Origin of the sequence: Pseudomonas inefficax (assembly GCF_032164165.1) — a bacterium.
Taxonomy (GTDB): domain Bacteria; phylum Pseudomonadota; class Gammaproteobacteria; order Pseudomonadales; family Pseudomonadaceae; genus Aquipseudomonas; species Aquipseudomonas inefficax.
In genome coordinates this window covers 2,513,927-2,626,454 of sequence record NZ_CP134401.1, presented here as the reverse complement: position 1 = coordinate 2,626,454, position 112,528 = coordinate 2,513,927, and the positions used below count along the sequence as shown (strand labels likewise).

The 112,528-nt window shown below is 61.7% G+C and carries 107 protein-coding genes and 2 pseudogenes (2 of these 109 cut by a window edge); 59 read left to right on the top strand and 50 right to left on the bottom strand.

Translation table 11 applies throughout. The features are described from left to right. From RIN61_RS11770 to glmS, 14 genes are all read left to right on the top strand, one after another. Positions 1-681, top strand: the 3' portion of a protein-coding gene (locus RIN61_RS11770; RefSeq protein ID WP_112251656.1) for a ParA family protein. It extends 111 nt beyond the left edge of the window; the window shows 681 of its 792 coding nt (coding positions 112-792); its start codon lies off the left edge, out of view; it ends in the stop codon at positions 679-681. A gap of 9 nt (positions 682-690) precedes the next feature. Continuing rightward, positions 691-1,563 (top strand): ParB/RepB/Spo0J family partition protein, encoded by an 873-nt coding sequence (locus tag RIN61_RS11765; RefSeq protein ID WP_085621457.1) that lies wholly within the window; start codon positions 691-693, stop codon positions 1,561-1,563. 149 nt (positions 1,564-1,712) lie between these two features. Then, positions 1,713-2,120, top strand: a complete 408-nt coding sequence (locus RIN61_RS11760; protein WP_008092225.1) for a F0F1 ATP synthase subunit I — start codon at positions 1,713-1,715, stop codon at positions 2,118-2,120. Between the two features lie 16 nt (positions 2,121-2,136). Next, the gene (atpB, locus tag RIN61_RS11755; protein WP_313857282.1) at positions 2,137-3,006 is read left to right on the top strand and encodes a F0F1 ATP synthase subunit A; all 870 of its coding nucleotides are present in this window, start codon (positions 2,137-2,139) and stop codon (positions 3,004-3,006) included. A 144-nt stretch (positions 3,007-3,150) separates the two neighbouring features. After that, positions 3,151-3,408 (top strand): F0F1 ATP synthase subunit C, encoded by a 258-nt coding sequence (gene atpE, locus RIN61_RS11750; RefSeq protein WP_003097235.1) that lies wholly within the window; start codon positions 3,151-3,153, stop codon positions 3,406-3,408. A 57-nt stretch (positions 3,409-3,465) separates the two neighbouring features. Further along, positions 3,466-3,936 carry a F0F1 ATP synthase subunit B gene (locus tag RIN61_RS11745; protein ID WP_027917106.1) on the top strand — a complete coding sequence of 157 codons (471 nt, stop codon included), beginning with the start codon at positions 3,466-3,468 and terminating at the stop codon, positions 3,934-3,936. 12 nt (positions 3,937-3,948) lie between these two features. Further along, positions 3,949-4,485, top strand: coding sequence for a F0F1 ATP synthase subunit delta (locus RIN61_RS11740; protein WP_003253191.1), 537 nt, complete (start codon positions 3,949-3,951; stop codon positions 4,483-4,485). Between the two features lie 21 nt (positions 4,486-4,506). Then, positions 4,507-6,051 (top strand): F0F1 ATP synthase subunit alpha, encoded by a 1,545-nt coding sequence (gene atpA, locus RIN61_RS11735; protein WP_063912289.1) that lies wholly within the window; start codon positions 4,507-4,509, stop codon positions 6,049-6,051. A gap of 48 nt (positions 6,052-6,099) precedes the next feature. Further along, complete coding sequence (gene atpG / locus RIN61_RS11730; protein WP_112251654.1) at positions 6,100-6,960, top strand: F0F1 ATP synthase subunit gamma; 861 nt, start codon at positions 6,100-6,102, stop codon at positions 6,958-6,960. A 27-nt stretch (positions 6,961-6,987) separates the two neighbouring features. Then, the gene (gene atpD, locus RIN61_RS11725) at positions 6,988-8,364 is read left to right on the top strand and encodes a F0F1 ATP synthase subunit beta (protein WP_003253197.1); all 1,377 of its coding nucleotides are present in this window, start codon (positions 6,988-6,990) and stop codon (positions 8,362-8,364) included. 44 nt (positions 8,365-8,408) lie between these two features. Then, positions 8,409-8,834 carry a F0F1 ATP synthase subunit epsilon gene (locus RIN61_RS11720; protein WP_023383131.1) on the top strand — a complete coding sequence of 142 codons (426 nt, stop codon included), beginning with the start codon at positions 8,409-8,411 and terminating at the stop codon, positions 8,832-8,834. A gap of 113 nt (positions 8,835-8,947) precedes the next feature. Beyond that, entirely contained in the window at positions 8,948-10,315 is a 1,368-nt protein-coding gene (gene glmU, locus RIN61_RS11715; protein WP_112251653.1) for a bifunctional UDP-N-acetylglucosamine diphosphorylase/glucosamine-1-phosphate N-acetyltransferase GlmU, read from the top strand. A 307-nt stretch (positions 10,316-10,622) separates the two neighbouring features. After that, positions 10,623-11,399, top strand: a complete 777-nt coding sequence (locus RIN61_RS11710; RefSeq protein ID WP_112251652.1) for a DeoR/GlpR family DNA-binding transcription regulator — start codon at positions 10,623-10,625, stop codon at positions 11,397-11,399. Positions 11,400-11,402: 3 nt separating this feature from the next. Beyond that, positions 11,403-13,238: a glutamine--fructose-6-phosphate transaminase (isomerizing) gene (glmS, locus tag RIN61_RS11705; protein WP_207876985.1), complete on the top strand. Its 1,836-nt coding sequence runs from the start codon at positions 11,403-11,405 to the stop codon at positions 13,236-13,238. Between the two features lie 125 nt (positions 13,239-13,363). Here the strand turns inward: glmS and lpdA are convergent, their stop codons facing one another. After that, the gene (gene lpdA / locus RIN61_RS11700) at positions 13,364-14,764 is read right to left on the bottom strand and encodes a dihydrolipoyl dehydrogenase (protein ID WP_215520559.1); all 1,401 of its coding nucleotides are present in this window, start codon (positions 14,762-14,764) and stop codon (positions 13,364-13,366) included. Between the two features lie 207 nt (positions 14,765-14,971). Here lpdA and cfaB point away from each other — a divergent pair, with 207 nt between their 5' ends. Further along, positions 14,972-16,156: a C17 cyclopropane fatty acid synthase CfaB gene (gene cfaB, locus RIN61_RS11695; protein ID WP_313857272.1), complete on the top strand. Its 1,185-nt coding sequence runs from the start codon at positions 14,972-14,974 to the stop codon at positions 16,154-16,156. A gap of 123 nt (positions 16,157-16,279) precedes the next feature. On the opposite strand, the gene cls is transcribed toward cfaB, so the two are convergent. After that, positions 16,280-17,719 (bottom strand): cardiolipin synthase, encoded by a 1,440-nt coding sequence (gene cls / locus RIN61_RS11690; protein ID WP_112249473.1) that lies wholly within the window; start codon positions 17,717-17,719, stop codon positions 16,280-16,282. 131 nt (positions 17,720-17,850) lie between these two features. Here cls and RIN61_RS11685 point away from each other — a divergent pair, with 131 nt between their 5' ends. Beyond that, complete coding sequence (locus RIN61_RS11685; RefSeq protein WP_207876989.1) at positions 17,851-18,378, top strand: DUF3617 domain-containing protein; 528 nt, start codon at positions 17,851-17,853, stop codon at positions 18,376-18,378. Here RIN61_RS11685 and folE2 read toward each other — a convergent pair. After that, complete coding sequence (gene folE2 / locus RIN61_RS11680) at positions 18,362-19,267, bottom strand: GTP cyclohydrolase FolE2 (protein ID WP_313857269.1); 906 nt, start codon at positions 19,265-19,267, stop codon at positions 18,362-18,364. The genes RIN61_RS11685 and folE2 overlap by 17 nt on opposite strands. Positions 19,268-19,459: 192 nt before the next feature. Here folE2 and zigA point away from each other — a divergent pair, with 192 nt between their 5' ends. Genes zigA through RIN61_RS11665 form a run of 3 tightly spaced genes read left to right on the top strand, consistent with a single transcriptional unit; the run spans position 19,460 to position 22,303 of the window. Next, complete coding sequence (zigA, locus tag RIN61_RS11675) at positions 19,460-20,668, top strand: zinc metallochaperone GTPase ZigA (protein ID WP_112249470.1); 1,209 nt, start codon at positions 19,460-19,462, stop codon at positions 20,666-20,668. Beyond that, complete coding sequence (locus RIN61_RS11670) at positions 20,665-21,291, top strand: DUF1826 domain-containing protein (protein WP_313857267.1); 627 nt, start codon at positions 20,665-20,667, stop codon at positions 21,289-21,291. Before zigA ends, RIN61_RS11670 begins: the two co-directional genes overlap by 4 nt. Positions 21,292-21,331: 40 nt before the next feature. Beyond that, the gene (locus tag RIN61_RS11665) at positions 21,332-22,303 is read left to right on the top strand and encodes a CobW family GTP-binding protein (protein ID WP_313857265.1); all 972 of its coding nucleotides are present in this window, start codon (positions 21,332-21,334) and stop codon (positions 22,301-22,303) included. Here RIN61_RS11665 and RIN61_RS11660 read toward each other — a convergent pair whose 3' ends face one another. Continuing rightward, complete coding sequence (locus RIN61_RS11660) at positions 22,304-22,696, bottom strand: DUF3301 domain-containing protein (protein ID WP_112249467.1); 393 nt, start codon at positions 22,694-22,696, stop codon at positions 22,304-22,306. A 120-nt stretch (positions 22,697-22,816) separates the two neighbouring features. On the opposite strand from RIN61_RS11660, the gene pdxY reads away from it, so the two are divergent. Next, positions 22,817-23,689, top strand: a complete 873-nt coding sequence (gene pdxY / locus RIN61_RS11655) for a pyridoxal kinase PdxY (RefSeq protein WP_112249466.1) — start codon at positions 22,817-22,819, stop codon at positions 23,687-23,689. Here the strand turns inward: pdxY and RIN61_RS11650 are convergent. After that, entirely contained in the window at positions 23,686-24,171 is a 486-nt protein-coding gene (locus RIN61_RS11650) for an acyl-CoA thioesterase (protein WP_112249465.1), read from the bottom strand. The two genes, pdxY and RIN61_RS11650, sit on opposite strands and share 4 nt — an antisense overlap. 343 nt (positions 24,172-24,514) lie before the next feature. Between RIN61_RS11650 and RIN61_RS11645 the strand changes: the two genes are divergently transcribed. After that, positions 24,515-26,275, top strand: coding sequence for a cation:proton antiporter (locus RIN61_RS11645; protein ID WP_133969776.1), 1,761 nt, complete (start codon positions 24,515-24,517; stop codon positions 26,273-26,275). 141 nt (positions 26,276-26,416) lie between these two features. Here RIN61_RS11645 and RIN61_RS11640 read toward each other — a convergent pair whose 3' ends face one another. From RIN61_RS11640 to zwf, 5 genes are all read right to left on the bottom strand, one after another. Continuing rightward, positions 26,417-26,824 carry an SMI1/KNR4 family protein gene (locus tag RIN61_RS11640; RefSeq protein WP_112249463.1) on the bottom strand — a complete coding sequence of 136 codons (408 nt, stop codon included), beginning with the start codon at positions 26,822-26,824 and terminating at the stop codon, positions 26,417-26,419. 114 nt (positions 26,825-26,938) lie between these two features. Beyond that, on the bottom strand, positions 26,939-27,793 hold the full coding sequence (locus RIN61_RS11635; RefSeq protein ID WP_112249462.1) for a Tim44 domain-containing protein: 855 nt from the start codon (positions 27,791-27,793) through the stop codon (positions 26,939-26,941). 293 nt (positions 27,794-28,086) lie between these two features. After that, a complete protein-coding gene (gene uvrD, locus RIN61_RS11630) occupies positions 28,087-30,273 on the bottom strand; it encodes a DNA helicase II (RefSeq protein WP_112249461.1) in 2,187 nt (728 codons plus the stop codon). Between the two features lie 130 nt (positions 30,274-30,403). Then, positions 30,404-30,718, bottom strand: a complete 315-nt coding sequence (locus tag RIN61_RS11625; protein ID WP_112249460.1) for a hypothetical protein — start codon at positions 30,716-30,718, stop codon at positions 30,404-30,406. A gap of 88 nt (positions 30,719-30,806) precedes the next feature. Beyond that, complete coding sequence (gene zwf / locus RIN61_RS11620) at positions 30,807-32,249, bottom strand: glucose-6-phosphate dehydrogenase (RefSeq protein ID WP_112249459.1); 1,443 nt, start codon at positions 32,247-32,249, stop codon at positions 30,807-30,809. Positions 32,250-32,352: 103 nt separating this feature from the next. Here zwf and hexR point away from each other — a divergent pair, with 103 nt between their 5' ends. Together hexR and RIN61_RS11610 are read left to right on the top strand one after the other, a co-directional pair. Beyond that, the gene (gene hexR, locus RIN61_RS11615; protein WP_011536461.1) at positions 32,353-33,219 is read left to right on the top strand and encodes a transcriptional regulator HexR; all 867 of its coding nucleotides are present in this window, start codon (positions 32,353-32,355) and stop codon (positions 33,217-33,219) included. A 213-nt stretch (positions 33,220-33,432) separates the two neighbouring features. Next, positions 33,433-33,651 (top strand): PA3496 family putative envelope integrity protein, encoded by a 219-nt coding sequence (locus RIN61_RS11610; protein WP_080563834.1) that lies wholly within the window; start codon positions 33,433-33,435, stop codon positions 33,649-33,651. On the opposite strand, the gene RIN61_RS11605 is transcribed toward RIN61_RS11610, so the two are convergent. Then, complete coding sequence (locus tag RIN61_RS11605) at positions 33,593-34,555, bottom strand: LysR family transcriptional regulator (protein WP_313857256.1); 963 nt, start codon at positions 34,553-34,555, stop codon at positions 33,593-33,595. The genes RIN61_RS11610 and RIN61_RS11605 overlap by 59 nt on opposite strands. A gap of 189 nt (positions 34,556-34,744) precedes the next feature. Between RIN61_RS11605 and RIN61_RS11600 the strand changes: the two genes are divergently transcribed. Both RIN61_RS11600 and oadA read left to right on the top strand, forming a co-directional pair. Further along, positions 34,745-36,160 (top strand): acetyl-CoA carboxylase biotin carboxylase subunit, encoded by a 1,416-nt coding sequence (locus RIN61_RS11600; RefSeq protein WP_112249456.1) that lies wholly within the window; start codon positions 34,745-34,747, stop codon positions 36,158-36,160. A gap of 11 nt (positions 36,161-36,171) precedes the next feature. Beyond that, positions 36,172-37,980: a sodium-extruding oxaloacetate decarboxylase subunit alpha gene (oadA, locus tag RIN61_RS11595; protein WP_112249455.1), complete on the top strand. Its 1,809-nt coding sequence runs from the start codon at positions 36,172-36,174 to the stop codon at positions 37,978-37,980. A gap of 184 nt (positions 37,981-38,164) precedes the next feature. On the opposite strand, the gene RIN61_RS11590 is transcribed toward oadA, so the two are convergent. From RIN61_RS11590 to RIN61_RS11580, 3 genes are read right to left on the bottom strand one after another with little or no spacing between them, the layout of a single operon-like run. Continuing rightward, on the bottom strand, positions 38,165-38,836 hold the full coding sequence (locus RIN61_RS11590) for a GNAT family N-acetyltransferase (protein ID WP_207876992.1): 672 nt from the start codon (positions 38,834-38,836) through the stop codon (positions 38,165-38,167). 7 nt (positions 38,837-38,843) lie between these two features. Beyond that, entirely contained in the window at positions 38,844-39,290 is a 447-nt protein-coding gene (locus RIN61_RS11585; RefSeq protein WP_112249453.1) for a GNAT family N-acetyltransferase, read from the bottom strand. A gap of 11 nt (positions 39,291-39,301) precedes the next feature. Then, a complete protein-coding gene (locus tag RIN61_RS11580) occupies positions 39,302-39,931 on the bottom strand; it encodes an FMN-binding negative transcriptional regulator (protein WP_112249452.1) in 630 nt (209 codons plus the stop codon). 90 nt (positions 39,932-40,021) lie between these two features. Here RIN61_RS11580 and pdxR point away from each other — a divergent pair, with 90 nt between their 5' ends. After that, on the top strand, positions 40,022-41,569 hold the full coding sequence (gene pdxR, locus RIN61_RS11575) for a MocR-like pyridoxine biosynthesis transcription factor PdxR (RefSeq protein WP_112249451.1): 1,548 nt from the start codon (positions 40,022-40,024) through the stop codon (positions 41,567-41,569). Positions 41,570-41,599: 30 nt separating this feature from the next. On the opposite strand, the gene RIN61_RS11570 is transcribed toward pdxR, so the two are convergent. From RIN61_RS11570 to aspA, 4 genes are all read right to left on the bottom strand, one after another. Beyond that, positions 41,600-42,703 (bottom strand): polyamine ABC transporter substrate-binding protein, encoded by a 1,104-nt coding sequence (locus RIN61_RS11570; RefSeq protein ID WP_313857252.1) that lies wholly within the window; start codon positions 42,701-42,703, stop codon positions 41,600-41,602. After that, positions 42,703-43,746: a histone deacetylase family protein gene (locus tag RIN61_RS11565; RefSeq protein WP_112249449.1), complete on the bottom strand. Its 1,044-nt coding sequence runs from the start codon at positions 43,744-43,746 to the stop codon at positions 42,703-42,705. Before RIN61_RS11565 ends, RIN61_RS11570 begins: the two co-directional genes overlap by 1 nt. Before the next feature lie 231 nt (positions 43,747-43,977). Then, the gene (locus tag RIN61_RS11560) at positions 43,978-44,970 is read right to left on the bottom strand and encodes an AraC family transcriptional regulator (RefSeq protein WP_112249447.1); all 993 of its coding nucleotides are present in this window, start codon (positions 44,968-44,970) and stop codon (positions 43,978-43,980) included. A gap of 273 nt (positions 44,971-45,243) precedes the next feature. Then, positions 45,244-46,668, bottom strand: a complete 1,425-nt coding sequence (aspA, locus tag RIN61_RS11555; protein ID WP_112249494.1) for an aspartate ammonia-lyase — start codon at positions 46,666-46,668, stop codon at positions 45,244-45,246. A gap of 182 nt (positions 46,669-46,850) precedes the next feature. Here aspA and RIN61_RS11550 point away from each other — a divergent pair, with 182 nt between their 5' ends. The 5 genes from RIN61_RS11550 (at position 46,851) to RIN61_RS11530 (ending at position 50,463) form a co-directional block, all read left to right on the top strand. Further along, complete coding sequence (locus RIN61_RS11550; protein ID WP_075046777.1) at positions 46,851-47,783, top strand: LysR substrate-binding domain-containing protein; 933 nt, start codon at positions 46,851-46,853, stop codon at positions 47,781-47,783. A 171-nt stretch (positions 47,784-47,954) separates the two neighbouring features. Beyond that, positions 47,955-48,446 (top strand): 5-(carboxyamino)imidazole ribonucleotide mutase, encoded by a 492-nt coding sequence (gene purE / locus RIN61_RS11545; RefSeq protein ID WP_003253304.1) that lies wholly within the window; start codon positions 47,955-47,957, stop codon positions 48,444-48,446. A 10-nt stretch (positions 48,447-48,456) separates the two neighbouring features. After that, on the top strand, positions 48,457-49,539 hold the full coding sequence (locus RIN61_RS11540) for a 5-(carboxyamino)imidazole ribonucleotide synthase (protein WP_112249446.1): 1,083 nt from the start codon (positions 48,457-48,459) through the stop codon (positions 49,537-49,539). Between the two features lie 96 nt (positions 49,540-49,635). Beyond that, entirely contained in the window at positions 49,636-49,881 is a 246-nt protein-coding gene (locus RIN61_RS11535) for a GlsB/YeaQ/YmgE family stress response membrane protein (RefSeq protein ID WP_112249445.1), read from the top strand. Between the two features lie 48 nt (positions 49,882-49,929). Continuing rightward, a complete protein-coding gene (locus RIN61_RS11530; protein WP_370290545.1) occupies positions 49,930-50,463 on the top strand; it encodes a DUF3299 domain-containing protein in 534 nt (177 codons plus the stop codon). A 123-nt stretch (positions 50,464-50,586) separates the two neighbouring features. Here RIN61_RS11530 and RIN61_RS11525 read toward each other — a convergent pair whose 3' ends face one another. Both RIN61_RS11525 and RIN61_RS11520 read right to left on the bottom strand, forming a co-directional pair. Beyond that, positions 50,587-51,483: a D-hexose-6-phosphate mutarotase gene (locus tag RIN61_RS11525; RefSeq protein ID WP_313857246.1), complete on the bottom strand. Its 897-nt coding sequence runs from the start codon at positions 51,481-51,483 to the stop codon at positions 50,587-50,589. 71 nt (positions 51,484-51,554) lie between these two features. Continuing rightward, positions 51,555-51,953, bottom strand: coding sequence for an acyl-CoA thioesterase (locus tag RIN61_RS11520; protein ID WP_003253317.1), 399 nt, complete (start codon positions 51,951-51,953; stop codon positions 51,555-51,557). Between the two features lie 360 nt (positions 51,954-52,313). On the opposite strand from RIN61_RS11520, the gene RIN61_RS11515 reads away from it, so the two are divergent. From RIN61_RS11515 to RIN61_RS11480, 8 genes are all read left to right on the top strand, one after another. After that, positions 52,314-53,603, top strand: coding sequence for an MFS transporter (locus RIN61_RS11515; RefSeq protein ID WP_112249443.1), 1,290 nt, complete (start codon positions 52,314-52,316; stop codon positions 53,601-53,603). Between the two features lie 223 nt (positions 53,604-53,826). Continuing rightward, positions 53,827-54,825 carry a phosphate ABC transporter substrate-binding protein PstS gene (locus tag RIN61_RS11510; protein WP_056793940.1) on the top strand — a complete coding sequence of 333 codons (999 nt, stop codon included), beginning with the start codon at positions 53,827-53,829 and terminating at the stop codon, positions 54,823-54,825. Between the two features lie 140 nt (positions 54,826-54,965). Then, positions 54,966-57,254 (top strand): ABC transporter permease subunit, encoded by a 2,289-nt coding sequence (locus tag RIN61_RS11505; protein WP_112249442.1) that lies wholly within the window; start codon positions 54,966-54,968, stop codon positions 57,252-57,254. A 71-nt stretch (positions 57,255-57,325) separates the two neighbouring features. Further along, on the top strand, positions 57,326-58,942 hold the full coding sequence (pstA, locus tag RIN61_RS11500; RefSeq protein WP_215520567.1) for a phosphate ABC transporter permease PstA: 1,617 nt from the start codon (positions 57,326-57,328) through the stop codon (positions 58,940-58,942). 72 nt (positions 58,943-59,014) lie between these two features. Continuing rightward, complete coding sequence (gene pstB / locus RIN61_RS11495) at positions 59,015-59,848, top strand: phosphate ABC transporter ATP-binding protein PstB (RefSeq protein WP_207876997.1); 834 nt, start codon at positions 59,015-59,017, stop codon at positions 59,846-59,848. A gap of 187 nt (positions 59,849-60,035) precedes the next feature. Then, a complete protein-coding gene (phoU, locus tag RIN61_RS11490) occupies positions 60,036-60,806 on the top strand; it encodes a phosphate signaling complex protein PhoU (protein ID WP_112249438.1) in 771 nt (256 codons plus the stop codon). Positions 60,807-60,970: 164 nt separating this feature from the next. Further along, a complete protein-coding gene (locus tag RIN61_RS11485; RefSeq protein WP_112249437.1) occupies positions 60,971-61,867 on the top strand; it encodes a response regulator in 897 nt (298 codons plus the stop codon). Between the two features lie 239 nt (positions 61,868-62,106). After that, the gene (locus RIN61_RS11480) at positions 62,107-63,003 is read left to right on the top strand and encodes a M23 family metallopeptidase (RefSeq protein ID WP_133969754.1); all 897 of its coding nucleotides are present in this window, start codon (positions 62,107-62,109) and stop codon (positions 63,001-63,003) included. A gap of 117 nt (positions 63,004-63,120) precedes the next feature. Here the strand turns inward: RIN61_RS11480 and RIN61_RS11475 are convergent, their stop codons facing one another. The 3 genes from RIN61_RS11475 to phoB all read right to left on the bottom strand — a co-directional run bounded on the left by RIN61_RS11475 (position 63,121) and on the right by phoB (position 66,735). Then, the gene (locus tag RIN61_RS11475; protein ID WP_112249435.1) at positions 63,121-64,461 is read right to left on the bottom strand and encodes a hemolysin family protein; all 1,341 of its coding nucleotides are present in this window, start codon (positions 64,459-64,461) and stop codon (positions 63,121-63,123) included. Between the two features lie 228 nt (positions 64,462-64,689). Beyond that, positions 64,690-65,997 carry a phosphate regulon sensor histidine kinase PhoR gene (gene phoR, locus RIN61_RS11470; RefSeq protein WP_313857235.1) on the bottom strand — a complete coding sequence of 436 codons (1,308 nt, stop codon included), beginning with the start codon at positions 65,995-65,997 and terminating at the stop codon, positions 64,690-64,692. Between the two features lie 48 nt (positions 65,998-66,045). Then, positions 66,046-66,735: a phosphate regulon transcriptional regulator PhoB gene (gene phoB / locus RIN61_RS11465; protein ID WP_003253341.1), complete on the bottom strand. Its 690-nt coding sequence runs from the start codon at positions 66,733-66,735 to the stop codon at positions 66,046-66,048. A gap of 172 nt (positions 66,736-66,907) precedes the next feature. On the opposite strand from phoB, the gene RIN61_RS11460 reads away from it, so the two are divergent. Continuing rightward, positions 66,908-67,279: a COG4315 family predicted lipoprotein gene (locus RIN61_RS11460; protein WP_112249433.1), complete on the top strand. Its 372-nt coding sequence runs from the start codon at positions 66,908-66,910 to the stop codon at positions 67,277-67,279. A 100-nt stretch (positions 67,280-67,379) separates the two neighbouring features. On the opposite strand, the gene ubiA is transcribed toward RIN61_RS11460, so the two are convergent. Both ubiA and RIN61_RS11450 read right to left on the bottom strand, forming a co-directional pair. Next, complete coding sequence (ubiA, locus tag RIN61_RS11455) at positions 67,380-68,270, bottom strand: 4-hydroxybenzoate octaprenyltransferase (protein WP_015272345.1); 891 nt, start codon at positions 68,268-68,270, stop codon at positions 67,380-67,382. Next, entirely contained in the window at positions 68,270-68,827 is a 558-nt protein-coding gene (locus RIN61_RS11450; protein WP_313857232.1) for a chorismate--pyruvate lyase family protein, read from the bottom strand. The genes ubiA and RIN61_RS11450 overlap by 1 nt, the downstream gene beginning before the upstream one ends. A gap of 246 nt (positions 68,828-69,073) precedes the next feature. Between RIN61_RS11450 and RIN61_RS11445 the strand changes: the two genes are divergently transcribed. From RIN61_RS11445 to RIN61_RS11430, 4 genes are all read left to right on the top strand, one after another. Beyond that, complete coding sequence (locus RIN61_RS11445) at positions 69,074-69,241, top strand: rubredoxin (protein ID WP_003253349.1); 168 nt, start codon at positions 69,074-69,076, stop codon at positions 69,239-69,241. A 16-nt stretch (positions 69,242-69,257) separates the two neighbouring features. Continuing rightward, positions 69,258-70,406 (top strand): NAD(P)/FAD-dependent oxidoreductase, encoded by a 1,149-nt coding sequence (locus tag RIN61_RS11440; RefSeq protein WP_313857230.1) that lies wholly within the window; start codon positions 69,258-69,260, stop codon positions 70,404-70,406. A 186-nt stretch (positions 70,407-70,592) separates the two neighbouring features. Beyond that, positions 70,593-70,892, top strand: a complete 300-nt coding sequence (locus RIN61_RS11435; RefSeq protein ID WP_112249430.1) for an HU family DNA-binding protein — start codon at positions 70,593-70,595, stop codon at positions 70,890-70,892. 149 nt (positions 70,893-71,041) lie between these two features. Then, the gene (locus RIN61_RS11430; RefSeq protein ID WP_112249429.1) at positions 71,042-71,416 is read left to right on the top strand and encodes a helicase; all 375 of its coding nucleotides are present in this window, start codon (positions 71,042-71,044) and stop codon (positions 71,414-71,416) included. Between the two features lie 125 nt (positions 71,417-71,541). On the opposite strand, the gene RIN61_RS11425 is transcribed toward RIN61_RS11430, so the two are convergent. The 6 genes from RIN61_RS11425 to exbB all read right to left on the bottom strand — a co-directional run bounded on the left by RIN61_RS11425 (position 71,542) and on the right by exbB (position 78,261). Then, positions 71,542-72,945 (bottom strand): aminoacyl-tRNA deacylase and HDOD domain-containing protein, encoded by a 1,404-nt coding sequence (locus RIN61_RS11425; protein WP_112249428.1) that lies wholly within the window; start codon positions 72,943-72,945, stop codon positions 71,542-71,544. A 78-nt stretch (positions 72,946-73,023) separates the two neighbouring features. Then, entirely contained in the window at positions 73,024-75,102 is a 2,079-nt protein-coding gene (gene recG, locus RIN61_RS11420; RefSeq protein ID WP_112249427.1) for an ATP-dependent DNA helicase RecG, read from the bottom strand. 3 nt (positions 75,103-75,105) lie between these two features. Continuing rightward, positions 75,106-76,032 carry a hydrogen peroxide-inducible genes activator gene (locus RIN61_RS11415; protein WP_013974805.1) on the bottom strand — a complete coding sequence of 309 codons (927 nt, stop codon included), beginning with the start codon at positions 76,030-76,032 and terminating at the stop codon, positions 75,106-75,108. A 94-nt stretch (positions 76,033-76,126) separates the two neighbouring features. Then, positions 76,127-76,858 carry an energy transducer TonB gene (locus tag RIN61_RS11410; protein WP_112249426.1) on the bottom strand — a complete coding sequence of 244 codons (732 nt, stop codon included), beginning with the start codon at positions 76,856-76,858 and terminating at the stop codon, positions 76,127-76,129. Next, positions 76,855-77,283 carry a TonB system transport protein ExbD gene (exbD, locus tag RIN61_RS11405; RefSeq protein ID WP_112249425.1) on the bottom strand — a complete coding sequence of 143 codons (429 nt, stop codon included), beginning with the start codon at positions 77,281-77,283 and terminating at the stop codon, positions 76,855-76,857. Before exbD ends, RIN61_RS11410 begins: the two co-directional genes overlap by 4 nt. Positions 77,284-77,286: 3 nt before the next feature. Beyond that, the gene (gene exbB, locus RIN61_RS11400) at positions 77,287-78,261 is read right to left on the bottom strand and encodes a tonB-system energizer ExbB (protein WP_112249424.1); all 975 of its coding nucleotides are present in this window, start codon (positions 78,259-78,261) and stop codon (positions 77,287-77,289) included. A gap of 190 nt (positions 78,262-78,451) precedes the next feature. On the opposite strand from exbB, the gene RIN61_RS11395 reads away from it, so the two are divergent. Then, complete coding sequence (locus tag RIN61_RS11395) at positions 78,452-79,309, top strand: SDR family oxidoreductase (protein ID WP_215520556.1); 858 nt, start codon at positions 78,452-78,454, stop codon at positions 79,307-79,309. Between the two features lie 130 nt (positions 79,310-79,439). On the opposite strand, the gene RIN61_RS11390 is transcribed toward RIN61_RS11395, so the two are convergent. The 5 genes from RIN61_RS11390 to RIN61_RS11370 all read right to left on the bottom strand — a co-directional run bounded on the left by RIN61_RS11390 (position 79,440) and on the right by RIN61_RS11370 (position 84,199). Further along, positions 79,440-80,171, bottom strand: a complete 732-nt coding sequence (locus RIN61_RS11390; protein ID WP_112249422.1) for a hypothetical protein — start codon at positions 80,169-80,171, stop codon at positions 79,440-79,442. Between the two features lie 58 nt (positions 80,172-80,229). Next, positions 80,230-80,610 carry a RidA family protein gene (locus tag RIN61_RS11385; RefSeq protein WP_085621514.1) on the bottom strand — a complete coding sequence of 127 codons (381 nt, stop codon included), beginning with the start codon at positions 80,608-80,610 and terminating at the stop codon, positions 80,230-80,232. 23 nt (positions 80,611-80,633) lie between these two features. After that, entirely contained in the window at positions 80,634-82,742 is a 2,109-nt protein-coding gene (gene spoT, locus RIN61_RS11380) for a bifunctional GTP diphosphokinase/guanosine-3',5'-bis pyrophosphate 3'-pyrophosphohydrolase (RefSeq protein WP_013974799.1), read from the bottom strand. Positions 82,743-82,801: 59 nt separating this feature from the next. Next, positions 82,802-83,065: a DNA-directed RNA polymerase subunit omega gene (gene rpoZ, locus RIN61_RS11375; RefSeq protein ID WP_003253383.1), complete on the bottom strand. Its 264-nt coding sequence runs from the start codon at positions 83,063-83,065 to the stop codon at positions 82,802-82,804. A gap of 261 nt (positions 83,066-83,326) precedes the next feature. Then, positions 83,327-84,199 (bottom strand): LysR family transcriptional regulator, encoded by an 873-nt coding sequence (locus RIN61_RS11370; RefSeq protein WP_013974798.1) that lies wholly within the window; start codon positions 84,197-84,199, stop codon positions 83,327-83,329. Positions 84,200-84,406: 207 nt separating this feature from the next. On the opposite strand from RIN61_RS11370, the gene RIN61_RS11365 reads away from it, so the two are divergent. The 3 genes from RIN61_RS11365 to RIN61_RS11355 all read left to right on the top strand — a co-directional run bounded on the left by RIN61_RS11365 (position 84,407) and on the right by RIN61_RS11355 (position 88,222). Further along, on the top strand, positions 84,407-85,789 hold the full coding sequence (locus tag RIN61_RS11365) for a glutamine synthetase family protein (RefSeq protein ID WP_015272334.1): 1,383 nt from the start codon (positions 84,407-84,409) through the stop codon (positions 85,787-85,789). 4 nt (positions 85,790-85,793) lie between these two features. Beyond that, entirely contained in the window at positions 85,794-86,567 is a 774-nt protein-coding gene (locus RIN61_RS11360) for a gamma-glutamyl-gamma-aminobutyrate hydrolase family protein (RefSeq protein WP_112249421.1), read from the top strand. Positions 86,568-86,680: 113 nt separating this feature from the next. Beyond that, on the top strand, positions 86,681-88,222 hold the full coding sequence (locus tag RIN61_RS11355) for an APC family permease (protein ID WP_112249420.1): 1,542 nt from the start codon (positions 86,681-86,683) through the stop codon (positions 88,220-88,222). 124 nt (positions 88,223-88,346) lie between these two features. On the opposite strand, the gene gmk is transcribed toward RIN61_RS11355, so the two are convergent. Together gmk and RIN61_RS11345 are read right to left on the bottom strand one after the other, a co-directional pair. After that, positions 88,347-88,967 carry a guanylate kinase gene (gmk, locus tag RIN61_RS11350; protein ID WP_112249419.1) on the bottom strand — a complete coding sequence of 207 codons (621 nt, stop codon included), beginning with the start codon at positions 88,965-88,967 and terminating at the stop codon, positions 88,347-88,349. A gap of 13 nt (positions 88,968-88,980) precedes the next feature. Next, on the bottom strand, positions 88,981-89,844 hold the full coding sequence (locus tag RIN61_RS11345) for a YicC/YloC family endoribonuclease (protein WP_207877013.1): 864 nt from the start codon (positions 89,842-89,844) through the stop codon (positions 88,981-88,983). Positions 89,845-90,072: 228 nt separating this feature from the next. Between RIN61_RS11345 and rph the strand changes: the two genes are divergently transcribed. Together rph and RIN61_RS11335 are read left to right on the top strand one after the other, a co-directional pair. Next, positions 90,073-90,795, top strand: coding sequence for a ribonuclease PH (rph, locus tag RIN61_RS11340; RefSeq protein ID WP_051096411.1), 723 nt, complete (start codon positions 90,073-90,075; stop codon positions 90,793-90,795). Positions 90,796-90,818: 23 nt separating this feature from the next. Then, a complete protein-coding gene (locus RIN61_RS11335) occupies positions 90,819-91,187 on the top strand; it encodes a DUF4870 domain-containing protein (protein WP_112249417.1) in 369 nt (122 codons plus the stop codon). A gap of 115 nt (positions 91,188-91,302) precedes the next feature. Here RIN61_RS11335 and RIN61_RS11330 read toward each other — a convergent pair whose 3' ends face one another. Continuing rightward, positions 91,303-92,082, bottom strand: coding sequence for a catabolite repression control protein Crc (locus RIN61_RS11330; RefSeq protein ID WP_003253401.1), 780 nt, complete (start codon positions 92,080-92,082; stop codon positions 91,303-91,305). An 80-nt stretch (positions 92,083-92,162) separates the two neighbouring features. On the opposite strand from RIN61_RS11330, the gene pyrE reads away from it, so the two are divergent. After that, positions 92,163-92,804, top strand: a complete 642-nt coding sequence (gene pyrE, locus RIN61_RS11325; RefSeq protein WP_313857218.1) for an orotate phosphoribosyltransferase — start codon at positions 92,163-92,165, stop codon at positions 92,802-92,804. 161 nt (positions 92,805-92,965) lie between these two features. Here the strand turns inward: pyrE and argB are convergent, their stop codons facing one another. From argB to coaBC, 4 genes and pseudogenes are all read right to left on the bottom strand, one after another. Then, positions 92,966-93,871 carry an acetylglutamate kinase gene (gene argB, locus RIN61_RS11320; RefSeq protein ID WP_085621522.1) on the bottom strand — a complete coding sequence of 302 codons (906 nt, stop codon included), beginning with the start codon at positions 93,869-93,871 and terminating at the stop codon, positions 92,966-92,968. 30 nt (positions 93,872-93,901) lie between these two features. Beyond that, positions 93,902-95,269: pseudogene (locus RIN61_RS11315) on the bottom strand (phosphomannomutase/phosphoglucomutase); the annotation flags it as partial. A gap of 144 nt (positions 95,270-95,413) precedes the next feature. Continuing rightward, positions 95,414-95,869 carry a dUTP diphosphatase gene (gene dut, locus RIN61_RS11310; protein ID WP_215520554.1) on the bottom strand — a complete coding sequence of 152 codons (456 nt, stop codon included), beginning with the start codon at positions 95,867-95,869 and terminating at the stop codon, positions 95,414-95,416. Between the two features lie 5 nt (positions 95,870-95,874). Beyond that, the gene (gene coaBC / locus RIN61_RS11305) at positions 95,875-97,086 is read right to left on the bottom strand and encodes a bifunctional phosphopantothenoylcysteine decarboxylase/phosphopantothenate--cysteine ligase CoaBC (RefSeq protein WP_112249413.1); all 1,212 of its coding nucleotides are present in this window, start codon (positions 97,084-97,086) and stop codon (positions 95,875-95,877) included. 128 nt (positions 97,087-97,214) lie between these two features. Between coaBC and RIN61_RS11300 the strand changes: the two genes are divergently transcribed. Continuing rightward, positions 97,215-97,904, top strand: coding sequence for a JAB domain-containing protein (locus RIN61_RS11300; RefSeq protein WP_313857210.1), 690 nt, complete (start codon positions 97,215-97,217; stop codon positions 97,902-97,904). Positions 97,905-98,010: 106 nt separating this feature from the next. After that, complete coding sequence (locus RIN61_RS11295) at positions 98,011-98,607, top strand: hypothetical protein (RefSeq protein ID WP_313857208.1); 597 nt, start codon at positions 98,011-98,013, stop codon at positions 98,605-98,607. Here the strand turns inward: RIN61_RS11295 and RIN61_RS11290 are convergent. The 3 genes from RIN61_RS11290 to RIN61_RS11280 all read right to left on the bottom strand — a co-directional run bounded on the left by RIN61_RS11290 (position 98,604) and on the right by RIN61_RS11280 (position 102,955). Continuing rightward, a protein-coding gene (locus tag RIN61_RS11290) for an IS3 family transposase (protein WP_087535084.1) occupies positions 98,604-99,754 on the bottom strand; the annotation gives its coding sequence in 2 pieces (ribosomal slippage) (positions 98,604-99,520 and positions 99,520-99,754; 1,152 coding nt in all). The genes RIN61_RS11295 and RIN61_RS11290 overlap by 4 nt on opposite strands. Before the next feature lie 404 nt (positions 99,755-100,158). Then, the gene (locus tag RIN61_RS11285; RefSeq protein WP_313857206.1) at positions 100,159-101,856 is read right to left on the bottom strand and encodes a site-specific integrase; all 1,698 of its coding nucleotides are present in this window, start codon (positions 101,854-101,856) and stop codon (positions 100,159-100,161) included. Beyond that, positions 101,759-102,955, bottom strand: coding sequence for a tyrosine-type recombinase/integrase (locus tag RIN61_RS11280; protein WP_313857203.1), 1,197 nt, complete (start codon positions 102,953-102,955; stop codon positions 101,759-101,761). The genes RIN61_RS11285 and RIN61_RS11280 overlap by 98 nt, the downstream gene beginning before the upstream one ends. A 43-nt stretch (positions 102,956-102,998) precedes the next feature. Here RIN61_RS11280 and RIN61_RS11275 point away from each other — a divergent pair. Then, positions 102,999-103,166, top strand: a pseudogene (locus RIN61_RS11275) (JAB domain-containing protein); the annotation flags it as partial. Between the two features lie 132 nt (positions 103,167-103,298). Here the strand turns inward: RIN61_RS11275 and RIN61_RS11270 are convergent. Further along, positions 103,299-104,906, bottom strand: coding sequence for an ABC transporter substrate-binding protein (locus tag RIN61_RS11270; RefSeq protein WP_112249411.1), 1,608 nt, complete (start codon positions 104,904-104,906; stop codon positions 103,299-103,301). Positions 104,907-105,267: 361 nt separating this feature from the next. On the opposite strand from RIN61_RS11270, the gene rpmB reads away from it, so the two are divergent. Next, positions 105,268-105,504, top strand: coding sequence for a 50S ribosomal protein L28 (rpmB, locus tag RIN61_RS11265; RefSeq protein WP_003253504.1), 237 nt, complete (start codon positions 105,268-105,270; stop codon positions 105,502-105,504). A gap of 11 nt (positions 105,505-105,515) precedes the next feature. Then, a complete protein-coding gene (gene rpmG, locus RIN61_RS11260; protein ID WP_003253507.1) occupies positions 105,516-105,671 on the top strand; it encodes a 50S ribosomal protein L33 in 156 nt (51 codons plus the stop codon). A gap of 170 nt (positions 105,672-105,841) precedes the next feature. Here rpmG and RIN61_RS11255 read toward each other — a convergent pair whose 3' ends face one another. Further along, on the bottom strand, positions 105,842-106,201 hold the full coding sequence (locus tag RIN61_RS11255) for a cupin domain-containing protein (RefSeq protein WP_112249410.1): 360 nt from the start codon (positions 106,199-106,201) through the stop codon (positions 105,842-105,844). Between the two features lie 196 nt (positions 106,202-106,397). Here RIN61_RS11255 and RIN61_RS11250 point away from each other — a divergent pair, with 196 nt between their 5' ends. Together RIN61_RS11250 and RIN61_RS11245 are read left to right on the top strand one after the other, a co-directional pair. After that, positions 106,398-107,891 (top strand): aldehyde dehydrogenase, encoded by a 1,494-nt coding sequence (locus RIN61_RS11250; RefSeq protein WP_112249409.1) that lies wholly within the window; start codon positions 106,398-106,400, stop codon positions 107,889-107,891. Positions 107,892-108,032: 141 nt separating this feature from the next. Then, entirely contained in the window at positions 108,033-109,172 is a 1,140-nt protein-coding gene (locus tag RIN61_RS11245; RefSeq protein WP_112249408.1) for an MFS transporter, read from the top strand. Between the two features lie 19 nt (positions 109,173-109,191). On the opposite strand, the gene RIN61_RS11240 is transcribed toward RIN61_RS11245, so the two are convergent. Next, complete coding sequence (locus tag RIN61_RS11240; RefSeq protein ID WP_313857199.1) at positions 109,192-110,745, bottom strand: phospholipase D family protein; 1,554 nt, start codon at positions 110,743-110,745, stop codon at positions 109,192-109,194. Between the two features lie 60 nt (positions 110,746-110,805). Then, positions 110,806-112,236, bottom strand: a complete 1,431-nt coding sequence (locus tag RIN61_RS11235; protein ID WP_215520552.1) for an aminotransferase-like domain-containing protein — start codon at positions 112,234-112,236, stop codon at positions 110,806-110,808. A 177-nt stretch (positions 112,237-112,413) separates the two neighbouring features. On the opposite strand from RIN61_RS11235, the gene RIN61_RS11230 reads away from it, so the two are divergent. Then, positions 112,414-112,528: the beginning of a DUF1127 domain-containing protein gene (locus tag RIN61_RS11230; protein ID WP_313857601.1), read on the top strand. It continues 116 nt past the right edge of the window; only the first 115 of its 231 coding nucleotides appear in the window; the start codon lies at positions 112,414-112,416; its stop codon lies beyond the right edge, outside the window.

The following is a 112,528-nucleotide window of genomic DNA, read 5'->3' as shown; positions in this document are numbered from 1 at the left end:
GACCTCGATCCGCAGGGCAACGCCACCATGGGCAGCGGTGTGGACAAGCACGAGCTCGAGCACTCGGTCTACGACCTGTTGATCGGGGAATGCGACCTGGCCCAGGCCATGCATTACTCCGAACACGGTGGTTTCCAGTTGTTGCCGGCCAACCGTGACCTGACCGCTGCCGAAGTGGTGCTGCTGGAAATGCAGGTCAAGGAAAGCCGCCTGCGCAATGCCTTGGCACCGATCCGCGACAATTACGATTTCATCCTCATCGACTGCCCGCCGTCGTTGTCGATGCTCACGCTCAATGCCCTGGTCGCCTCCGATGGCGTGATCATCCCGATGCAGTGCGAGTATTACGCACTGGAAGGTCTCAGCGACCTTGTGGATAACATCAAGCGGATTGCCGCCCGGTTGAACCCGGAGCTGAAAATCGAGGGCCTGCTGCGGACCATGTACGATCCGCGCCTGAGCCTGAACAACGATGTCTCGGCGCAGCTGAAAGAGCACTTTGGCCCGCAGCTGTACGACACGGTCATTCCGCGCAACATTCGCCTGGCCGAAGCCCCGAGCTTCGGCATGCCGGCCCTGGCTTACGACAAGCAATCGCGCGGCGCGCTGGCTTATCTGGCCCTGGCCGGGGAACTGGTACGCCGTCAACGCCGTCAATCCCGCACTGCACAAACAACTTAAGGAATCCGTATGGCCGTCAAGAAACGGGGTCTCGGACGTGGGTTGGATGCACTGCTCAGTGGTCCTTCCGTCAGCGCGCTCGAAGAGCAGGCTGTGAAGATCGACCAGAAAGAACTGCAACACCTGCCGGTCGAACTGATCCAGCGTGGCAAATACCAGCCGCGCCGGGACATGGACCCGCAGGCGCTGGAAGAGCTCGCGCACTCGATTCGCAACCATGGCGTGATGCAACCGATCGTGGTGCGCCCGATCGATGGCAACCGCTACGAGATCATCGCCGGTGAGCGCCGCTGGCGCGCCACCCAGCAGGCTGGCCTGGACAAGATTCCGGCGATGGTCCGCGAGGTGCCCGACGAAGCCGCCATCGCCATGGCGCTGATCGAGAACATCCAGCGCGAAGACCTCAATCCGCTGGAAGAGGCGTTGGCCCTGCAGCGCCTGCAGCAGGAGTTCGAGCTCACCCAGCAACAGGTGGCCGATGCCGTGGGCAAGTCGCGGGTAACCGTGGCCAACCTGCTGCGCCTGATCACCCTGCCAGACGCGATCAAGACGATGCTCGCCCATGGCGACCTGGAGATGGGCCATGCCCGTGCATTGCTCGGCCTGGAAGAACATCGCCAGGAGGAGGGGGCGCGTCATGTTGTCGCACGTGGCCTCACCGTGCGCCAAACCGAGGCACTGGTTCGTCAGTGGCTCAGCGACAAACCTGATCCGGTCGAACCGAGCAAACCTGATCCGGATATTGCACGCCTTGAACAGCGGCTCGCAGAGCGCCTGGGCTCGGCCGTGCAGATCCGCCATGGCAACAAGGGCAAAGGCCAATTGGTTATTCGCTACAACTCGCTTGACGAGTTGCAAGGCGTGCTTGCTCACATCCGCTGAAACAATTCCCGTTGTAGCGCGCAGTCGGAAATCACTACCGAATAGTTGAATAGGGGTTAATCCACCCCTATACTCTGCGCGCATTTTGTCGGCACAAATTATGCCAAGTCATAGCTGACTTGGTGGTCGACTTCCGAGGAGCAGTTGTGATGGAAATACGCACGCCAAACCGCCTGCCTTTCCATCGCTGGGCGGTTTTCCCGGTACTGCTGGCTCAATTCGTCGTACTGCTGCTGGCAACGTTGGTGTTGTGGCAGTGGAAAGGGGCGGTCAGTGGATATTCAGGCCTTTGCGGAGGTTTGATTGCCTGGCTACCCAACGTGTATTTCGCCTGGAAGGCTTTTCGCTTCAGTGGGGCCCGGGCGGCACAAGCCATCGTCAAGTCGTTCTACGCTGGCGAGGCAGGCAAGATGATTTTGACGGCAGTGCTTTTTGCACTGACCTTCGCAGGAGTGAAGCCACTGGCGCCGTTAGCAGTATTCGGCGTCTTCGTGTTGACCCTTTTGGTCAGCTGGTTCGCGCCCCTGCTGATGAATAAAAGACTTTCGAGACCTTAGGGCGTTTGAGGCAACCATGGCAGCAGAAACCGCTTCGGGCTATATCCAGCACCACTTGCAGAACCTGACCTACGGTCAACTACCAGACGGCAGCTGGGGCTTCGCCCATTCGGCTGCAGAAGCCAAGGCAATGGGCTTCTGGGCGTTCCACCTGGACACCCTGGGTTGGTCCGTCGCGCTGGGTCTGATCTTCCTGTTCATCTTCCGCATGGCGGCCAAGAAGGCGACTTCCGGCCAACCTGGCGGCCTGCAGAACTTCGTTGAAGTGCTGGTGGACTTCGTCAACGGCAGCGTGAAGGACTCCTTCCACGGCCGTAGCCCGGTAATCGCTCCGCTGGCGCTGACCATTTTCGTCTGGGTGTTCCTGATGAACGCCATCGACCTGGTACCGGTCGACTGGATTCCTCAGCTGGCCATCCTGATCTCCGGTGACCCGCACATTCCGTTCCGCGCCGTGTCGACCACCGACCCGAACGCGACCCTGGCCATGGCCTTCTGCGTGTTCGCCCTGATCATCGTCTACAGCATCAAGGTCAAAGGCCTGGGCGGCTTCCTCGGTGAGCTGACCCTGCACCCGTTCGGCAGCAAGAACATCTTCGTGCAGATCCTGCTGATTCCGGTGAACTTCCTGCTGGAATTCGTCACCCTGATCGCCAAGCCGATTTCGCTGGCACTGCGTCTGTTCGGCAACATGTACGCCGGCGAGCTGGTGTTCATCCTGATCGCCGTGATGTTCGGCGCCGGCATCCTCTGGCTCAGCGGCCTGGGTGTGGTGCTGCAGTGGGCGTGGGCTGTGTTCCACATCCTGATCATCACCCTGCAAGCCTTCATCTTCATGATGCTTACCATCGTCTACCTGTCGATGGCTCACGAAGATAACCATTAAGACCGCCTGGCGTGTCTGATAGCCTTCCCCGCTCGTTTGGGGGGAGGGCTTAAAAAGTCCGCAAGGGCATGCTGTACCAAACGATTTGTTTTACCGCTTCAAACTAAAAACCTAACCAATACGACGTAAAAGTCGGGAGGAAAGATGGAAACTGTAGTTGGTCTGACCGCTATCGCTGTTGCTCTGCTGATCGGCCTGGGTGCTCTGGGTACCGCCATTGGTTTCGGCCTGCTGGGCGGCAAGTTCCTGGAAGGCGCTGCTCGTCAGCCTGAAATGGTTCCAATGCTGCAGGTGAAAATGTTCATCGTTGCCGGTCTGCTCGACGCCGTAACCATGATCGGTGTTGGTATCGCTCTGTTCTTCACCTTCGCGAACCCCTTCGTTGGTCAGATCGCCGGCTAATCACTCGTACCCACGAGTTGATGGCTGTGATGAATTAAGACCGAGCGAGGTGTTGGCGTGAACATTAATGCAACCCTGATTGGCCAATCCGTTGCTTTTCTGATTTTTGTACTCTTCTGCATGAAGTACGTATGGCCTCCGGTCATCACTGCTCTGCAAGAGCGTCAAAAGAAGATTGCCGACGGCTTGGACGCTGCCAACCGCGCAGCTCGCGACCTGGAGCTGGCCCAAGAGAAAGTGGGTCAGCAACTGCGTGAAGCTAAAGCACAGGCAGCCGAAATCATTGAGCAAAGCAAGAAGCGCGCTGCTCAGCTTGTCGAGGAAGCCCGTGATCAGGCCCGCGTCGAAGCTGACCGTGTGAAGGCTCAGGCTCTGGCCGAGATCGAACAGGAACTGAACAGCGCTAAAGACGCCCTGCGTGCCCAAGTGGGTGCCCTGGCCGTTGGCGGTGCTGAAAAGATCCTTGGCGCCACAATCGATCAAAACGCGCATGCGGAGCTGGTTAACAAACTGGCCGCTGAAATTTAAGCGAGGGCGATCATGGCAGAACTGACCACGTTGGCCCGACCTTACGCTAAGGCTGCCTTTGAGCATGCCCAGGCCCATCAGCAACTGGCCAATTGGTCAGCCATGCTCGGCCTGGCTGCTGCGGTGTCGCAAGACGACACCATGCAGCGCCTGCTCAAGGCCCCGCGACTGACGAGCGCAGAAAAGGCCGCCACGTTCATTGACGTGTGCGGTGACAAGTTCAATGCACAGGCACAGAATTTCATTCATGTTGCCGCGGAAAACGACCGTCTCCTGCTTCTGCCGGAGATTGCCGCCCTGTTCGACCTGTACAAGGCCGAGCAAGAGAAATCCGTGGACGTGGAAGTCACCAGTGCCTTCGCGTTGAACCAAGAACAGCAAGACAAACTCGCCAAGGTTCTCAGTGCACGGTTAGGCCAGGAAGTGCGCCTGCACGCGTCGGAGGATGCCAGCCTGATTGGCGGCGTCGTCATCCGCGCTGGTGACCTGGTAATCGATGGCTCTGTTCGCGGCAAGATCGCGAAACTGGCCGAAGCATTGAAATCTTGAGTTTGAAGGGGCAGCAGAGCAATGCAGCAACTCAATCCTTCCGAAATTAGTGAAATCATCAAGGGCCGCATCGACAACCTCGATGTGAGCTCCCAAGCCCGTAACGAAGGTACCGTTGTTTCGGTATCCGACGGTATCGTGCGGATCCACGGTCTGGCCGACGTCATGTACGGCGAAATGATCGAGTTCCCTGGCAGCGTTTTCGGCATGGCCCTGAACCTGGAGCAAGACTCCGTAGGTGCAGTGATCCTGGGTGCCTATGACACCCTCGCCGAAGGCATGAGCGCCAAGTGCACCGGTCGCATCCTGGAAGTTCCGGTCGGCAAAGGCCTGCTGGGCCGCGTCGTCGACGCTCTGGGTAACCCGATCGATGGCAAGGGTCCTCTGACCACCACCGAAACCGACGCGGTCGAAAAGGTCGCTCCGGGCGTTATCTGGCGTAAGTCGGTAGATCAGCCTGTACAGACTGGCTACAAGTCCGTCGACGCCATGATCCCTGTCGGCCGTGGCCAGCGCGAGCTGATCATCGGTGACCGTCAGATCGGCAAGACCGCCATGGCCATCGACGCCATCATCAACCAGAAAGACTCCGGTATTTTCTGTGTTTATGTTGCTGTCGGCCAAAAGCGTTCCACCGTTGCCAACATCGTTCGCAAGCTGGAAGAAGCCGGCGCCCTGGCCAACACCATCGTGGTCGTTGCCAGTGCTTCGGAATCCGCCGCACTGCAGTTCCTGGCGCCATACGCCGGCTGCACCATGGGCGAGTTCTTCCGTGACCGCGGTGAAGACGCTCTGATCGTTTACGATGACCTGTCCAAGCAGGCCGTTGCCTATCGTCAGATCTCCCTGCTGCTGCGCCGTCCACCAGGACGCGAAGCGTACCCAGGCGACGTGTTCTATCTCCACTCCCGTCTGCTGGAGCGTGCATCGCGCGTTTCGGAAGAGTACGTCGAGAAGTTCACCAACGGCGCAGTCACTGGCAAGACCGGTTCCCTGACCGCCCTGCCGATCATCGAAACCCAGGCTGGCGACGTTTCCGCGTTCGTTCCGACCAACGTGATTTCCATCACCGACGGTCAGATCTTCCTGGAATCGGCCATGTTCAACTCGGGCATCCGCCCTGCAGTGAACGCCGGTGTTTCGGTATCCCGCGTAGGTGGTGCCGCCCAGACCAAGATCATCAAGAAGCTGTCCGGTGGTATTCGTACCGCTCTGGCTCAGTACCGTGAACTGGCTGCATTCGCCCAGTTCGCTTCCGATCTGGACGAAGCGACCCGCAAGCAGCTGGAGCATGGTCAGCGCGTAACCGAGCTGATGAAGCAGAAGCAGTACGCGCCAATGTCCATCGCGGACATGGCACTGTCGCTGTACGCCGCTGAGCGTGGTTTCCTGACTGACGTGGAAGTCTCCAAGGTCGGCAGCTTCGAGCAAGCTCTGATCGCCTACTTCAACCGTGATCACGCCGAACTGATGGCGAAGATCAACGTGAAGGGTGACTTCAACGACGAAATCGACGCTGGCATGAAAGCCGGTATCGAGAAGTTCAAGGCCACCCAGACCTGGTAAGCCGCAGCGGGGGCTGCGGCCCCCGCTTGCTAACCTGATAGGTGATACATGGCAGGCGCAAAAGAGATTCGCAGTAAGATTGCGAGCATCAAAAGCACGCAAAAAATTACCAGCGCCATGGAGAAAGTGGCGGTCAGCAAGATGCGCAAGGCACAAATGCGCATGGCTGCTAGCCGTCCTTACGCGGAGCGTATCCGCCAGGTGATCGGTCATCTGGCCAACGCCAACCCGGAGTACCGCCACCCGTTCATGATCGAGCGCCCTGTAAAGCGCGCCGGTTATATCGTGGTGAGCAGTGACCGTGGTCTGTGCGGTGGCTTGAACACCAACCTGTTCAAGGCCCTGGTCAAGGACATGAACGCAAACCGCGAACAGGGCGTGGAAATCGACCTGTGCGTGATCGGTAGCAAGGGTGCGACTTTCTTCCGCATCTTTGGCGGCAACGTCGTAGCCGCGATCAGCCACCTGGGCGAAGAGCCATCGATCAACGATCTGATCGGCTCCGTCAAAGTGATGCTGGACGCCTACCTGGACGGCCGTATCGATCGCCTCTCGGTGGTTTCGAACAAGTTCATCAACACCATGACCCAAAAACCGACGGTCGAGCAATTGGTACCGTTGGTGGCAACCCCGGATCAGGATCTCAAGCATCACTGGGATTACCTGTACGAACCCGACGCAAAAGAGCTGCTGGACGGCTTGATGGTGCGTTACGTGGAGTCGCAGGTGTACCAGGCGGTGGTCGAGAACAACGCTGCTGAACAAGCGGCCCGGATGATCGCCATGAAGAACGCCACAGACAACGCCGGTGATTTGATCAAAGAGCTGCAATTGATCTACAACAAGGCGCGTCAGGCTGCGATCACCCAGGAGATCTCGGAAATCGTCGGCGGCGCTGCCGCGGTTTAACGGTTCAAAAATTCAGAGGATCCAGCTATGAGTAGCGGACGTATCGTTCAAATCATCGGCGCCGTCATCGACGTGGAATTCCCACGTGACGTCGTGCCGAGTGTTTACAACGCGCTGAAAGTACAAGGCGCGGAAACCACCCTGGAAGTTCAGCAGCAGCTGGGCGACGGCGTGGTTCGTACCATTGCGATGGGCTCGACCGAAGGCCTGAAGCGCGGTCTGGATGTCGTTGACACCGGCGCTGCCATTTCCGTTCCAGTTGGTAAGGCCACCCTGGGCCGTATCATGGACGTATTGGGCAACCCGATCGACGAAGCCGGCCCGATCGGCGAAGAAGAGCGTCGCGGTATCCACCAGCCAGCGCCTTCGTTCGCTGACCAGGCAGGCGGCAACGACCTGCTGGAAACCGGCATCAAGGTTATCGACCTGGTATGCCCGTTCGCCAAGGGTGGTAAGGTTGGTCTGTTCGGTGGTGCCGGCGTTGGCAAGACCGTGAACATGATGGAACTGATCCGTAACATCGCCATGGAACACAGCGGTTATTCCGTGTTCGCTGGTGTGGGTGAGCGTACTCGTGAGGGTAACGACTTCTACCACGAGATGAAGGACTCCAACGTTCTCGACAAGGTAGCGCTGGTCTACGGTCAGATGAACGAGCCACCAGGAAACCGTCTGCGCGTAGCGCTGACCGGCCTGACCATGGCCGAGAAGTTCCGTGACGAAGGTAACGACGTTCTGCTGTTCGTCGACAACATCTATCGTTACACCCTGGCCGGTACCGAAGTATCCGCACTGCTGGGCCGTATGCCTTCGGCGGTAGGTTACCAGCCGACCCTGGCTGAAGAGATGGGCGTTCTGCAAGAGCGCATCACCTCCACCAAGGAAGGTTCGATCACCTCCGTTCAGGCCGTATACGTACCTGCGGACGACCTGACCGACCCGTCGCCAGCGACCACCTTCGCCCACCTGGACGCCACCGTCGTTCTGTCCCGTGACATCGCTTCCCTGGGTATCTACCCAGCGGTCGACCCACTGGACTCGACTTCGCGCCAGCTGGACCCGAACGTGATCGGCAACGAGCACTACGAGACCGCTCGTGGCGTTCAGTATGTTCTGCAGCGCTATAAAGAGCTGAAGGACATCATCGCCATCCTGGGTATGGACGAACTGTCCGAAGCCGACAAGCAACTGGTAGCCCGCGCTCGTAAGATCCAGCGCTTCCTGTCGCAGCCGTTCTTCGTGGCCGAAGTCTTCACCGGTTCGCCAGGCAAGTACGTTTCCCTGAAAGACACCATCGCTGGCTTCAGCGGCATCCTCAAAGGTGACTACGACCACCTGCCAGAACAAGCGTTCTACATGGTCGGCAGCATCGACGAAGCGATCGAGAAAGCCAAGAAACTGTAATCCCGGCGCCCCGAAAGGGGCGCTAATCAGGTTGAGGCAAGCAGATGGCTATGACAGTCCATTGCGATATCGTCAGCGCGGAAGGAGAGATCTTCTCCGGCCTGGTCGAGATGGTAGTAGCGCACGGCAACCTGGGCGATCTCGGTATCGCTCCAGGCCACGCGCCGCTGATCACCAATCTCAAGCCTGGTCCGATCACGCTGACCAAGCAGGGCGGCGAGCGCGAGGTGTTCTACATCTCCGGTGGCTTCCTGGAAGTGCAGCCGAACATGGTCAAGGTACTCGCCGACACCGTGCAACGTGCAGCCGACCTGGACGAAGCCTCCGCTCAGGATGCCGTCAAGGCAGCTGAGAAGGCCCTGCATGAGAAGGGCGCGGATTTCGACTACAGTGCCGCATCCGCACGTCTGGCCGAGGCCGCAGCCCAGCTGCGTACCGTCCAGCAGATCCGCAAGAAGTTCGGCGGTTAATTCCGCAGGCTTCATGTAGATTGAGAACAAGGGTAGCCATCGGCTACCCTTTTTCTTTTTTGTAACCCCTAAAACCGGTCATTTCACTGACCACCCAGGATTGGTAGCCAGTAATGTCACTCGATATCGTTATTCTCGCCGCCGGCCAAGGCACCCGCATGCGCTCGGCGCTGCCCAAGGTACTGCACCCGGTAGCTGGCAACTCCATGCTTGGCCATGTTATCCACAGCGCGCGTCAGCTGCAGCCGCAAGGTATTCATGTGGTCATTGGCCATGGTGCCGAGCTGGTTCGCGAGCGCCTGGCCGCCGACGACCTGAACTTTGTCATGCAGGACAAGCAGCTGGGTACCGGCCATGCGGTTGCCCAGGCTTTGCCGGCCTTGACTGCCGAAACCGTGTTGGTGCTGTACGGTGATGTGCCGTTGATCGAAGTGGAAACCTTGCAGCGTCTGCTGGCGAAGGCCAACGAGCAGCAGCTGGGCTTGCTCACGGTGACCCTCGACGACCCGACTGGCTATGGCCGCATCGTGCGTGACGAGCAGGGTAAGGTGACTGCCATCGTTGAGCACAAGGATGCCAACGATGCGCAGAAAGCTATCAAGGAAGGCAATACCGGTATTCTGGCCCTGCCAGCCGCGCGCCTGGCCGATTGGATGGGCCGCCTGTCGAACAACAACGCACAGGGCGAGTATTACCTGACCGACGTGATTGCCATGGCTGTGTCCGATGGCCTGGTGGTGGCTACCGAGCAGCCGCACGATCCGATGGAAGTGCAAGGCGCCAACGACCGTCGCCAGCTGTCCGAGCTGGAGCGCCATTACCAGTTGCGTGAAGGCCGTCGCCTGATGGCCCAGGGCGTTACCTTGCGCGACCCGGCGCGATTCGATGTCCGCGGTGAAGTGACTGTTGGCCGTGATGTGCTGATCGATATCAACGTGATTCTCGAAGGCAAGGTTGTCATCGAGGACGATGTGCAGATTGGCCCTAACTGTGTGATCAAGAACACCACCCTACGCAAAGGTGCGGTGGTCAAGGCCAACAGCCACCTTGAAGGCGCCGTGATGGGCGAGGGCAGCGATGCCGGCCCGTTCGCCCGCCTCCGCCCGGGCAGTGTGCTGGACGCCAAGGCCCATGTGGGTAACTTCGTCGAACTGAAAAACGCCCACCTCGGGGAAGGCGCCAAGGCCGGTCACCTGACCTACCTGGGCGATGCCGAAATCGGTGCACGCACCAACATCGGCGCCGGCACCATCACCTGCAACTACGATGGCGCCAACAAGTTCAAGACCGTGATGGGCGAGGACGTGTTCATCGGCTCGAACAACTCGTTGGTGGCGCCTGTGGAAATCAAGGCGGGCGCGACCACTGCAGCCGGTTCGACCATCACCCAGGCCGTAGAGGCAGGTGACCTGGCAGTGGCTCGTGCGCGCCAGCGCAATATCTCGGGTTGGAAGCGGCCTGAGAAGATCAAGAAGAGCTGAGTTATACACAGCTGTTTCGATCGAAAGCCGACTTATGTGAATAAGTCGGCTTTTTTCTTGGTCGATTGGTGCTCCTTGTGGGAGCGGCCTTGTGTCGCGAAAGAGCCGCAAAGCGGCCCCCAATGATTTCAAAGGTAACGCGAATATTGCCGGGGCTGCTTCGCAGCCCTTTCGCGACACAAGGCCGCTCCCACAAGGCATGGCGAGTGCCGTAAGAAATTATCCACAGGGCAGTGACACCTTGACGAATCGCTCATCTTAGGTTTTGATTGCCATCATTATCTTTCGAAACGAAACTTAAGCGCTCATGTCGAAACGAAACACCCCGCAGCGGCGGCACAACATCCTGGCTTTACTCAGCGAGCAGGGCGAGGTGAGTGTGGACGCGTTGGCCAAGCGTTTCGCAACCTCGGAAGTCACCATCCGCAAGGACCTCGCTGCCCTGGAAACCAATGGCCTGTTGCTAAGGCGCTACGGTGGCGCGGTACCGGTGCCGCAAGAACTGCTAGGTGAACCTGCCCAGCCGGTGTCTTCCTATAAAAAGGCCATCGCCCGCGCCGCCGTGGCGCGTATCCGTGAACATGCGCGCATCATCATCGACAGCGGCAGCACCACGGCGGCCATGATCCCCGAACTGGGGCGCCACCCTGGCCTGGTGGTGATGACCAATTCGATGAACGTGGCCCGTGCCATTTGCGACCTCGAACACGAGCCGGTGCTGCTGATGACCGGTGGCACCTGGGACCCGCATTCCGAGTCGTTCCAGGGGCAGGTGGCCGAGCAGGTGTTGCGCTCATACGATTTCGATCAACTGTTCATCGGCGCCGACGGCATCGACCTTGGCCGCGGCACTACCACCTTCAACGAACTTCTCGGGCTAAGCCGGGTAATGGCCGAAGTCGCCCGTGAAGTTATCGTGATGGTCGAATCGGACAAGGTAGGGCGCAAGATCCCCAACCTCGAGCTGCCCTGGAGCAGCGTGCACACCCTTATTACTGACGAACGCCTGCCCGCAGCGGCACGCGAACAAATTCAAGCCCGCGGCATCAACCTGATCTGCGCCGCGATCAGCCAGGAGCAATAAACCATGTGTGGAATCGTTGGTGCCGTCGCCGAACGCAACATCACAGCCATCCTGATCGAAGGCCTCAAGCGTCTTGAGTACCGCGGGTACGACAGCGCCGGCCTGGCCGTCCTGACCCAGAACGGTGAACTGCAGCGCCGCCGCCGTATCGGCAAGGTCAGTGAGCTGGAAGCCGCTGTTGCCGCCGAGCCACTGGCCGGCCAGCTGGGCATCGCCCACACCCGCTGGGCCACCCACGGTGCGCCGACCGAGGGCAACGCCCACCCGCACTTCTCGGGCAATGAAGTGGCCGTGGTGCACAACGGCATCATCGAGAACCACGAAGAACTGCGCGAAGAGCTGAAGGGCCTTGGCTATGTCTTCACTTCGCAAACCGATACCGAAGTCATCGTCCACCTGATCCACCACACCTTGAAGAGCGTTCCGGACCTGACCGATGCCTTGAAGGCTACGGTAAAGCGGCTGCATGGCGCTTATGGCCTGGCTCTGATCAGCACCAAGCAACCTGATCGCCTGGTAGCTGCACGCAGTGGCAGCCCGTTGGTCATTGGCCTTGGCCTGGGCGAGAACTTCCTGGCGTCCGACCAGTTGGCCCTGCGCCAGGTCACCGACCGCTTCATGTACCTGGAAGAAGGCGACATCGCCGAAATCCGCCGCGACCAGGTCGCCATCTGGGACCAGCAAGGCAACAAGGTTCAGCGTGAAACCGTGCAGTACCACGAAGGCGCCGAAGCTGCCGACAAGGGTACCTACCGTCACTTCATGCTCAAGGAAATCCACGAACAGCCAAGCGTAGTGCAGCGCACGCTGGAAGGCCGCCTGGGCAAGGACAACGTGCTGGTCCAGGCCTTCGGCCCGCAGGCTGCTGAACTGTTCGCCAAGGTGCGCAACGTGCAGATCGTTGCCTGCGGTACCAGCTACCACGCCGGCATGGTCGCCCGTTACTGGCTGGAAAGCCTGGCCGGGATCCCGTGCCAGGTCGAAGTGGCCAGCGAATTCCGTTACCGCAAGGTAGTAGTGCAGCCGGACACCCTGTTCGTCTCCATCTCGCAGTCTGGCGAAACCGCCGATACTTTGGCCGCGCTGCGCAACGCCAAGGAACTGGGCTTCCTCGGCAGCCTGGCGATCTGCAACGTCGGTATCAGCTCGCTGGTGCGTGAGTCGGACCTGACCCTGCTGACCCTGGCCGGTCCGGAAATCGGCGTGGCCTCGACCAAAGCTTTCACCACCCAGCTGGTTTCGCTGATGCTGCTGACCCTGGCTCTGGGCCAGGTGCGCGGTACCTTGGAAGCCGGTGTCGAAGCCGAGCTGGTAGAAGAGCTGCGCCGCCTGCCGACCCGCCTGGGCGAAGCCTTGGCCATGGATGCCACTGTCGAGAAAATCGCCGAACTGTTCGCCGACAAGCACCACACCCTGTTCCTCGGCCGTGGTGCGCAGTACCCGGTGGCGATGGAAGGTGCGCTCAAGCTCAAGGAAATCTCCTACATCCACGCCGAAGCCTACCCGGCAGGTGAGCTGAAACACGGCCCACTGGCGTTGGTGGACAACGACATGCCAGTGGTTACTGTGGCGCCGAACAACGAACTGCTGGAGAAGCTTAAGTCCAACCTGCAGGAAGTGCGCGCCCGTGGTGGCGAGCTGGTAGTGTTTGCCGACGAGCAGGCCGGCATGAGCAACGGTGAAGGCACCCATGTGGTCAAGGTGCCGCACATCGCCGACGCCCTGGCGCCGATCCTCTACACCATCCCGCTGCAGCTACTGTCGTACTACGTGGCCGTGCTCAAGGGGACGGATGTGGACCAGCCGCGTAACTTGGCCAAGTCGGTTACGGTCGAGTAAGCCAGAAGCCAGGGGCGCTTTGCGCCCCGTCGCGACACAAGGCCGCTCCTACAGGAGAAAGCAATTTCCTGTAGGAGCGGCCTTGTGTCGCGAAGGGCTGCAAAGCAGCCCCCGGCGATCTCGCATCAGATCTGCATTGCCATCCCGTCCACATTCATAGCTGCCTGGCGCAAGGCCTCGGAGCGGGTCGGGTGGGGGTGGCAGGTGAGGGCGATGTCTTCCGCCGAGGCCGAGAACTCCATGGCCACGCAGAACTCACCAATCATCTCGCTGACGCTCGGGCCGACCAGGTGCACACCCAGCACTTCATCGGTTTCGGCATCGGCGATGACCTTGGCGAAGCCTTCGGTCTCGTGGTTGATCTTGGCGCGGCTGTTGGCTGTGAACGGGAATTTGCCGACTTTATAGGCACGCCCTTCGGCCTTGAGCTGTTCTTCGGTCTTGCCCACAGTGGCAAGCTCCGGGCGGGTATAGATCACGCCAGGGATAAGGTTGTAGTTGACCTCGTGGGGCTTGCCGGCAATGCGTTCGATGCAGGCCACCGCTTCGTCTTCGGCTTTATGCGCAAGCATCGGGCCGGAGGTGACGTCACCAATCACCCAGATACCCGGCACGGAAGTGCGGTGGTGGTCGTTGCCGAGCATGCCGCGCTTGTCGGTCTCCAGGCCCACGCTTTCCAGGTTCAGCCCTTTGGTATAGGGGCGGCGACCGATAGCGACCAGTACGTAGTCGGCCTGCAGCGTTTCTGCGCTGCCGCCGGCGGCCGGCTCCAGGGTCAGGCTCACGCCATCGGCGCTGGCGCTGGCCTGGGTCACCTTGCTGCCCAGCTTGAACACCATGCCTTGCTTGGCCAAGGCCTTCTGCAGGGTCTTGGCGGTTTCTTCGTCAGTGCCCGGGCAGATACGGTCGAGGTATTCGATGACCGTCACTTGGCTGCCCAGGCGGCGCCATACCGAACCCAGTTCGAGGCCGATCACGCCGGCGCCGATTACGACCAGATGCTTGGGCACCTGTGGCAGCGACAGTGCACCAGTCGAGTCGATGATGCGCTGGTTGTCGATGGTCACGCCCGGCAGGGGGGTAGGTTCGGAGCCGGTGGCAATGACGATGTCTTTGGCCTGCAGTGCGGTTTCGCTGCCGTCCTCGGCCTTGACCAAGACCTTGCCGACGCCATCCAGGCGGCCCCAGCCCTTGATCCAGTCGACCTTGTTCTTGCGGAACAGGTACTCGATGCCCTTGGTCAGGCCGGTCACGCTCTCGTCCTTCTGTTTCATCATCTGGGCGAGGTTGAGGTTAGGTTTGACTTCGATACCGAGGTGGGCGAACTCGTCACCGCTGGCGGCTTCGTAAAGCTCGGAAGCATGTAACAACGCCTTGGAGGGCATGCAGCCCACGTTCAGGCAAGTGCCGCCCAAGGTGGAACGGCCTTCAACGCAAGCTACGCTCAGGCCCAGCTGGCCGGCACGGATGGCTGCGTTGTAGCCGCCAGGGCCACCGCCAATGATCACCACGTCATAGGATTTCATGGGTTCAACTCCAGTATGAAGAAGCGCAAGAGGGGCACAAGGTTAAGCTGAGATGCAAAAATTGTATACAATCTGCTGTGTGGATAAGATCAGTTGGTTCTAGACCATGGTCTCGTTTAGAGGAAACATCCCACGAATGAACTACTCTGATCCGGCGACGTTCGAATTATCAGGCGTCGTGGCCAAATACGGACAGGAGGGTCGTTCATGCTTGCGCAACTTCCACCGGCACTGCAGAGCCTGCATCTGCCGCTGCGGCTGAAACTGTGGGACGGTAACCAGTTCGATCTGGGGCCTAGCCCGCAGGTCACCATTCTGGTCAAGGAGCCACAGCTGATCAGCCAGTTGAGCCACCCGAGCATGGACCAGCTGGGCACGGCGTTCGTCGAAGGCAAGCTGGAGCTTGAAGGCGATATTGGTGAAGCCATCCGGGTATGCGACGAGCTGAGCGAAGCACTGCTGACCGATGAGGACGAAACCCCACCGCAGCGGCTTGCCCATGACAAGAGCACCGACGCCGAAGCCATTTCCTACCATTACGATGTATCCAATGCGTTCTATCAGCTATGGCTGGATCAGGACATGGCCTACTCGTGCGCCTACTTCCGCGAGCCGGACAACACATTGGATCAGGCACAACAGGACAAATTCGATCATCTGTGCCGCAAGCTGCGCCTGGACGCAGGTGACTATCTGCTCGACGTTGGCTGCGGCTGGGGCGGGCTGGCGCGTTTCGCTGCTCGCGAGTATGGCGCCAAGGTGTTTGGTATCACCTTGAGCAAGGAGCAGCTCAAGCTCGGCCGCGAGCGGGTGAAGGCAGAGGGGTTGGCCGACAAGGTCGACCTGCAGATTCTCGATTACCGTGACCTGCCTCAGGATGGCCGCTTCGACAAGGTTGTCAGCGTTGGCATGTTCGAGCATGTCGGGCATGCCAACCTGGCACTGTATAGCCAGAAGCTGTTCGGTGCCGTGAGGGAAGGGGGCCTGGTGATGAATCACGGTATCACGGCCAAGCATGTCGATGGTCGCCCGGTCGGGCGTGGTGCTGGCGAGTTCATCGATCGCTACGTGTTTCCTCACGGTGAGCTGCCGCACCTGTCGATGATCAGTGCCAGCATCTGTGAGGCGGGGCTAGAGGTGGTAGACGTGGAAAGCCTGCGTTTGCACTACGCCAAGACCTTGCACCACTGGAGCGAGAACCTGGAGAACCAGCTGCACAAAGCGGCAGCACTGGTGCCCGAGAAGACTTTGCGTATCTGGCGCCTGTACTTGGCCGGGTGTGCTTATGCATTCCAGAAGGGCTGGATCAACCTGCACCAGATTCTGGCCGTGAAGCCCTACGCCGATGGGCATCATGACCTGCCCTGGACGCGTGAAGACCTGTATCGCTGAATTGCGACAAAGCACGCAAGCGCGACACCGAACCTTGTGGGAGCGGGTTTACCCGCGAATGCGTCGGTACAGCCACTGACGTCTTCGCGGGTAAACCCGCTCCCACACGGTCCGCGATACGCATCAGAGAATCGGCGAAATCAGCCGCGCAATCCGCATCCCCAGTTGCTGCAGCCGATGAGTATCGCGGCTGTCCTCCGCAGTAATTTCCCGTGCCTGTTCAAAGTCATTGAGCAGCATGTTCTGGACCTGGTCAGCGAAGCCACGGTCGACCGTCAGCAGGGTGATTTCGAAGTTCAGGCGGAACGAGCGGTTGTCCAGGTTGGCACTACCGATCGCGCTGACATCGTCATCCACCAGCACCACCTTCTGATGCAGGAAGCCCGGTTGGTAGCGGAACATGCGTACCCCCGCACGTACCGCTTCGAAGGCGAAGAGGCTGGAGGCGGCATAGACGATGCGATGGTCTGGGCGCGACGGAATCAGCACTCGCACATCGACCCCACGCAGCACCGCCAAACGCAAAGCGGCGAACACCGCCTCGTCGGGGATGAAATACGGGCTGGTGATCCATACGCGCCGGTTGGCTGAATGGATCGCCTCAAGGAAGAACAATGAGCAGGTTTCCTGTGGGTCTGCCGGGCCGCTGGCCAAGGCTTGGCACAGCACGCCGTTGTCCGGGTAGGTGTCCGGCAGAATCAGCGGTGGTAGCTGGCGCGTGGCCCAATACCAGTCTTCGGCGAACGACTCCTGCAGGCAGGCCAGCACCGGCCCGCTGATCTGCACATGGGTGTCGCGCCAGGGTGAGAGCTGCGGGTGGTCACCGAGGTATTCATCGCCCACGTTGTGCCCGCCGATGAAACCGAGCAGGCCGTCCACCACCACGATCTTGCGGTGGTTGCGGAAGTTCACCTGGAAGCGGTTGAACCAGCCACGACGCGTTGCGAAGGCATGAACCTGTACACCACCGTCGCGCAGCAGCTGGCTGTAGCTGGCCGGCAAGGCATGGCTGCCGACGCGGTCATAAAGCACGAACACCTTCACTCCTTCGGCGGCCTTGCGCAGAAGCAGTTGCTGCAGTGCTTTGCCAAGGCGGTCGTCATGGATGATGAAGAACTGTACCAGCACCACGTCGCGGGCATTCTCAATAGCGGCGAAGATGGCATCGAATGTCGCCTTGCCATCGATCAGCAGCTTCACCTCGTTATTGGCAAGGCAGGGCATGCGCCCGAGCTTGGGCATGGCGCGCAACGCCGCATAGCTTTCCGACTCGCGGGCGGTGAGGGCTTCTTCTACCCAGGGCCGCCAGTTGAGGTTGGCCATGGCCACATGCATTTCCTGGTTGGCCTGGCGTCGGGCCTTGATGTAGGCATAGAACGAGCGTGCGCCGAAGACCAGGTAAGGGATCAAGGTGAGGTAGGGGATGAAGAACAACGGCATGGCCCAGGCGATTGCGCCCTGGGCAGTACGCACGGTGAACAGCGCGTGCAGTGCAGCGACGATACCCAGCAGGTGAATCAGGCCGAGTAGGTAACCGAAGAAGTAGGGGCTGTGGTAGTCCATATGCATCCTGCTGGCCGAGTACACTTGAGTAACAGAACACGTTCCCGGTCCGCGTTGCAACCTGAAGGTGGATTCGGCGTCTAAGGCTCAGCCCGGCCCGCTTGGCCGGTTTTTTCCAGGAGCGTTCGTCCATGAATATTCGTCTGCCACTGTTGGCGTTGGCCCTAGGTGTGAGCAGCCCGCTGGTGCATGCTCAGATGCTACAGCCGGGTTTGTGGGAGCTGACCACCAGCAACATGCAGGTCGATGGCAAGCCGTTACCCGACATGGAGTTCATGCTCGGCCAGTTGAAGAACCTGCCGCCGGAGCAGCGCGCGATGATGGAGGGTGTGCTGGCCAAGCAGGGGGTGACTGTTGGCGGTAAGGGGGTGCGCTCGTGCCTGACGCCAGAACAGGTCGCCACCAACGATATCCCGCTGCAGGACCCGAAGTCAGGATGTACCCAGAAGATCACCGACCGCACCGGTAATGTGTGGAAGTTTCAGTTCAGCTGCCCTAAAGCGCAGGGCAGTGGCCAGGCGACTTTCCTCAGTGACCGGGAATTCACCACCCAGGTCAATGGAACGTTCAACGCCTCGGGTGTACAGCAGCAAGGCAGCATGAACACCCGTGCCGTGTGGTTGGGCAATGACTGCGGTTCGGTCAAGCCGCGCAGCTGACATCCCATTGCCACTGGCTGGTAGCGACAGCGTCGTGGGCATGCAGGCTTTCTGCATGTTCCACGCGCAGCTTGAAGGCCGTGCTCCATTCTATTTGCCGTAGCGCCTTGTGCAGGCGTCGAGCGGCGTCTTCGCAGAACATGAGGTTCTGGCCGTTGGCCAAGGCAAAGGCTTGTTCGTCTGCGCGCTTTACCGCGGTCTGCACCGCTGTCCCCAGGCTAGCTTCTATGCGGTCGATCAGCTCGGTGATTGGCAGAACCTGCAGCTTGCTGTGCAGCCTTACCTGGATTTGGGCGCTACTGCGTTGGCTATGGGGCGTCGCTACGATGCCTTCGGCGCTGCCAAGCCACTGCAGCACTGCAGACGTGTCGACCTGCTCCTCTCTGAAATCTGCCTGGAACTGCTGCTGAATCAGCTGACGTGCAAGTGCAGCCGAGCAGGGGCAGGTCGAGGAATAAGGAACTGAAACGGATAGTTCCACGTGGAACATTTCATTTTCAATCCTTGCATCGACTGCCACGGCATAGCTTTTCCAGCCCTCCAACGGGCTGATCAAAGCAGGCCTTTTAAGCAGATGCTCAAAGCGCAGACGCAGATAGGCTGCGGAAGAAAGGCCTTCATGGCTGCTGAGGAAGTCAGCCAGCAGTTGCCGGATAGTGAGAGGCGTCAGGGGCTGATGCTCCAACGACTCCAGGGCAAGATAAAGCCGCGACATATGGATACCGCGTGAACAGCCATCTACCAGGCTAACGCCAGCATCGACAGTAGCAGCTGCCGTGCGCCCTTCGAACCGCACAGGTTGGGCTATCCCGCACATACCCACCCAGTCCAAAGGTAAGGCGTATTCCTGGGTTTGAGCGGCAATGTCGGGGAGTTTGAGCTGGGTCATCTGGCATTCCATACAAAAAGGGAGATCAGCAGCCACTGCCGATCAAGCTGCAATGCAGGGGAGGATGAACAAGGGCCATTTTCTTCCCGTTAGCTCCTCGTCTGTCACGAACGTCTTGGCGAAATTGTATTGTTACTTTATAACATTGTGCAATGCATCGTTTCGAATGCGCTCGCCTGAAGAGGTTTCGCCATGCCCAACCGTCTCCCTGTCACCGTGCTGTCCGGCTTCCTTGGCGCCGGCAAGAGCACCTTGCTCAACCATGTGCTGCGTAACCGCGAAAACCTGCGGGTTGCGGTTATCGTCAATGACATGAGCGAAATCAACATCGATGCCAGCGAGGTGCAGCGCAACGTCAGCCTCAACCGTGCCGAAGAGAAGCTGGTGGAGATGAGCAATGGCTGCATCTGCTGCACGCTGCGTGAAGACCTGCTTGAGGAAGTGGCGCGTCTGGCCGAGGAAGGGCGTTTCGATTATTTGCTGATCGAGTCCACGGGAATCTCAGAGCCACTGCCTGTGGCCGAGACCTTCACCTTCCGTGACGAACAGGGCCGCAGCCTGTCCGACATGGCACGCCTGGACACCATGGTCACCGTGGTCGATGGCCTGAACTTCCTGCGGGATTACCAGGCAGCAGACAGCCTGGCCAGCCGTGGCGAAACCCTGGGTGAGGAAGACGAGCGCTCGATCAGTGACTTGCTGATCGAACAGGTCGAGTTCGCCGATGTGCTGTTGCTGAGCAAGATCGACCTGATCAGCCAACACGAGCGCGAAGAGCTAATTGCGATTCTGCGCAGCCTGAATGCCCGGGCGCAGATCGTGCCCATGGTCATGGGCCAGGTACCGCTGGAACGCATCCTCGACACCGGCCTGTTCGACTTCGACCAGGCTGCCCAGGCCCCTGGCTGGCTGCAGGAGTTGCGCGGCGAGCACGTGCCGGAAACCGAAGAGTACGGCATTGCCGCCACCACCTGGCAGGCCCGGCGCCCCCTTCATCCACAACGCTTTTTCGATTTTATCCACACGCCCTGGAGCAATGGGCGGCTGCTGCGTTCGAAGGGTTTTTTCTGGCTGGCCAGCAAGTACCAGGAGGCCGGGAGCTGGTCGCAGGCAGGCGGCATGATGCGCCATGGCCTGGCGGGCCGCTGGTGGCGCTTCGTGCCGCGCGAGCAGTGGCCACAGGATGTGGATAACACCGCCGCGATCTTGAAGAACTGGGTTGCCGAGAGTGGTGACTGCCGCCAGGAACTGGTGTTCATAGGGCAGAATATCGACTTCGAAAAATTATCCACAGCACTCGAAGCATGCCTGTTGACCGAGCAGGAAATGGACTTGGGGCCTATGGGCTGGTTGCGCCTGCCGGATCCGTTCGGTCCATGGCATGAGGAGGCCGCAGCATGAACCCCGCACGCAAACCTGTGGATATTTTCCAGGTATTTGGTGAAACACCGCAGGTGCTGACCGAGGTGTTGCAGGATGGCGTGAACCTGGCGGTATGGCGCCGACGTTTGCCGGCGCAGCTTGAGGATTTTGCCGCACTGGTGGTCAACCTCGGCCAGCCCTTGGCAGACCAGCGCGTCATCGATGTGGACGAGCAGCACATGCCGGTATTGACCGAATTATTACGCGAAGCGGCGGACGTGCACGGCTACGAGGCATTCGTGGCGGATGTGACCTGGTTGGTGGCTGCCTATACCTGCCTGGTGGGTGCGCAGCGGGTCGGCTTGCGCCTGCGGGTACTGACAGGCCCCATGTGCCCGCGCTTCCATGTGGATAACGTTCCGCTGCGCCTGCTCACCACTTACGCTGGGCCAGGGAGCGAGTGGCTGAAAGAGGATGCGAGCCCGCGTGGTGACTTACACACAGCGGTACTGCCTGTGGATAACATCCAGCACCTGCAAGCTGGCGATGTGGCTGTGCTCAAAGGGGAGAAGTGGCAGGGCAACGAAGGCGCGGGGCTGGTGCATCGTTCGCCCTCGGGGCAGCAGGGGCGCCTGCTGCTCAGCCTTGACTGGCTGGCCTGACGGCGCATAGTGAGGCATCACCATCGCCCGAAGCCGCCCCATGCTGCAGAACATTCCTACTCACGTGATTGCCGGCCCGCTGGGGGCCGGCAAGACGACCCTGATCCGTCATCTGCTGGCCCAGCGCCCGGCCAATGAGCGCTGGGCTGTATTGATAAACGAATTTGGCCTGGTAGGTCTGGATGCTGCCTTGCTCAGCCGTGACGAAGACGGCATCGCCATCGGCGAGGTCGCAGGTGGATGCCTTTGCTGCGTCAATGGCATGCCGTTTCAGGTGGGCTTGGGCCGACTGCTGCGCAAATCCCGCCCTGACCGGCTGTTCATCGAGCCGTCCGGGCTGGGTCATCCGTTGCAGTTGCTCGCTCAGTTGCAAAAAGCCCCATGGGCTGGAGTGCTGACAATACAACCATTGCTGATGGTTGTGGATGCGCAGTCGATGGTTCGGTGCGAGCAGCTTCCAGAGGCTCAACAGCAGGCCCTCGAGGCTGCTGAAAGCGTCGTATTGAACAAGTCAGAGGCTGTGGATGAAAAACACAAGCTGTTGATAAAAAACAAATTAATTGGGAAAAGACTGTTCTGGACCGTTCAAGGTAAGCTGCCCTTGTCAGAGCTTCCGGCCGTACCCAATGGCATTGTTGACAGCCCGTTTGTGGATAACAGTATTGTCGACAATCCTGGAAATCCAACGGCGACGCTATGGACGGACCCTGGCCAGCCGATCTGTCTTGCCCAGCAGGGAGAAGGGGGTTGGAGCATTGGCTGGCGCTGGCACCCTGGCCAGCAGTTTTATCCACAGCGGCTGCAGGCGTTCTTGCGGGCTTGGCCGTGGCGACGCGCCAAGGGGGTTATCCACAGCGTGGAGGGCTGGCAATCATTCAATGGCCTGAATGGGGACATGCCCGCCTGGCAGCCCAGCGACTGGCGCAGGGATACGCGCATCGAGCTGATTTTCGACCAGCCGCAATCGCAATCCGCGCTGCAGGCCGGGTTGAGCGAATGTCGTATCAGTTGATCAGTTGCGCCAGCGGTTGTGCTCCTGGCGCCACTGCTGCATTTCGATGACATTGTCGGCGCGCGGTGGGGTCTTGATCTCGAACGGGTAGGGCGCAAGTTCGATTTGCACACTGTGGGCGCCGAACTGCGTCACGGTACCGGGGTGGCGCTGTTCGCCCGTGACGGTGAACTCGAAGGCATAGACGCGCGCCAGGCGCTTGCGGCCGTTGGCGTCACGGACAAAGGCGATGCGCTTGAGTGCGACCGCATCGTCGAGCAGTTCGAGGTCGAGCTTGGTGCAATGCTGTTTGACCCGTTCCAGGGCTTTCTCGCGCAACCCGTGGTTGTGCCACAACCAGGCGCCTGCCGTGGCGACCAGCATCAGGACGAAGAGGTTTTCCAGGGTCAACATTTGCATATGCTCCAAACAGGTCGATCCAGCTTAACTGCGTCCCTGGCCTGTCGTACAGGTGGCAATCGAGTTCATACTGCCTTGCGCACAATCACTGAAACAGCTTTGGAAACCTCCCGCATGAAACGTACCCCGCACTTGCTCGCCATCCAGTCCCATGTGGTGTTCGGCCACGCCGGCAACAGTGCCGCGGTATTTCCCATGCAGCGTATCGGGGTCAATGTGTGGCCGCTCAATACCGTGCAGTTCTCCAATCACACACAGTATGGCCAGTGGGCAGGTGAAGTGCTTGCTCCTGCGCAAATTCCTGCGTTGGTGGAAGGCATTTCCAACATCGGCGAGCTGGGCCATTGCGATGCGGTGTTGTCCGGTTACCTGGGGAGTGCCGAACAAGGCCGGGCGATTCTGGCCGGCGTCGAGCGGATCAAGGCAGTGAACCCAAAGGCTTTGTACCTGTGCGACCCAGTCATGGGGCACCCTGAGAAGGGTTGCATCGTGCCTGCGGAAGTCAGTGAATTCCTGCTCGACGAGGCGGCCGCCAGGGCTGACATCCTGTGCCCCAACCAGCTGGAGCTGGACAGCTTCTGTGGCCGCCGGGCGCAGTCGTTGGAGGACTGCGTGAACATGGCGCGCAGCCTGTTGCAGCGAGGGCCGCAGGTGGTGCTGGTCAAGCACCTGGCCTACCCCGGGCGCGCCGAGGACCAGTTCGAGATGCTGCTGGTGACCGCCGAGCACAGCTGGCACCTGCGTCGCCCGCTATTGGCGTTTCCGCGGCAGCCGGTGGGGGTGGGGGACCTGACCTCAGGCCTGTTCCTGGCTCGCGTCCTGCTCGGCGACAGCTGGGTCCAGGCGTTCGAATTCACCGCTGCGGCCGTACACGAAGTGCTGCTGGAAACTCAGGTATGCGCCAGCTATGAACTGCAGTTGGTGCGGGCCCAGGACCGCATCGCGCACCCAAGGGTGCGCTTCGAGGCACAGCTTCTGGCGCTTTAAATCGAGTCGGTTTTCAGGTCCTGGTAACGCTTTTCCAGCTCCTGGCGGATCTGTCGGCGTTGCTGGCCCTGAAGGAAGCGGCGCTTTTCTTCACTGCTCTGCGGCTGGCGTGGCGGCACCGGCACCGGGCGACGGTTGTCGTCGACCGCGACCATGGTGAAGAAGCAGCTGTTGGAATGACGTACCGAGCGCTCGCGGATGTTTTCGGTCACCACCTTGATGCCCACCTCCATCGAGGTGTTGCCGGTGTAGTTGACCGACGCCAGGAAGGTAACAAGTTCCCCCACGTGCACCGGCTCGCGGAAGATCACCTGATCGACCGACAGGGTGACTACATAGCTGCCGGCATAGCGGCTGGCACACGCATAGGCCACTTCGTCGAGGTACTTGAGCAGGGTGCCGCCATGTACGTTGCCAGAAAAGTTGGCCATGTCCGGGGTCATCAGGACGGTCATGCTCAGCTGGGCGTTTCCAGGTTCCATAGTGTGCTCACGGTGAGGTTGCGCTGAATCGGGCGAACGGGGGGCATTATCTGCAGACACTTGTATTCCCCTCTTTTGAATTTGCCTTCCTGGTACGGGACGTTGGCTGACGCTCCATCGTCACGCCGATCATGCCATCAGCGGCGCTTTTCCAGCCGATCTGTTTCTGCATATTGCACCGCCTATTTGCGGCGGGGTGCGATGTTAACCTGACTACACCCATGCAACATGGGCTTTTCATGCATTCAAAACAGTATGTACTTGCTGCTCGCTCAGGGTTGCCTTGGCAGAGGAGCGGTCTGCCCAGGCATCCAGCAACGGACGAGAAAAGGAGTATCACGCCATGCATGCCATCAGCTTTATCCAGGACCTGGCAGTCATCATGCTGGTCGCCGGCGTGGTCACCGTTCTCTTTCACCGTCTCAAGCAACCTGTGGTGCTGGGCTACATCGTCGCCGGCTTCATCATCGGCCCGCACACCCCACCGTTCGGCCTGATCCACGACGAAGACACCATCAAGATCCTCGCCGAGCTGGGGGTGATCTTCCTGATGTTCTGCCTGGGGCTCGAATTCAGCCTGCGCAAGCTGTTCAAGGTAGGCGCCACGGCGTTCATCGCGGCGTTCCTGGAAATCGTGCTGATGATCTGGATCGGCTTCGAGATCGGCCGCTGGTTCGGCTGGAACACCATGGATTCGCTGTTCCTCGGCGCCATCCTGGCGATTTCTTCGACCACCATCATCGTCAAGGCGCTCAACGACCTGAAGATGAAGAACGAGCGCTTCGCCCAGCTGATCTTTGGCGTACTGATAGTCGAGGACATCCTTGGCATCGGCATCATCGCCCTGCTGTCGGGCATCGCCGTCAGCGGCACGGTCAGCTCGGGCGAGGTGTTCTCCACTGTCGGCAAGCTGTCGCTGTTCATGATCGTCGCGTTGGTCATCGGCATCCTGCTGGTGCCACGCCTGCTGGCCTACGTGGCAAAATTCGAAAGCAACGAGATGTTGCTGATTACCGTATTGGGCCTGTGCTTCGGCTTTTGCCTGCTGGTGGTCAAGCTGGAGTACAGCATGGTGCTCGGTGCCTTCCTGATTGGCGCGATCATGGCCGAATCGCGCCAGTTGCTTAAGATCGAGAGCCTGATCGAACCGGTGCGTGACCTGTTCAGCGCCATTTTCTTCGTCGCCATCGGGCTGATGATCGACCCCCAGGTGCTGATCGACTACGCCTGGCCGATCGTGGTCATTACCCTGGCAGTGGTGTTGGGCAAGATGCTGTCGTGCGGCATGGGCGCGTTCATTGCGGGCAATGACGGGCGTACATCGCTGCGAGTGGGCATGGGGCTTTCGCAGATCGGCGAGTTTTCCTTCATCATCGCCGCGCTGGGCATGACCCTGCAGGTGACCAGCGACTTCCTCTACCCGGTGGCTGTGGCGGTGTCTGCAATCACCACGCTGCTGACACCCTACCTGATCCGTGCCGCCGACCCGCTGTCGCTCAAGCTGGGCAAGGTGGTACCCAGCCGCCTGGCGCGGGTGCTGTCGTTGTATGGCGAATGGTTGCGCAGCATCCAGCCGCAGGGCGAGAGCGCCATGCTCGCGGCGATGATCCGGCGCATCCTGTTGCAGGTTGGGGTGAACCTGGCGCTGGTAATCGCCATCTTCTTCAGTGGTGGCTATTTCGCAGGGCGGATCGGCAACTGGCTCAGCGAGTGGGTCAGCGATGCCAGCCAACAGAAAGCGCTGATATGGGGCGCAGCGTTGTTGCTGTCGTTGCCATTCCTGATTGCTGCCTATCGCAAGCTCAAGGCACTGTCGATGCTACTGGCAGAGATGGGCGTCAAGCCGGAAATGGCCGGGCGGCATACCCAGCGCGTGCGTCGTGTGATTGCCGAGGTGATCCCGCTGTTGTCGCTGCTGGTTATTTTCCTGCTGCTATCGGCGCTGTCGGCGAGCATTCTGCCGACCAGCGAGTTGCTGCTGGTGATTGCCGTGGTGGCTGCGGTAGTGGTGGCCTTGCTGTGGCGCTGGTTTATCCGCGTGCATACGCGCATGCAGATTGCCTTGCTGGAGACGCTGGAGAACAGCCGCGAGAATACGCACTGACTGTGGGAGCGGGCATGCCCGCGAACACCGGCGCGGCTGGGGCCAATCACCGTGCTGGCTTCTTCGCGGGCGCGCCCGCTCCCACAGGTACTGCATGGGTGCTGACCTTTGTGCAGTACAGCATCAAAACAGAGGTTGGAATCAGCTCTCCAGCCAGACATCCCGCGCCCAGTGCCACACCGATTCCCAGCTGTCTTCGCCGACACTTTCCTCTTCGGCATCCCACAGCACCACGGTGCCATCCTCTTCGACGCAGTAGTAGTTGTCGCCGTCCTGACACAATGGAATCAGGTCACGTGGCACGCCGGCATCCCAGGCGTTGGCGGCGACTTCCGGCAGGTAGGTATGCGACTGTGGGTCGGTAACGGTCACCGGCTCCAGTGAACCATACACCACGTCACTGACGGTCAGCAGGAACTCTTTGAACACGAACGGAATGTTGATGAACAGCTCTTCTTCGATCTCGACCAGCTGGTCCTCGTCGGGAAGCTCAAGGGGCACCGGCACTGGCTCGTTGGCTTCACGGAGTTGTTCGATCACTTCTTCCACGGTTCACTTCCTCTGACCTAGATGACAACGCTGCGCGTTATACCCTAGTAGGCCACTCTGGCAAAAGCAAAAACCCCGGGACAGGCCCGGGGTTTTTTGTGCAGCACGCAACGGTTAGCCGTTTTGACGGATACCGGCCACCAGCCAAGGCTGGTTTTCGCCTTGGGCGCGAACCATGTGCCAGCTTTCGCTGAACACTTCGCCCTGGTCGAAGCGCGAGTTCTTCGACATGCCACGGAAGGTCAGGGTGGCATCGGTGCGGTCGGCGCGGTCTTCGACACCGTCCAGCTGCACCTCGAGGTTGTCGATGTAGGTGGACTGGAAGCCATCACCCAGTTCGGCGCGCTCGCGCTTGAGGAACTCCAGCATCTGCGGGGTGACGAACTCGGCGATCTTGTCCATCTCGTTGGCGTCCCAGTGCTGCTGCAGCGCCTGGAAGTGGTTACGGGCAGCAGCCAGGAAGTTCTGCTCGTTGAACCAGGCCGGGGCGTTGATCACCGGGGCGGCTGCGGCGGCAGGTGCGGCCGAACCACCGAAGATCGACGGCTGGGCAGGCTGACCGTGAGCTTCACGCTGCATCGGCGCATGACCTGGCATGGCCATTTGCGGCTGCTGCTGGCGACGGCGCGCGGCGATGAAGCGGAACACCAGGAAGGCGATGAGCGCCACGATCAGGAAGTCCATGATCTGGAAGCCTTCGAAACCGTCACCCATGAACATGGAAGCCAGCAGGCCACCGGCAGCGAGGCCGGCCAGAGGGCCCAACCAGCGCGAAGCACCGCTGGCGGCCGGAGCGGCACGGCCAGGTGCGGTCGGCGCGGCGGCAGGCGTGGTTGGCGTGGCCTGGCGGGTCTGGTGGATAGGCGCGGAGCCCGAGCTCTTGCCGCCGCCAAAACGCTTGGCGTTGGCGTCCAGGCTCAGCGTCAGGCCGACGCAGAGCGCCAGAGCGATGCTAAGAAAACGTTGCATAAGTGGGATATCCCCTGTTGTGGATTGCACGCGCGTCATGGTGCACAGGTTCCCGGGCACATGACCAGCGACATAATGTTTCTAGCTTTTGCCTGAGTGTTACAAACCCGGCTGGACCGGACTTTTTGAATGCTGACCCAATACCTGTGGGAGCGGCCTTGTGTCGCGATAGGGCTGCGAAGCAGCCCTAAGATATCAGCGTCAAAGCCACAATCGTGGGGCCGCTTTGCGGCCCTTTCGCGACACAAGGCCGCTCCCACAAAGGCCGCTCCTACAAGGACCTGCGCAGGCTTTTAGATGGCCTCGAGCTTGGCATACCCCAGCATCAGCCACTTGCTGCCTTCGGCAAAATTCACCTGCACCCGTGCCTGGGCGCCGGAGCCTTCGAAGTTAAGGATCACACCCTCGCCAAACACCGCATGCTGCACACGCTGACCCAGGTTGAACGCGGTCTGCGGAATGCTGGCATTGGCGAACAGGTTGCTGTTCGTCGCCGTCTTGGCCCCGCCGAACGGGCGACTGACGCTGTTGGACAGGCGCACTTCCTGAACCAGGCCCGCCGGAATTTCGCGTACGAAACGTGACACCTTGTTGTAGGTCTCGCTCCCATACAGGCGACGTGTTTCAGCGTAGGTCATGACCAGTTGGCGCATGGCGCGGGTGATGCCCACATAAGCCAGGCGGCGCTCCTCTTCCAGGCGGCCAGGCTCTTCCAGGCTCATCTTGTGCGGGAACAGGCCTTCTTCCATGCCCACCAGGAACACATACGGGAACTCCAGGCCCTTGGCGCTGTGCAAGGTCATCAGCTGGACGCTGTCTTCATGCTCGTCGGCCTGGGCGTCGCCTGCCTCGAGCGAGGCGTGGCCGAGGAACGCCGAGAGTGGCGAGAGGTCGGCGTCTTCTTCGGTGGACTCGAAGTTGCGCGCTGCGCTGACCAGTTCCTCAAGGTTTTCTACCCGTGCCTGGCCCTTTTCACCCTTTTCTTCCTGGTGATAGATGATCAGCCCGGACTGCTCGATGGTGGTCTGGGTCATGGTATGCAGTGGCATGTCCACGACCTTGGCAGCCAACCCCTCGATCAGCTCGATGAACGCACCCAAGGCACTGGCGGCGCGGCCTTTCAGGGCTTTGGCAGCGAGCAGCTGGCACATGGCTTCCCACATCGACAGCTGGCTGTGGCGGGCATGCTCGCGGATGGCTTCGACGGTTTTTTCGCCAATGCCACGTGGCGGCACGTTGATCACCCGTTCCAGGGCAGCATCGTTGCCGCGGCCTTCGATCAGCCGCAGGTAAGCCATGGCGTTCTTGATTTCGGCGCGCTCGAAGAAGCGCTGGCCACCGTAGATGCGGTAGGGGATGCGTTCGCGCAGCAGGGCTTCTTCCAGCACCCGCGACTGGGCGTTGGAACGGTACAGGATGGCGATCTCGCTACGCGCGTTGCCCTGTTTGACCAGGCTTTCGATGGTTTCCACCACGTAGCGCGCTTCGTCGTGCTCGTTGTAGGCCGCATACAGGGTCAACGGTTCGCCTTCGCCCAGGTCGGTCCACAGTTCCTTGCCCAGGCGCCCGCTGTTGTTGGCGATCAGCGCGTTGGCCGCCTTGAGGATGCCGCCGGTGGAGCGGTAGTTCTGCTCCAGGCGGATCATTTCGGCGTCTGGGAAGTCGGCAGTGTACTGGTGAATGTTCTCGATCTTGGCACCGCGCCAGCCGTAGATCGACTGGTCGTCATCGCCCACTGCCATCAGGCTGGCGCCACCGCGTGCCAACAGGCGCAGCCAGGCGTACTGCACGGCGTTGGTATCCTGGAATTCGTCTACCAGCACATGCTGGAAACGCCGCTGATAGTGTTCCAGCAGGCCGGGATGGTCGCGCCACAGGTCAAGGGCGCGCAGCAGCAACTCGGAAAAGTCGATGACCCCGGCGCGCTCGCAGGCCTGTTCGTAGGCGGTATAGACGTCGCGCATGGTCGACAGGAACAGGTCGCCCCCGGCCTGGATATGTTGCGGTCGCAGGCCTTCGTCCTTCTGCCCGTTGATGAACCACTGGGCTTGGCGTGCCGGCCATTTCTGCTCGTCCAGGCCCAGCTCGCGCATCACCCGCTTGATCAGGCGCTGCTGGTCGTCGCTGTCGAGGATCTGGAAGTTCTGCACCAGTCGTGCTTCCTGCCAGTGCGCCCGCAGCAGGCGATGGGCCAGGCCGTGGAAGGTGCCGACCCACATGCCCGCCGGGTTGATGCCCAGCAGTTGCTCGATCCGCTGGCGCATTTCTGCCGCGGCCTTGTTGGTGAAGGTCACCGACAGGATCGAGTGCGGCGATGCCTGCTCCACCTGGATCAGCCAGGCAATGCGGTGCACCAGCACGCGGGTTTTACCGGAACCGGCGCCAGCAAGCACCAGTTGACGCCCGAGCGTGGCCGCTACGGCCTGGCGTTGGGCATCGTTGAGGGAATTCAGCAGGAGGGAGAGGTCGTCTGTGCGCATCGGGCCATTCTAGGGCGCAGCAGGAAATGGGGCAAACTTCTACTGTATGAATATTCACCTGCCGCATGCCCGTTCATCGAGCCGATGGCAGGTGCCAGGCCGCCGTTCAGGCGACCTGGCCGGCAGCGGCTCAGTCAATCGCTTCGATGGTGCGAATTTCGCAGCGCTGAGAACCGTCAGCATGGATGATCTCCACGGTTTTCCAGCCAGTGCCGCCTGCACGTTCGAAAACCACGGTTTTTTCCGTCAGGACCTGCGGGGTGATTGCGCCGCTATCCACCAGCTGAAGCTCCAGCACTTCCCAGCCACCCCTGTGGCGCAGCTTGGGTTCGACCAGCACCGGTTCGATGGCCGGGGTGGCGACCGTAACGGTGCCATGAACCCTGAACACCTGCTTGCCGTGGGCGATGTCATTGACTGCAACGAGGTTGGTAATAATAGCCATTGTCTGTTCCTGTCTCGTGTTGAAAGTAGCGCCAGTGCGCTGGGGCTACTTTCTGCTCTTTCATCTGACACGGGAGCAGGGCAGTGCTTCAGCTATGCCAGTGCCTGCCATGCCTGGCGAGCAAGCTGTTGGCTTGCTCCGGCCCGTTACTGCCTGCCGGGTACGGTCTTGGTGCCTGGAAGTGCTCTTCACAGCCCTTGATGATCGGGTCGATCCAGGCCCAGGCCGCTTCCACTTCGTCGCGGCGCATGAACAACGTCGAGTCGCCCTCAAGCACATCCAGCAACAGCCGCTCGTAGGCGTCCCAGCGGCGGGTCTGGCTGAACACCTGGGCCAGGTTCAGATCCAGGTCCACAGGTTCCAGGCGCATGCCCTTGCCCGGGCTCTTGGTCATCATGCGCAAGCTGATGCGTTCGTCCGGTTGCAGCTGGATCAGCAGCTGGTTGACTTGGCCACCATTGAAAAGCTCGTGGGGCACCGGCTTGAACTGGATGACGATCTGCGATGAGCGGCGTGCCATGCGCTTGCCGGTACGCAGGTAGAAGGGCACGCCCGCCCAGCGCCAGTTGTCGATGTGCGCCTCGATGGCGATGAAGGTTTCGGTGTCGCTGTCGTTGTCGACGTCCTTTTCGAAATAATAGGCCGGCACTTCCTGGCCGCCGATGTGCCCGGCGCCATACTGGCCGCGTACGGTCTTGTCCTGTACGTCCTGACCAGTGATGGGCTTGAGGGCGCGCAGGATCTTCACTTTCTCGTCACGCACCGCTTCGGCCTCGAACTGCGCGGGGGGCTCCATGGCCACCAGGCACAGCAGCTGTAGCAAGTGGTTCTGCAGCATGTCGCGGGTCGCCCCGGCGCGGTCGTAGTAGGCGCCGCGGTTCTCTACCCCCAGGGTCTCGCAAACGCTGATCTGCACGTGGTCGACCTGGCTGTTGCGCCACACTGGCTCCAGCAGGGCGTTGGCAAAACGCAGGGCCATCAGGTTCTGCACGGTTTCCTTGCCCAGGTAGTGGTCGATGCGAAATACCTGGTTTTCCTCAAGCACTGCGCCGATCGCTTCGTTGATGGCGGTAGCCGACTCCAGCGAGTGGCCGATCGGCTTTTCCAGAACGATGCGCGCTTCGGCGTCGGCCAGGCCGGCGTTGTGCAGGTGCTTGGCGATCGGCACGAACAGGTTGGGGGCGGTGGCCAGGTAGAAGATGCGCGTCAAGCCGCCGGGCTCGCCCAGGTAACGCGCCAGGCGGCCGAAATCGGCGCTTTGCGAAGCATCCATGGCGAAATAGTCGACGCGCGCGGAAAAACGCTGCCAGACCTCTTCGTCGAAGTCGTTGCGGGCGATCTGTGCCCGGCAATGGCGTTCGGCGAGCTTGAGATAGTCATTGCGTGGCAAGTTGCGTCGCGCCAGTGCGATGATCCGCACGGCAGGGTCAAGACGGGCCTCGCGAAACAGGTGGTAGAGCGCCGGAAGCAATTTGTGCAGGGCCAGATCGCCGGTGCCGCCGAAGACCAGAATGTCGCAAGGAATAGTCAAACCACCACTCTCCACGTTCGTTTAACTGGGCGGGTTGGCGTCCATGTAGTATAACTACAAGATAGCTACAACCCGGCCAGCCGATCATAACCGAGTCCAGCCTGTGAATCTGTTGCAACATATCGCCCAATCGCGCCACCTGCTGCGCAAATCGGAACTCAAAGTGGCCGACCACGTGCTACTCGACCCGGCTGCCGTCATGCACAGCTCCATGGCCGACCTGGCGCACAGCGTGGGTATCAGCGAACCGACCATCGTGCGTTTCTGCCGTGCGATCGGTTGTTCGGGCTTCCAGGACCTGAAGCTGAAGCTGGCGCAGAGCCTGGCTGCGGGGGCCAGTTTCGGCCAGTTCGCCATTCATGAAGACGACTCGGTCGCCGACTACAGCCTGAAGATCTTCGACACCACGCTGCACACCCTGATGGAAGTGCGCGAGCACCTCGACCCGCAGGCGCTGCAGCAGGCAGTGACCGCCATGGCCCAGGCGCAGCGTGTGGAGTTCTATGGCTTTGGTGCCTCCGGTGCGGTAGCGGCCGATGCCCAGCACAAGTTCTTCCGCCTGCTGCTCAGCGCGGCAGCCTATTCCGACCCGCACATGCAGGCGATGTCGGCGGTGACCCTGAAGCCGGGTGATGTGGCGGTATGCATTTCCCAGTCGGGCCGTTCCAAGGACCTGTTGATTACCGCCAACCTGGTCCGTGAGAGCGGTGCCAACCTGATTACCCTGTGCCCCAGCCAGACACCGCTGGCGGAGCTTTCGACGGTAAACCTGGCAATCGACGTGCATGAAGACACCGAAATCTACACCCCGCTGACCTCGCGTATCGCCCACCTGGTGGTGATTGACGTGCTGGCCATGGGTGTGGCCATGGCGCGCGGGCCGAGCCTGGTCAACCACCTGAAGAGCGTGAAGCGCAGCTTGCGCAGCCTGCGCTTGTCGCCCAAGTCGATCAAGGCTACCGACGACTGATTGTCGTTGCCTGTGCCGGCCCTTTCGCGGGTAAACCCGCTCCCACAGGTACTGCACCGTCCTTGAGGCTGGTGAGCACCTGTGGGAGCGGGTTTACCCGCGAAGAGGTCGGCACAGGTGCTATAAATTTCACTGTTTTGTCACCATTCCACAGCCAAACCGTAAACCGCCAAAGCCAGTCTGAAGTTCCCGCATCTATCTGGGAGACAGGCAATGGCTCGTGACTTCGACGGTACGTACCAACCCAGCGCCAAGGCTCGCAAGCAGCAGGAAAAGGATCAGCGCCGCATGGAATACCGCCGCGCGATCGAGAGCTATTGCGACCAACGTCAACTGCTCCGCGAGCTAGTGGACTACCCGGAGCTGCAAGAGCTCACGGTCTGGCAGGCGTCGGCAGCAGCTTCCCCGAAAAACGCTCAACCAGCGCGCTGATCAACGCACGTTCGCTGCGAATGAACGCCAGGAAAGCCAAGGCCACCGGCGACTGCCGTTTGGCCTTGGACTGCACCACGCACCAGCTGCGGTACAGCGGCAGTTCTTCCACGGGCAGCTCCCTCAACACACCGGTGGCCAGCTCCAGGTTGACCGCATGGCGGGTCAGCATGGCAATGCCCAAGCCGGCGATCACGCACTCTCGCTGGGCGTCTGCCGAAGCCACCTCCAAGGTCTGCGTGAAATGCACGCGCTTGTCCTTGAAGTATTCCTCGCAAGCCTTGCGTGTGCCCGAACCTTGTTCGCGCACCAGCAGGGTATGAGGCTCAAGGTCCTGCAGGCGCAGTTGCTCCAGCTTGCAAAGCGGGTGCTCGGGCGGCGCCACCGCGATGATTGGGTTGTTGAGGAACGGCAGAAAATCCAGGCCCATGTCTTGCGGCACCATGGACATGATGATCAGGTCGTCGCGGTTGTCCGACAAGCGGCGGATGGCTTGGGCGCGATTGACCACGGTCAGGGTCAGGTTGACCTCCGGGTGACGCTGTTTGAAGGCAGCGAACAGGTGTGGCACGAAATACTTGGCGCTGGACTCGATCGCCAGCTTCAACTGCCCCTGCAATGAGCCCTGCATGTCCGACAGCTGCATGTCCAGGCTCTCCAGGCGCCCGAAGATATCGTGGCTGGCGCGTTGCAGGGCCTCGGCAGCTTCGGTCAGGTAGAGCTTCTTGCCCACGTACTCGAACAGCGGTTGGCCGATCAGCTCTTCGAGCTGGCGGATCTGTAGACTAACGGCGGGTTGCGTCAGGGCCATCTCTTCCGCCGCCCGGCTGTACGAACGTAAATCGCATACCTCGTTGAAGATCTGCAATTGACGCAACGTCATACGCATCAAGGACTTACGCATTTTTATCCGCCCTTCGGCAACACCTTGTTACCGCACTATAAGCTTTTGCTAATACAGCCCCTAACAAATATTGATTTTTGTTTATCAACCTACAGCGCTAGGGTGAATGTGCGACTGGCCAGCAACGTCTGGTCACGCGCCGACCGGGAGAACCGGCTCGACTGTTCCTACGGCTTTGGGAAGACTCCAGTGATAAAAAAAATCCTGATCGCCAACCGAGGTGAAATTGCAGTTCGGATCGTGCGCGCCTGCGCCGAGATGGGCATTCGCTCGGTGGCGATCTATTCCGACGCCGACCGCCACGCGTTGCATGTCAAGCGCGCCGACGAAGCCCACAGCATTGGTGCCGAGCCGCTGGCCGGTTACCTGAACCCGCGCAAGCTGGTGAACCTGGCTGTGGAAACCGGTTGTGATGCCCTGCACCCAGGTTATGGTTTCCTGTCGGAAAACGCTGAACTGGCAGAGATCTGCGCCGAGCGCGGGATCAAGTTCATCGGCCCGGCAGCCGAGGTCATTCGCCGCATGGGCGACAAGACCGAAGCGCGTCGCACCATGATCGCCGCCGGCGTACCGGTAACCCCGGGTACCGAAGGCAACGTTGCCGATATTCACGAAGCGCTGAGCGAAGGTGACCGCATCGGTTACCCGGTCATGCTCAAGGCCACCTCTGGTGGTGGCGGCCGTGGTATTCGCCGTTGCAACAGCCGTGAAGAACTGGAACAGAACTTCCCCCGCGTCATCTCCGAGGCTACCAAGGCCTTTGGTTCTGCGGAAGTGTTCCTGGAAAAGTGCATCGTCAATCCCAAGCACATCGAGGCGCAGATCCTCGGTGACAGCTTTGGCAACGTCGTGCACCTGTTCGAGCGCGATTGCTCGATCCAGCGCCGCAACCAGAAGCTCATCGAAATCGCCCCGAGCCCTCAGCTCACCCCCGAGCAGCGCGCCTACATCGGCGACCTGGCGGTGCGTGCGGCCAAGGCAGTGAACTACGAGAACGCCGGTACCGTGGAGTTCCTGCTCGCCGATGGCGAGGTGTACTTCATGGAAATGAACACCCGGGTACAGGTGGAACACACCATCACCGAGGAAATCACCGGTATAGACGTCGTCCGTGAGCAGATTCGCATTGCCTCGGGCCTGCCGCTGTCGGTCAAGCAGGAAGACATCCAGCACCGCGGTTACGCGCTGCAGTTCCGTATCAACGCCGAAGACCCGAAGAACAACTTCTTGCCGAGCTTCGGCAAGATCACCCGCTACTACGCCCCCGGCGGCCCGGGCGTGCGTACCGACACGGCGATCTACACCGGTTACACCATTCCGCCGTTCTACGACTCCATGTGCCTGAAACTGGTGGTGTGGGCGTTGACCTGGGAAGAAGCCATGGACCGCGGCCTGCGGGCCCTGGACGACATGCGCGTGCAAGGGGTGAAGACCACTGCCGCGTACTACCAGGAAATCCTGCGCAATCCGGAATTCCGTAGCGGCCAGTTCAACACCAGCTTCGTCGAAAGCCACCCGGAACTGACCAACTACTCGATCAAGCGCAAACCCGAAGAGCTGGCCCTGGCCATCGCCGCCGCCATCGCCGCCCACGCAGGCCTGTGAGGAACCCAATAATGTCCAAGAAAATTCACGTAACCGACACGATCCTGCGCGACGCCCACCAGTCCCTGCTGGCCACCCGCATGCGTACCGAAGACATGCTGCCGATCTGCGACAAGCTCGACAGGGTCGGCTACTGGTCGCTGGAAGTCTGGGGTGGCGCCACCTTCGACGCCTGCGTGCGCTTCCTCAAGGAAGACCCGTGGGAACGCCTGCGCAAGCTGCGCGCGGCGCTGCCCAACACCCGCCTGCAAATGCTGCTGCGCGGCCAGAACCTGCTGGGCTACCGCCACTACAGCGACGATGTGGTAAAGGCCTTCGTCGCCAAGGCAGCGGTCAACGGTATCGATGTGTTCCGTATCTTCGATGCCATGAACGATGTGCGTAACCTGCGCGTGGCCATTGAAGCGGTCAAGGCTGCCGGCAAGCACGCCCAAGGCACCATCGCCTACACCACCAGCCCGGTACATACCATCGAAGCCTTCGTGAAGCAGGCCAAGCAGATGGAAGCCATGGGTTGCGACTCGGTGGCGATCAAGGACATGGCCGGCCTGCTGACCCCGTTCGCCACCGGTGAACTGGTCAAGGCGCTGAAGGCTGAGCAGTCGCTGCCAGTATTCATCCACTCCCACGACACTGCCGGCCTGGCCGCAATGTGCCAGCTGAAGGCTGTGGAGAACGGCGCCGATCACATCGACACCGCCATCTCCAGCTTCGCCTGGGGCACCAGTCACCCGGGTACCGAGTCGATGGTTGCCGCGCTCAAGGGCAGCGAATTCGATACCGGCCTGGACCTGGAGCTGCTGCAGGAAATCGGTTTGTACTTCTATGCCGTGCGCAAGAAGTACCACCAGTTCGAAAGCGAGTTCACCGCCGTGGACACCCGCGTGCAGGTCAACCAGGTACCGGGCGGCATGATTTCCAACCTGGCCAACCAGCTCAAGGAGCAGGGCGCCCTCAACCGCATGAACGAAGTGCTGGCTGAGATCCCTCGCGTTCGTGAAGACCTCGGCTTCCCGCCGCTGGTGACCCCGACTTCGCAGATCGTCGGTACCCAGGCGTTCTTCAACGTGTTGGCCGGCGAGCGCTACAAGACCATCACCAATGAGGTGAAGCTGTACCTGCAAGGCGGTTACGGCAAGGCCCCGGGCGTGGTCAACGAGCAGCTGCGTCGTCAGGCGATCGGCAGTGAAGAAGTGATCGATGTGCGCCCCGCCGACCTGCTGAAGCCAGAAATGGCCAAGCTGCGTGCCGACATCGGCGCCCTGGCCCGTTGCGAAGAAGACGTGCTGACTTTCGCCATGTTCCCGGACATCGGCCGCAAGTTCCTCGAAGAGCGCGAAGCCGGCACCCTGACCCCGGAAGTCCTGCTGCCAATTCCTGAAGCGGGCGCAGTGGCGTCCCATAGCGGTGAAGGTGTACCGACCGAATTCGTCATCGACGTTCACGGCGAAACCTACCGCGTCGACATCACCGGTGTGGGCGTGAAGGCCGAAGGCAAGCGTCACTTCTACCTGTCGATCGACGGCATGCCGGAAGAAGTGGTGTTCGAGCCGCTCAACGAATTCGTCGGCGGTGGCGGCAGCAAGCGCAAGCAGGCCAGTGCCCCGGGCCATGTCAGCACCACCATGCCAGGCAACATCGTCGATGTGCTGGTCAAGGAAGGCGACATGGTCAAGACCGGCCAGGCCGTGTTGATCACCGAAGCCATGAAGATGGAGACTGAAGTGCAGGCGGGTATCGCCGGCAAGGTCGTGGCCATTCATGTAGCCAAGGGCGACCGTGTGACACCGGGCGAGATCCTGATCGAGATCGAAGGCTGAGATAAGCCCTCATCTACAAGCGGTTAACCTCTGGGGAGCGGATGCTCCCCTTTTTTTGCGTTGAATCTGCCGGCCTCTTCGCGGGCTTGCCCGCTCCCACAGGTACACCACCAGTCTCGAGACCTGTGGAAAACCTGTGGGAGCGGGCAAGCCCGCGAAGAGGCCGGTTGGTCCAGTGCAACTCTCAACCCTTGCGGCACGCCTCCAAGGTCTGCACCTGCCCCTCGGGCTTCTGGTTTTCCTCGCTCAACCACCGCTCGAACCCGGCAGCCACCGCTGGCCACTCATCATCGGTAATCGAATACCACGCCGTATCCCGATTGTGGTCCTTCACCACCAGATGCTTGCGGAACACCCCTTCGAATACAAAGCCAAACCGCTCCGCCGCGCGCTTGGAGCGGGCGTTGGCGTTGTTGCACTTCCACTCCAGCCGGCGGTTGCCCAGCTCGAAGCCCAGCTTGCCCAGCAGGTACACCGCCTCGGTGCCCTTGGGCGTACGCTGCATGGCGGCGCCAAAGGCGACGTGGCCGATTTCGATGCGGCCGTGGTCGGGTACGATCGACATCAGGCTGAGGATGCCCTGCGCCTGGCCGCTCGGGCGGTCGATCACGGTGTAGAACAGCGGGTCGCGGCCGGCGGCGTTGCCCTCCAGCCAACGGTTGAAGGCGGCACGTTCGGTGAACGGGCCATAGGGCAGGTAGTCCCACAGCACCGGGTCGGCAGCCGGACCTTGCAGCGCCTCCCAGAGATCGTCGCCATGGCGCGCCGGGTCGAGCTTTTCCAGGCGGGTGAAGCGGCCGTCGATGGGCTCGGCCTGGGGGACTGCGGCGGGTTTCCAGTTCAATGCGTCGGTCATGTTCGGCTTAGAACTCTTTGCGGAATTGAATGAAGCCCGAGCGCTCGGCAACCTGCTGGTACAGGCTGATGGCGGTGGCGTTGGTCTCGTGGGTCAGCCAGTGCACCTTGCTGCAGTTTTCGGCCTTGGCTGCAGTGTAGACATGCTCGATCAGCTGGCGGCCGATGCCCAGGCCACGCTGCGTGCTGTCCACGTACAGGTCCTGCAGGTAGCAGGCGTTACCGATACTCCAGTTGGTACGATGGTAAATGAAGTTGACCATACCCACGGCCTTGCCATCGACCCAAGCCAGTGCCGAATGAGTCGGTTCGTTCGGGTCGAGCAAGCGTTGCCAGGTGCTGAGGCTGACCCCTTCGGGCAATTCGGATTCATAGAAGTGCAGGTAGGCCTGCCACAGGGCGAGCCAGGCAGCATGGTCCTGGCTGGTGACGGAACGCAGGGTAACGCTGGACATGGGCTATTCCTTCAGAGTTGGCGCATGTGCGCCGCGAGTTGGTTATCCAGGTAGTCGGGGCTGGCGCGCAGGCCTTCACGCACGCCGGCAATGTCTTGCTCGGAGCGGTTCTGGCTGAGCTTGCGCGCGCCTTGCAGGCGGGCGATGGGCAGGCGAACACCGACGATGGCGCGGAGCATGCCATCGAGGTACTCACGCGGAGCGTCGGTGACTTTCCACGGTTCGTCGCGGCCTTGTTCGTGGCGCTCGGTCAGGCGACTGACAATTGCCAGCAATGGTTCTGCGTCGTGGATCACTTCCGCCGGGCCATAGGCGTGCACGGCCAGGTAGTTCCAGGTTGGCACCACCTTGGGGTTGTCGGCCTTGCTCGGATAGTAACCAGGGCTGACATAAGCATCGGCGCCGGGGAACACCAGCAGGGCTTCGCCACCATGCTCCAGGTCGTGCCACTGGCGGTTGGCTCGCGCCAGGTGGGCATAGACGGTGCCGAATTCGCCTTCGCCGGTATCGACCAGCACGGGCAGGTGCGTGGCCAGCAGGCCTTGTTCGCCCTGGCTTACCAGGATGGCCAGGCGGGTGTCGAGCATGTGCTGGTGCAGGTGCCCGAGGTCATGTTCCTGATGGGGTTTGCTGTTGTACATGCTCGGTTTCCTTGTGCGATGGCTTCATCCTAGGCAGGCTATTGGCTCATAGTAAGAGCCATTAACAGCTGTTTTGATAGGTCCAATGCCATGAGCGAGCGCCCCCTCGTGTTGCCTTTCGACCCTGCCGGGATCGCCCTTGATCGCCGCCGCGGGCTCAGCCAGCAGCTGTACCAGGCGCTACGTGCGCGGGTGCTGGATGGGCGCCTGAGCAGTGGCACGCGGCTACCCGCCACGCGTGATCTGGCCGCCATGCTGGCGCTGTCACGCAACAGCGTGGTGCGGGCCTATGACCAGCTATATGCCGAGGGCTACATCGAGAGCCGGGTAGGCGATGGCACCTATGTCAGCCAGCTGCCGAAACTCTCCAATGTAAAACTATCCACACAAGTATCCACAGGGTTATCCAGGGGCTTATCAACAGACTTATCCACATTTTCCCGGGAAAATACTGAGGATTTATCCAGCAAGCGGTGGTCCAGCGAGCCTTTGCAGCGCCTGAAAACTAACCATCTACCGCCCCCAAGAAGCGGTGCCCCGCGTGCATTTCGCGTCGGTATTCCGGCGTTCGACCTGTTCCCGTTCGACGTCTGGGCCAAGCTGCAGGCGGGTTTCTGGCGCAACCCGAATCCGGCGCAGCTGGGTTACGGTGACCCTGCAGGTGAGCCGCTGCTGCGTGAACTGATTGCAGCCTACCTGCGTCGCTCGCGTGGGCTGAGTTGTGCGGCTGAACAAATAGTGATCACCAGTGGTGCGCAGCAGGCCATCAGCCTTTGTGCACAGTTGCTATTGCAGCCGGGCGAAGGTGTGGCTGTGGAAAACCCGGGTTACCGCGCAGCCGGGCATGCCTTTGCGCTGGCCGGTGGCAGGTTGCATGGCGTACCGGTGGACGAGGACGGCATGGACTGTCGCCGGCTCGGGCAGCTGGCGGATTGCCGGCTGGCCTATGTCACGCCGGCCCACCAGTACCCGACCGGGGTGACGATGAGCCTGGCGCGACGCCTGGAGCTACTGGCCTGGGCCGAGCGCAGCGATGGCTGGATCATCGAAGACGACTATGACGGCGAGTACCGCTACAGCGGTGCGCCCTTGGCCCCGCTTGCGGCGCTCGACCAGCACGGGCGGGTGCTGTACGTCGGCACCTTCGGCAAGATCGCCTTTCCGGCATTGCGCCTGGGCTACCTGGTACTGCCGCCGCCGCAACTGGCGCAGGCGTTCAGCCAGGGCAGGGCGCTGGCGGTGCGGCATTCGGAGGTCAGTAGCCAGTGCGTGATGGCAGAGTTCATGGCCCGGGGGCATTTCCAGCGGCATATCCGGCGCATGCGCAAGGCGGCGTTGAGCAGGCGCAATGTGCTCAAGGCTGGTTGGCCTGTGGATATTCCGGGGTTGGGAGGCATGCCGGAGGTGGCGGCGGGGCTGCATGTGAAGGTTGATGTGGATAACTTTGCGCGGGAGCAGGAGCTGGTGGCCAAGGCGGAAGCGGTCGGCGTTGAGGTAACGCCGCTGAGTAATTTCTGGCTGGCGGACAGCGAGCAGCCTGTGGATAAGCGCGCGGGGCTGGTGCTGGGGTTTGCAGCGGTGCCGGAGGGGGAGATTGCCGAGGCGTTGATGCGCTTGCGCAAGGCTTGGAGAAAGTGAATGGGGCTGCAAAGCAGCCCCGGCTCTAAATCAGGTTCCGGACTTGATCCGCGTCCAGGCCCTGGTCCGCGCCCGCTCGGCATCCCGCGCCAGGGGCTTGAGGGTATACAGCTTGGCCATTGCCTCCGCCGTCGGATACAGGTTGGGGTTGTTGCGAATCGCCGGGCTCACCTTGTCGGTCGCGTCCTTGTTCGGGTTTGGGTACCCGACAAAGTCGCTGATCGGCGCAATCACCTCGGGCCGCAGCAGGTAGTTGATGAACGCGTGGGCATCTTCCGGGTTGGCCGCGTTCTTCGGAATCGCCAGCATGTCGAACCAGATCGGTGCACCTTCCTTGGGCAGGCGCATGTCCACCACCACGCCATTCTTCGCCTCGCGGGCCCGGTTGGCGGCCTGCGAGAAGCTGCCGCTGTAGCCCACTGCCACGCAGATATCGCCGTTGGCGATGTCAGCCATGTACTTCGAGGAGTGGAAGTAGGTGATGTGCGGGCGGATCTTCAGCATCAGCGCTTCGGCTTTCTTGTAATCAGCCGGTTTGTCACTATTGGGTGGCAAGCCCAGGTACTGCAGGGCCAGCGGCATGATTTCCGACGGCGAGTCGAGCAGGGCCACGCCGCATTGCTTGAGCTTGGCGATGTTCTCTTCCTTGAAGATCAGGTCCCAGCTGTCCACCGGGGCGTTGTCGCCGAGCGCAGCCTTGACCTTGGCCGGGTTGAAGCCGACCAGTACGGTGCCGTACATGTAGGGCACGGCAAATTTGTTACCGGGGTCGTTGGCCTCGATCAGCTTCATCAGCGCCGGGTCCAGGTGCTGCCAGTTCGGCAGCTTGTTGCGGTCCAGCGGCTGAAACACTCCCGCTTCGATCTGCTTGGCGAGGAACACGTTGGACGGTACTACCACGTCATACCCGGAGTTGCCGGTCAGCAGCTTGGCTTCCAGCGCCTCGTTGGTGTCGAAGATGTCGTAGACCAGCTTCACTCCGCTGTCTTTCTGGAACTCGGTGAGGGTTTGCGGGGTGATGTAGTCGAACCAGTTGTACACCCGCAGGGTGCGCTGTTCGGCCTGGGCCTGCAGGGCACCGGTTAACAAGGTGACGGCGATGAACGGGGCGAGCAGACGCTTGAGTCGGACCATTACCGGGCTCCTGGCTGGGCGTGCTGGAAGCCTTCCAGCACATTGACCGCGTTGATACCGATTTCTTCCACAGCGTAGCCGCCTTCCATCACAAACAGGGTCGGCTTGCCGAGCTGGGCAATGCGCTTGCCCATTTCCAGGTAGTCCGGGCTGTCCAGCTTGAACTGCGAGATCGGGTCGTCCTTGAAGGTGTCCACGCCCAGCGAGACCACCAGCACGTCGGCGTCATAGGCGGCGATGCGCTGGCAGGCGTCCTCCAGGGCGGCGCTCCAGGCGGCCCAGTCGCTGCCGGCCGGCAGTGGGTAGTTGATGTTGCAGCCTTCACCGGCACCCTCGCCGGTTTCATCGGCATGGCCGAGGAAGAACGGGAACTCGTCGCGCGGGTCGCCATGGATCGAGGCGAAGAACACATCGTTGCGGTGGTAGAAGATGTCCTGGGTGCCGTTGCCGTGGTGGTAGTCGACGTCGAGGATGGCGACCTTGCGCCGGCCCTGGTCGAGGAAGGCCTGGGCGGCAATGGCGGCGTTGTTCAGGTAGCAATAGCCGCCCATGACTTCGCCAGCGGCGTGGTGCCCTGGCGGGCGGCACAGGGCAAAGGCCGAATGGGCGCCTTGCTGGATCGCCGCCTGGGCGGTAAGGGCGACCTGGGCGGCGCTGTAGGCAGCCTGCCAGGTTCCGGCGGTGATCGGTGCGCCAGCATCAAAGCTGTAGTAGCCCAGTTCGCCGTGCAGGCCGGTGGGTTTTACCTGGCGCAGGGTGCGTGCGGGCCAGGTGAACGGCAGCAAGTCGCCTTCCTGGCCCAGTGCGGCCCAGCGCGCCCAGGCGCCTTCGAAGAAGTCCAGGTAGCTGGCGCTGTGGATGCGCAGCAACGGTGCGCGCCCGAAGTCGGTGGGGCCCTGGATGTCGCCGAGGTTGCGCTTTTTTACCTGGTCGAGCACATGGTCGGCGCGTGACGGCATTTCGAAACAGGGCATCAGCTTGCCGTCGATCAGCTCGCAGCGGCCGTGGTGCAGGCGGTGGTCATCGGAATAGATCGTCAGCATTTTTGTTCTCCGGTGGGTACTGGCGTGGGCCCATTTTCATGGGTGGGCCAGTGAGGGAGAACGACGCAAGTGGCCAAAAGGGGATCGATGTGGCCAAGCTCTTTGGCTGGATTTGTTGGTGGCCTGTACTGGCCCTTTCGCGGGTGAACCCGCTCCCACAGGTACAGTGTTGCACCTGGGTGTGTGCAATCCCTGTGGGAGCGGGTTCACCCGCGAAAGGGCCGGTACAGGTCAACCGCGGAAGTGACTGGGCGCAACGCCACTCCAGCGCTGGAAGGCATGCCGGAAACTGGCGGTCTCGCTGAAACCCAGGGACTCGGCAATCCGATAGATCGGCATCTGCTCATCAGCCAGCAACTGCTTGGCCCGTTCGAACCTCAATTCATCCAGCAGCTGTTGATAACTGCTGCCCAACGCCTGCAAATGCCGGCGCAGGGTGCGCGATGAGCAGTTCATCTGCCGCGCCAGCCCTTCCAGCCCGGGCGCTGCATCCAGTTGTTGCGCCAGCAGTTGGCGAATCCGCCCCAGCCAGGCTTGGCGGCCTGTGAATTCAAGGTTCAGGCGCCGGCAGCGTTCGCTCATGGCCTTGTGGGTAATCGGGTCGGCCAGCGGCAGTGGCGTGTCCAGCCAGCGCCGTTCAAAGGCAAAGGCGTTGTCCTCGGCACTGAACCCGATCGGGCACTGGAAGGCACCGGCATAGAGGGCATGGTAGCCCGGGCGTGGGTGTTCGAAGCGGGCGCCCAGCAGGGGCAGCGGTCGGCCGAGCAGGTCGTCGCAGATGACTTTCAGCGATACCAGGCAGAACTCGGCATTGAAGGCGGTCAGCGTCGGGCTGTCGTGGTAGTCGCTGGCGCTGAACCAGACGCGTTGGCCGTCCTCCAGCAAACGCAGCTTGAAGACTGTTCCCAGCAGTGCCGGATACTGCAGCGCCAAGCGCAAGGCGTCACCCAAAGTGGCACTGGAGAGCAGGGCGTAACCGAGCATGCCGTAGCACGACACATGCATGCGCCGGCCCAGTTCCAGGCCGATATCCTCGCGCCGGGCAACGGCGTTGGCACACACCTGCAGTTCCTGCTGGGTGGTGATGCGTGCATCGGCGTGCCCCAGGTCCGCCGGGCCGATGCCGCTGCCGGCCAGTAGCGCCGACGCTTCGCAACCGTCTGCCTGGAATACGTTGAGGATCAGCGAAACCGCGTTGAGGGTGGTGAGGTGGCTGTGCAGCATGCTGGGTAATCCCGTCGGCCTGGGACGCATTATGGAGCAAGTTGTGTGCCGATGTTCGGGGGCCGCTCTGCGGCCCTATCGCGACACAAGGCCGCTCCCACATTGAGCGGTGAACGCAGGGCTCTTGTGGGAGCGGCCTTGCGTCGCGATGGGCTGCAACGCAGCCCCAAAATCTTGCAGGCAAAAAAAAGGCCCGAAGCATAGGCTCGGGCCTTGGAAAGGTTGAGAGGTGTCTAGTCCCTCGACCTGGTGAGACTGTTTACAGCAGCCTGGTTACGCCTTCAGCGGAACCAGACGGGGAGCGATCATGTTTTCCGGACGCAGGATGTCGTCGAGCATCGCGTCGTCCAGCAGCTTCTCTTCGCGCACCAGTTCCAGTACGCCGCGGCCGGTTTCCAGGGCAACGCGGGCGATACGGGTGGCGTTTTCGTAGCCGATGTATGGGTTCAGGGCGGTGACCAGGCCGATCGAGTGCTCGACCAGTTCACGGCAGCGCTGTTCGTTGGCGGTGATGCCGACGATGCAGTGTTCGCGCAGCATGTCCATGGCACGTTGCAGCAGGCGGATCGAGTCGAAGATCTTGTAGGCGATCAGCGGCTCCATCACGTTCAGCTGCAGCTGGCCACCTTCGGCGGCGACGGTCAGGGCCAGGTCGTTGCCCATGATGGCGAAGGCCACTTGGTTGACGGCTTCAGGGATAACCGGGTTGACCTTGCCTGGCATGATCGAGCTGCCTGGCTGACGCGCTGGCAGGTTGATCTCGTTGATGCCGGTGCGCGGGCCGCTGGACAGCAGGCGCAGGTCGTTGCAGATCTTCGACAGTTTGACTGCGGTACGCTTGAGCATGCCGGAGAACAGTACGAAGGCGCCCATGTCGGAGGTCGCTTCGATCAGGTCGGCAGCCGGTACCAGCGGCTGGCCGCTGATGGTAGCCAGACGCTGTACGGCCAAGGCCTGGTAGCCAGGGTCGGCGTTGATGCCGGTGCCAATGGCGGTACCGCCCAGGTTGATTTCGGTCAGCAGTTCCGGGGCCAGCGAGCGCAGGCGCTGCAGGTCTTCGGTCATGGTGGTGGCGAAAGCGCGGAATTCCTGGCCCAGGGTCATCGGTACGGCGTCCTGCAGCTGGGTACGGCCCATCTTCAGTACGTGATCGAACTCTTTGCCCTTGGCAGCGAAGGCCTGGATCAGGCTGTCGAGGCTGGCCAGCAGGGCGTCGTGGCCCAGCAGCAGGCCCAGACGGATGGCTGTCGGGTAGGCGTCGTTGGTCGACTGCGCCATGTTCACGTCGTTGTTCGGGTGCAGGTACTGGTACTCACCCTTCTGGTGGCCCATGGCCTCCAGCGCGACGTTGGCGATGACTTCGTTGGCGTTCATGTTGGTAGAGGTACCAGCACCGCCCTGGATCATGTCCACCACGAACTGGTCGTGGTAATCGCCTTTGATCAGGCGGGCACAGGCTGCAGTGATGGCAGCGTGCTTGGCATCGCTCAGGTGACCCAGCTCACGGTTGGCGTCGGCAGCAGCCTGCTTGACCATGGCCAGGGCCACGACCAGCTTCGGGTAGTGCGACAGCGGAACACCGGAGAGGTGGAAGTTGTTGGCAGCGCGCAGGGTCTGGATGCCGTAGTAGGCATCTGCAGGAACTTCAAGGGTACCCAACAAATCTTTTTCGACGCGGAACGATGCAGCGGAGGACATGATGTATATCATCTCGAATTTGACCCGGCACATGCCGGAATGGCGCCAATCCTAGGCCTGAAGGTGATTTTGCGGCCAATGCTGTTGCACGCTAACCTATGCACAAACGGCATAGTGTTTCATGTGACGCCAATTGACATTCGAGCGTGTTCCATTTTGGTGCACGCCGGGAGATGTGCTTCGTGAACCTTGAAAGCAAATGGCTGGAAGACTTCAGCGCGCTGGCAGCAACCCGCAGTTTTTCCCAGGCGGCAGAGCGGCGTTTCGTGACTCAACCTGCCTTCAGCAGGCGTATTCGCAGCCTTGAAGCAGCCTTGGGTCTGCAGTTGGTGAATCGTTCCCGCACGCCAATAGAACTGACTGAAGCCGGCCAGCTTTTTCTTGTCACGGCACGTACCGTTGTCGACCAGTTGAGCGAAATTCTCCGCCATTTGCATCATCTGGAAGGCGGGCAGGGCGAAGTGGTGCAGGTGGCTGCGGCACACTCCCTGGCGTCGGGCTTTTTCCCGCGTTGGGTGGCCCAGTTGCGCAACGATGGGTTGAACATCGCCACCCGTCTGGTTGCGACCAACGTCGGCGATGCCGTGCATGCATTACGCGAAGGAGGCTGCGACCTGATGCTGGCCTTCTATGACCCGGATGCCGCCCTGCAGATGGATGCTGAAATCTTCCCGTCGCTGCACATGGGTACCACCGAAATGTTGCCTGTGTGCGCTGTGGATGCGGAAGGCAAGCCATTGTTCGACCTGGAGGGCGAGGGCAGCGTGCCGCTGCTGGCCTATACCGCCGGAGCCTTCCTTGGCCGTTCGGTGAACTTGCTGCTGCGCCAGCGCAACCTGCGCTATACCACTGTCTATGAAACCGCCATGGCAGACAGCCTCAAGAGCATGGCGCTGGAAGGCATGGGCATCGCCTGGGTACCGCGCCTGTCGATGCGTGGCGAACTGGAACGGGGCGAACTGGCGATCTGCGGCGGCAGCCAGTGGCACGTGCCACTGGAAATCCGCCTGTATCGTTGCGCCCTGGTGCGCAAGGCCAATGTAAGGCTGTTGTGGCGCAAGCTCGAGGGGGCGGCGATGGTTGACCCAAAAGTCAGTCAAAGCCCCGAAAAATAAGGGGCGACAGTTGGTCGCCGGGGTGCCTTAAACGCACCACCTTACGGTATACTGCGCGGCCTTTCGACCGGATGCGTCCGGTCCTGATCAGCAAACAAGCCACGCCGGTCGTCCCGCGTGGCTTGTTGTTTTTTGACGCGCCCAAGGGCGCACAAGCGAAGAGGCTCGACGATGAGTGCACTGGTTGGCGTGATCATGGGCTCCAAGTCCGATTGGTCCACCCTTAGCCACACCGCCGATATGCTGGAAAAACTCGGCATTCCCTACGAAGTGAAGGTGGTTTCCGCCCACCGCACCCCGGATCTGCTGTTCCAGTATGCCGAAGAGGCTGAGGGCCGTGGCATCGAGGTGATCATCGCCGGTGCAGGTGGCGCAGCCCACCTGCCAGGTATGTGCGCTGCCAAGACCCACCTGCCGGTGCTGGGCGTGCCCGTGCAATCGTCGATGCTGTCGGGTGTCGATTCGCTGCTGTCGATCGTGCAGATGCCAGCCGGTGTGCCGGTAGCCACCCTGGCCATCGGCCGTGCCGGTGCGGTCAACGCTGCGCTGCTGTCGGCCAGTATTCTCGGCGCCAAGTACCCGCAGTACCACGCGGCGCTCAAGCAGTTCCGCACGGAGCAGACCGACACCGTGCTGGACAACCCAGACCCGCGCCAGGCTTGAGGCTCAACCCATGAAGATCGGTGTAATCGGTGGCGGCCAGCTGGGCCGCATGCTGGCCCTGGCGGGTACCCCGCTGGGCATGAACTTCGCTTTCCTCGACCCGGCGCCGGACGCCTGCGCCGCGCCGCTGGGCGAGCACCTGCGTGCCGACTACGGCGACCAGGACCACCTGCGCCAGCTGGCCGACGAAGTCGACCTGGTCACCTTCGAGTTCGAAAGCGTCCCGGCCGAGACCGTCGCCTTCCTCTCGCAGTTCGTGCCGGTGTACCCCAGCGCCGAAGCGCTGCGCATCGCCCGTGACCGCCTGTTCGAAAAGAGCATGTTCCGCGACCTGGGTATCCCCACCCCGGCCTTCGCCGACATTCTCTCGCAGTCCGACCTGGACGCCGCGGTGGCCAGCATCGGCCTGCCGGCCGTGCTGAAAACCCGCACACTGGGTTACGACGGCAAGGGCCAGAAGGTGCTGCGCACGCCTGAGGACGTGGTCGGTACCTTTGCCGAGTTGGGCAGCGTGCCGTGCCTGCTGGAAGGCTTCGTGCCGTTCACCGGCGAAGTGTCGTTGGTGGCCGTACGTGCCCGTGATGGCGAAACCCGCTTCTACCCCTTGGTGCACAACACCCACGAAAGCGGCATCCTGCGCCTGTCGGTCGCCAGCCAGGCGCACCCGCTGCAGGCTCTGGCTGAAGACTACGTGGGCCGCGTGCTCAAGCAACTGGACTATGTGGGCGTGATGGCCTTCGAGTTCTTCGAAGTCGACGGCGGCCTCAAGGCCAACGAAATCGCCCCGCGTGTACACAACTCCGGGCACTGGACCATTGAAGGCGCCGAGTGCAGCCAGTTCGAGAACCACCTGCGCGCCATCGCCGGCCTGCCGCTGGGCTCGACCGCCAAGGTTGGCGAGAGCGCGATGCTCAACTTCATCGGTGAAGTGCCGGCGGTGGACAAGGTGGTTGCCATCGGTGACTGCCATCTGCACCACTACGGCAAGGCCTTCAAGGTTGGTCGCAAGGTTGGTCACGCCACCCTGCGCTGCCACGACATGGCCACCCTCGAGCGCAAGATTGCCGAAGTAGATGCCCTGATCGGCAACTGATCGAACTTCTACCAGCGGCTTGCCCTCTGAAATGGCAACGAGCCAAAGCGCTGTCTAGGCTTTGGCTTGTTCCATCATCACTGCAGAGGGATTGCCATGGGTATCATTGGAACCATCTTCATCGGCCTTATCGTCGGCCTGCTGGCCCGCTTCATCAAGCCGGGCGACGACAGCATGGGCTGGATCATGACCATCCTGCTGGGTATTGCCGGCTCCCTGCTGGCCACCTACGGCGGCCAGGCGCTGGGCATCTATCAGGCCGGAGAGGCCGCGGGCTTCTTTGGCGCGCTGGTGGGGGCAGTCGTCCTCCTGGTGATCTACGGATTCATCAAGAAACGCTGAATATTGGTTAGAATGCCCGGCAATTCATTCGAGTTGCCGAGCATTTTCATGCGTGCCTTTTTCCTCGCCTCACTGCTGTTGGTCAGTACCCTGGCTCATGCCGAACTGCCTGAAACCGACTGGCTGGAGCTGATGCCAAAGTCGGACCAGCAGGCACTCGAGCAAATGCCTGAAATCGACCACAACTCCCCGGAAGCTATGGGCACCTTTACCGACAAGGGCGGCCTGAAGCAGAGCAAGGGCCTGCCGGCGGTGATGTACTCGACCAAGACTGTGGCTGCCATGAACGGCAAGGATATTCGCCTGGGCGGCTACCCGGTGCCCCTGGAGAGCGACGCCAAGGGCAACAGCACGCTGTTTTTCCTGGTGCCTTACCCAGGAGCGTGCATCCATGTGCCGCCACCACCACCGAACCAGTTGGTGCTGGTGCGCTACCCGAAAGGCCTGAAGATCGATGATATCTACACACCGCTTTGGGTCAGCGGCAAGCTGAAGGTGGAAAAGGTCAGCAACGACCTGGCCGATGCGGCCTATGCGCTGGATGCGGGGAAGGTGAGGGTGGTGGAGGACGCAGACCTCTGATTGCCTGTACCGGCCCTTTCGCGGGTAAACCCGCTCCCACAGGTCGTCACAAACCTTGAATATCGTGGAGACCCTGTGGGAGCGGGTTTACCCGCGAAGGGGCCCGAACAGATACTGCAAAACTCAGATCATTTCACAGCCAATCCTGACCTCCAGCGAACTGCTGGCCCCAGGTTTCAACTCCACCAGGTCATCCCACACATTCGCCGTCTCGATGCACAGCATCCGCTGCCACCCATCATCGGCCATGTCCGGTAGTTCTCTGGCCCGTTCGGTCCAAGGGTTCCAGATCACCGCCGAACGTGACCCGCTGCTGGTCAGGGTAATCCGCCGCTTCCAGTGCGGGTCGACAATGCTCAGCGTTGGCGGGGTGCCGAGGTAGATCCGATCTGTTTCCCCGGCGAACTCGAGCGCCCCTTGCTGCTGACGCTGCTCCCAGTCAGCCAGGGTCTCGATATAGCTCAGCCCCTCGACCCCTTCGACCCGCGCCTGGCGCACGTCACTGACTGCGAAGTAGCTGTGCAGGGCCTGGCTGATGGTGACGGGAGTGTTGCCCATATTGCGGCTGGTCAGGTTCAGCCGCAGGTCCTCGCCCAGCACCACTACCAGTTTCAGCTCGACGTCATGAGGCCAGCCAGGCAGGTCACCCTGCGCTTCCGGTAGTTCGAATTCGATGCGCAGGCCTTCGCCCGTTTCCTCGATACCCAGCAATTGCCAGTCGCGCGCCCGCGCCAGGCCATGCGCGGGTGCCTGTTCGCCGTGGTACATGGCCTGCACGGCCTGGGGGTTGCGCTGCAGGTTGCCGAACCACGGCCAGCACACCGGCACACCGGCGCGTACCGACTTGCCCTGACGGAAGATGGCCTGGTCGCTCAGCCACAGCAGCGGTGGCTGGCCAACGCGCTGGTAGCTGAGGATCTGCGCGCCCTGCTGGGCGACCAGTAGTTCGGCGTGGTCGTTGCTGATACGCCAGCAGCTGAGTTCGCCATGTTGCTCGGTTACGACCTGGTAGGTAGCCATTGCATTCATCTCATTGATTGCCAGTGGGCCTTGGACCCGGGCACATGCAATGAGTTTACCGCCGGCGTGGCTCAGCGACGAGGTACGGAGCGGGTGCGGCCACTGCCGTCGATGGCGACGAAAACGAAGACGGCTTCGGTGACCTTGCGCCATTCGCTGGACAGCGGGTCGTCACTCCACACTTCGACCATCATCTGGATCGAGCTGCGGCCGATTTCCAGAGTCTGGGTATAGAACGACAGTTGAGCGCCGACGGCGACCGGGACCAGAAAGGCCATGCGGTCGATGGCCACGGTGGCCACGCGGCCGCCGGCGACGCGGCTGGCCATGGCGGTACCGGCCAGGTCCATCTGGGCGACCAGCCAGCCGCCGAAGATGTCGCCAAACCCGTTGGTCTCGCGCGGCAGTGCTGTGATCTGCAAGGCCAGGTCACCTTGCGGGATAGGATCTTCTTGTTCGAGCTCAATCATGCGATGGGGCCTCTGACCCGTGACGCTTTCGTTGGGGTGGCGCAAAGGCCGGGTAAACGATTCAGCTTGAAACATACTACGCCGATTTCGTTTCACTGAGCGGCCGTAGGGAAACTCTGCGAAACCGCCTGACATAAAGACCGGCGTTTTCGCACAACATCCCACGCTAGCAGCAACCTTTTCCTACGAACTGCCAGTATATAGAGCATAACGGCCAGCGACGACCGTGCATTCATGAATATGTGTAGGGATTTTGTATCGCTTTCGGCGCAGCTCAGCAATTTGCTATCTTCGCTTGTCTCCCCAATCCAGAAGCCGCGTGCCAAGCGGCCTGCATGCCTACAAAGAGAACAATCAGCGATGACTTCCGTGCCGAGCAGTATCGAGCAGCCCTCGCGGCCGCTGACCCGCAGTGACTACAAGACCCTCTCACTGTCCGCCCTGGGCGGCGCGCTGGAGTTCTACGACTTCATCATCTTCGTGTTCTTCGCCACGGTGGTCGGCAAGCTGTTCTTCCCGGCCGACATGCCCGAATGGCTGCGCCTGATGCAAACCTTCGGCATTTTTGCCGCCGGCTACCTGGCGCGGCCGCTGGGCGGCATCATCATGGCTCACTTCGGTGACCTTCTCGGGCGCAAGAAGATGTTCACCCTGAGCATCTTCATGATGGCCCTGCCAACGCTGATCATGGGCTTGCTGCCGACTTATGCACAGATCGGCATGCTGGCGCCGATCCTGCTACTGCTGATGCGCGTGATCCAGGGCGCTGCAATCGGTGGCGAGGTACCGGGCGCCTGGGTGTTCGTGTCCGAGCACGTGCCAGCGCGCAACACCGGCTACGCCTGCGGCACCCTGACTGCGGGCCTGACCGCGGGCATTCTGCTGGGCTCGCTGGTGGCCACCTTGATCAACAGCGTGTACAGCGCCGAAGAAGTGGCCGATTACGCCTGGCGTATCCCGTTCCTGCTTGGCGGTGTGTTCGGCCTGTTCTCGGTGTACCTGCGCCGTTGGCTGCACGAAACCCCGGTGTTCGCCGAAATGCAGCAGCGCAAGGCGCTGGCCGAGGAGCTGCCGTTGCGCGCGGTGCTGCGTGACCATCGTGGTGCGATCATACTATCGATGCTGCTGACCTGGATGCTGTCTGCTGCCATCGTGGTAGTCATCCTGATGACCCCGGCACTGCTGCAGAGCATCTACCACATCAGCCCTATCGACTCGCTCAAGGCCAACAGCATGGCGATCGTGCTGCTCAGCTTCGGCTGCATCGGTGCTGGCAGCCTGGCAGACCGCTTCGGTGCTGGCCGGGTGTTCGTGATCGGCAGCCTGCTGCTGCTGGCAAGTTCCTGGACCTTCTTCCACAGCCTGCCGACCCGGCCCGAGCTGCTGTTCCCGTTGTATGCGGTGACCGGCCTGTGTGTGGGCGTGATCGGTGCGGTACCTTATGTGATGGTCAAGGCATTCCCGGCGGTGGTGCGCTTCAGCGGGCTGTCGTTCTCGTACAACGTGGCCTACGCGATCTTTGGTGGGCTGACACCGATGGTGGTGACTGCGCTGTTGAAAGTGAGCCCGATGGCGCCTGCCTACTATGTGGCGGGGTTGTGTGCCGTTGGTCTGGCCGTGGGCCTGTACCTGCTCGCCAACAAGCGTTAAGGCTGCTGGCCTCTTCGCGGCTAAAGCCGCTCCCACAGGTGCGGCATTGCCTTGAAGCCGGTGCCATTCCTGTGGGAGCGGCTTTAGCCGCGAAGAGGCCAGGCCTGTTTTGATGATGGCCTTTCATCCAATTGTCATAATCAAGTCATATCGTATTCATGCGGCCTGCAGATACTTGGGCCCGTTCCATCCAACACCCCAATATTCCTGCTAGGAGCAAGGCATGAAACTGAAGCGTTTGATGGCGGCCCTCACCTTTGCCGCCGCTGGCGTTGCAACCGCCAACGCGGTAGCCGCTGTCGATCCTGCGATCCCGACCTACACCAAGACCACCGGTGTTTCGGGCAACCTCTCCAGCGTCGGTTCGGACACCCTCGCCAACCTGATGACTCTGTGGGCCGAGGCCTACAAGAAGGAATATCCGAACGTAAACATCCAGATCCAGGCTGCCGGCTCCTCCACCGCGCCACCTGCGCTGACCGAAGGCACCGCCAACCTTGGCCCGATGAGCCGCAAGATGAAAGACGTCGAGCTGCAGGCCTTCGAGCAGAAGTACGGCTACAAGCCGACCGCCATCCCGGTCGCCGTAGACGCCCTGGCTGTATTCGTGCACAAGGACAACCCGATCAAAGGCCTGACCATGGCCCAGGTCGATGCCATCTTCTCTTCCACCCGCCTGTGCGGTGGCAAGGCCGACGTCAAGACCTGGGGTGACCTGGGCGTGACCGGCGACCTGGCCAACAAGCCAGTGCAGCTGTTCGGCCGTAACTCGGTATCGGGCACCTACGGCTACTTCAAGGAAGAAGCCCTGTGCAAAGGCGACTTCAAGCCTAACGTCAACGAACAACCTGGCTCGGCGTCGGTCGTGCAGTCGATCAGCTCCTCGCTGAATGGCATCGGCTACTCGGGTATCGGCTACAAGACCGCCAGCGTCAAGACTGTGGCCCTGGCCAAGAAGGAAGGTGGTGAGTTCGTTGAAGACAACGAAACCAACGCCCTGAACGGCACTTACCCGCTGTCCCGCTTCCTGTACGTCTACGTCAACAAGGCCCCGAACAAGCCTCTGGCGCCGCTGGAAGCCGAGTTCGTCAAGCTGGTGCTGTCGCAAGCTGGCCAGCAGGTCGTGGTGAAGGACGGCTACATCCCGCTGCCGGCCAAAGTCGTCGACAAGACCTTGGCTGACCTGGGCCTGTCCCACGCGGGTAACGTCGCAAAAAAGTAAGTAACTGAGGAGGAGGCCGGTGCTGCTGCCCGGCCTCTTCCACGAAATTCCCAGTCCGAAGCCAGGTTTACTGAGCGGCGGGCTTTCGTGCGTCACCACTTTGTAATGTTTTTGTCACACGGGACCGCTAGGGTGTGCGCATGAATGATCTGGCCAACTCCAACATGACCCAAAACTCCCCGCCCGTGCGGATTGATTTCAATACGCCGGAGTTGCAACGCAAGCGCCGCATGCGCGCGCTCAAGGATCGCCTGACCCGCTGGTATGTACTGGTGGGCGGGCTTGCCGTTTTGGCGGCGATCACCCTGATCTTCTTCTATCTGGCCTATGTGGTGCTGCCGCTGTTCCAGGGCGCCGAGCTGACCAGCAAGAAAGCCCTGGAGCCGACCTGGCTGCAGCAGGATGCCGGCAAGCCGCTGATGATCGCGCTTGAAGAGCAGAACCTGGTGGGCATGCGCGTTTCGGACAAGGGCCAGGCACTGTTCTTCGATACCAAGACCGGCAACGAGCTCAAGCGTGTCGACCTGCCGCTGCCGGCAGGCACCCAGGTCACTTCGATCAGTGCCGACCAGCCGGGCAGCCCGCTGGTGGTGCTGGGCTTGTCCAACGGCCAGGCGCTGGTGTTCCACCACACCTACAAGGTCACCTATCCGGACAACAAGAAAACCATCGCTCCCAGCATCGACTACCCGTACGGCGAACAGCCGTTCGTGCTCGACGAGCAGGGCCGTGCGCTGGAGCATGTCAGCGTCAACGTCAATGGCGACACCCTGCTTATGGCCGGCTCCACCGGCGCGCATCTGCAGGTGGTCGAGCTGACCCGCACCGAAAACATGATGACCGAAGAGGTCACCACCGAACAGAACCGCATCGAACTGCCGCAGATGACCGAAACGGTGAAGAACATCTTCATCGACCCGCGTCAGCAGTGGCTGTACGTGATCAACGGCCGCGCCACCGCGGACGTGTTCAACCTGCGCGACAAGAGCCTCAACGGGCGCTACAAGCTGTCTGAAAGCGCCGACACCGAAATTACCGCCACCGCCCAGCTGGTCGGCGGCATCTCGCTGATCATCGGCGATTCCAAGGGCGGCCTGGCCCAGTGGTTCATGGCCCGTGATCCTGATGGCGAATCGCGCTTCAAGCTGATTCGCACCTTCCAGATGGGCAAGGCTGCGGTCGTGCAAATCGACGCCGAAGAGCGCCGCAAGGGCTTTGTCGCCCTCGACGCCGCAGGCGAGCTGGGCGTGTTCCACAGCACTGCGCACCGTACCTTGCTGGTCGAGCCGGTCGCCGAAGGCCCTGGCATCCTGGCCCTGTCGCCACGTGCCAATCGCATCATCATCGAAGAGGGCGGCAAGCTGTTGCCGCTGAGCCTGCGCAACCCGCACCCGGAGGTTTCCTTCAGCGCGCTGTGGGGCAAGGTGTGGTACGAGAACTACGACGAGCCGAAATACGTCTGGCAGTCGACCGCTTCGAACACCGACTTCGAGCCCAAGCTGAGTCTGTCGCCGCTGACCTTCGGTACCCTCAAGGCCGCGTTCTACGCCATGATCCTGGCGGCCCCGCTAGCAATTGCCGCGGCCATCTACACCGCTTATTTCATGGCCCCGGGCATGCGCCGCAAGGTCAAGCCGGTGATCGAACTGATGGAAGCGATGCCGACGGTAATCCTCGGCTTCTTCGCCGGCCTGTTCCTCGCCCCGTACCTGGAAGGCCACCTTCCAGGCGTGTTCAGCCTGTTCCTGCTGATGCCGCTCGGTATCCTGCTGGCCGGTTTCGCCTGGACCCGACTGCCCGAGTCGATTCGCCTGCGCATCCCGGATGGCTGGGAAGCGGCGATCCTGATCCCGGTCATCCTGTTCACCGGCTGGTTCGCCCTGACCATGAGCCCGCACCTGGAAACCTGGTTCTTCGGCGGCGACATGCGCCTGTGGATCACCAACGACCTGGGGATCACCTATGACCAGCGCAACGCCCTGGTCGTGGGCATCGCCATGGGTTTCGCGGTCATCCCGAACATCTACTCCATCGCCGAAGACGCCGTGTTCAGCGTGCCGCGCAGCCTGACCCTGGGTTCTCTGGCCCTGGGTGCGACGCCCTGGCAGACCCTGACCCGCGTGGTGATCCTCACCGCCAGCCCAGGTATTTTCTCGGCGCTGATGATCGGCATGGGCCGCGCGGTGGGCGAGACCATGATCGTGCTGATGGCCACCGGCAACACGCCGGTGATGGAGCTGAACCTGTTCGAGGGCATGCGCACGCTGGCCGCCAACGTGGCCGTCGAAATGCCGGAGTCGGAAGTCGGCGGCAGCCACTATCGCGTGCTGTTCCTGGCCGCGCTGGTGCTGCTGATGTTCACCTTCATCATGAATACCTTGGCCGAGCTGATTCGCCAGCGTCTGCGCAAGAAATACTCGTCGCTTTGATAGAAAGGTAGCGATCCGTGAAAAAGGATTCCCTCAAAGGCTGGTTCAAGAGCGGCGCCCCAGGCGTCTGGATGAGCGGCGGCGCGGTGGCCATGGCAGTGATCATGACCGTTGGCCTGCTGGCGGTGATTGCCGTGCGCGGCCTGGGCCACTTCTGGCCGGCCGATCTTGTCCAGGCCACTTACAAGGTGCCGGGCCAGGCCGATCATGTCGTCATCGGCGAAGTGGTGCAAAAGGAGGAAGTACCCCGTGCCCGCCTGAAGGGCGCCGGCCTGCCAGTGCCTGACCAGGGCCCGGAGTTCATGACCCGTGAGCTGATCAAGGTGGGCAACCGCGATCTCAACGGCAGCGACTTCACCTGGGTGGTTGGCGATTGGCTGATCGATGAGAAGCACCCGACCGACCTGATCGCCCTGGAGCGCCGCGAGTGGGGCAACTTCTACGGCTACCTGGTCAGCGTCAAGGAAGAAGGCCGCGTGGTCGCCGAAGGCGCTGCTGCCTGGAACGAACTGCAGGCCCGCCTGAAGCGTGCCAACCAGCTCAACAGCGAACTGCAAAGCCTCGAGAAGAAAGACATCGGTGCCATCAACCATGGCCTCGAGCGCCTGCGCCTGCAGGCCCGCAAGCTGGAGCTGGAGGGCAAGCTGGACGCCGCTGCCCAGGCCGACATGGACGCTGATCGCGCCGAGCTGAACAGCCGCTACAAGGCCATCGAAGACCGTCTGACCGGCCTGCACCAGGCCTTCGCCCGCGACAGCCTGGTGGCCCGCGATGGCAACGGCCGTGAAGTGGAAATCAACCTGAGCAAGGTGGTGCACGCCATCCAGCCGAATGCCATGTCGGGGTTCACCAAGCTGGGCACCTACTTCACCAAGGTCTGGGAGTTCCTCAGCGACGATCCGCGTGAAGCCAACACCGAGGGCGGTATCTTCCCGGCCATCTTCGGTACCGTGATGATGACCCTGATCATGGCCGTGATCGTCACTCCGTTCGGTGTGTTGGCTGCCGTGTACCTTCGCGAATACGCCAGACAGGGCCCGGTGACCCGCCTGATCCGAATCGCGGTGAACAACCTGGCCGGTGTACCGGCGATCGTCTACGGCGTGTTCGGCCTGGGCTTCTTCGTCTACGTGCTGGGTGGCTCGATCGACCGCCTGTTCTTCCCCGAAGCACTGCCGGCGCCAACCCTGGGTACCCCGGGCTTGCTGTGGGCATCGCTGACCCTGGCGCTGCTGGCCGTGCCGGTGGTGATCGTGGCCACCGAGGAAGGCCTGGCGCGTATCCCGCGCACCGTGCGCGAAGGCTCGCTGGCCCTGGGCGCGACCAAGGCCGAAACCCTGTGGAAGATCGTCCTGCCGATGGCCAGCCCGGCGATGATGACCGGCATGATCCTCGCCGTGGCCCGCGCCGCTGGTGAAGTGGCGCCACTTATGCTGGTGGGCGTGGTAAAGCTGGCTCCGTCGCTGCCGGTGGACGGGAACTACCCGTACCTGCATCTGGACCAGAAGATCATGCACCTGGGCTTCCACATCTATGACGTCGGCTTCCAGAGCCCTAACGTCGAGGCCGCGCGGCCGCTGGTTTATGCCACCGCGTTGCTGCTGGTGCTGGTGATCGCGGCCCTCAACCTCTCGGCCGTGTGGATCCGTAACCACCTGCGCGAGAAGTACAAGGCCCTCGACAGCTGAACCTGATTGCAAGCGTGCCGCCCGCGGGCCGGGCGGCCCTTTGAAACGTATTGTTAGCGTATGGAGTTGACCATGCAGCAAGAATCCCATGCCCACGGCATCGACATGTCTGCCCTGGGCCGCGACAAGCAGAGCCTGCGCCTGGCCGAAGAAACCGTAGCCATCGAAGTGCCAGGCCTGAGCCTGTTCTACGGTGACAAGCAAGCGCTGTTCGATGTGCAGATGAACATCCCCAAGCAGCGCGTGACCGCCTTCATCGGCCCGTCCGGCTGCGGCAAGTCGACCCTGCTGCGTACCTTCAACCGCATGAACGACCTGGTTGACGGCTGCCGCGTGGAAGGCGCCATCAATCTGTATGGCCACAACATCTACCGCAAGGGCGAAGATGTGGCCGAGCTGCGCCGCCGTGTGGGCATGGTGTTCCAGAAGCCCAATCCGTTCCCCAAGACCATCTACGAAAACGTGGTCTACGGCCTGCGCATCCAGGGCATCAACAAGAAGCGCGTGCTCGACGAAGCGGTTGAATGGGCGCTCAAGGGTGCGGCCCTGTGGGACGAGGTCAAGGACCGCCTGCACGAGTCGGCACTGGGCCTTTCCGGTGGCCAGCAACAGCGTCTGGTCATTGCCCGCACCATCGCCGTGGAGCCGGAAGTGCTGCTGCTCGACGAACCGTGCTCGGCACTGGACCCGATCTCGACCTTGAAGGTCGAGGAACTGATCTACGAATTGAAATCCAAGTACACCATCGTCATCGTGACCCACAACATGCAGCAGGCGGCCCGTGTTTCGGACTACACCGCGTTCATGTACATGGGCAAACTGGTCGAATTCGGGGATACCGACACCCTGTTCACCAACCCGGCGAAGAAGCAGACCGAAGACTACATCACTGGTCGCTACGGCTGATCGCCGCTCGGGACAGGTACCTGGCCCCTGTGGGAGCGGGTTTACCCGCGAAGCAGTCGCCGCGGTGTCTGGCACCGGCTTCGCCGGTGTTCGCGGGTGAACCCGCTCCCACAGGATGTGTTTGCCAAGGTGGACCAGGGAATGACACGAACTACTTGAAGCTTGCAGCTTCTTCGCGGAGCGAACGATGATCAACAAAGAAAGCCTTACCCATCACATTTCCCAGCAGTTCAACGCCGAGCTCGAAGAGGTGCGCAGCCACCTGCTGGCCATGGGCGGCCTGGTCGAAAAGCAGGTCAACGACGCAGTCACTGCGCTGATCGAAGCCGACTCGGGCCTGGCCCAGCAAGTGCGCGAAGTCGACGAGCAGATCAACCAGATGGAGCGCAACATCGACGAGGAGTGCCTGCGCATCCTCGCCCGTCGTCAGCCGGCGGCCTCCGACCTGCGCCTGATCATCAGCATCTCCAAGTCGGTGATCGACCTGGAGCGCATTGGTGACGAATCGACCAAGATCGCCCGTCGCGCCATCCAGTTGTGCGAGGAAGGCGAGTCGCCGCGCGGCTATGTCGAGGTGCGCCATATCGGCGACCAGGTGCGCAACATGGTCCGCGACGCGCTGGACGCCTTTGCCCGCTTCGACGCCGACCTGGCGCTGTCGGTGGCCCAGTACGACAAGACCATCGACCGTGAATACAAGACCGCCCTGCGTGAGCTGGTGACCTACATGATGGAAGACCCGCGCTCGATCTCGCGGGTACTGAGCGTGATCTGGGTCCTGCGTTCGCTGGAGCGTATCGGCGACCATGCGCGCAACATCTCCGAGCTGGTGATCTACCTGGTGCGCGGCACCGACGTGCGTCACATGGGCCTCAAGCGTATGACGGCAGAAGTGCAGGGCACTGCTGTTTCTGATGGCGAAAACGCTAATGTTCCGGGCGAACCTGACGATAAGTAAGGTTGCTCCCGAGCATCGACGCCCGGCCTTGGCCGGGCGTTTTCGTTTGCGGTCGAGGAGCCGGCAGGCACCCGCGAACGATGTGAAGAAGTCCCGGCGTGACCAAGTTGTAGCAAGTGGCCATTATTCGGCGGTAGGCTAGTCGGGATTCAGAAGGAGTATCGATGAGTAAAGTGAATGTGCTGGTCGTGGATGACGCCCCGTTTATCCGTGATCTGGTCCGCAAATGCCTGCGCAATGCCTTCCCGGGCATGACCATCGACGACGCCGTCAACGGTCGCAAGGCCATGGCCATGCTGGGCAAGGAAGCGTTCGACCTGGTCCTGTGCGACTGGGAGATGCCGGAAATGTCCGGGCTTGAGCTGCTCACCTGGTGCCGCCAGCAGCCAGAGTTGAAGAACCTGCAGTTCATCATGGTGACCAGCCGTGGCGACAAGGAAAACGTCATCCAGGCGATCCAGGCGGGCGTTTCCGATTTTGTCGGCAAACCGTTCACCAACGAGCAGTTGCTGACCAAGGTGAAAAAGGCCCTGACCAGGATCGGCAAGCTCGACAGCCTTATGGCCAGTGGCCAGGCACGGGTCAACTCGGCGTTCGCCAATGACTCGCTCAATGCGCTGACAGCCGGCAAACCTGAAGCGGTAAAGGTTGCGGCGCCGGCAGCTGCACCGGCTCCCGCCCGGCCAGTGACCAACGCCCCCCGGCCCGCCGCCCCCGCGCCGACCGGCCGTGGCCAGGGCCAGTTGCGCCTGGCAGGCGGCATGCAGCCGTGCGTGATCAAGGCGCTAAGCCTTAAAGAGGCCTTGCTGGTGGTGCGCCGTGGCGACGCGCTGCCCCAGGTCCTGGAAGGCGCGGTGCTGGACCTGGAGCAGGGCGAGAACGCCGAGGTTGCCCGCCTTAACGGCTACCTGCATGCCGTCGCGGCACTGGAACCCAAGCCCGACAGTGACTGGTTGCAACTGACCTTCAAGTTCGTCGACCAAGATGCTCAGAAGCTCGACTACCTGTCGCGGCTGATTGCCCGCGGGACGGCGCAGAAGCATTTCACCCCCGGCGCCTGACTCCAACCTCACACCGCCCTCTTTGTAGGAGCGGCCTTGTGTCGCGAAAGGGCTGCAAAGCAGCCCCAGCAATCGATACGGCGACGCTGAAATCCTGGGGCTGCTGCGCAGCCCTTTCGCGACACAAGGCCGCGCCTACAAAAAACTGTGCAGCCCACGGCCATCCGACCAACTGCAATACCCGCCGCAAAACCCGCTGCTAGTCTTCGACAGATCATAACTGTCAAAAAGCCACTATCATGCCCGCCCGCCTGCTGCTGTTCTGTGCATTGCTCATGGCCTCGGCGTCGAGCCTGGGCATGACCATTTACGAGATCACCGATGATGGCCGTGTGACCTCCTATTCCGACCGGCCCGGCCCCGGTGCCAAAACCTTTGTGCGGCGCGTACCCATGGTGGAAGTGCCCGAAGGCCAGGTGCTGCTGAACGCGATAACCTTCAACGGCGGCGTGAGCTTTTCGGCCCGCAACCAGCTGCATGTGCCAGTGGAGGTTGAGTTGCGCCTGGACAACCTGGTGAACGCACAAGGTGGCAATGCCCCGCGCACGGTGCGCCGGGTGCTGCCGCCGCGCACCACGCAAATGCTCAGCGTGCTCAGGGGGCGGCCCGGGCTGCTGTTGAACTACCGCTCGACTCTGCTGCAGGCCATGGGCGATCCGGGCAAGCGGCCCCAGGGCTTTCGCTATGCATTCCCCTGGATTGGCGGGCCGTTCCGCGTGACCCAGGGCCCCAATGGCCGGGTCAGTCATTTTGGGCCCAAGGGGCGCTATGCCATGGATATCGCCATGCCCGAAGGCACCACCATCATCGCGGCGCGGGAAGGGGTGGTAGTGAAGACGGAGAACAGCCAGAGCGGGCGCGGCCCCAACCCGTCAGGCAATTTCGTCAGGGTCCTGCACCCGGACGGCACCATGGGCGTGTACCTGCACCTGATGCGCGGTTCGGTGGTGGTAGCGGAGGGGCAACGAGTGCGCCAGGGGCAGATGCTGGCCAAGTCGGGCAATACCGGTAACAGCACCGGGCCGCACCTGCATTTCGTGGTGCAGCGCAATGTGGGGTTGGCGCTGGAGTCGATACCTTATCGGTTCGACAGGCCGATCGGTGGATTGCCTGACTTCACTGCGGGTAACCCTTGAGATTTTTGGGGCCGCTTTGCGGCCCTATCGCGACACAAGGCCGCTCCTACAGGGACACGCGAACCCCTGTAGGAGCGGCCTTGTGTCGCGATGGGCTGCAAAGCAGCCCCCTGGCCCTCAATCCAGCTTGAGCACCTTGGCCAGCACGATCTTCGGCCCTTTCATCTTCTTGATGATGATACGCAGCCCTTCAACCTCCAGCACTTCCTCTTCTTCAGGTACGCGCTTGAGTGTCTCGTAGACCAGCCCCGCCAGGGTTTCCGCCTCGATATGGTCAAGGTCGACGCCCAGCAGGCGTTCGACCTTGAACAGCGGCGTGTCGCCACGCACCAGCAGCTTGCCAGGCTGGTAGGCGAGGATGCCGCGCTCGGTCTTGCGGTGTTCGTCCTGGATGTCGCCTACCAGCACTTCCAGCACGTCTTCCATGGTCAGGTAGCCAATTACCTTGCCATCGGCTTCCTCCACCAGCACGAAGTGCGCGCCGCCCTTGCGGAACTGCTCCAGCAACTGCGCCAGCGGCATGTGCCGCGACACGCGCTCCAGTGGCCGGGCAAGGTCGTCGAGGTCGATGGTTTCGGGCAGGTGCTCGAGTTCGGCCAGTTCCAGCAGCAGGTCCTTGATATGCAGCAGGCCGGTGAACTCCTCCCGCTCGGCGTCGTAAACCGGGTAGCGGCTGAACTTGTGACGGCGCACCAGGGCGAGGATCTGCTTCAACGGCGCATGGGCGTCGATGCTGACCATGTCCTCGCGCGAGTTGGCCCAGTCGACCACCTCCAGCTCGCCCATTTCCACGGCCGAGGCCAGCACGCGCATGCCCTGGTCGCTCGGGTCCTGGCCACGGCTGGAGTGCAGGATCAGCTTGAGCTCTTCACGGCTGTAGTGGTGCTCGTGGTGCGGGCCGGGCTCGCCCTGGCCAGCGATGCGCAGGATGGCGTTGGCACTGGCATTGAGCAGGTAGATGGCCGGGTACATCACCCAGTAGAACAGGTACAGCGGCACGGCGGTCCACAGCGACAGCAGTTCGGGCTTGCGGATGGCCCAGGACTTGGGCGCAAGCTCGCCGACCACGATGTGCAGGTACGAGATGACGAAGAAGGCGACGAAGAACGAGATGGCCTTGATCAGCTCGGGCGTGTCCACGCCCAGGTATGCCAGCAGCGGCTCGAGCAGGTGGGCGAACGCCGGTTCACCGACCCAGCCCAGGCCCAGCGAGGCGAGGGTGATGCCCAGCTGGCAGGCCGACAGGTAGGCGTCGAGCTGGTTGTGTACCTTGCGCAGGATGCTGCCACGCCAGCCGTGCAGCTCGGCGATGGACTCGACGCGGGTGGCGCGCAGCTTGACCATGGCGAACTCGGCGGCAACGAAGAAGCCGTTGAGCAGCACCAGGAGCAAGGCAAAGATGATCATGCCGAAATCGGCGAATAACGAGGTGAGGCTGATACCAGGGGAAGGGTCCATGATGGAGTTTTTACGGGGTCCGTCTTCGAGATAGAGAGAAAAAAAGAGCCAGCTCTTGCTGGCACAGGGGGTCCAATGTAGCGGCTGGGGCCGCAAAAGCAAAGTGTGGTGGATTCATTGGGGCCGCTTTGCGGCCCATCGCCGGCAAGCCAGCGCCCACGGGGGAGAGCGGAGCATCTGTGGGAGCTGGCTTGCCGGCGATGGGCTGCAAGGCAGCCCCCCAGGTCCTCAAGCCTTGCCGTTGGTCAATTGTGCCGGCGCGAAGTGACAGGTAAAGGTACTGCCATGCCCCGGCACGCTGCTGATCTCCAGCTTGCCGCGGTGGCGCATCAGCACATGCTTGACGATCGCCAGCCCCAGCCCGGTGCCGCCGGTATTCGACGCACGGCTGGAATCGACCCGGTAGAAGCGCTCGGTCAGGCGCGGCAGGTGCTTGGCATCGATGCCCACCCCCGAGTCCTGCACCGACAGGTGCGCGCCTTGGGCATCGGCCCACCAGCGGATACGGATGCTGCCTTCGTCCTGGGTGTACTTGACCGCGTTGAACACCAGGTTGGAAAAGGCGCTGCGCAGCTCCGACTCGCTTCCCTTCAACTGCACGCCGGGCGCGGCTTCCAGGGTGATGCGCTGGTTGCGCGGCCCGGACAGGGCCTGGGCGTCGTTCTTGATCGCGGCGAGCAAGGCATCGACCGCTACCGGCTGGTTGTCCGACGGGTAGTCGGTGGCCTCCAGCTTGGCCAGCAGCAACAGGTCGTTGAGCAGTGTCTGCATGCGCGAGCCTTGCTGGCTCATCTGCTGCAGGGCTCGGCTCCAGCGCGGGTTCACGTCCTCGACATTGTCCAGCAGGGTTTCCAGGTAGCCGGTGATCACCGTCAGCGGTGTGCGCAGCTCGTGGGAGACGTTGGCGACAAAGTCCTTGCGCATCTGCTCCAGCTGGTGGATGCGGGTAACATCGCGCACCAGCATCAGGTGCTCGTTGTTGCCATAGCGGGTGATGTGCAACTGCACGCGCATGCGGTCGTTGATCGGCGAGGGAATCTCCAGCGGTTCGAGGTAGTTTTCCGCCTCGAAGTATTCCTTGAAGCGCGGGTGGCGCACCAGGTTGGTCACTTGCTGGCCGCCGTCCTGTGGGGTCTTGAAGCCCAGAAGGGTCTCGGCGGCGCGGTTCCACCATTCCAGGTTGCCGTCGCTGTCGAGCATGATCACCGCGTCACGCAGTGCGGCCGTAGACTCCTGCACCCTGTCGATCACCGCTTGCAGGCGGCCGCGCACGCGCTGGTCGCGGCGTTGCAGGTGGTAGATGCTGTCGAACACTTCGCCCCACAGGCCGTAGCCATCGGGCGGTGCTTCGTCGGGCTGGTGGTTGCGTAGCCAGTCATGCAGGCGCAGCAGTTGCTTGAGGGTCCAGCCCAGATAGAGCGCCAGGCCGATGGCCAGGCTCCAGCCATAGTAGCCGCTGACCAGCCCGCCGATCAGGCAGACGGTAATCAGCAGCAGCAGGTGGCGAATCAGGGTCGCGTGCCAGTTCTGGTTCAATTGACGGTCCTTGTACAACGACGTGCAGCTTGGCGCTTTTCGGCTCGATCAGCTCTTGGTCGAGAAGCGGTAGCCGGTGCCCCGGACGGTTTGTACCAGATTTTCGTAGGCTTCACCCAGCGCCTTGCGCAGGCGGCGGATGTGCACGTCGACGGTGCGTTCTTCGACATAGACATTACCACCCCACACCTGGTCCAGCAGCTGGCCACGGGTGTAGGCGCGCTCCTGGTGGGTCATGAAGAACTGCAGCAGGCGGTATTCGGTAGGGCCCATCTCGGCTGGCTTGCCATCGATGGTCACGCGGTGGCTGATCGGGTCGAGCAGCAGGCCGCCGACTTCGATCGGTGCCTCGCTGTCGCTCGGGCCGGTGCGGCGCAGCACGGCTTTCAGGCGGGCGACCAGCTCGCGCGGCGAGAACGGCTTGGTGATGTAATCATCGGCGCCTACTTCCAGGCCCTGGATCTTGTTGTCCTCTTCACCCTTGGCAGTGAGCATGATGATCGGGATGTCGCCGGTCAGTTCGTCGCGCTTGAGGCGGCGGGCCAACTCGATGCCGGAGGTGCCCGGCAGCATCCAGTCGAGCAGGATCAGGTCCGGTTTGCGGTCGACGATGATCGCGTGGGCCTGTTGGGAGTTTTCCGCTTCCAGGCAGTCATAGCCGGCCATTTCCAGGGCAACGGCGATCATCTCGCGAATCGGTGCTTCGTCGTCGACGATCAGAATGTTCCTGCCAACCATGCTCAAAACCTCTCCTGGATACGGTGTCTTGGCCCGCATTAGATAACGGAATTATTGCAGCTGTGTGACAGGGTGTTGGCTGTTCTGGCGACATTCCATGACTGAACTAGGCTTGAAAGGGCCGCAATCGCGGCAATTTCAACTCAATCCCCCCGAAACAATGGTGAATCCAATGACACGACAAACGCTGAGCTGGATGGCCCTTTTCACTGCGCTGGCGCTACCGGGGGTGGCCTCTGCCGACCATGCGATGGAGAAGGGCGGCATGTTGGTCGACCATGCCGGCATGACCCTGTACACCTTCGACAAGGATGCGGGCGGCAAGTCGATGTGCAACGGCGAATGCGCCACCAACTGGCCACCACTGATGGTCAAGGCCAATGACGAACCGGCCAAGGACAAGTGGACGGTGGTGATGCGCGATGACGGCAGCAAGCAGTGGGCCTATGACGGCAAGCCGCTGTATACATTCATCAAGGACAAGAAGGCCGGGGACAAGACCGGTGATGGCGTGAAGGATGTCTGGCATATCGCCAAGCCTTGAGAGTGTCCGCTTTCCTTGTGGGAGCGAGTTCAGCCGCGAATGCTGCAGTGCAGCAAGCATTGCATTCGCGGGTAAACCCGCTCCCACAAGGGCGGTGCGTTCAGCGCAATGCGTAATCCAGCACCACCCCGATGAACACCAGCATCCCGGCCCAGTGGTTGTGCAGAAACGCCTTGAAGCACGACTCCCGGTCCAGCTTGCGCGTCGACCAGTACTCCCAGGCAAAGCACGCCGCCGCGCCCAGCAGCCCCAAGTGGAACCAGCCACCCAGCTCGAAGCGGCTGCCGGCCAGCAACAGGCAGCCCAGCGACAGCAGCTGCAAGGTCAGGATGATGGTGCGGTCGGCGTCGCCGAACAGGATAGCGGTCGACTTCACGCCGATCTTCAGGTCGTCATCACGGTCGACCATGGCGTAGTAGGTGTCGTAGCCCACGGTCCACAGCAGGTTGGCGATGTACAGCAGCCAGGCGCTGGCCGGCAGTTCGCCGCCCGCTGCGGTGAAGGCCATGGGAATACCCCAGGAATACGCCGCCCCCAGTACTACCTGCGGGTAATAGGTGTAGCGCTTCATGAACGGATAGCAGAACGCCAGTGCTACCGCACCGAACGAAAGCCACACCGTGCGGCTGTTGGTGCACAGCACCAGCAGGAAGCTCACGCCGACCAGGATGGCGAACAGCGCCAGTGCTTCGCGCGGGCGGACCCGGCCGCTGGCCAGGGGGCGGTCGGCGGTGCGTTTGACATGGCCGTCCACCTTGCGGTCGGCAAAGTCGTTGATGCAGCAACCTGCGGCGCGCATCAGCACCACACCGAGGCCGAAGATCAGCACGTTGGCCAGGGTCGGTGAACCGTTGCCGGCAATCCACACCGCCGACAAGGTCGGCCACAGCAGCAGGTAGATACCAATCGGCCGATCCATGCGGCTGAGCTGGACGAAGTCCCAGGCCCGCGGGTGCAGGCGGTTGAGCGACTTGAGCAGTTGCAGGTACATCAGCGGTTTTCCTCCTTGGCCGCTTGCCACAATGCTGGCAGAAACACCTCTGCCACCAGCAGGTCCAGGCCGCCACGTTCAAAGCGCGAACGGCGGCCCCACAGCGCCGCATGGGCCGCTTCGCTCGGTAGCCAGGCCTGTGGATAACTGCACACCTCGATGGGGTGGCGGATGAACGCCTGGTCACAGAACAGCAACTCGCCCAGCGAACGGCTGCCCAGGGTTTCCAGGTCCAGCCCACCGCGCTCCAGGGCGCTGCGGCTGGCGACACTGCGGGCGAACACCCAAGGTTGGCCATGGCCGCGCAGGTACACCTCACGCACCCAGCCTTCGGCGCCGGCGGTGGTGCCCAGTGCCTGGCATTCGTCATCGCGCAGCGGTTGCCAGCCCTCGAACAGCGGGGTGACGGAGAAGTGATCGTTGGACAGACGGGTCAGGCGGCGGGTCAGCGAGCCCTCGTCGAACAGCCAGTCAAGGGTGGGCTGGTCGAGATCGGTCGCCAGCTGTGAATACGGCAGCCACGCGACAGCGGCTGCTTGCGGGGATTCGTACGACACGTCGGTCTGCTTGTTACAACCAGAGAGGCGGCGAGCTTAGCATGATTGCCCCGACTGCTTGCATACTGCCGAGAGGGCCGCTACAAAGCCCCCACGAATCGCGCGCTGGCTTCTTCGCGGCTAAAGCCGCTCCCACAGGGAACGCACAACCTCTGCTGCTGTGCGGTCCTTGTGGGAGCGGCTTTAGCCGCGAAAGGGCCATCAGCCGCAACACAGCCCCAGCCTGAACCGAGGAATCCCACCCCCATGAAAAAGTGGCAATGTATTGTCTGTGGCCTGATCTACGACGAAGCCGAAGGCTGGCCCGACGACGGCATCGCCCCCGGCACCCGCTGGGAAGATGTGCCTGAAGACTGGCTGTGCCCCGACTGCGGCGTGGGCAAGAGCGACTTTGAAATGATCTCCATCGGCTAATCGAGGAAAGCACGACATGACGTCCCCTGTGGTAATCATCGGTACCGGCCTTGCGGGCTACAACCTGGCCCGTGAATTTCGCAAGCTCGATGTGCAGACGCCGCTGCTGCTGATCACCGCCGATGACGGTCGTTCCTACTCCAAGCCCATGCTGTCCACCGGCTTTGCCAAGCAGAAGGACGCCGATGGCCTGTGCATGGCCGAGCCGGGTGCCATGGCCGAGCAACTGAATGCCGAGATCCGCACCCATACCCGCATCAGCGGCATCGACCCAGGCCACAAGCGCCTTTGGATTGGGGAGGAGGCGGTGGAATACCGCGACCTGGTGCTGGCCTGGGGTGCGCAGACCGTGCAGGTACCGATCGAAGGCGACGGCGGCGAACAGGTGTTCCCGATCAACGACCTGGAAGATTACGCGCGCTTCCGTGCCGCCGCCGTCGGCAAACAGCGTGTGCTGATCCTCGGTGCCGGCCTGATCGGCTGCGAATTCGCCAACGACATGAGCCAGGGCGGCTTCCAGGTCGATGTGGTGGCGCCGTGCGAGCAAATCATGCCGACCCTGCTGCACCCAGCCGCTGCCACTGCCGTGCAGGCCGGGCTGGAAGGCCTGGGCGTGCGCTTTCACCTGGGCCCGGTACTGACCCGTCTGCAGCAGCTGGCCCAGGGCCTGGAGGCGCACCTGTCCGACGGCAGCGTGATCGCCTGCGACCTGGTGGTTTCGGCCATCGGCCTGCGCCCGCGCACCGACCTGGCCGCCGCCGCTGGCCTGCAGACCAACCGCGGCGTTTGCGTGGACCGCCAATTGCGTACGTCCCACGCCAACATCTTTGCCCTTGGCGATTGTGCCGAAGTCGATGGCATCAACCTGCTCTATGTGATGCCGCTGATGAGCTGTGCCCGGGCCTTGGCGCAAACCTTGGCCGGCAAGCCGACAACGGTCGTCTACGGGCCGATGCCGATCACCGTGAAAACCCCGGCCTGCCCACTGGTGGTCTCGCCGCCGCCCCAGGGCCACGAAGGCACTTGGCAGGTGGAGGGGCAGGGCAGTGACCTCAAGGTGCTTTGCCTTGATGCAGACGGCAAGCTGCTGGGCTACGCCCTCACCGGGGCGGCCGTGATGGAAAAGCTGGCCCTGAATCGCCAGCTGCCGGCCGTGATGGCGTAAATAGCTGGCGTTCTGTCGGATTTATCCTGTTGTTGATTGCACAATGGCCGCCCAGATACTGGCGCGGCCCCGGTGCACGTGCCATCCTCACTTCCGTCTGCCGCAGATTAGAGCCTGCGGTGCCTTGAGCGCTGCTCCAAGGGCAGCACGGCATAACAACAAGAATTCCGTCAAAGAGGCTTCACTATGCGCAAACCAGAACTCGCCGCCGTCATCGCCGAAAAGGCCGATCTGACCAAGGAAAAGGCCAATCAGGTTTTGAACGCGATTCTCGACAGCATCACGGGTGCCCTGGACAAGGACACCGTGACCCTGGTCGGTTTCGGCACCTTCGAAAAACGTCATCGCGGTGCGCGTACCGGCAAGAATCCGCAAACCGGTGAACCGGTCAAGATCAAGGCCAGCAATACCGTGGCTTTCAAGCCAGGCAAGAACCTGCGTGACAGCGTCAACGCCCCCGTCAAGCCGTCCAAGAAAGGCAAGTGATCGCTCCCTGACAACCCCCAGTGTCAGCCAAGCGGGCGCCCCAGGGCGCCCGTTGTGCTTTCTGCAGGCAAAATGTTTCGAACTTGCATAAATAGTTCTGGAAAAGGATAGACTGCGCGCCTTAGTCACTTTTAATTCGAGGCGCGTTGATGAAGTTCCGCTTTCTTCTCTGGGCCATGGGGCTGTTGATGGCCAGGGCCAGCCGCAACAACCCGGCGTTCCAGCAGCAGCTCAAGGGCAAGGACCTGGTGTTCCAGATGCAGACCCTGGACGGCAAGGTCGCCCGGCACTTCATCGTCAGCAACGAACGCGTCAGCAGCAAGGGCGGCGCGCACCCGCAGCCGGCGTTTGCCATTGCCTTCAAGGACGCAGCCTATGGCTTCGCCACCATGCAGGCAGGTAACAAGCAGTTGGCGTTCATGCAGGGGATTCAGGACAAGAGCATCCAGATCAAGGGCAATCCGGCGCTGGTGATGTGGTTCCAGGGGTTGATGAAGTACCTGAAGCCGAAGAAAAAGGGCTGAACGCCTATAGGCCTGCTGACCCATACCCTGTGGGAGCGGGTTTACCCGCGAACACCGGCAAGCCGGTGCCATACACCGCGTCGCGATCTTCGCGGGTAAACCCGCTCCCACAGGGGCCAATCATGTCAGTGCGGTGCGTGGAACTGCGAAGCCAGCTCACGCAACAGGCTCTCTGCCTCGAGCACCTTGTTCACCACATCCTCGGCCTTGTCCCGGGTAATCCCCAGCCGCTCCAGCAACTCGTCCGGAATCTCCTGCTGTGGCCCAGAGCCGATCCCCCGCGAGCGCAGCAGGCGGGTGGCCAGGCATACCAGGTTGGGGAACGCCGAAAACTCGCCTTCATAGGCTGGGTCGTGCTGGAAGCGCAGCGCGGTGGACAGTTCTTCCGGCATGTCCCACAGCTTCATCAACCAGGCACCGATCTGCTCGCGGCTGATGCCCAGCAGGTGTTGTTCCACGTAGGTGTGGCAAACGTGCGGGTTGACCTCCAGGTGGCGACAGATCAGCGAGAAGTGCGGCGGGAACACGTGCGCCAACAGCAGGTACCCAAAGTTGTGCAGCAGCCCGGCCAGGTAGGTCAGGCCGGCCTCGGGGCGCTCGGCCCGTGGCATGGCGCGGGTCAGGCCTTCGATGATCGCGGCGGTGTAGATCGACTGCTGCCAGTACGGCGTGGCCTGCTGCGGGTGGTCTTTCGGCAGGCTAAGGGTCTTGCCCAGCGCCAGGCCAAGAGCCAGGTTGATCACCAGGTCGAAGCCCAGCACGCGCACGATGGCATCTTCCACCGAGCGGATCTTGCCCGGTGAGGCGTAGTAGGGTGATGCCGCCCAGCTCACCACCTGCGCAGCCAGCGCCGGGTCGGTCTCGACCACGCCGGTGATATCGTCGATGCTGGCGTTGGGGTCTACCCGCAGCTTGATGATCTTTTGCGCGGTGTCGGCCAGCGGCGGAATTTCGATGGTTTCTTCCAGGCGCTTGTGGATGCGCCGGGCAGTGAAGGCCTGGACGGCATTGGTGATTTCCCGGGTGTCATCATCGGGGCGATCGAGGTTGGGGCTGATCGCCTCGACTTCCTGACCGAAGCTGCTGGCGCTTGCCTTGGCCAGCATGCGCTTGAAGTGCGCGCGTTCGATTTCCAGCAGCAGGCCGGCTTCGCCAGACTGGATAAACACGGTTTCGGCGTCGAGCAGGCTTTTTTCGTACTGGCACGGCGAGCTGGTCAGCGCCGGGATACCCGGCAATGCCTTCAGCTGGTGCTTGTCCAGCATCTGCTTCAGGCGCGGCACCGACACCGCGGTGAGCTTGCGCCCAGTCAGTTCCGCCAGGCGATCGAGGTCCAGCAGCTGGCTCTGCGGGAACAGCACCATCATGGCGCCAACCTCGTCGTCGAGCAGCACGGTCTGTACCCGCGCCGCTGCCGGCAGGTGCGGATGTTCGACCACCTCGCGGTAGGCCACGCCGAGTTTGTCGAGCAGCAGCCGGATGACCGAGGGAGCGTGTGGGGTTGCGGTGTCCAGGGCAACTTCAGTCATGGTCCGTATCCACTGATTCTTTTAAACGCGAAGTATAACCAGCCTGGGGGCAAAACTGGATCCATTATGGGACCAGCGTCACACTTGGCCATATTGCTGGCCATGACGCAGCCAGCGGTCAAGCAGTGGGCTGACATGCTCCGGCCAGCGTGCGACCAGGGCCTGGGCGGCGTCGCGCACGGCCGGCAGCAGGTCGGCGTCGCGCATCAGGTCGGCGACCTTGAACTGCAACAGGCCGGTCTGGCGGGTGCCTAGCATCTCGCCCGGGCCACGCAGTTCCAGGTCTTTTTCGGCGATGATGAAGCCATCGTTGGTTTCCCGCATGATCCCTAGCCGCTCGCGGCCGATCTGCGACAGTGGCGGGTGGTACAGCAGCACACAATGGCTGACGGCGCTGCCCCGGCCAACCCGGCCACGCAGCTGGTGCAACTGGGCAAGGCCCAGGCGCTCGGGGTTCTCGATGATCATCAGGCTGGCGTTGGGCACGTCCACACCCACCTCGATGACCGTGGTGGCGACCAGCAACTGCAGGTTGCCCGCTTTGAATTCGGCCATGATCTCAGCCTTTTCCGCCGGTTTCATGCGCCCGTGGATCAGCCCCACCCGCAACTCGCCCAAGGCGCTGCCCAGCTCCTCGTAGGTGCTTTCGGCGGCCTGGCAGGTCAGCTCTTCGGATTCTTCGATCAGGGTGCACACCCAATAGGCCTGGCGCCCTTCGGCGCAGGCCGCGCGCACCCGCTCGACCACTTCGAAGCGGCGGCTGTCGGCCACCAGCACGGTGTTCACCGGTGTGCGCCCGGGCGGCAGCTCGTCGAGCACCGAGGTGTCCAGGTCGGCATAGGCGCTCATGGCCAGGGTTCGCGGAATTGGCGTGGCGGTCATGATCAGCTGGTGCGGGCACAATTCGCCGGCCACGCCCTTTTTGCGCAGGGCCAGGCGTTGCTGCACGCCAAAACGGTGCTGTTCATCGATGATCGCCAGGGCCAGATGCTTGAACTTCACTTCTTCCTGGAACAGCGCGTGGGTGCCGACCACCATTGGCGCACCGTTGGCGATCTGCTCCAGGGCGGCTGCCCGGGCCTTGCCCTTGAGCTTGCCGGCCAGCCAGGCCACTTCGATGCCCAGCGGTTCGAGCCAGCGCTTGAAGGTGATGTAGTGCTGTTCGGCGAGGATCTCGGTAGGTGCCATCAAGGCCACCTGGTAGCCGGCTTCCAGGGCCTGCAGCGCGGCCAGGGCGGCGACCACGGTCTTGCCGGCACCCACATCGCCTTGCACCAGGCGCATCATCGGCTCGTGCTGGCTGAGGTCGTAGGCAATTTCGTTGGCCACCCGCTGCTGCGCGCCGGTCGGTTGGAAGCCCAGGTTGGCCAGGTACTGCGCCTGCAGGCGCTGGGCCTTGGGCAGCACCGGCGCGCGCAGGCTGCGCAGGCTTTCGCGCAGGCGTTGCTGCGACAGCTGGTGGGTCAGCAGTTCTTCGAAGGCCAGGCGGTGCTGGGCCCAGTGCTGGCCTTCGGCAAGCTCGTCGAGGTCGGCGTCGGCCGGCGGGTTGTGCAGATAGCGGATGGCATCGTCCAGCGGCGCCAGCTGGTAGTCCCGGGCCAGTTCGTCGGGCAGCCAGTCCGGCAGGCTGCGCGGCCCGAGCAAGCCCAGGCTCTGTTGACACAGCAGGCGCAGGCGTTGCTGGGTGAGGCCTTCGGTAGACGGGTAGATCGGCGTCAGGGTCTGCTCGACCGGTGGCGGCGGTTCGTCGCCGTTCAGCGCGCGGTATTCCGGGTGGTAGATTTCCAGGCCCGAAGCGCCGGGGCGGGCCTCGCCGTAGCAGCGCAGGTGGGTGCCACGCTTGAGGCCTTCCTTCTGCGCGTTGCTGAAGTGGTAGAAGCGCAGGCTCAGTACACCGGTGCCGTCACCCAGGCGCACCACCAGGCTGCGGCGCTTGCCCATGGTCACGTCGGCGCCGCTGACCACCCCCTCGATCACCGCGTCCTGGCCAGGGCGCAGTTGGCCGATCGGCACCACGCGGGTGCGGTCCTGATAGCGCAGGGGCAGGTGGAACAGCACGTCCTGCAGGTTTTCCAGGCCGACCTTGGCGAGTTTCTCCGCCATGGCCTCGCCAACCCCCTTGAGTACCGTGACCGGGACCTTCGACAGCTCACTCATGACTCAGGCCGGTTGTTCCGCTGGGGCTTTGGCGACCGAGCACAGGCGGATCGAATCGGCGAGGATCTCGATGGCCTTCGGCCGCGGGAAGCTGGCGCGCCAAGCAATGGCCACGGTGCGGAATGGAGCCGGTGCAGTCAATGGGCGAACCTCGATGACGCCGGGGGCATAATGGTGGCTGTGCACCGCCGACAGCGGCAGGATCGACACGCCAAGGCCCGAGGCGACCATGTGGCGGATGGTTTCCAGCGAGCTGGACTCCACCGTGGTGTGCTTGGATCCTTCACCGCCCTTGTTCAGCGTTGGGCAGGCTTCCAGTACCTGGTCGCGGAAGCAGTGGCCTTCACCGAGCAGCAACAGGCTCTTGTCGTTGAGCATGGCGGTGTCGATGGTCTTTTTCGCCGTCCACGGGTGGTCGGCCGGCATCAGGGCGCAGAACGGTTCATCGTACAGCGGCAGCGTCAGCACGTCGGCTTCGTTGAACGGCAGGGCGATGATCACCGCGTCCAGTTCGCCGTTGCGCAGTTTTTCGCGCAGTACGTGGGTGAAGTTCTCTTCGATGTACAGCGGCATCTGCGGCGCCACGCGGTGCAGTTGCGGGATCAGGTGCGGGAACAGGTACGGGCCGACGGTGTAGATGGCACCGACCTTGAGCGGGGCGGTGAGTTGATTCTTGCCGGCCTGGGCCAGCTCGCGAATGCCCTGGGCCTGCTCCAGTACCTTCTGTGCCTGGGCGACGATGCTTTCGCCGACCGGGGTCAGACGGACCGCGCTCTTGCTGCGCTCGAAGATCAACACGCCAAGCTCATCCTCGAGCTTCTTCACACCGACCGACAGGGTCGGCTGGCTCACGTGGCAGCGCTCGGCGGCATGGCCGAAGTGCTGTTCCTGGGCGAGTGTGACGATGTAGCGTAATTCTGTGAGGGTCATAACGTGCGTCCATGAAGTTGCGAGCCCAGCATAGCGGCTGCAATCGATAGACGCACGTTATCAGACTTGCCGATTTGTGACAGAAGCAAAAGTCTCAGCGGCGGTCCAGCGAGTAGACGAACGGTGCCACGACTTCGATCGTGCCATTGTTCAGCAACTCGGGTGGCGGCTTGGGTACCGTGCCGGCCCGACGGATCATTTCCAGGGTCGCCCGGTCCAGGGCGGCACTGCCCGAGCCACCGGCCATGGAGTACGACACCACCTTGCCTTCGGCGTCGACCACGAAGCGCAGGCGGTTGATGCCCTGCAGGCCGCGCCGACGCGCGTCTTCCGGGTAACGCTTGTACTTGGCCAGGTGACGCAGCAGGTCGCTCTGCCAGGTCGGCAGGGCGTTGCTGTTGGACGCAATGCTCGGCGCCGGTGCCGCGGACTTCTGCGGTGGCGTGTTGCTGGGCGGTGCGTCTACCGTTTGTTCGGTCGGCGGTGCTTCCTTCGGCGGCTCAGGCTTTTTCTCGGGCTTTGGCGGCTGCGGCTTGGCCTTCGGCTTGGGCGGCTTGGCAATGGCGATCTTGGGTTTGGGTGCCTCGGCCAGCTTCGGCAGCGGCGGTTCCTCGACCGGTGCCGGTGGCTGCGGCGCTGCTTTAGGGGGCGGTGGTGGCGCAGGCTCCGGCAACGGCGCCAGTTCGACCATCATGGCTGCCGGGGGCAGTTCGATGGCCTGGGGCACCGACCAGTTGAGCGTCAGCAGCACGGCGACCACGTGCACGCCCAGCACGATCGCCAGGCTGCCACCGTAGCGCGCCATGTTAGAGCGCGTTCTTGTCATTTCTTGGCTGCCGTCTCGAGACCTACAAGACCGACTTTGAGGTAGCCGGCCGCGCGCATGTTGTTCATCACGTCCATCAGGTCACCGTAATCCACGCCTTTGTCAGCCTGGAAGAAGATGGTGGTTTCCTTGTCGCCCTTGGTCTTGGCATCGAGCATCGGGCCAAGCTGGTCGGGGGCAGGGACCTGATCGTCACCGACGTACAACTTCTGGTCGGCCTTGACGCTTACGAACACCGGTTTCTCGGGCCTCGGTGCCGGCTTGGCGGTCGAGGCCGGCAGGTCGACCTTGATGTCGACTGTGGCCAAGGGGGCTGCGACCATGAAGATGATCAGCAGCACCAGCATTACGTCGATGAACGGCGTAACGTTGATTTCGTGGTTCTCGGCGAGGTCGTCGCCACCTTCGTTGAGATGCAGGCCCATGGCTTACCCCACTTTCACCATGTGCGGGGCAACGCGATCGCTGCCCTGGTGGTCCAGGTCACGGCTGACCAGCAGCAGCACCTGGGCGGAGGCGTCGGACACCTGGGCCTTGTAGCCGGCGATGGAGCGGGCGAAGACGTTGTAGATGACCACGGCCGGAATTGCTGCGACCAGGCCCAGGGCGGTGGCCAGCAGGGCTTCGGCGATACCCGGGGCAACCACGGCCAGGTTGGTGGTCTGGGTCTTGGCGATGCCGATGAAGCTGTTCATGATGCCCCATACGGTACCGAACAGGCCGACGAATGGCGCAGTGGAGCCGATGGTGGCAAGTACGCCAGTGCCGCTGCTCATGGTGCGGCCGCTGGCGTGTACCAGGCGCTCGAGACGGAAGCTGACGCGCTCCTTGATGCCTTCTTTTTCGCGGGCGTTTGCCGACAGGCGCATCTCTTCGAGGGCATCGTGGACCAGGGTGTGGGCCAGAGTGCCTTCCTTGTTGGAAACCTCGCTGGCTTCCTTGAGGCTGGCGGATTTCTTCAGCAGGGCGATTTCACCACGCAGGCGACGCTTGGCGCCCATCAGCTCGAAGCCTTTGGCGATCCAGATGGTCCAGGTGATGATGGAGGCGATGGCCAGGCCGATCATTACCGCCTTCACCACCACGTCGGCGTTCTTGTACATGCCCCATGGGGACAGGTCGTGGGCCATGCCCAGCGAGGTGTCTTCGACCAGGGCTTCGACGCTCGGGTCTACCGCGACCGGGGCGTCAGCCGGGGTGGCGGCAACTGCGCCGTCAGCCGGTGCTGCGACTGGAGCAGTTGCCGGAGCAGCTGGTGCAGTAGCGGCTGCAGGCGTGGCAGCATTGGCAGTTGGCTCATCGGCCATGGCCACCGGGGCCAGCACCAGGCTGAGTGTCAGCGCGGCGATGGCACGCCAGGCGCGCGACGGGGTTGGCGAAGCGGAAGGTTGAGTACGTGTCATGCTGGCCGGACCTGATGAAGAATAAAGTGAACGTTCTCCAAGGCCTCGAGGTAGGCCGAGAACAATTTGGCGGCCATTATTGCAAGTAATTCTTGTTAACAAAAGTAATCTTGTTGCTTTTTTCGCCTATGGTCTAGCCATCCATCGTGTAGCGTGGTCGGGCTGATCAATTGGTCTAGGGAGTTTAGAGATGTCAGGCCTTTCCGTGATGGTGGTGGGATGTGGTGATGTAGGCGGGCGCCTTGCCCGGCAGATGCTTGCGCGCGGTTGGCAGGTGAGCGGCCTGCGTCGGTCGGTCGGACAGTTGCCTGCGGGTGTCGTGCCGGTGGCAGCGGACTTGTCCGTGCCGTCGATTCCCGGCGCCTGGCCGCAGCGCGCGCCGGACTACCTGGTGTACTGCGTGGCGGCCAGCCAGCACGACGAGGCGGGTTACCAGGCAGCCTATGTCGACGGTTTGCGCCATGTGCTGGCCTGGCTGACCGAGCGTGGCCAACGCCCGCGGCGCCTGCTGTTCGTGTCCAGCAGCAGCGTGTATGCACAGAAGGACGGCGAGTGGATCGAAGAAGGCGCCGCCACCGAGCCTGAAGGTTATTCCGGGCGGTTGATGCTGGAGGCTGAACGGCTGGCACTGGCCAGTGGCATCCCGGCCAGCGTGGTGCGCCTGACCGGCATCTATGGCCCGGGCCGCGAGTGGCTGCTCAGCCAGGTGCGCCAGGGCTACCGCGTGGCCGAGGAGCCGCCGCTGTATGGCAACCGCATCCATGCCGAGGATGCTGCCGGCCTGTTGGCGTTCCTGTTGCAGGCGGATGCCGACGGCAAGGTGCTGGACGATTGCTACATCGGCGTCGACGACGACCCGGCGCCGCTGGCCGATGTGGTGGCCTGGCTGCGGGCGTACATGGGGGTAACCGAATGGTCGGATGAGCAGCGCGTGCGGCGCACCGGCAGCAAGCGCTGCAGCAATGCCCGGGCGCGGGCGTTGGGCTGGGCGCCGGAGTATCCGAGTTACAAGGAAGGTTATGCGGCCATCCTGAAAGGCCTGTGCTGAGGCTACTGGCCTCTTCGCGGGTAAACCCGCTCCCACAGATATACCACTGGTTTCAAGCCTGGCGGTGTACCTGTGGGAGCGGGTTTACCCGCGATGAGGCCGGTGTATTCGGCCGCGATTCCAGCAAGTCTCAATCCAGCTCCAGCACCCACTGGCGCTTACCGGCCGCCAACACTGGCATTTCATCCGGCTGCGCGCGGTTGACTGCCTGGAAAATCTCCAGCTTGTCGCCATCGCGCTTGAGGATGAACGGCGCGCCACGCTGGTTGCGCTCCAGCCACAGGCTGTCGTTGCTGCCACCCATGGTCGCGCAATCACCCGCCAGGCACAGGGCGAAACGGTCTGGTCCCGGCAAGCCGGTGACGTTGCCGGTGTCGCCGAAGCGCACGCTGGCACCTTTGCCCTGGCCTTCGACAATCTTCCAGTTGCCGCCCAGATAGGCCTGGTACAGGGCTTTCTCGAAGCTGCTGCCCAGTGGCGCATTGGCCGTTGTCGGCGCTTTGGCGCGCACGAAGGTCTGCTTGCCGCCGTTTTGATCGACAGCCTGCAGTTCGTCGCCATCGAGCGACAGCTGTTCGGTCTGGCCGCCCTGGAAGCTGGCCTGCCATTGCTTGTCGGTGGCGCTCAGCTGGCCGTCGGCCGCTTCGAAACCATTGCTGTAGCTGGCCTGTTGGCTGGCAACGTCGAGCTTCCACTCGAACACCGGCCCGTGCTCATTGAGCGCCTGGCGCAGGCTGCCGCCCTTGACGGCCGCATTGATGGCGTCCTGGTTGATCCAGGTGCCGTTGAAATCTTCGGGTTTGTGGCTGGCGCAGCCGCCCAGAAGCAGGGCTGCCAGCGCTAGGGGCAGTGCTTGACGCATGACGGGGTAACCTTGCAGAGAAGGGAAGGTGACGGGCAGGGCGCCCGTCACCGGGGCATCATTCGATGACCAGGATGGCGTCCATTTCGACCTGGGCGCCTTTCGGCAGCGCGGCAACACCGATGGCGGCGCGGGCCGGGTAAGGCTGCTCGAAGTAGCGGCCCATCACCTCGTTGACCTTGGCGAAGTGGCTCAGGTCGGTGAGGAAGATGTTCAGCTTGACGATGTCCTTGAACGAACCGCCAGCGGCTTCAGCCACGGCCTTGAGGTTCTCGAACACTTGTACGGTCTGGGCTTCGAAGCCATCGACCAGTTCCATGGTCTTCGGGTCCAGCGGGATCTGGCCCGACATGTATACGGTGTTGCCGGCCTTGATCGCCTGCGAGTAGGTGCCGATGGCGGCAGGGGCCTTGTCGCTGTTGATGACGGTCTTGCTCATGATGACTCCTTGCGGTTGGCGGACTACGTACGCATGCGGGTGATGCGGACCACACCGGTCAGGGTACGCAGCTTCTTGATCACACGCGCCAGGTGCACGCGGTCGTGCACGCTGACCACCAGTTGGACCACGCTGATACGGCCGTCGCGTTCGTCCATGCTGATTTTCTCGATGTTGCCGTCGGCAGCGTTGACACTGCTGGCCAGCAAGGCAATCAGGCCGCGCTGGTGCTCCAGTTCGACACGCAGCTCGACATTGAATTCACCGGTGATGTCCTTGGCCCAGGAGAGCTGTACGCACTTCTCCGGGTTATGGCGGATTTCACTGATGTTGCGGCAGTTTTCCAGGTGTACGACCATGCCCTTGCCGGCTGACAGGTGGCCCACGATCGGGTCGCCCGGGATCGGCGTGCAGCACTTGGCGTAGCTCAGCACCAGGCCTTCGGTACCGCGGATCGCCAACGGGCCTTCCGGTGCTGGCAACTGCTCGCCTTCGGCCGACAGCAGGCGGCGTGCGACCACGTAGGCCATGCGGTTGCCCAGGCCGATGTCTTCGAGCAGGTCTTCGATCAGTTCCAGGCGGTACTCGGCGAGAATCGCCTGGATACGTTCCTGGGGGATCATCTCCAGGCTGCTGTCGAAGCCGGTGAGCACCTTGTTCAGCAGGCGTTCGCCCAGGCTGATGGACTCGGAGCGGCGCTGCTGCTTGAGCGCGTGGCGGATGTGCGTGCGCGCCTTGCCGGTAACCACGAAGTTGAGCCAGGCCGGGTTCGGCCGTGCGCCCGGGGCGCTGACGATTTCCACCGTCGAGCCGCTTTGCAGCGGCTCGGACAGCGGCGCCAGGCGGCGGTTGATGCGGCAGGCGATGCAGCTGTTGCCGACGTCGGTGTGCACCGCATAGGCGAAGTCGACGGCCGTGGAGCCTTTGGGCAGCTCCATGATGCGGCCTTTTGGCGTGAACACGTAGACCTCGTCCGGGAACAGGTCGATCTTCACGCTCTCGATGAATTCCAGCGAGTTGCCGGCACGTTGCTGCAGTTCGAGGATGCCCTTGACCCATTGACGGGCGCGGGCGTGGCTGCCCTTGGGTTGCTCGTCGTCGTTGGACTTGTACAGCCAGTGCGCAGCGATGCCGTTGTTGGCCATCTCCTCCATCTCGCGGGTGCGGATCTGGATTTCGATGGGCACGCCGTGCATGCCGAACAGCGTGGTGTGCAACGACTGGTAGCCGTTGGCCTTTGGGATCGCGATGTAATCCTTGAAACGACCGGGCAGCGGCTTGTACAGATTGTGCACCGCACCGAGTACGCGGTAGCAGGTGTCGACCTTGTCGACGACGATGCGGAAGGCGTACACGTCCATGATCTCGTTGAAGGCGCGGCGCTTGCCGCGCATCTTCTTGTAGATGCCATAGAGGTGTTTCTGCCGGCCGCTGACCTCGCCCTCGATGCCGTCGGCAGCCAGGCAGTTGGCCAGCGAATGCTCGATCTTGGCGACGATTTCCTTGCGGTTGCCGCGAGCGCTTTTCACCGCACGGTGAATCAGCGACGAACGCATCGGATGCATGGCCTTGAAGCCGAGGTCCTCGAACTCCACGCGCACGGTGTGCATGCCCAGGCGATTGGCGATGGGGGCGTAGATCTCGAGGGTTTCCTTGGCGATGCGCCGGCGTTTTTCGCCGGACAGCACTTCCAGGGTGCGCATGTTGTGCAGGCGGTCAGCCAGCTTGACCAGGATCACGCGGATATCGCGGGCCATGGCCATGGCCATCTTCTGGAAGTTTTCGGCCTGCGCCTCGGCCTTGGTCTCAAAGTTCATCTGGGTCAGCTTGCTGACCCCGTCGACCAGTTCGGCCACGGTCTCGCCAAACTGCTGGCTGAGGGCTTCCTTGGCGATGCCGGTATCTTCGATCACATCGTGCAGCATGGCCGCCATCAGGCTCTGATGGTCCATGTGCATGTCGGCGAGGATGCTGGCCACGGCCAGCGGGTGGGTCACGTAGGGCTCGCCACTGCGGCGGCGCTGCCCATCGTGGGCCTGTTCGGCGTAGAAATAGGCGCGCCGGACCAGGTTGACCTGTTCGGGGCCAAGATAGGTCGACAGCCGTTCGGCCAAGGCTTCTATACCCGGCATGGGTTTACCTCCTGCCGAGGAAGGGGGCCTTGCGCCGTGCGACGTCGACCTGGCATCAATCAGACAGCCTCGTTGTTCTCGTCCTCGAACGCGGCGAACACCGGATCCTCGGTGACGATCTCTTCAGCGGCGATGAACTCGTTGGTGACGATGCCTTCGGCGATTTCACGCAGGGCAACAACGGTCGGCTTGTCGTTTTCCCACGCAACGCGTGGCTCTTTGCCGCCGGTCGCCAGCTGGCGAGCGCGCTTGGTCGAGAGCATGACCAGCTCAAAGCGGTTATCCACGTGTTCCAGGCAGTCTTCAACAGTTACGCGGGCCATGGTCTTCCTCAGTAGCAATTGCGGTGGGCGTGCAGCCCGATAATGGGCAGGCGGACTCGATAGTTTAAAAAATCACCAGCCAATAGGGAAGCGCTGTTTTATCGGGTGGTTACCTTCAAGCCCTGTGTTGCCTTCTTCGCGGCTGAAGCCGCTCCCACAGGGACCGCATTGTCCTCAGGTCCATCACCGCACCCTGTGGGAGCGGCTTCAGCCGCGAAAGGGCCGGAACAGACACCCTATCGCTTGAGTTTGACGATACCCTCAGAGCATCGCGTCACGCAACCGCGGGGTCAGCTCCTCGAACAGGGTCTGCACCGAGCGCAACGCCCGGCAGTCCGGCCGGGTCAGCAGCCACAGCTGGGTGTCGCAACCCGGCAGCGGCCCGCTCAGCGCATCCACCCCGGGCAGCGCGTGCACCATGTAGTCCGGCAACGCTGCCACGCCGAGCCCGGCCGTGACCAGCTGGGCGATGGTCGACATGCCGCTGCACTGGTAGCGCGGGCTCAACCCTGGGTGCTGCTGGTTGCGCCAGACCACCGTGGGGTGGTCCTGCATCGAGTCGTCGGGGGCGATCCATGGCACGCTGGCAGGTGACTCTGCCAGGCGTTCGCGCCATTGCGGCTGGCCGCAGACCACGTAGGAGGTGGACCCCAGGTTGCGGCCCACCAGGTGCTCGGGTGGCGTGTTGGTCAGGCGCAGGGCAATGTCGGCATCGCGCCGGCTGAGATTGGCGAAGGTATTGGAAGTGCCCATCTCCAGCGACAAGGCCGGGTAGTTGGGCATGAACTCGGCCAGAGCCGGCAGCAGCAGGCTGTGCATCACCGCCTCGGTGCAGGTCAACCGCACGGTGCCGCTGACCACCTGCTCGCCACTGGTCATGGCGATGCGCGCCGCCTCCAGCGCCTGCTCGGCGCGCTCGGCCTGTTCGGCCAGGGCTTGGGCGGTGTCAGTCGGCAGGTAGCCCTTGCGGCTCTTGACGAACAAGGCGGTGCCCAGCGCCGACTCAAGCCGGCGGATCGAGCGGAACACCGTCGACACATCGACCTTGAGCAGCTCGGCGGCCTTGGCCAGCGAGCGGCCACGTTCCAGGGCCAGGACCAGGGAGAGGTCGGCATGGGTAATCTGATATTGCATTGGTGCACGCTCTGCTTGCCGAATTGCCAATGTCTGTTGCGTTTTGGCCATTTTATAGTGGAACGGCCCCCGGGAATCAATGCGCCCGGTCGGGTAACCAATCCCCACGATGGGAAAGTGAAAAGAACAACAGCTGCAACCATCGTCGCCCGTGAGGCGCCAGCCGTATCCCCCACATCGCCGCAGCAAATCAAAGGATGTACAGCCATGACGTCGGTAACCCCGTGCGCCAGTTCTTCCAGCGAGATGAATGACTTCCTCCAGGCCCATCCGGACACGCAGTACGTCGACCTGCTGATCTCCGACATGAACGGCGTGGTACGTGGCAAGCGCATCGAGCGGGCCAGCCTGCACAAGGTGTACGAGAAGGGCATCAACCTGCCGGCATCGCTGTTCGCCCTGGACATCAACGGGTCCACCGTCGAGAGCACCGGCCTTGGCCTGGACATCGGCGATGCCGACCGCATCTGCTTCCCGATCCCCGGCACGCTGTCGGACGAGCCATGGCAGAAGCGTCCCACTGCCCAGCTGCTGATGACCATGCATGAGCTGGATGGCCAGCCGTTCTTCGCCGACCCGCGCGAAGTACTGCGCCAGGTGGTGAGCAAGTTCGATGACCTGGGCCTGGATATCTGCGCCGCGTTCGAGCTTGAGTTCTACCTGATCGACCAGGACAACCTCAACGGTCGCCCGCAGCCGCCGCGCTCGCCGATTTCCGGCAAGCGCCCGCAGTCGACCCAGGTGTACCTGATCGACGACCTCGACGAGTATGCCGACTGCCTGCAGGACATGCTCGAAGCGGCAAAGGAGCAGGGCCTGCCCGCCGATGCCATCGTAAAGGAAAGCGCCCCGGCACAGTTCGAGGTCAACCTGCACCATGTGGCCGACCCGCTGAAGGCCTGTGACTATGCGATCCTGCTCAAGCGCCTGATCAAGAACGTTGCCTACGACCATGAAATGGACACCACCTTCATGGCCAAGCCCTACCCGGGCCAGGCAGGCAACGGCCTGCACGTGCACATTTCGTTGCTGGACAAGAAAACTGGCAAGAACATCTTCGCCAGCGACGACCCGCTGCAAAGCGACGCGTTGCGCCACGCCATCGGTGGCGTGCTGGAGACCATGCCCGCGTCGATGGCCTTCCTCTGCCCGAATATCAACTCCTATCGCCGCTTCGGCGCGCAGTTCTACGTGCCCAATGCGCCAAGCTGGGGCCTGGACAACCGCACCGTGGCCGTGCGCGTGCCCACCGACAGCAGCGACAACGTGCGCCTCGAGCACCGCGTGGCCGGCGCCGACGCCAACCCCTACCTGATGCTCGCGGCGATCCTCGCCGGTGTTCACCATGGCCTGACCAATCAGGTCGAGCCGCAGGCACCGATCGAAGGCAACTCCTACGAACAACTGGAGCAGAGCCTGCCGAACAACCTGCGCGATGCCCTGCGCGCGCTGGACGACAGCGAAGTCCTCAACCAATACATCAGCCCGGACTACATCGATATCTTCGTGGCCTGCAAGGAAAGCGAACTGGCCGAGTTCGAAGTATCGATTTCCGACCTCGAGTACAACTGGTACCTGCACACGGTGTAAGCCCATGAGCGCAAATGCGGTCCCCTTGATCGGTGTCAGCGCCTGCCGCCAGCAGGTGGGGAAGAACTCGTCGCATACGGTAGGCGACAAGTATGTCGAGGCGGCCGGCTTTGCCGGCTTGCCATTGATCTTGCCGGCCCGCGACGGGGGCAGCGACACGCAGGCGCTGCTGGCTCGTCTGCACGGCATTGTTTTTACCGGCTCACCTTCAAATATCGAACCGCATCATTACAATGGCGCCCCCAGCGCGGCGGGTACCCGGCACGATCTGGCACGCGATCGCCTGACCCTGCCGCTGTTGCAGGCGGCCATTGCCGCTGGTGTGCCGGTGTTCTGTATTTGCCGTGGCTACCAGGAATTGAATGTGGCGCTGGGCGGCAGCCTGCACCAGCGTGTGCAGGAACTGCCCGGCTACCTTGACCACCGTGAACCTGAGGACGCACCCCTGGAGGTGCAATACGGCGCTCGTCACCTTGTCGGCATCGAGCCTGGCGGGTTGTTCGAGCGCCTGGGCCTGGCTGCGCAGTTCGAGGTCAACTCGCTGCACAGCCAGGGCATCGACCGCCTGGCCCCGGGCCTGCGCGTCGAGGCACGGGCCCCGGATGGCCTGATCGAAGCGGTGTCCATGCCTGCGGCGCCGGGCTTTGTGCTTGGCGTGCAGTGGCACCCGGAGTGGCGATTTACCGAGAACCCGGTCTCGCGGCGCCTGTTCCAGGCGTTTCGCGAGGCCTGCATTGCTTACGCTACACGGGAGGGCGCACGGCAGGAGGCATTCTGACGTCACCCGAAGGTCTCGGATGACTTGTTCCCGGCAACAAGCTTTCAATGAGTGAAAGCGGGCCTTGTGCGCAAGGCCTGTGAAAACAATTCCAAAATTTACGGCAAATACTCATGAGCAATTACACAGAAGCCGGCCGCCCACCCGATGTGGCGGCCGACGCGGGCAACACCCAGCGCAGCAAGGGCCTGGCCACGGGCCGGCTGGGCTTGCTGGCCAGCGTGGTGCTGGGCATTTCCACCATCGCCCCGGTCTACACCCTGACCGGCGCCCTTGGCCCGACCGTGCGCGAAGTGGGCGCACACCTGCCAGCGGTGTTCATCGTCGGCTTCCTGCCGATGCTGCTGGTGGCCCTGGGCTACCGCGAACTGAATTCGGCGGAGCCGGACAGCGGCACTTCGTTTACCTGGTCGGCGCGTGCCTTCGGCCCGATGATCGGCTGGATCGGCGGCTGGGGCCTGGTGGTCGCCACCACCATCGTGTTGTCGAACCTGGCCGGGGTGGCGGTCGATTTCTTCTACCTGTTCCTTGGCCAGATCACCGGCAAGCATGAGCTGGCGGCATTGGCCGACAACCTGCTCATCAACATAACCACCTGTTGCGTGTTCATCGCCCTGGCGGTGTGGATCTGCTGTCGCGGCATGACCACCACCATGACCGTGCAATACGGCCTGGTGGCCCTGCAGTTGCTGGTGCTGATCGGATTTGCCTTTGCCGCGTTCGGCGAAACCACGGCGCCGCCACCGCTGGAATTCGATTTCGCCTGGTTCAACCCGTTCGGCGTCGAATCGTTCTCGGCCTTTGCCGCCGGGCTGTCGCTGTCGATCTTCATCTTCTGGGGCTGGGATGTATGCCTGACCGTCAGCGAGGAATCGGTCGGCAGTGACGAGGTGCCGGGCAAGGCGGCCACCTGGACCGTGTTGCTGATCCTCGGCCTGTACCTGTTCACCGCCATTGCCACCCTGCAGTTTGCCGGTATCAGCGAACAAGGCCTGGGCCTGAACAATCCACGCATCCAGGAAAACGTCTTTGCTCACCTGGCCGGCCCGGTCATGGGGCCGCTGGCGATTCTGATGTCCATCGCCGTGCTGGCCAGCACCGCGGCGTCGCTGCAGTCGACCTTCGTGTCGCCTGCGCGCACCCTGTTGGCCATGGGTTACTACGGTGCGGTGCCGCAGAAGTTCGCCAGTGTCTGCCCACGTTCGCAGACCCCGCGTTACGCCACCATCTGCGCTGGTGTGGCTGCGGGCCTGTTCTACGTGACCATGCGCACCCTGAGCGAGAACGTGTTGGCAGACACCATCACTGCGCTGGGCATGATGATCTGCTTCTACTATTCGCTGACGGCCTTCGCCTGTGTCTGGTACTTCCGCCACAGCCTGTTCGACAGCCTGCGCCACTTCCTGATGCGCGGCCTGTGCCCGCTGGTGGGTGGGGTAATCCTGTCGGTGATCTTCTTGCGTACCGCCATCGACAGCGCCTCGCCGGACTTCGGCAGCGGCTCGCATGTGGGCGGGCTGGGGCTGGTGTTCGTGATCGCCGCGATCATCTCGGTGCTGGGCATCGTGCTGATGATGCTGTCGCGCCTGCGCGCGCCGGCATACTTCCTGGGGGCTACCCTGCGTCAGCAGGCTACCTTGCCTTTGCAGGAATAAAGCTGGGGGCGCTTTGCGCCCCATTCGCAGCACAAGGCTGCTCCTGCAATGGCGCGATGTACGCTGTCGATGTAGGAGCAGCCTTGTGCTGCGAATGGGCTGCAAAGCAGCCCCGTTCGCTCTTTCAGGAAAGTAGTTCTTTCAGCAGCCCGCTGTTGCGTTGTTGCTGCTTCTTCAGCCGCAGGCGATTGGAGCGGAACACCGCTTTCAAATCCTCCAGCGCCACGTCGAAATCATCGTTGATGATCACGTAGTCGTACTCGTCGTAGTGCACCATCTCGCTGACCGCTTCCTGCATGCGCCCGGCAATGATTTCTTCGCTATCCTGCCCGCGGCCATCCAGGCGCTCGCGCAGGGCCTGCTGGCTTGGCGGCAGGATGAACACCGACAAGGCCTCGGGCATCAGCTTGCGTACCTGCTGGGCGCCTTGCCAGTCGATCTCCAGGATCAGGTCATTGCCCTGGTCGAGCACCTCTTGCAGCGCGCTGCGCGAAGTCCCGTAGAAATTGCCGAACACTTCGGCGTGTTCCAGGAAGTCACCCTTGGCGATCAGCCCCTTGAAGTCGTCATGGCTGACGAAGTGGTAGTTCACGCCGTGCTCTTCGCCTGGGCGCATGGCGCGGGTAGTGTGCGAGACCGAGACGCTTACGCGCTTGTCGGCCTTGATCAGGGCGGTGACCAGGCTGGTCTTGCCGGCGCCCGAAGGGGCCGAAACGATGTAGAGGGTGCCGCTGCTGTGGTTCATGGTCGGGGTGGCCTTACTCGATGTTCTGTACTTGTTCACGCATCTGTTCGATCAATACCTTCAGGTTGACCGCCGCTTGCGTGCTGCGTGGGTCGAAGGCCTTGGAGCCTAGGGTATTGGCCTCGCGGTTGAGTTCCTGCATCAGGAAGTCCAGGCGTCGGCCGGCGGCACCGCCACCCTTGAGCACCCGGCGTACTTCGGTGACGTGAGTGCTGAGGCGGTCGAGTTCCTCGGCCACGTCGCTCTTCTGCGCCAGCAGCACCATCTCCTGCTCCAGGCGCTGCTGGTCGAGTTCGGCCTGCATGTCGCCGAAGCGGTCGAGGATCTTCTGCCGTTGTGCTGCCAGCATCTGCGGCACCAGGGCACGCAGGGTGGTGACTTCGCTGGCCATGTTGTCCAGACGTTCGTTGATCAGCCGGGCCAGTTCCTGGCCTTCACGCTGGCGCCCGGCCTTGAGCTCGGCCAGAGCCTCATCGAACAACGCCATGGCTTCTGTATTCAGTGCCTGTGGATCGCTGGCGTCGGCTACCAGCACGCCTGGCCAAGACAGCACCTCCAGCGGGTTCAGTGGTGCCGGCTGTTTGATCAGCCCGGCCACTTCCTCGGCGGCGGCAACCAGCTGCGCGGCGCGCTCGCGGTCCACCTTCAGCGGTTTGCCGTTGCTGTCTTCGTTGAGCCGCAAGGTGCATTCCACCTTGCCCCGTGACAGGCCCTGGCGCAGGCCTTCACGCACGGCGCCTTCGAGGTCGCGCAGGGCCTCGGGCAGGCGCAGGTGCGGCTCCAGGTAACGGTGGTTGACCGAACGCAGCTCCCAGACCAGGGTGCCTTGGCTGCCGGCGCGCTCGACACGAGCAAAAGCGGTCATGCTGTGCACCATGGGGAGTACCTCGCGTATATGAATGAACGGTGGGAGCCTCTCGGCTGCAAGGCGCAGGATTGTAGCGCAGTGGGGCCTTGGCGCCCAATCCACCCATGTTACCGACGGGTGGCCTGGCCGGTAGGAAAAGGCGACGGGCTGTGCGGGGCGCGACAATAGGCATGTCTTCCCCTGGCCGTGGGCTCTATAATGCTCGGCAGATTCAAAGTCCCAGTACAGGTATCCCAGATGAAACGTCCAAGTGGTCGCGCCGCCGATCAGCTCCGCTCGATCCGCATCACCCGCAACTACACCAAGCACGCCGAAGGGTCGGTACTGGTCGAGTTCGGTGACACAAAGGTCATCTGCACGGTCAGTGTGGAAAACGGTGTGCCGCGCTTCCTCAAAGGCCAGGGCCAAGGCTGGCTGACCGCCGAATACGGCATGCTGCCGCGCTCCACCGGCGAGCGTAACCAGCGCGAAGCCAGCCGTGGCAAACAGGGTGGCCGCACCCTGGAAATCCAGCGTCTCATCGGTCGTTCGCTGCGCGCCGCGCTGGACATGAGCAAACTCGGTGACATTACTCTGTACGTCGACTGCGACGTGATCCAGGCCGATGGCGGTACCCGTACCGCGTCCATCACCGGTGCCATGGTCGCCCTGTGCGACGCCTTGGCGGTGATCAAGAAGCGCGGTGGCCTGAAGGCCGGCAACCCGCTCAAGCACATGATCGCCGCAGTGTCGGTGGGCATGTACCAGGGCGAAGCGGTGCTTGACTTGGACTACCTGGAAGACTCCGCTGCCGAAACCGACCTGAACGTGGTCATGACCAGCGCCGGTGGTTTCATCGAAGTGCAGGGTACTGCCGAAGGCGCGCCGTTCCAGCCTGAAGACTTCAACGCGATGCTCGCCCTGGCACAGAAGGGCATGACCGAGATCTTCGAACTGCAGCAGGCGGCGCTGGCCGACTGAACCCAGCCAGGGAGGTGCGGGGCATGAGCGAATCCAACCTGTCGATCACCCCGCCCAATGCCGAAATCCGGCAGTGGGCGATGTTCTGCCACCTCTCCGCGCTGCTGGGCCTGGTGGTGCCGCTCGGGCACTTGCTGGGCCCGCTGGTGCTGTGGCACCTCAAGCGCGAGCAAGACCCTTTCATCGACGCCCAGGGCAAAGAGGCGCTGAACTTTCAGATCAGCGTGACCATTGCCGGGTTCATCTGCTTCCTGCTGATGTTCGTGTTCATCGGACTGATGCTGTTCGCCATGCTGATGGTCGCGGTGATGATCCTGATCATCATCGCGGCTGTGCGGGCGAATGAGGGCAAGCCGTATCGCTACCCGATGATCTGGCGGCCGATCAAATAATGCTGGGGCTGCTTTGCAGCCCTATCGCGACACAAGGCCGCTCCTGCAAGGGATATGCATTCCCCTGTAGGAGCGGCCTTGTGTCGCGATAGGGCCGCAAAGCGGCCCCATGCCTTCAGATGGTCAACGTCCAGTCATAGTCGACGATCAGCGGCGCATGCTGGGAGAAGCGCGGCTGACGCGGCAGGCGGGCGTTGCGCACGAAGCGGCGCAGGCCCGGAGTGAGGATCTGGTAGTCGAACCGATAGCCCAGGTTGAGCATCTCGGCCTGCTCGTTGTCCGGCCACCAGCTGTACTGGTCGCCTTCACGGCTGACTTCGCGCAGGGCATCGACGTAACCCATCTCGCCGGTGATCGCATCCATCCAGGCGCGCTCCGGCGCCAGGAAGCCCGGCGACTGCTGGCTGTCACGCCAGTTCTTGATGTCGAGCTTCTGCTGCGCCACGTAGAACGAGCCGCAGTAGATGTATTCGCGACGCTTGCGACGCTGTTTGTCCAGGTACTTGGCGAAGTCGTCCATCAACTTGAACTTCTGGTTCAAGTCTTCGTCGCCGTTCATGCCCGAAGGCAGCAGCAGGCTGGCAATACTGACTTTGTCGAAATCTGCTTGCAGATAACGCCCGTAGCGGTCGGCTGTCTCGAAGCCCAGGCCGGTGATGACTGCCTTGGGCTGCATGCGCGAATACAGGGCCACACCACCTTGGGCAGGCACCTCCGCGTCGCAGGCATAAAGGAAATAGCCATCGAGCTGGAAAGCTGGGTCATCGAGTTCAAAGGCCGAGGCGCGGGTATCCTGAAGGCAGATGACGTCGGCATTCTGGGCTTGCAGCCAGCTGAGCAAACCACGCTCGGCCGCAGCCTGAATGCCATTTACGTTCACACTGATGATCCGCATAAATGGCCCCAAAAATCTCGTGCGTGTATGATACCCGAGCTCAACCCATTTAGCTAAATCCGTGGTGTCCGGGACTATCCATGCAGCCGTATCAGCGCGACTTCATCCGTTTTGCCATCGATCGCGGGGTACTGCGTTTCGGTGAATTCACCCTGAAATCGGGGCGTACCAGCCCGTATTTCTTCAATGCCGGCCTGTTCAACAGCGGTTCCGCCCTGGCCGAACTGGGCCGTTGCTATGCCGCAGCCATCGTCGACAGCAAGATCCCGTTCGATGTGCTTTTCGGCCCGGCCTACAAGGGTATCCCGCTGGCAGCGACTACTGCCGTGGCCCTTGCCGATCAGCATCAGCTCGACGTGCCATGGTGCTTCAACCGCAAAGAAGCCAAGGACCACGGTGAAGGTGGCAGCCTGGTCGGTGCACCACTGGCTGGTGATGTGCTGATCATCGACGATGTGATCACTGCCGGTACCGCCATTCGTGAGGTCATGCAGATCATCAAAGCCCAGCAGGCCAAGGCCGCAGGCGTGCTGATCGCGCTGAACCGCGAAGAGCGTGGCAATGGCGAGCTGTCGGCGATTCAGGAAGTGGAGCGCGACTTCGGTATTCCGGTGGTCAGCATCGTTTCGCTGACGCAGGTGCTGGAGTTCCTGGCCGATGACCCGCAGCTGAAGCAGCATCTGCCGGCTGTGGAAGCTTACCGGGCGCAGTACGGGATCTGATCCGGGTCTGGAAATGAAAAAGGCGACCTTCTTGTGAAGGTCGCCTTTTTTGTGTCGCCTGTTCTGGCCTCTTCGCGGGTAAACCCGCTCCCACAGGGTTGGCGCTATCCCTGTGGGAGCGGGCGTGCCCGCGAAGAGGCCTGTGCAGGTTAACCAACCAATCAGCGCGGCTTGCGGTTGGTAATCAGGGTACCCACGCCGCTGTCGGTGAAAATCTCCAGCAGCACCGCATTCGGCACGCGGCCGTCGATGATGTGCGAGCTGTTCACGCCGCCCTGCACCGCATCCAGCGCGCACTTGATCTTCGGCAGCATGCCGCCGTAGATGGTGCCGTCGGCGATCAGTTCGTTGACCTGCTCGGTGGTCAGGCCGGTCAGTACTTCGCCCTGCTTGTCCATCAGGCCGGCGATGTTGGTCAGCAGCATCAGCTTCTCGGCCTTCAGCGCCTCGGCTACCTTGCCCGCCACCAGGTCGGCGTTGATGTTGTACGACTCGCCGTTGGCACCCACACCGATCGGCGCGATCACAGGGATGAAGTCGCCCTTCACCAGCATGTTCAGCAGGTCGGTGTTCACGCTTACCACTTCGCCCACGTGGCCGATATCGATGATTTCCGGGGTGGTCATCTCGGGCGTCTGGCGGCTGACGGTCAGCTTGCGGGCGCGAATCAGCTCCGCGTCCTTGCCGGTCAGGCCGATGGCGCTGCCGCCGTGGCGGTTGATCAGGTTGACGATGTCCTTGTTCACCTGGCCACCCAGCACCATCTCCACCACGTCCATGGTCGCCGAGTCGGTGACGCGCATGCCGTCGATGAAGTGGCTTTCGATCGACAGGCGCTTGAGCAGGTCGCCGATCTGCGGGCCACCACCGTGGACCACCACCGGGTTGATGCCCACAGCCTTCATCAGCACGATGTCACGGGCGAAGCCGGTCTTGAGCTCCTCGCTCTCCATCGCGTTGCCGCCGTACTTGATCACCAGGGTCTTGCCGACAAAGCGGCGAATGTAAGGCAGTGCTTCGGACAAAACCTCGGCTACATGGGAAGCGGCATCGCGATCGAGGGTCATGCAGGGCTCCTGTAAGGAACAGATAGTCGGTCAGAACGGCAGTTGCAGCTCAGGCTCAACCCGCAGCAACTGGGCACGGAAAACATCCTTGATACGTTGCAATTCGGCGTCGCTGTCGGCCTCGAAGCGCAGCACCAGCACCGGGGTGGTGTTGGAGGCGCGAACCAGGCCCCAGCCGTGGGCGTAATCCACCCGCACACCGTCGATGGTGGTCAGGTGGGCTTCGCCCCAGTCGGCGTCGCGTTGCAGTGCATCAATGATGCTGAATTTACCCTCGTCGGTCACATCAATATTGATTTCCGGCGTGGAAATATCGTTCGGGAACGCGGCAAACAGGTCTTCGGCGCTCTGATCGGCCTTGCTGAGGATCTCCAGCAGGCGCACGGCGCTGTAGATGCCATCGTCGAAACCGTACCAGCGTTCCTTGATGAAGATGTGACCGCTCATCTCGCCGGCCAGCAGCGAGCCGGTCTGCTTCATCTTCTTTTTGATCAGCGAGTGACCAGTCTTCCACATCAGTGCGCGGCCGCCGTGCTGCTCGATCAGCGGGGTCAGGCGACGGGTGCATTTGACGTCGAAGATGATCTCGGCGCCCGGGTTGCGCGACAGCACGTCCTGGGCAAACAGCATCAGCAGGCGGTCGGGGTAGACGATGCTGCCGGTGTTGGTCACCACGCCGACGCGGTCGCCGTCACCGTCGAAAGCCAGGCCGATATCGGCGCTGGTTTCCTTGACCTTGGCGATCAGGTCTTCGAGGTTTTCCGGCTTGCCCGGATCCGGGTGGTGGTTAGGGAAGTTGCCGTCCACCTCGCAGAACAGCGGGATGACCTCGCAGCCCAGGGCTTCGATCAGCTGTGGGGCCACCACACCGGCAGCGCCGTTGCCGCAATCGACCACGACCTTGAGCTTCTTGGCCAGCTTCACGTCGCCGACGATCTGCTGGAAGTAGCGATCGAGGATCTCGACCTTCTGCACGTTGCCTTCGCCGCGCGGTACGTCGTTGGTTTTCAGGCGGGTCAGCAGGGCCTGGATCTGCTCATTGGCCAGGGTGTCGCCAGCGATGACGATCTTGAAGCCGTTGTAGTCCGAAGGGTTGTGGCTGCCGGTCAGCATCACGCCCGACTTGCCAGCCAGCACGTTGGCTGCGTAGTACAGCGCCGGGGTCGGCACCAGGCCGACGTCGCTGACCTGGCAACCGGCATCGACCAGGCCGTTGATCAGTTGTTCGACCAGCATCGGGCCGGACAGGCGGCCATCACGGCCGACCGAAACCTGCGGTTCGCCCTGGGCCAGGCTCTGCGCGCCGATGGCGCGGCCAATCCAGTAGGCGGTTTCGGCGTGAAGGGTCTTGCCGACCACGCCGCGAATGTCATACGCGCGGAAAATGCTGTCTGGCAGCGCGGCGGGTGCCAGGTGGGCCATGTCGTTCATCTCTGGAAGCTCCATTAGTCAAAGGCTTTCTGGGCAGGCGCAAACTGAACGCTTGGACGGTGGTTTCGCCAGAGAGTTCGCCATCCTTGGCCTGAACGGTCATTTCTCGGCTCAGTGGCTGCCGGAATGGCCGAAGCCGCCAGCGCCGCGCTGGCTTTCATCGAACGCTTCGACGATGTCGAAATGGGCTTGTACCACGGGTACCAGCACCAGCTGGGCAATGCGCTCGCCAACGGCGATGGTGAACGGCGTGTTGCCACGGTTCCAGCACGACACCATCAGCTCGCCCTGGTAGTCCGAGTCGATCAGCCCGACCAGGTTGCCCAGCACGATGCCGTGCTTATGGCCCAGGCCCGAGCGCGGCAGAATCATCGCCGCCAGGCCCGGGTCGCCGATGTAGATCGACAGGCCGGTCGGGATCAGCAGGGTCTGGCCTGGCTCGAGGATGGTGTCTTCCTTGAGCAGGGCGCGCAGGTCGAGGCCGGCGGAACCGGGGGTGGCGTAGGTCGGCAGCGGGAATTCGCTACCCAGGCGTGGGTCGAGGATCTTGGCTTGAAGAGCGTGCATGTAACTTATTGAACCTGATTGAGCCGGTCGGCGATGAAGGCGACCAGTTGCCGGGCAATCTTGCCTTTGCTGGTCTGCGCGAAGAGGGTCTGGTGCTGCTGGCGGTCGATCACGGTCAAGGCGTTTTCCTCGCTGTTGAAGCCGATGCTGGGGTTGGCCACATCATTGGCGACGATCAGGTCGAGGTTCTTGTCCTTGAGCTTGCGCGTGGCGTAATCGAGCAAGTGTTCGGTCTCTGCGGCGAAACCGACGCTGAACGGGCGGTCGGCGCGGCCAGCGATGGTGGCAAGGATATCGGGATTGCGCACCATCTGCAGCAGCATGCCGTCGCCGGTCGTAGGATCTTTCTTCAGTTTTTGCGTGGCAACGACTTCCGGGCGGTAGTCCGCAACCGCCGCAGAGGCGATGAACAGGTCGCACGGCATGGCCGCTTCACAGGCCGCGAGCATGTCCCGCGCGCTGACCACGTCGATTCGGCTGACCCGGTCGGGGGTCGGCAGGTGTACCGGGCCGGTGACAAGGGTGACCCGAGCCCCGGCTTCGGCGGCCGCTTCGGCCAGGGCAAAGCCCATCTTGCCGGAGCTATGATTGGTGATGTAGCGCACCGGGTCGATGTTTTCCTGGGTCGGGCCGGCGGTGATCAGTACGTGCTTGCCGGTCAGGGCCTGGCGCTTGAAGCTTTCCGCGGCGCACCAGGCCAGGTCGGTGGCTTCAAGCATGCGGCCAAGGCCCACATCGCCACAGGCCTGGCTGCCGGACGCCGGGCCGAACACCTGGATGCCACGGCTCTTGAGCAGTTCGAGGTTGGCCTGGGTCGCCGGGTCGCGCCACATGGCCTGGTTCATGGCCGGGGCCACGGCGACGGTGGCATCGGTAGCCAGCACCAGGGTGGTCAGCAGGTCGTCGGCCATGCCCTGGGCCATGCGCGCCATGAGGTCGGCGGTGGCCGGGGCGATCAGCACCAGGTCGGCCCACTTGGCCAGTTCGATGTGGCCCATGGCCGCTTCGGCGGCAGGGTCGAGCAGGTCCATGTGCACCGGGTGGCCCGACAGCGCCTGCAGGGTCAGCGGGGTGATGAACTCTGCACCACCACGGGTCATGACGACGCGCACCTGCGCGCCGTGCTCCAGGAGTCGGCGAATCAGTTCGGCGCTTTTGTAGGCGGCAATGCCGCCACCCACGCCGAGAACGATGCGCTTGCGATACAGCCGCTGCATAGGCTTGCCTTTTTCCAGTGAGAGCGGGCGTCGACGTTTGAAAATGCCTGCGGCAGAACGTCGCATGTACGAGGCGAAATAGATTAACACAGGGCCGAAATGGGCCGCAGCAAGGGCAGAGGGACGGGATGAATATCAGGGAATGGCCGGCTGAAGAGCGGCCGAGGGAGAAGTTGCTGCAGCGTGGGGCCGGAAGCCTGACGGACGCGGAATTGCTGGCTGTATTTCTCGGCTCAGGTGTGCGTGGGCGCAATGTCGTGGAGCTGGCGCGAGGTCTGCTCGTGAAGTTCGGGGGGTTGCGCCAGTTGCTGGAGGCAGACCGTGAGGCCTTCGTCGGCGAGCTTGGGTTGGGCCCGGTGAGGTACAGCCAGCTGCAGGCGCTGCTAGAGATCGGGCGCAGGCACCTTGCAACTTCGATTGAGCGTGAATCCGCGATGGACAGCCCGGCAACGGTGAGGCGCTATTTGAAAGCGATGCTGCGACATGAAGTCAGCGAGGTGTTCGGATGCCTCTTTCTCGATACCAAGCACAGGCCGTTGGCGTTTGAGATCCTCTTCCGAGGCACGATAGATCGGGCCAATGTCTACCCGCGCGAAGTGGTACGACGGGCGTTGCTGCATAACGCGGCGGCCTTGATCCTGCGCGGTTATGGTATCAAGTTAAATGTTGCATATTTCTCTAAGCCGCAAGATAGAGCGCTTACAGGCTGCTTGCGTTCTATTGTAAGTTTCATCACGATTGTTGCATGTCCTACGACTCCCGCCCCATGTGCAGGGAATGGGAAATCGTGGCTCGCGTATCGCTCAGCCTCCGCCTGATCCCAGCAGTCTCTCAGACGCACTGAACCTTCGGTTCCGCCTCGTTCGCTGCTGTTTTCCATTAGTTTCAAAATGCACAAATGCTCATCTATCAAGGATTCGCTCTGTGAACGATCTCGTTGCCACTTTCGAAAAAACCTTCCTGGTGCAGAAAAGCTGGGCTCTTGCTGGTAGCTTGACATACGTTTTTGCGGAGATGGCTGAAGAAGCTTACAGCCTCTATTTGAAGGATTTTGAGAATCGGGTACCTGAGCCTCCAGAAGACGGTTACTGTGCCAAACGAGTGGTGCAGGACGACCGCATGCTTCAGCTTGGTATCAAAAGCATCGTCTTCACGGCAATGGCTTTGGAGTCCGGTGTGTACGAACTGGCTGCGATCAACCTCGGCGACAAGGTGACGGCCGCCTTGGATAAGGCCAATCTCGATGGTAAGTGGCGAATCGTCCCGCAGATGATTTGCGGCCGATCACTGTCGGAGGAGCCAGTGCTGAATGAGCTGCACGCCCTCAATAAGGCAAGAAACAAGCTTGTGCACCATAAGTCAGAACAGATGCCGGGCTACAAGCTCCAGCCCGGCTGTGAGATGGACGTTGATTCCGATACTGATCCTCAGTGGACCGAAGAATCCATCAGCGCTGTGAATAAAGCGATCTTAGAAATGAATGCCAATTCAGAGAGGTTTGAATCGCCCCTGGTTTTCTAGACACTCTCCAAGCTCAGGAAATAGCGTTTCTCATACTCTACTGGAGACAGCTGCATAGCACTGCTGTGTCGGCGTTTAGGGTTATAGAACATCTCGATGTAATCGAAAATATCACTTCGGGCTTCTTCACGGGTTGTGTAGATCTTTCGTCGGATTCGCTCTCGCTTCAAAAGCTGGAAAAAGCTCTCGGCTACGGCATTGTCGTGGCAGTTTCCCCGCCGGCTCATGCTGCTGATTACATTGTTGGCCTTCAAAAAGCTTTTCCAATCCGAGCTACTGAACTGACTGCCTTGATCTGAGTGAATCATAACTTGCTGCTGAGGCTTGCGTCGCCAAACAGCCATCAACATCGCGTCGATAGCCAGGTCGCTGCACATCCTTGGCTTCATTGACCAACCAATTACTTGGCGTGAGAACAGATCCAGCACTACCGCGAGGTAGAGCCACCCTTCATAGGTGCGGATGTAAGTGATATCTGTCACCCAGACCTTGTTCGGCTCACTTACCTTGAACTGCCGCGCGAGGTGGTTGGGCGAGGCCACTGTTGGTTTTCCACCATAGAACCCTGGACGCCGCCGATAGCCCGTTTGAGAACGCAGCCCCTCCGCCTGCATCAAGCGCCTGACTCGATTTCGGCCGCATTCCTCTCCCAGCTCACGCAGGTCATCGTGAATTTTGCGGTAGCCGTATACACCTCCGCTTTCCAGCCAAGCGTGTTTGATCAAGCCAAGCAGACGTTGATCTTCTTTTGCTCGGGCAGATTGAGGCTCGGCCAGCCAGGCGTAATAGCCGCTGGGGTGCACCTTGAGGGTTTGGCAAAGGCGCCGCACCGGGTAATCAGTCGAGTGCTTCTTGATGAAGGCGTACTTCAGCCGCACTCCTTGGCAAAGTACGCGGCGGCCTTTTTTAAGATGTCTCGCTCTTCCGTCACGCGCTTGAGTTCAGCGCGTAGCTTGCGCAGTTCGGCCTGCTGATCGTCGTCTTGCTGACGCTGCTCTTGGGGCTTGCTGTAGACCTTGATCCAGGCGTAAAGACTGTGCACGGACATGCCCAGGCGCTGGGCGACATCGGCGACAGGTTTGCCTTTCTCGGTCACTTGCTTGACCGCTTCGATCTTGAATTCTTCGGGGTAACGCTGACGACTCATGGCACCTCCTATTTGGGCCTCATTATGAGGCTTGGAGGTGTCTACGAAACCAGGGGCGATTCAGACTGTGCGTGTTACGCCACTCCATTCAACGTTCTGGCTTTCCATTACTGCTGATAGATGCCTAATCGATGCCATTCTTCCGATGATAAGCTCGGCTGATGGTTGTGCCAGAATTTCTTTAACTATAAAGCAGCGCGCAAGCTTGCCAATCACTAGCGGGAGAGGGGACTGATCTTGATTTCGCTTGTTGTTAGGGTCGAATGATGTGAAGGGGATATTACTCCCCCTATACTGCCATACCTTGCCCTCGAAATCCCCTCCTACTAATCCGTTTGCTTTCAGGTCATTAAATTGGTGCTCTGCATGTTTATATCTATCTTCTAAGACCGCCATTGATATGCTCAATCTTCTAACTCCTTCACAGCGATGATTACTGACTTAGCGCCGTGAATTGCTGCTTCGACCTGTTGGGCCATAGCGCCAGTGGAATTGCTCCCGAGCATCTGCTGGAATTTAGTGATGTCTGCTAAAGCCCCTTCATGATTAGCATGACGGCTAGGTCTGAATTTAGGGCATGCATAGCAAGTGACCGTCGGGTGGTAAGGGCATGGCCCTTCAGAATTGCATGACCCTAAGCCACTTATTGGCCTTAGCGCGGATCTTTCAGGGATTTCTTCCATGAATTTGCCGCACCACATCTGCACGGCTGCATTGATCTCCGGGCTTGCCATGTGGGTCGTATTTATGAACTCTTGCAGCTCAAGGTTGTAATGGAAGTAGTGCTTTATAGAGTTCAGGTTTGAATGATCTAAAGCTTCAGCGACTTCTTCAGGAGATGCACCGGAAAGAACCATTGAAGTAGCCTTGGTCCTGCGCAGTCGGTACGCTGTGATCCGCATGAAGGGTTCTGTTTTTTGTATGGGCCGGTGAGGGTCTGGTAACTGGAGTATCCAAGTGAGAGATGTTAGCGCATAACTTATTCTATGATTGTCGAGATGTAATGTGAATGGTGTCAGCTTGGGGTTGGTGAGGAAGCGTAAAAGGCGGTTTTCGGTTTTGTACGCCGAGGGAAACAACGGCGTAGGAAGCACTGGAGTGCTTATTCCATGCCTGGCACATATCGCGTTGATGTCCTTCGATGCGGCATTGCATTGGGTCTCAGCTAAAGTGCACTGAAGTTCTACTGCCTCTGCAGTATCGTTAGCGATGTAACGTTTTACCAGGTTGCTCGGATGCCTCCTGAGCCTTGAGCGTCTAATTCCTTTAACGCTCGGCACCTTTACAAAGGGGCCGCCCTCATCAACCCCGAAGTCAGTAATCTGCATTAGGGCTAACTGTATAGGGCGAAGAGCCCAGTCGCGACAGAGCAAAAAAAGTGTGCGCTGGACATGAGTGACGAGCGGATTGCTGACAAGCGTCATCTCAATGTTCGCGAGTTGTACGCGAGTGAAAGGGCCAAAGTCATCATCTCGCATCGTGACCAAATGCCTGTTATCAAACGTCTTTACTGTAAGCTGTGATAGTTCAAGGCTGTCATGTTCGTTGAAACCTGGGACCTCTTCATCCAGGCACCATCGATAAAATACTCGAAGAGCAACTAGGTCCTCGTACCAACTTGATGCTTTTAAACTAGTGCATTCACGTACAGCAAATGTCGATAACCTATTGCCAATAGTATCCGCGTCATTTCCCGAAAATTTATGCTGGGCCAGAAGCCGCTGGACGACAATCAGAGGCCTAAGGTCGATGTGGGTTTGGAGTCTGTCGATGAACCACCCTCTGAGTAGCCACTCAACTAACAAGTTAGAATGTAGAGGCTTGCTCCACGCAATATTCATCGGAGCACACCCGACAATCTCTACCGTTATTTTTTCAACCCACGCATCATTGTTGTGAATTGTTATGGCCTGGCCGAAGGTGGATATGACTGTGGAAGGAAAGACATCGGCCTCGATGCCGAAGCGACATTCGATCTGGGTTACGAGTTCGGTAGGCGAAATTTTAATCATCTTCATTGCCTCGAAAAGTTGAGCTGTCAGAGTTTCTGATGATTTCGCCGAGCCGATCAGATATGGCCTGCCGAGAGTAACGCTGAACACTTTCGCTGCTGGGGCTCCATCCGCCCAGATACGCTAGAGCATCTTTTACATTAATGCTGTGGGCGCCACTTTTTTCAAACTTTTTGCGAGCTATATTTGCCCCTGTCGCCCTCAATCCGTGCGGATGAATTCGTGTTGAAAAGTTTGGCAAGCCGAGGCTGGCTGCAACGGTACGAAGAATGGTGTTTACGGTTCGCGCAGATAACCGTCTTCCGTCACGGGAACTCACGAATAGGGCTGTACAAGGTCTTTTTGGTTTGATCAGTTTAGGGCGATGATCGGAAATGTATTCGTTCAGAACCGCGGCTACCGATGCGGTTATGGGGACCATCCGACCGCGCGTCTTGAGACTAGCCCCGTCCTGTCTCCGCTCCCTGGTGATATCGCTGGGGCGCTTGATGCGTATTGTAGGTGAGGGGCCAAGGTCAACGTCGTCGAGTTCTATGAGAACAACTTCGCCACGCCTGGCAAGTGTTTCAAGCATTACCAAGAACAGACAGTAATTGCGTGCCTGTATCTGCTTACTGTGGAATGGGTTCCTAAAGTCATCAGGACTGAGCACCCCTTTGAATAAGGCTTGCCCCCCGGAGTCAAGTGGCGTTGCAGGTAGCGGCGGTTCTGATTGATATGCAATCTTGGTGATTTTTTTTTGAAGATTTCGCAGATTCTTGGCTTTGTTTTTTTCCGCTTGGCTTTGCTCAAGTAGACCTAGTCGATTGAGCTCAACGTAGTGCTCGAAGGAGAAATCTATGAATGATTTGACAGCTTCGAGTCGTCGGGTGCATGTCGATTGGCTCGCACCCGCACCGCGTTTGGTGGAGCAGAGGCGTTCGGCCAGCGATGTCAGTTCCGCTGAGCTGAACACCGCTAGGCGCTCAAGCTTCGCTTCCAGTGGAGAACCTCGGCTGAGAGCCCACTCGTACGCGATAGCGATGTCACGTAAGTAATTTTCGACGGTATTGAGACGCGATCTGTGGAGCAAATCCTCCGCCCAGAGGTTTGCTAGGATCACTGGAACCCCCTGCACCAGCAGGTATGGCCTGAGGCCGCTGGAGGCAGTGCGGATCATTCGGATTTCGCAGAAAGGGACGTCTGGCATCGGTAGCTCCAGATCTGCAACGTTTCCGAACATATACCATAAGTGCCACAACCACCCCTCGGGCAACAGTGAACCCAGCCAGGACGATGTGCATCTGACCCTGTCGTTGAAGCGGGGGCTGGCGTTGATCGATGTGCGGGTGCTGGATCACATCATCATCGGTGACGGGGAGCCGCTGTCGATGGTCGAGCATGGGTGGATTGTGGCCTGAGGAAAAACTGGAGTTTTGTGCTGCAGTACCGGCCCTTTCGCGGGTAACCCGCTCCCACAGGTACTGCACCCATCTTGAATGTGGTGCAGCACCTGTGGGAGCGGGTTCACCCGCGAAAGGGCCGGCACAGGTTTACTTGGTTACGGAAACCTTGCTGAAGTCCAACCGCCCGAACGGGCTCACCTGATACCCCTCAACCCCCTGACGCAACAGTGTCGCCGCCGTAGGGTGCGCCAGTGGCACCCATAGCGCCTGCTGCTGTATCAGCGTCTGCGCCTGCTGGTAAAGCCGGCTGCGCACGCTCTGGTCGTTGGTGGTGCGCCCGGCGCTGATCAACTGGTCCAGGCGGCTGTCGCAGAAGCGTGCGAAGTTGGTCCCAGACTGCACCGCCGCGCAGGAAAACTGCGGGCTGAGGAAGTTGTCCGGGTCGCCGTTGTCACCCGCCCAGCCCATGAACAGCAGGTCATGCTCGCCCGCCTTGGCGCGGCGGATCAGCTCGCCCCACTCGATAACGCGGATTTCCGCTTTCACGCCAATCTTCGCCAAGTCAGCCTGCAGCATCTGCGCGCCAAGGCTGGGGTTGGGGTTGAGCAGGCTACCTGAAGGACGGGTCCAGATCGTGGTGCTGAAACCTTCGGCCAGGCCGGCCTTGGTCAGCAGGGCCTTGGCTTTCTTCAGGTCCAGCGGGTAGCCGGGCAAGTCCTTGGCGTAGCTCCAGGTGTTGGGCGGGTAGGGGCCGTTGGCAGCCACCGCGGAATCTTCGAACACGGCCTTGAGGTAGGCCTGCTTGTCGAAGGCCAGGTTGATGGCCTGGCGCACCTCCGGCTTGTCCAGCGGCGGGTGCTGGCTGTTGATGGCGACAAAGGCAGTCATGAACGCCGGGGTGCTGGCCACCTTGAGGTTGCCGTCCTTTCCAGCTTCGGCAATGTCCAGCGGTTTGGGCGACAACGCGACCTGGCACTCGCCGCGCTTGAGCTTCTGCAGGCGCACGTTGGCATCGGTGGTGATGGCGAAGATCAGCGGGTCGACCGCCGGCTTCCCGGCGAAGTAGTCGGGGTTGGCGCGGTAGCGCACCACGGCGTCCTTCTGGAAACGCTGGAAGACGAATGGCCCGGTGCCGACCGGCTGGCTGTTGAGCTTCTCCGGCGTGCCGGCCTTGAGCAGTTTGTCTGCGTACTCGGCGGAGTAGATCGAGGCGAAGCCCATGCTCAAGGTAGCCAGGAACGTGGCATCCGGGTGGTTGAGGGTGAAGCGCACGGTGTTCGGTGCCGGCGCCTCGATCGCCTTGATCAGGCCGCCCAGTTGCAGCGACTGGGCATGCGGGTAGCCACCCGGCGCAGTCTTGTGCCAGGCGTGGGCGGGGTAGAGCATGCGCTGGAAGCTGAACAGCACATCGTCGGCGTTCAGGACGCGGCTTGGCTTGAAGTAGGCGGTGCTGTGGAATTTCACATCATCGCGCAGGGTGAAGTCGTAGATCAGGCCGTCGGCCGAAACAGTCCAGCTGGCCGCCAGGCTCGGCACCACCTTGCCTTGCGCCGCGTCGAACTCCACCAGGCGGTTCATCAGCACATCGGCCGTGGCGTTGGTAGTGGTCAGCGAGTTGTACTGCACCACATCGAAGCCTTCGGGGCTGGCCTCGCTGCAGACGCTCAGCGGGGCTGCCTGGGCAACGCCGGCAGCGAACAGGGCGCCTGCGGCGAACAAGGAGTTGAACAATAAGGAAAGGGCGGCGGCACGCATGGTGGCTCCTTGGCTGTCAGTGGCCCATCTGCCAGTGCAGTCTGGAAAAGGCCTACCCTAGTGTGCCCGTCGGGAAATGACCACACCCTTTTTTACAAAACTGTCGACGAGCGGTCGACGGCTGGCGGCGCCTGCCGCTATGCTGGCCCGGCGCGCTTGGTCGGTGCCGGAAACGTATCTTCTGTTGTTGTGGCCGAGTCTTTCTGGTATAAAGCAGCGCTCTTTTCTAGGGGCTCGGCCTGTCGCGTCAGCGTATCCGGTCGGTAAGACCTCCAGAATCACGGCGCCCAGGCGCCAAAGACTGAGAGATTAAGCGGCCAACCCATGCCGGGTTGGGCATGTGGTTTTAGAGGGCTGAGTCATGTCGAGAGTCTGTCAAGTTACTGGTAAGGGTCCAGTAACCGGGAACAACATTTCCCACGCAAACAACAAAACCCGTCGTCGTTTCCTGCCGAACCTGCAGCACCACCGTTTCTGGGTTGAATCCGAGAAGCGTTTCGTGCGTCTGCGCGTTTCCGCCAAAGGCATGCGTATCATCGACAAGCGCGGCATCGACGCCGTTCTGGTTGACATCCGTAAAGCTGGCGCCAAGGTTTAAGGGAGAACATCATGCGTGAATTGATCCGTCTGGTTTCGAGTGCCGGTACCGGCCACTTCTACACCACCGACAAGAACAAGCGCACCACTCCGGACAAAATCGAGATCAAGAAATATGATCCGGTTGTTCGCAAGCACGTGGTGTACAAGGAAGCCAAGATCAAGTAATTGATCGGCGACCTTAAAAAAAACCCGCATCCGAAAGGACGCGGGTTTTTTTATGCCTGTCAGGGCCCTTCGCGGGTGAACCCGCTCCCACAGGTAGAGCGCCATCTTCAACGATTGCGAGGACCTTGTGGGAGCGGGTTCACCCGCGAAGAGGCCGGCACGGTCACTGATTACTTCTGCTCGAACATCACATAAATCTTGCGGCAAGGCTCCAGTACCTCCCAGGTGCCCTTGAAGCCGGCCGGGATGACAAACCGATCACCGGCACGCAGGGTCTTGGCTCCGCCATCCTGGTCCCGCAGCACCGAAACGCCCTGGACGATCTCGCAGTATTCATGCTCGGTGTAGTTCACCGTCCACTGCCCCACCTCGCCTTCCCACACGCCTGCGGCAAACTGCCCGCACGGGCTGGAATAATGGTTGTAGACCGCCTGGTCTGGCTCGCCCTTGAGGATTTTTTCCGCCGCCGGGCGGTAGCGTTCGGCCTCGGTGATGACCTGCGCGAAGTCGATGATGCTGGCGATACTCATGGTTCGGCTCCTGTTTTTGTTTAATAAAATGCACATCAGTAGGCTTTTGAGCCTTCTGTGTCAAATATATTGATAGTTTACCCGGGCTGGTTTAGGGTATCGCTTGCCAGTGTGCGCTCGTCGCCCGGCCAGAATTCTGACAACGCCTGTGAGTCCTCAGTGCGGCGTTGCACCTAAACAAGAGGAGGAGTTTCGTATGACCACCCTGACTCGTGCGGACTGGGAACAACGTGCCCAGCAACTGAAGATCGAAGGCCGTGCCTTCATCAACGGCGAATACACCGATGCCGCATCCGGTGAAACCTTCGAGTGCCTGAGCCCGGTCGACGGACGCTTCCTGGCCAAGGTTGCCAGCTGCGACCTGGCCGATGCCAACCGCGCTGTGGAAAACGCCCGTGCCACCTTCAACTCCGGCGTTTGGTCGCAGCTGGCCCCGGCCAAGCGCAAAGCCAAGCTGATCCGCTTCGCCGACCTGCTGCGCAAGAACGTCGAAGAGCTGGCGCTGCTAGAAACCCTGGACATGGGCAAGCCGATCGGCGACTCCTCCAGCATCGACATCCCGGGTGCGGCGCAAGCCATTCACTGGACTGCCGAAGCCATCGACAAGGTCTATGACGAAGTCGCTCCGACCCCGCACGACCAGCTTGGCCTGGTTACCCGCGAACCAGTGGGTGTGGTAGGTGCCATCGTACCGTGGAACTTCCCGCTGCTGATGGCCTGCTGGAAGCTCGGCCCAGCCTTGGCCACCGGTAACTCGGTAGTGCTCAAACCGTCCGAAAAATCGCCGCTGACTGCCATTCGCATCGCCCAGCTGGCTATCGAAGCCGGTATCCCGGCTGGCGTGCTGAACGTGCTGCCAGGCTACGGCCACACCGTGGGCAAGGCCCTGGCCCTGCACATGGACGTCGACACCCTGGTATTCACCGGTTCGACCAAGATCGCCAAGCAGCTGATGGTTTACGCGGGCGAATCGAACATGAAGCGCATCTGGCTGGAAGCCGGTGGCAAGAGCCCGAACATAGTCTTCGCCGACGCTCCGGACCTGCAAGCCGCCGCCGAAGCTGCCGCCAGCGCCATCGCCTTCAACCAGGGTGAAGTGTGCACTGCCGGTTCGCGCCTGCTGGTGGAGCGTTCGATCAAGGACAAGTTCCTGCCGATGGTGGTCGAGGCCCTGAAAGGTTGGAAGCCAGGCAACCCGCTGGACCCACAGACCACTGTCGGTGCGCTGGTGGACACTCAGCAGATGAACACCGTGTTGTCGTACATCGAGGCTGGCCACAAGGACGGCGCCAAGCTGCTGGCCGGCGGCAAGCGCACCCTGGAAGAAACCGGTGGCACCTATGTCGAGCCGACCATCTTCGACGGCGTGACCAACGCCATGCGCATTGCCCAGGAAGAAATCTTTGGCCCGGTGTTGTCGGTGATCGCCTTCGATACCGCCGAAGAAGCCATCGCCATTGCCAACGACACGCCGTATGGCCTGGCCGCTGGCATCTGGACCTCGGACATCTCCAAGGCCCACAAGACCGCCCGTGCCGTGCGCGCTGGCAGCGTCTGGGTCAACCAGTACGACGGCGGCGACATGACCGCGCCGTTCGGTGGTTTCAAACAGTCGGGCAACGGCCGTGACAAGTCGCTGCATGCGCTGGAGAAGTACACCGAGCTGAAGGCGACCTGGATCAAGTTGTAATCCCGGGGGGCCGCTTTGCGGCCAATTCGCGGGTGAACCCGCTCCCACAGGTACTGCACCGCTCTCAAGGGCGGTGGTGTACCTGTGGGAGCGGGTTTACCCGCGAATGGCCATGGAAAATTCTTGGCCTGGGAGGCTGCAATGCGTTGGGGTACCTACTTCGCCGTACTGGCATCGGTGCTAAGCGTCGGGCTGGCACTCGGCGTGAGCATGCCGCTGGTATCCCTGCGCCTGGAGGCCTGGGGCTACGGCAGCTTCGCCATCGGCGTGATGGCCGCGATGCCGGCGCTGGGCGTGCTGGTAGGTGCCAGCCTGGCCAGCCGCCTGGCCGGCTGGGTTGGCGTGCCCTCGGCCATGCGCCTGTGCCTGTGGGGCGGAGCGCTGTCGATCGGCCTGGTCGCACTGCTGCCCAGCTACCCATTGTGGTTGCTGCTACGGTTGCTGATCGGCATGTCGCTGACCGTGGTGTTCATACTCGGCGAAAGCTGGATCAACCAGCTGGTGGTCGAGCAATGGCGTGGTCGCCTGGTGGCGCTGTACGGCAGCAGCTATGCCCTCAGCCAGCTGGCCGGGCCGCTGGTGCTGGGCTTTCTCGGTTCGGATGATGACTTCGGCTTCTGGGCCGCTACCGGCTTGTTGCTGGTGGCACCGCTGATTCTCCTCGGCCGTGGCGGGGCACCCAGCACGGAGGCCTGCAGCGTCACCTTCGGCGACCTGTTCTCCTTCTGCCGGCGCTTGCCCGTAATCGCCTGGGCCATTGCCCTGTTCGCCTCGTTCGAGGCGATGATCCTGACCTTGTTGCCGGTGTATTGCCTGCAGCAGGGCTTCAGCACCGAAGTCGCCCTGTTCATGGTCAGTACCGTGGTGGTAGGCGATGCGGTGCTGCAGCTGCCCATCGGGGCGCTGGCCGACCACATGTCGCGACGTTCTCTGTTCACCGGCTGCGCGGTAACGCTGCTGGTGTCCAGCCTGGCGATTCCACTGCTGCTGCATACACCAGCGATCTGGCCGCTATGGGTGCTGTTCGGGGCCAGTGCGGGGGGCTTGTTCACCTTGTCGCTGGTGCTGATTGGCGAACGCTACCGGGATGATGCGCTGGTGCGGGCCAACGCTCATGTGGCGCAGCTGTGGGGTATTGGCTGCTTGCTCGGGCCATTGCTGGCGGGGGCAGGCAGCCAATGGATCAGCGGGCATGCGTTGCCGTTGCTGATGGCGGTGGGCGCGGCGGGGTTGGTGGTGTTGACCCGTCGGCGTGGGGCCTTCGAGCCGGTGTCTGCCTGATGGATTGTGAGGCCTGTAGCTACAACATCTTTTCCAAGCCGACCGCCTTGCTGATCCAGGCATTGAACCGTCGCCATATCCCACCAGGCTCGGCGGTCAGCATGTGCTGGTGGCCATTGTCCTCGGTCGCCCACACCATCTGGTCACCCACCAGCTTCACCTGATAGCTCAATGCAGGCGCCATACCCTGCTGGGCCAGCTCGCGGGTGTATTCAGCCAGCTCCGGGCTATCCACCAGTACGCCTACCTCGGTATTCCACAGCACCGAACGCGGATCGAAGTTGAATGAGCCGATGAATGTCTTGCGCCGGTCGAACACGATCGCCTTGGTATGCAGGCTCGAATCCGAGCTGCCGTGATAACTCAAGCGCCCGGCGCTGGGGTCGCCTGGCTGGCGGCGAAGCTCGTACAGCTGCACGCCGTGCTCGAGCAAGGCCCGGCGATAGGGCGCATAGCCGCCATGCACGGCCGGCACGTCGGTGGCCTCGAGCGAGTTGGTCAGCAGCTTCACCGAAGTGCCGGCATCGGCGCGGCCGGTCAGGTACAGCAAGCCCGGCTCGCGCGGCACGAAGTAGGCCGACATCAGGATCAGCTCGCGCTGCACGCTGGCCAGGTCCGGCGCCAGTTGCTGGCTCAGCAGCAATTGCGGGTCCGGTTCGTCATTGGCCAGTACTTTGCTCGGCGCATCCCACAGCGCCTGGGCATGGGCCCAGATCAGCTCGTTGCGCCACACATCCAGGCGCGGCTGCGACTGGTAGGCCATCAGGCGATCATACAGGGCTTTGCGCTGGGTCCTGGCTTCGGCCAGCGACACTTCCAGGCGGTGGCGGCTGGCGCGCAGGTCGCTGGCATCCGGGTCGTGCCAGAGGAAGTCGGTGATCGGTCGGCTGAGGGCGCTATTCCAGTACTGGTCGAAGCTGTGCCCCAACTGTTCGGCTATCGGGCCTACTCCTAGCAGGTCGATGTCGGTGAAGTTCAGGTTGGGTTCGGCATCGAAATACTCGTCGCCCAGGTTGCGCCCGCCGACGATGGCCATGCTGTTGTCCACCAGGAACAGCTTGTTGTGCATGCGCCGATGCTGGCGCGACAGGTTGAACAGGCGGCCCACGGCGCGTGTCACGCCGGTGCTGCGGCCCAGGTGCAGCGGGTTGAACACGCGCATGTGGATGTTCGGGTGGGCATCGAGGGTGCCCATGATGACGTCCAGGCCGTCGCTGGTAGTGTCGTCGAGCAGGATGCGCACGCGCACGCCGCGGTCGGCGGCGCGCAGCAGCTCATGCACCAGGGCACGGGTGCTGAGGCCATCGTGGACGATGTAGTACTGCAGGTCGATGCTCGCCTGGGCGTTGCGGATCAGTTCGGCGCGGGCGCGGAACGCCTCGTTGCTGTTGGGCAACAGGCGAAAGCCCGAGCGGCCGTCGTAGGGCGCGGCCTGGCGCAGCACCGAGCGGCCGAAGGCCGAGTCGTTGGCGGGTAGCGCCTGGCTGGTCTCGCGGGGCGTGCCGACGCTGGCACAGCCGGCAAGGCCAAGCAGCAGCACCAGCAGCAGAGGCAGGGCTCGCTGGAGTCTCAAGGGTAGATCGTCCTGTGCAACGAAGGCTTGAAGGATTGGACCGTGATGGGCGGCGCAAAGTTACGCGCCGGCGTTTTCTTCATCCAGTAGACGAAGGGCGGTTTCACCCACCTTGCGCACGGCAGCTTCGATCTGCGGCGTTGGCCGCGCGGCGAAGTTCATGCGCAGGCAGTGGCGGAATTTGCCCGAGGCCGAAAAGATGCTGCCCACGGCAACCTGCACGCCCTCTTCCAGTAAAGCGCGGTTCAGCCGCAGCGTATCGAAATGTTCAGGCAACTCCACCCACAGCATGAAGCCGCCCTGGGGCCGGCTGACCCGGGTGCCCGCCGGGAAGTAGCGGGTCACCCAGGCGCTCATCAGGTCGCGACCACGCTGGTACTGGCTGCGCATGCGCCGTACGTGGGGCTGGTAGTGCCCGCCAGCGATGAAGTCGGCGATGGCCAGCTGGGGCTGGCTGGCCGTGCTGCCGGTACTGATGTATTTCATGTGCAGCACCCGCTCCAGGTAGCGCCCGGGCGCTACCCAGCCTATCCGCAGGCCGGGGGCGAGGGTCTTGGAGAACGAGCTGCAAAGCAGCACACGACCATCGTCGTCGAATGACTTGAGTGTGCGCGGGCGCGGGTAGGTATAGGCAAGGTCGCCATAAACATCGTCTTCCAGGATGGCCACGTCGTAGCGTTGAGCCAGGCCCAGCAGCGCCTTCTTGCGGGCCTCGGGCATGATGTAGCCGAGCGGGTTGTTGCAGCTGGGGGTGATCTGGATGAGCTTGATCGGCCACTGTTCCAGGGCCAGCTCAAGCGCTTCCAGGCTGATGCCGGTGACCGGGTCGGTGGGGATTTCCAAGGCTTTCATGCCCAGGCCCTTCAGGGTCTGCATGGCGCCGTGGAAGCTTGGGGAATCGACCGCGACGATATCGCCCGGCTCGCACACGGCGCGGATGCTGCATGACAGTGCCTCATGGCAGCCGGTGGTAATTACCAGGTCGGCCGGGCTCAGGCGGCAGCCGGAGTCAAGCATCAGCCGGGCCACCTGTTCGCGCAGGGCCAGGTTGCCGTGGATGTTGTCGTAGTACAGGCCAGGCATGTCTTGCCGCCGGCTCAGCTGGGCGAGGCTGCGCAGCAGTGGCTTGAGGGTGGGGCTGTCAATGTCGGGCATGCCACGGCCGAGCTGCACCACATCCTGGCGCGGGGTGCTGCGTATCAGTTCCAGCACCTGTTCCCACTGCGAGATGTCCACCGGGCGTTGGGCCGGGCGGCTGACAGCGGGCAGTGCCGGCAGCTGGCGGTGGTCGCTGACGAAGTAACCGGACTTGGGTCGGGGCGAGACCATGCCGCTGTCTTCCAGCATGCGGTAGGCCTGTTGCACGGTGCTCAGACTGACCCCGTGCTCCACACTCAGCGCGCGCACTGACGGCAGGCGCTGGCCGGGGCGATAGAGCCCCTGCTCGATGCGGGCACCGAGCAACTCGGCGAGGTTCAGGTAAAGGGTCACGGCATACTCCTGCGCAGCAGTAGGGTAGGGACCGGTACAGTTGATTGGAAAATACAGCATTCAGTCTGTCTGCGGCCAATTCTGTATGGGAATAATAAGACTGTATTGGATCTGTATTGCCGATGCTGTCGACGCGCATGCTTTCTCCACGGTATCAATCGAATGGAGAATGCAGCGATGGGTGGCATGAGCGATGTGCGCTTGCAACTGTTGGCCAGGGAACTGGAAGCCGGGCAGCAGGCCAAGGTGTTCAACGCGCCGGAAGGGTTGGGGCGTTGGGGGCTGATGCTGC

Excerpts from the sequence above, each read along its gene's own strand:
- RIN61_RS11765 (WP_085621457.1), top strand. The coding sequence starts at position 691 with ATGGCCGTCAAGAAACGGGGTCTCGGACGTGGGTTGGATGCACTGCTC.
- RIN61_RS11760 (WP_008092225.1), top strand. The coding sequence starts at position 1,713 with ATGGAAATACGCACGCCAAACCGCCTGCCTTTCCATCGCTGGGCGGTT.
- atpB (WP_313857282.1), top strand. The coding sequence starts at position 2,137 with ATGGCAGCAGAAACCGCTTCGGGCTATATCCAGCACCACTTGCAGAAC.
- atpE (WP_003097235.1), top strand. The coding sequence starts at position 3,151 with ATGGAAACTGTAGTTGGTCTGACCGCTATCGCTGTTGCTCTGCTGATC.
- RIN61_RS11740 (WP_003253191.1), top strand. The coding sequence starts at position 3,949 with ATGGCAGAACTGACCACGTTGGCCCGACCTTACGCTAAGGCTGCCTTT.
- atpA (WP_063912289.1), top strand. The coding sequence starts at position 4,507 with ATGCAGCAACTCAATCCTTCCGAAATTAGTGAAATCATCAAGGGCCGC.
- atpG (WP_112251654.1), top strand. The coding sequence starts at position 6,100 with ATGGCAGGCGCAAAAGAGATTCGCAGTAAGATTGCGAGCATCAAAAGC.
- atpD (WP_003253197.1), top strand. The coding sequence starts at position 6,988 with ATGAGTAGCGGACGTATCGTTCAAATCATCGGCGCCGTCATCGACGTG.
- RIN61_RS11720 (WP_023383131.1), top strand. The coding sequence starts at position 8,409 with ATGGCTATGACAGTCCATTGCGATATCGTCAGCGCGGAAGGAGAGATC.
- glmU (WP_112251653.1), top strand. The coding sequence starts at position 8,948 with ATGTCACTCGATATCGTTATTCTCGCCGCCGGCCAAGGCACCCGCATG.
- RIN61_RS11710 (WP_112251652.1), top strand. The coding sequence starts at position 10,623 with ATGTCGAAACGAAACACCCCGCAGCGGCGGCACAACATCCTGGCTTTA.
- glmS (WP_207876985.1), top strand. The coding sequence starts at position 11,403 with ATGTGTGGAATCGTTGGTGCCGTCGCCGAACGCAACATCACAGCCATC.
- lpdA (WP_215520559.1), bottom strand. The coding sequence starts at position 14,764 with ATGAAATCCTATGACGTGGTGATCATTGGCGGTGGCCCTGGCGGCTAC.
- cfaB (WP_313857272.1), top strand. The coding sequence starts at position 14,972 with ATGCTTGCGCAACTTCCACCGGCACTGCAGAGCCTGCATCTGCCGCTG.
- cls (WP_112249473.1), bottom strand. The coding sequence starts at position 17,719 with ATGGACTACCACAGCCCCTACTTCTTCGGTTACCTACTCGGCCTGATT.
- RIN61_RS11685 (WP_207876989.1), top strand. The coding sequence starts at position 17,851 with ATGAATATTCGTCTGCCACTGTTGGCGTTGGCCCTAGGTGTGAGCAGC.
- folE2 (WP_313857269.1), bottom strand. The coding sequence starts at position 19,267 with ATGACCCAGCTCAAACTCCCCGACATTGCCGCTCAAACCCAGGAATAC.
- zigA (WP_112249470.1), top strand. The coding sequence starts at position 19,460 with ATGCCCAACCGTCTCCCTGTCACCGTGCTGTCCGGCTTCCTTGGCGCC.
- RIN61_RS11670 (WP_313857267.1), top strand. The coding sequence starts at position 20,665 with ATGAACCCCGCACGCAAACCTGTGGATATTTTCCAGGTATTTGGTGAA.
- RIN61_RS11665 (WP_313857265.1), top strand. The coding sequence starts at position 21,332 with ATGCTGCAGAACATTCCTACTCACGTGATTGCCGGCCCGCTGGGGGCC.
- RIN61_RS11660 (WP_112249467.1), bottom strand. The coding sequence starts at position 22,696 with ATGTTGACCCTGGAAAACCTCTTCGTCCTGATGCTGGTCGCCACGGCA.
- pdxY (WP_112249466.1), top strand. The coding sequence starts at position 22,817 with ATGAAACGTACCCCGCACTTGCTCGCCATCCAGTCCCATGTGGTGTTC.
- RIN61_RS11650 (WP_112249465.1), bottom strand. The coding sequence starts at position 24,171 with ATGGAACCTGGAAACGCCCAGCTGAGCATGACCGTCCTGATGACCCCG.
- RIN61_RS11645 (WP_133969776.1), top strand. The coding sequence starts at position 24,515 with ATGCATGCCATCAGCTTTATCCAGGACCTGGCAGTCATCATGCTGGTC.
- RIN61_RS11635 (WP_112249462.1), bottom strand. The coding sequence starts at position 27,793 with ATGCAACGTTTTCTTAGCATCGCTCTGGCGCTCTGCGTCGGCCTGACG.
- uvrD (WP_112249461.1), bottom strand. The coding sequence starts at position 30,273 with ATGCGCACAGACGACCTCTCCCTCCTGCTGAATTCCCTCAACGATGCC.
- RIN61_RS11625 (WP_112249460.1), bottom strand. The coding sequence starts at position 30,718 with ATGGCTATTATTACCAACCTCGTTGCAGTCAATGACATCGCCCACGGC.
- RIN61_RS11610 (WP_080563834.1), top strand. The coding sequence starts at position 33,433 with ATGGCTCGTGACTTCGACGGTACGTACCAACCCAGCGCCAAGGCTCGC.
- RIN61_RS11605 (WP_313857256.1), bottom strand. The coding sequence starts at position 34,555 with ATGCGTAAGTCCTTGATGCGTATGACGTTGCGTCAATTGCAGATCTTC.
- oadA (WP_112249455.1), top strand. The coding sequence starts at position 36,172 with ATGTCCAAGAAAATTCACGTAACCGACACGATCCTGCGCGACGCCCAC.
- RIN61_RS11590 (WP_207876992.1), bottom strand. The coding sequence starts at position 38,836 with ATGACCGACGCATTGAACTGGAAACCCGCCGCAGTCCCCCAGGCCGAG.
- RIN61_RS11585 (WP_112249453.1), bottom strand. The coding sequence starts at position 39,290 with ATGTCCAGCGTTACCCTGCGTTCCGTCACCAGCCAGGACCATGCTGCC.
- RIN61_RS11580 (WP_112249452.1), bottom strand. The coding sequence starts at position 39,931 with ATGTACAACAGCAAACCCCATCAGGAACATGACCTCGGGCACCTGCAC.
- pdxR (WP_112249451.1), top strand. The coding sequence starts at position 40,022 with ATGAGCGAGCGCCCCCTCGTGTTGCCTTTCGACCCTGCCGGGATCGCC.
- RIN61_RS11570 (WP_313857252.1), bottom strand. The coding sequence starts at position 42,703 with ATGGTCCGACTCAAGCGTCTGCTCGCCCCGTTCATCGCCGTCACCTTG.
- RIN61_RS11565 (WP_112249449.1), bottom strand. The coding sequence starts at position 43,746 with ATGCTGACGATCTATTCCGATGACCACCGCCTGCACCACGGCCGCTGC.
- RIN61_RS11560 (WP_112249447.1), bottom strand. The coding sequence starts at position 44,970 with ATGCTGCACAGCCACCTCACCACCCTCAACGCGGTTTCGCTGATCCTC.
- aspA (WP_112249494.1), bottom strand. The coding sequence starts at position 46,668 with ATGTCCTCCGCTGCATCGTTCCGCGTCGAAAAAGATTTGTTGGGTACC.
- purE (WP_003253304.1), top strand. The coding sequence starts at position 47,955 with ATGAGTGCACTGGTTGGCGTGATCATGGGCTCCAAGTCCGATTGGTCC.
- RIN61_RS11540 (WP_112249446.1), top strand. The coding sequence starts at position 48,457 with ATGAAGATCGGTGTAATCGGTGGCGGCCAGCTGGGCCGCATGCTGGCC.
- RIN61_RS11535 (WP_112249445.1), top strand. The coding sequence starts at position 49,636 with ATGGGTATCATTGGAACCATCTTCATCGGCCTTATCGTCGGCCTGCTG.
- RIN61_RS11530 (WP_370290545.1), top strand. The coding sequence starts at position 49,930 with ATGCGTGCCTTTTTCCTCGCCTCACTGCTGTTGGTCAGTACCCTGGCT.
- RIN61_RS11525 (WP_313857246.1), bottom strand. The coding sequence starts at position 51,483 with ATGGCTACCTACCAGGTCGTAACCGAGCAACATGGCGAACTCAGCTGC.
- RIN61_RS11520 (WP_003253317.1), bottom strand. The coding sequence starts at position 51,953 with ATGATTGAGCTCGAACAAGAAGATCCTATCCCGCAAGGTGACCTGGCC.
- RIN61_RS11515 (WP_112249443.1), top strand. The coding sequence starts at position 52,314 with ATGACTTCCGTGCCGAGCAGTATCGAGCAGCCCTCGCGGCCGCTGACC.
- RIN61_RS11510 (WP_056793940.1), top strand. The coding sequence starts at position 53,827 with ATGAAACTGAAGCGTTTGATGGCGGCCCTCACCTTTGCCGCCGCTGGC.
- RIN61_RS11505 (WP_112249442.1), top strand. The coding sequence starts at position 54,966 with ATGAATGATCTGGCCAACTCCAACATGACCCAAAACTCCCCGCCCGTG.
- pstA (WP_215520567.1), top strand. The coding sequence starts at position 57,326 with ATGAGCGGCGGCGCGGTGGCCATGGCAGTGATCATGACCGTTGGCCTG.
- pstB (WP_207876997.1), top strand. The coding sequence starts at position 59,015 with ATGCAGCAAGAATCCCATGCCCACGGCATCGACATGTCTGCCCTGGGC.
- phoU (WP_112249438.1), top strand. The coding sequence starts at position 60,036 with ATGATCAACAAAGAAAGCCTTACCCATCACATTTCCCAGCAGTTCAAC.
- RIN61_RS11485 (WP_112249437.1), top strand. The coding sequence starts at position 60,971 with ATGAGTAAAGTGAATGTGCTGGTCGTGGATGACGCCCCGTTTATCCGT.
- RIN61_RS11480 (WP_133969754.1), top strand. The coding sequence starts at position 62,107 with ATGCCCGCCCGCCTGCTGCTGTTCTGTGCATTGCTCATGGCCTCGGCG.
- RIN61_RS11475 (WP_112249435.1), bottom strand. The coding sequence starts at position 64,461 with ATGGACCCTTCCCCTGGTATCAGCCTCACCTCGTTATTCGCCGATTTC.
- phoB (WP_003253341.1), bottom strand. The coding sequence starts at position 66,735 with ATGGTTGGCAGGAACATTCTGATCGTCGACGACGAAGCACCGATTCGC.
- RIN61_RS11460 (WP_112249433.1), top strand. The coding sequence starts at position 66,908 with ATGACACGACAAACGCTGAGCTGGATGGCCCTTTTCACTGCGCTGGCG.
- ubiA (WP_015272345.1), bottom strand. The coding sequence starts at position 68,270 with ATGTACCTGCAACTGCTCAAGTCGCTCAACCGCCTGCACCCGCGGGCC.
- RIN61_RS11445 (WP_003253349.1), top strand. The coding sequence starts at position 69,074 with ATGAAAAAGTGGCAATGTATTGTCTGTGGCCTGATCTACGACGAAGCC.
- RIN61_RS11440 (WP_313857230.1), top strand. The coding sequence starts at position 69,258 with ATGACGTCCCCTGTGGTAATCATCGGTACCGGCCTTGCGGGCTACAAC.
- RIN61_RS11435 (WP_112249430.1), top strand. The coding sequence starts at position 70,593 with ATGCGCAAACCAGAACTCGCCGCCGTCATCGCCGAAAAGGCCGATCTG.
- RIN61_RS11430 (WP_112249429.1), top strand. The coding sequence starts at position 71,042 with ATGAAGTTCCGCTTTCTTCTCTGGGCCATGGGGCTGTTGATGGCCAGG.
- RIN61_RS11425 (WP_112249428.1), bottom strand. The coding sequence starts at position 72,945 with ATGACTGAAGTTGCCCTGGACACCGCAACCCCACACGCTCCCTCGGTC.
- recG (WP_112249427.1), bottom strand. The coding sequence starts at position 75,102 with ATGAGTGAGCTGTCGAAGGTCCCGGTCACGGTACTCAAGGGGGTTGGC.
- RIN61_RS11415 (WP_013974805.1), bottom strand. The coding sequence starts at position 76,032 with ATGACCCTCACAGAATTACGCTACATCGTCACACTCGCCCAGGAACAG.
- RIN61_RS11410 (WP_112249426.1), bottom strand. The coding sequence starts at position 76,858 with ATGACAAGAACGCGCTCTAACATGGCGCGCTACGGTGGCAGCCTGGCG.
- exbD (WP_112249425.1), bottom strand. The coding sequence starts at position 77,283 with ATGGGCCTGCATCTCAACGAAGGTGGCGACGACCTCGCCGAGAACCAC.
- exbB (WP_112249424.1), bottom strand. The coding sequence starts at position 78,261 with ATGACACGTACTCAACCTTCCGCTTCGCCAACCCCGTCGCGCGCCTGG.
- RIN61_RS11395 (WP_215520556.1), top strand. The coding sequence starts at position 78,452 with ATGTCAGGCCTTTCCGTGATGGTGGTGGGATGTGGTGATGTAGGCGGG.
- RIN61_RS11390 (WP_112249422.1), bottom strand. The coding sequence starts at position 80,171 with ATGCGTCAAGCACTGCCCCTAGCGCTGGCAGCCCTGCTTCTGGGCGGC.
- RIN61_RS11385 (WP_085621514.1), bottom strand. The coding sequence starts at position 80,610 with ATGAGCAAGACCGTCATCAACAGCGACAAGGCCCCTGCCGCCATCGGC.
- spoT (WP_013974799.1), bottom strand. The coding sequence starts at position 82,742 with ATGCCGGGTATAGAAGCCTTGGCCGAACGGCTGTCGACCTATCTTGGC.
- rpoZ (WP_003253383.1), bottom strand. The coding sequence starts at position 83,065 with ATGGCCCGCGTAACTGTTGAAGACTGCCTGGAACACGTGGATAACCGC.
- RIN61_RS11370 (WP_013974798.1), bottom strand. The coding sequence starts at position 84,199 with ATGCAATATCAGATTACCCATGCCGACCTCTCCCTGGTCCTGGCCCTG.
- RIN61_RS11365 (WP_015272334.1), top strand. The coding sequence starts at position 84,407 with ATGACGTCGGTAACCCCGTGCGCCAGTTCTTCCAGCGAGATGAATGAC.
- RIN61_RS11360 (WP_112249421.1), top strand. The coding sequence starts at position 85,794 with ATGAGCGCAAATGCGGTCCCCTTGATCGGTGTCAGCGCCTGCCGCCAG.
- RIN61_RS11355 (WP_112249420.1), top strand. The coding sequence starts at position 86,681 with ATGAGCAATTACACAGAAGCCGGCCGCCCACCCGATGTGGCGGCCGAC.
- gmk (WP_112249419.1), bottom strand. The coding sequence starts at position 88,967 with ATGAACCACAGCAGCGGCACCCTCTACATCGTTTCGGCCCCTTCGGGC.
- RIN61_RS11345 (WP_207877013.1), bottom strand. The coding sequence starts at position 89,844 with ATGGTGCACAGCATGACCGCTTTTGCTCGTGTCGAGCGCGCCGGCAGC.
- rph (WP_051096411.1), top strand. The coding sequence starts at position 90,073 with ATGAAACGTCCAAGTGGTCGCGCCGCCGATCAGCTCCGCTCGATCCGC.
- RIN61_RS11335 (WP_112249417.1), top strand. The coding sequence starts at position 90,819 with ATGAGCGAATCCAACCTGTCGATCACCCCGCCCAATGCCGAAATCCGG.
- RIN61_RS11330 (WP_003253401.1), bottom strand. The coding sequence starts at position 92,082 with ATGCGGATCATCAGTGTGAACGTAAATGGCATTCAGGCTGCGGCCGAG.
- pyrE (WP_313857218.1), top strand. The coding sequence starts at position 92,163 with ATGCAGCCGTATCAGCGCGACTTCATCCGTTTTGCCATCGATCGCGGG.
- argB (WP_085621522.1), bottom strand. The coding sequence starts at position 93,871 with ATGACCCTCGATCGCGATGCCGCTTCCCATGTAGCCGAGGTTTTGTCC.
- dut (WP_215520554.1), bottom strand. The coding sequence starts at position 95,869 with ATGCACGCTCTTCAAGCCAAGATCCTCGACCCACGCCTGGGTAGCGAA.
- coaBC (WP_112249413.1), bottom strand. The coding sequence starts at position 97,086 with ATGCAGCGGCTGTATCGCAAGCGCATCGTTCTCGGCGTGGGTGGCGGC.
- RIN61_RS11300 (WP_313857210.1), top strand. The coding sequence starts at position 97,215 with ATGAATATCAGGGAATGGCCGGCTGAAGAGCGGCCGAGGGAGAAGTTG.
- RIN61_RS11280 (WP_313857203.1), bottom strand. The coding sequence starts at position 102,955 with ATGCCAGACGTCCCTTTCTGCGAAATCCGAATGATCCGCACTGCCTCC.
- RIN61_RS11270 (WP_112249411.1), bottom strand. The coding sequence starts at position 104,906 with ATGCGTGCCGCCGCCCTTTCCTTATTGTTCAACTCCTTGTTCGCCGCA.
- rpmB (WP_003253504.1), top strand. The coding sequence starts at position 105,268 with ATGTCGAGAGTCTGTCAAGTTACTGGTAAGGGTCCAGTAACCGGGAAC.
- rpmG (WP_003253507.1), top strand. The coding sequence starts at position 105,516 with ATGCGTGAATTGATCCGTCTGGTTTCGAGTGCCGGTACCGGCCACTTC.
- RIN61_RS11255 (WP_112249410.1), bottom strand. The coding sequence starts at position 106,201 with ATGAGTATCGCCAGCATCATCGACTTCGCGCAGGTCATCACCGAGGCC.
- RIN61_RS11250 (WP_112249409.1), top strand. The coding sequence starts at position 106,398 with ATGACCACCCTGACTCGTGCGGACTGGGAACAACGTGCCCAGCAACTG.
- RIN61_RS11245 (WP_112249408.1), top strand. The coding sequence starts at position 108,033 with ATGCGTTGGGGTACCTACTTCGCCGTACTGGCATCGGTGCTAAGCGTC.